We start from the raw sequence: 115,343 nt of genomic DNA, 5'->3' as shown, positions 1-115,343 counted from the left end.
ACGTCATCGCCTACCTACCGCCCGAACTGCGGACTCGCGTCGTCGGCACGACCCGCGATATCAAGCCACGGCGCAGCTACGTGCTGGACGGCACCGAGCGCACAGACGTCATCCGCAGCTATGCATATGGCAAGCGCCTGAAGCACTGGCTCGCCATCGACGACGCGGTGTTCGGTGCTGAGCGGTTCGGCCGTGAACCCGGAGAACTCGTAGAGCACTTTCTTTTACTCGACTCGCGCAGTGGAATCAACAACGGCCATGCGCTCTCGCGCATCGCAAAGTGGCTGACCGAAGTACACGCCGCGCGAGACGGCTGACCGAACGGCACAATTGCCTGCTTCCTTGCAGATATACGCTCCCCCGAGCACTGCCGACGCTGACCTGTGAGCGACCACATGAAATACTACCGGCGTTTTGGCGAATGACTCTGCCGCTTTGCTTCATCTCAAGAGAACATCGACCGCGTAGCGAAGTGGCTCGGCTGGACCGTTGCCGTCGTCGTTACCTTTTTTCTCGCAACTGTGCTCTTCGTCACATTGGTGCACAGATGGTAGAGCGCAAATCTAGGCGGCAAAAAGTGGCCGCGTCGGCGTGGGAGGGTCGCCGAAATCCGAGAAACCAAGAATGGAGGTTGCCGCCGATGACAACAGCATACGAGCGCACCAAGGCAGTCATCGAAACGCGTGAGCTGTTGCAAGTGCTCGCCACCGGCACCGCCTCGCCCGGCGCCATTCGGCAAGCTGCACTGCAACTCCTCCGGCACTATCCGCTAGACGTTGACCTAGAGGTATCGGCTGCGGCTCTTCCTGGAATATGGGCGCCCCCAAAATGATAGCCATCAGCGATGCAGAATGCAGGCTACATAAATGATGCGCACCGTGAACGAAATCTTGACCTTCACTCTTGAAAATCCGGCGCTGTTGTACGTACCGGCATGCGGGTTCGTACTCGCCTTGGTTGTGTTGCGCATCAAGAAGCGACATTTGAACGAAGGGGGCTTGTTCAGACGCTCGCCTGCTTTGCCGCGCGACCATCGCATTTCAATTACAGTGGAAAAGGATGAGATGCCTTCAGAAAACCACATCGAGCTTGAGATTGCTCTTCGAAAAATTCACGAACTGGCTATGGCAGACGGTGACTTGGGCTATGCGTACTGGTACAAAGTCGGTCAGCTTCTACAGAGAGCAGCTGGCATGCAAGCGGAAATAGATTCGCTAAGTAGAGAGTTGGAACGGTGTCGCGCAATGCGCGCCAAGACCGAATGAGGCGAAGGCGACACCATGGCAACCAGCGCGCAGGCCTGCGAATCGGCCAGCGTCCCCGCCGGCTGGCGAATTGAGTTGGATTTTGCTCGAACCAAGACCACTCCTTCGAGCAGTCGATGCCATTCGAGTCTACTACTGTTGCTGCCGACGCCAGCTTGACCCGCTTGCCGAAGTTCGGCTGGACCGCCAGTGACAACCGCGAATCGTTGCTGCTGAAACCTTTTCCAATTGGCAGGCATGGTCAGTCCGCCGTCGGCATGTGGGTCGATACTGTGTCGGCGTCGCCTCTCGCTCATCGCTTCGTCAGTACGGCCGCGGTCAATCCGCGTGGCTATCTTGGCTAGGTCCGCTCGTGCTGCATGCGCGACGGCAGAACGCCAACCTCGTTACCGGCGTTACCCGGCTACCGTGACATTCGCACGGACGGTCGTCATCCTCTTGCGGCCGCAAAGCGACCTGCCTGCACGCCTTCTGAAGTGCAGGCGACACCGAACCCTGACGACGCTCTATTAGTAGATAATCAGAGATGATGCCTTGTCCTGTCGCGGCGGCCTCAGGGTTACCCATACAGCCTCCCAATTGATATGGAGACGAAGATGTTAAGGCATGTTGACCTTCTCCGGACGTTTACCCGACCGAGCGAGCAGTCGGAGGAGGATGACGATTGGACAACGTACCTTGACGCCAAGCATGGCAAGCTGACTTGGTCTGACCTGCACGAAAAGCGCGTTGTGGTCGTCGTAGGCGAAGCCGGCATCGGAAAGACGACCGAATTCAAAGACGAAACGGAGCGCCTGAGAACACAGGGCAAGGTTGCCTTCTTCGTCGAACTCAGTCAATTGGCAGTGAGCGACTCGTGGGAGCTAGCACTTGGCCAGTCTGATTCTGCGTTTGAAGCGTGGCAGCAGTCGACCGAGGTCGGCTACTTTTTTCTGGACGCCGTCGACGAAGCGCGCCTGACCAGCCACGTCGCACTAAAGAAAGCGCTTCGGCTAGTTCACGCAAACTTGCGGCTGTACTTCTCCCGTGTGCGCGTCGCCGTTTCCAGCAGGTGGACGGACTGGTCAATTGACGACGTGCAGACGGCAGTCAAAGAATTACTGGTCGAACCTATCGACCGGGCTTGCCGCAAGCCTGGGCTCGAAGCCTCTGAAGTGCCTCAAGGCCATGCAGTGCCTCTTTCCTTCGACGAGCCGCGCACGTACGAACCCTCACAAACATTTGTCGCATCGCTCGCGCCGCTGTCAATTCAGGAGGCGCAGAAACTGGCTCGCGCATGGGGTGTTCCGGACGAAAAAAAATTCTGGTCCGCTATCAGCAATGGCGACTATGAACATCTGGCAACCCGTCCGCTAGACCTGAACTGGATGGTAGAGGTATGGAAGGGAAAACGTAGCCTTGGCACTTATCGGGAACTTATCGAAGGCAGTGTTGCAAACCGGTTGCAAGAAACAAACCCCAGTTACCATGCGTCGGGGGCAGTCCTTTCGCCTGCACAACTTCGCGAGGGGGCCGAACTCTTGGCGGCTGCAACAGAGCTGTCCGGTCGCGCCTACATCTCGTGCGAAACATCAGCACTCGTCCGCGAGAGCGAGGTTGCGCCTCATGAGGTGCTGGCTGAATGGCGCGACGTGGAGGTCACGCGATTGCTCGCGTCCGCATTGTTCGATGAAGCGACGTTTGCTCGTGTGAAGTTCCATCACCGGACCACTCGGGCATATCTCGCTGCCTGCTGGGTAGATGGAGAGCTCCAGGCGGGAGTGCCACTGCATCGCATTCTGGAGTTATTCGTTGCCAAGCCTTTTGGCGAACCTGTATTGATTCCATCGCGGCGTTGGGCGCTTTGCTGGCTGGCAGCAATCAATGCGAAGGCCCGTGAGTGGGTCGTCGGACACTTTCCGGAGATGCTTCTTTTTGATGGCGACCCGGAATCGTGGGATACATTGTCAGCGGATGCCGCTTTTGCAAGCTATGTGCAGCGACGCAATGAGGGATATCGGCCCGACTGGTATAACGACGCCGCAGAGTTTATGCGGGTCGGCAAACGACTTTCGCGCGGCCTCGTCACAAGCTACCTGTCCGACGCGGAATTGCCAACCACCGTAAAAGTCTCGCTCTTGCCCATCGTCGTGCATGCGCGCCTGACGGAATGCGCGACTGCAGTTTTCAATCTTTTCTCAGACTCCAATGCTTCTTCGCGCGAGCAATTGCTGGCACTGGATGCGCTCGCGGCCATAGCAACGCCTGAGCAGCGCATGGCCATCAAGACTAAGCTGTTGTCAGCTTTGTTTCCTTCGAACGCGCTTATCGCGGCGGCGCTTACAGCCGCAGGCGCCGAGTCGCTCACCGCCACAGAGCTAACCCAGACTTTTACGATGACTGGCTCCGAGGATGAGTACGGCCACGGACCGATGGCGTCGGCCATTAGCCAAGACCTGCTTCCAACTCCTACTGTACAGTCTGCGAATGCACTTCTGGAAGCGGTCGTCGCAAGCTTGCCTGTGCAGAACGACGCTACCGAATTTAACAAGTATCACGGCCCCAAACCGCCCCGCGCATGGATACTGGATGTTCTCCCCGCATGCCTCGAACGACTGCTGTCAGTTCTCGACATCGCGACCGAAAAATACCCTGCAGCTTGTCTGGAAGCTGCTGTTTGCATTGAGGTGTTGCGCAACACCTGGTACTCCGACCATGACTTAAAAGGCATTCACGACCAGATTGCTGGCCATCCAAGCCTGCGCTGGCAGCTCGCTACGACCTTCATGCAATCGTCGCGAATCTCGCATCTGAACACTCGAATGTGCTGGTCTAGCTGCCTTGTCAATTTCAACGCCGCAGACCTCCCTAGATTGACTTTGCTTGCAAACGACGAGCACTTGCCGCCTGCGGAGCGAGAGTTCTGGTTCGAGATTGCGAAGGACGTGGCGATGGGCCATCTCGCACGCCATGCGAGAAAAGTTGGGCTCGCCGCTCTCGCAGTAGGCCCCGACCGTGCAGCGCGCGAGAAGCGGATTGCCGCAGACCTGGCAGCAAGGGCAGCCGCCCAGAGGCAGCAACGTCAATGGAAAGCAGAGCATCGAAAACGCGAACGCGAGAGGCTCGCCCAACAAGATACGTATAAAGAGCAAGTCAACACCGAAATTGTTCACGTTCGTGATGCAAGCCACATGGGAACGTTGTGCTGGCTCGTTCAGTATTCTTATGACCACGCTGGTCGCAACGACATCTTCCGTGTTGATTACGGAGTGATTGCTCGCGACCTGGGCGCAGACGTTGCCGAGGCGTTCGCCACTGGTTTAATGAGTGTGTGGCGCAGCTTCGAACCGCCCAGCCCCGCTGATTACGCGAATGGCACTGTCCCTTGGGAAGTGATTCTGGCACTGGCCGGTTTCTATACTGCCCTGAAGGAGGGACAGGATATCGAAGCGTTCAGTCAGGGCGATGCCGTCCGGGCCGCTCGTCTTGCTGTCTGGGAACTCAAGCGGCCACCTGACTGGTTTGACCATTTGGTAGCTGGCAATGGGCCTGCAGTGGAAGAAGCTTTGCATTCGTGGATTGCAAGCGAAGCCCATCAGGAACAAACGACGAGCCATACGCGGCGAACGCTCGACCTCGCCCTTCATTGCCGCGGTTCCGTTCGCGCCAGGCTGCTGCAGCCGCTGGTTCCGGCCGTGTTGAGCCGGCAAATCGCGTCGCCAGCGACCATCAAGGAACTGTTTGACGCGCTTCGCGAAGACGGCCTCGTCCTGCCGGACACGGTCGAAGAGTTCTGCAGAGTGCTACTGGTCGAATCCAGGAAGCTCGATGGACTGCTCGGCGACCCACATTGGCTACGGGTCTGGCTCGAGCAAAACCCTCATCGCGCCTGGACGTGGTTCGAGGACAATCTTGCTACTGACGACGCAACCGCCAAGACGCAGGTGAAGCGGTTCGTTGAAGCGCTGTCTGATTTCAAATGGATTCGGATGCCTGCGGACGATTCCACAGCCGACGTGCTGATGCGACTTCACGCACTGGTCTCAAAACACCGCTCCGCGGCGGATGCTGCTTCGGAGAGCGCGAAGGATGATTGGTTTGCCCCTTCCATGACCCGGACGCTAGAGACGATACCCGGAATTCTTGTCCGCACTCCGGGAGTTGCCGCACATCAGGCGCTATTGAAGCTCGTTTCAACCGAAACGGAACCAGTAGCAAAGACATGGCTTAAGGGGCGCGTGCAAGAACACGCGGCTCTCGAAGTGTCCCTTGCGTCTCGCTTTGATGCCGACGATTTGTATTCGCTTGGGACACCGTTGCACCGCGAACCTCGAAGCGAGCGCGAACTTTTTGAACAAGTGCTTTCCCGGTTGGAGGAGGTGCGGATTGGCGTAGAACAGGGGCCATTCAGCGACAGAGGCCTGTTCTACGTTCGCATGCGGGAGAAGTTGCTGCAGCTTTGGCTTGCCGCTCGTTTTCGCGAGACGCCGAATCGACGGTTTAGCGTTCATCGCGAAGAAGAGGTCGATGATGACAAGGCGACCGACATACAATTGAGTGCGCGTAGCTGGAACGTCTGCATTGAGATTAAGCCTGTTGACCATCGACGAGGCTATTCTGCTGCGTCGTTGACCAGCACAATCCGCGACCAGCTGGTTGGGCAGTACCTGAAAGGGTTCAACAGCAGTCACGGAATTCTGGTGCTCTTCCGACTCGACAATAAAGGTTGGAACATTCCAGGAGTTGGCAAGGGACAATCATTTCAAGCGTTGGTTGAGTACCTGCAGGGACAGGCGCGACTCATCAAGGAAGAGCAACCGCACGTTCAGGAATTGATTGTATTCGCCATCGATTGCATACCTCCTAGTCCTGCTGTCGAGGGTGGCATTCCGGCTTCAAGGCGTGCGACAAAGAAGGCCTCGACAAATCCGGCGACTGCCATCAAGCCGGCTATCGGCGATACGAAGGGGGCCGCCGTAAAAAGTGCGGCGAGACCGTCGTCGTCGAAGAAGTCTGCCGCAGCGAAGAAGGGGCTTGGCCGGAATGCGCTGGATACCGAGGACGTTGCTGCGGAAACCGAGGTCACATTGGCGCCGACTGTACCGGGTGCGACGTAACGCGGTCGTGACGGGAAATCTTAATCACTTGGTAGGTTGCTGCCGACGCCAGCTTGACCGGGATGCCGACGTTCGGCTGGACCTCCTGAGCGAGTCGCAAGCCGTAGGCGCTGGAGACCTGTTTCCAATTGCCGGCCATGGTCAACCCGACATCGACATGTGGGTCAGGCTGACGTCGGCGTCAACATTCCGAACCCATATATCGGCACTTATAGTTAGACCGTGGTTGCCTTAGGGGTAAGCTTTCGATTCAGGACAGGCATCTTTGACGGGGGACAGCAAGATGAATACCGCTTCAGATTTGACTTGTGACCCGCATGGGCAAACGCCAGAGTCATTGCGGGCGCTGGCCGAGCATCTCGAACTCTCGCTGGATAAGGGGAAGTGCGTCGTCATGATGCGCGACGGTTCAGACGTCTGTTCTGTCTACATCGGCGACCCAGCCGGCGAGGAGAACGATTTGACTCGTCATGGGACCATTTCGGCGGCGGTGGCCGACGAGATACTTGAGTTGACTCAGCCCGGTACAAACCAGATAACAGTCGGCGACCAGTCGTACCGATTTTTTCGAAGCTTCACGCACATCGCCGATGTTGGAGCAGTGATATTCGCCCCGGCATAGGCTGCCGCGGACTGACGTCAACCAGGTGCTAGCCGTGGTTATCGACCCAGGCACGCGCCCAGTCCAACCCCGCAAGCTGCGCTTCTTCCTCGGTATCAAAAACGCCGAGCACTCCAGAGGCTTCAACCATCTTTGTGTCGCGGGTGATGGTCCCGCTGCCTGCGTATCGCTCAGGCGAAAGGATGTCTTCCTGCTGGAGTATGGCGTGACCGAAGATGCGGTATCCCTTGTAGCTTCCCGATTCCATCAGCGCACGACCTCAACATGCGAGTCGTGGGCATCAACGCGCAGCTCGTTCCCCTCGGGTGTTATCAGACGGGGGATTCCCGATACGTCAGGAGTAACGCGTCGCGTACCCGCGCTTCATCAGACTGAGTGACGCCTGATGCGAAGCGCGGGTGCAGTTCACTGTCCGGTTTTCGCCGGACTCATGGCGTCATCGGGCGACATCGGGCGCATATCGGTTTCGTGCGCGTCCATTTTTTGCGTTGCGTGTCCCGGCATCGCATCCAGCGGACTCGTGACGGGGTCCCCGTGGTACGTCATTCCTGCCGTTGCTGCACCGTGAGCGCCGCCGCTGCCATTGCCACCGTTGCCGTTTCCGCCAGCCTGCGCAAGCGTAGCGGCACATACGCAGAGTGACGCGACAGCGACACGCGCGACCAGAGTCTTCATCGTCAACTTTTCCATGGTGTTTCTCCCGTGATATCGGCTCATGCGTTAGCCGCGCCGAAGTCTCAAATACCGCTAAACATTGAGTGCTTGCGTAGCGGCGAGCGCATGCAGCGACTCCCATCTGAACGGGGCAAACATGCCCTGCGTCCAGATGCGAGGTATGTGTGTAAGTCGTGGTTCGACACCAAAAATGACAGGGCCGCACTAAATTCAGACCCGTGACGTTGCGCGCCTGCCCTTTACTTCGGCATCAGAACCTTCGACCACCATGATGACGCCGTTGCTCTGCGTCACGTCGTAAGTTGATATGTCGGCGGTATGGCCGCCGGCATCCATGACTACGATGTTGTGCGGACCATTCTCGGTGAACGTCAGCGGCTCCCCATTGACCGTTTTCAGTTCCGCCTTGCCACCACCTGCCTTGATAGCCGCGTCGAGCTTACGGAAGTCGTAGCGACCGGGAATGACGTGGTAGGTCAGGATGCTTGTCAGCATCGCCTTGTTTTCAGGCTTGACGAGCGTGTCGACTGTGCCAGCTGGCAATGCAGCAAACGCATCGTTTGTTGGTGCGAACACCGTGAATGGCCCTGCGCTCTTCAAGGTATCGACGAGACCAGCTGCTTTGACCGCTGCGACGAGCGTGGTGTGGTCAGCCGAGTTGACCGCGTTGTCCACGATGTCCTTGCTCGGATACATGGCTTGACCGCCGACCATGACTGTGTCGCTGGCGGCGAAGGCACCTGAAACAGCTGCCGACAATGTGACAGCTACGAACATAGTCTTGTAATTCATCATGTACTCCCCCTGAGTTACCACGCGTGGTTGCGCGGTCTTGAGCTCATATACGGGGATTACTCGCGCCTGGATTCAAAAACGGACTGCATCGCGACGATGTAGGCTGATGCGGCCCTGTTGAACGACGAGCTGCGGGATTGTGCTCTCCGACAATCCGAAATGCACCACATGCCAGCATCGGCCACAGAAGTGTTACGGCGCATACCGCTGAGCTTCCCCTGCTGCAACCGTCGTGTTCGAGGCAGGAGGGGGCTGTCGCATGTCACAGTCGAAGTGCAACCTTCACAGGCGGTGACCTGAGTCATCGCAGTCAAGTCCCCGTGCATTGACGCGTGTGCTTTCAATGGCAAGACCCAACTGTGCGTCGGGTGTTTTCAAGTGCTGGATGAAATTCGCGGGTGGAAGAAGATGGCCGACCACCGGCGCCATCAGGTGATTAACGAGCGCACGAGGCGACAGGCCAAAGTGCAGCGGGAGCCCTTGGGGTTGCCGGCGGAGCCTTCGTTTGCGGCCATTTGAATCGAAGCCGCAGGGGCGGCCGCCACCATTTCGCGAATAACACGGGGCCGCGATATCAAGCGTTGCACCTGTCTTGGACAAATTTGCGCGCCACTGGGTCTGTCCGAAGTTGGTCGGCATACCAAGCGAATTCAGTGGCGAAGGGCGATTGTTCGACAAGTGTCGCCATCTCATCCGCGTCCCAGACATAGAGGAAGAACGTTTTAAGCTGAAGCTCTCTATACGGACGTGCCCTATCCAAAAAGTGCTCTAGCCCGCTTGCCACTTGGAGACAAAACGCTCGGAATGCATTGATTGCATCGATATCACGGGAGTCGCGTCCGACGTGAGACAGGCCATAGAGAAGGGGGAATAGGTTGTCACTTTCAATAACGCTACCAGACATAATCGATTCTTCTGCCCGCTTGCGCCAAGAAGCAACGCAAGTTGACAAGATTTGTGCGTCATCGATGTACATGGGGGCATTTTCAATCCTGTACCCGTCAACAAGTCGAATCTCCCCGTGGCGCGTGCCGGCAGTCACGAGAAAATCCAATCCGTACGTAAGAGGAACGCTGTTGACGAATTCGACGGCGATAGAGAATATCTGAGCCCCGCCCCGTTGAATGCAATTCGCGGCCAGGGTGGCGACGGCGCGACTAAATTCGCGCGTAGATGATGTGTGAAGTCCTTCCTCTGTGCACGACCGAATGAGCTCTCGGACGACTCCTGTGCAGTCGACGGATTTGGCAGTGTCGATATAGGCAGTCATGTGATTGACCATCTCAGTCGCTCTTGCATAATCCAGGTCGTTTAGCATGTCTCCAAGCTGGCTTGGCTCAGCTAGCATTTCGTGGATATCTGCGACTTCCTGGACGCCGGTCACTGAGGTCAAAGTGAAGAATCGAATGAGCCGAGACAGTTCAGATATACGGAGATGGCTACGGAGCGGCGAATTCGAACCGGTGCCGTTCGTAATTGGGAAGAGGAACTTGAGCGCAGCCGTCGCAACCGCCTTGTCAGCATTGTCTGGCGGCAAGTGCGCCTGCCACGCTGTTCGCCTCTCTTCTTTCGTGTTCGAAAAATACATTGACCAATCAGTGGAGCTGGCCTCTTCCTCCACTGACCAGAAGAACCCCGTGAACTGCTCGGGGTTCTGGACTACCGCGTCGCGGATTCCTGGAAATCGTTGGAAGAGCGCTTCGGCCACGATGACGTCTGACGCGTTGACTTCGTGGGTTGTGCTGGTCAGGCTAAGCGTGAGGCGATTCATGAGCCTCACGATATCCCGCGGATACCGACAGAGGCTGCACGTCAGCGTGGTGGCCCGCCCCAGCAGCTCGGATTCGAAGGGCTCGAGTTCGCGATGGATACGCTTCAGCAGGCTGGCAAGCTCGCCGGAAATGTGAGACTGCAACTGCCACGGAAATGCAGGTGAGATGGGATACGCAACCTGCACGATTTTTTCGATGTAGGCGTTGCCCCCTGCGACCGGGCCACCGCCAAGACTTTCGCTAACTACGTTTCGGTCGTACGCGAGTAAATAAGCGACGCGTGGGAAGTCCGCGACTGCCTTGATTGTGCGGAACACTGCCTTGATTTCATCAGGCGTCAAGCGGTCAAGGTCGTCTACAATGACGACAATGCTGCGGTCAAGCTTGGCGAGCGCTTTGATAACCTCTCTTTTTCGTTCACTTAGCCCAGCTTTGACGGATACGAGCTTCTCAGCTTCTTCGACTATCTTCTTCGCGTTATCCGCATTCTCACCGGCCTTGTTCGCCAATTTACCTGCTTCGTGAAGCGCGGTACCGACAGTATCCGCAGCAACTCCCACGAGACTTACCCCGGGAACGTATTTGAGATATTTCAGGTGGCGTAGTAGCCCAGCGTATCCCAGTATTTTTCCTGCTGCGTCCAGCGATTTCTTCGCGCGCTTCTTGCCTGCGTTCATCCCGATGCCGGAAGCGAGCTCGGTCAAAAGGGCTTCAACCAGCGCGTCCGCACCTGCGAGCATCCATGGGTTGAACTCGACGACGATTGGTGCTCCGTCAGCAGCCGTCTTGAGCGATTCGATGATATAACGCACCACGGTTGTTTTACCTGAACCCCACGGCCCTTCAACACCTATGACAACGCCGGGACTCTTCGGCGGTAGCACCAGTAGGCGACCAAGTTGCTCCGCAAAAGGCTTCCGACTGTAGAGGTCATTTGTAACTTGCGGCTGGTCATGCTGGAACATGGCGGGTTCGGCGGTAGGCATTTGCGCAACTTCCACGGAGAGGTTTTTGTGTGAAGAACCGTGATGCTAACGTCATTTCATCGCCCCATGTACAGACACGAAGTTGAACAGGGCTGGAAGGTTGGTAACCTGCGGAAGGAGAAAAAGACGAGAACGTGGATTCGGAATTCCGCACGACCAGCGCATGGCATCCTGGTCGCCTTACTTTGGTCGCAGTGGTCGACACCGGCCGAACCAGATTCACTGTTCTTTGCCGCCGTACGGACCAGTCACAGCCGGAGGAGCTGCCACTGGCCTTGACCGCTGTATCATCCCCGTTGAGTCTACTGACTGCGTTTAAGCGTGACGAATCGACTCAACCTCGACCTACGGGCGCGAGCCGAACTGCTTGCCAATCTTGTTTCGTCGCACCTGCTCGCGAAACAATTGACGGGTCACTGGCTTTCGCCCGACCACGTCGTGGAGTCCACGACCTTGTGGTTAAACACAAATGGCGGGGGCGCTGATGTCATGCAGCGGGTCATGCTGTCGAGTCGCGCCCTGGAACTGGCCCGACAGTTGGAGGTGGCACCGCTATCCGCTTTTTCGCGACAGACGTTTACCATGCTGTTTTGTGAGAACTTGAGGTTGGACTTCCGGTCGGAAACAGCGCGGACCATCTACCAGCACTGCTTGACCTACCTTGTTGGTACGCGGTGGTCTTAACGGGTCGGGATGCCTGCCGATGAGCGTCTACCTGATTTGTCTTTGCGCGATATTGCCGGGCTAGCAGCTGGCGAGTAAGGAAGCCGCATTGGGCGCCCTGGCTCGATTGCAAAGTCTGCCGCCTTCGCCAGGCGGTCGAGCACAATGGCGAACTCCGGATGGTGCGAGTAGAGCCAAGGTGTAACCACCTCGTTCCGCGTCCAGCCCCGAACATAACTGGCGGCAAGCGCCAGATGAAACAGGTCATCGTCGTAATGCGAGCGCAGCTCTGCCGCTTCGAGTTGCATCTGAATGAGCTTCCGTTCCATCCTGGCCAGTCGGGCTGCGCAATCGGGGTGAGACTGTCGCCCCCGCGCATCATCGACCCATCTCACTTGATGGCGTCGCTGCCAGTAGGGGCTGAGCGAAATCTCCGCAGAGATTGTCGACTGCAACCATAGTCCGCGCAGTGGCAACCTGACGCGCCGGAGCCATCCTTGCGAGCGCTGCGACGGTCCGCTTCGGAAGCGTTTGCCCGACGAACAGCTCGAACGCCTCCGCACAAATTTCTGGCGGTCGTTCGCACCCGGCTTGAGCCGCGTTTGAACGACGTATGAATCTCGCAGGTCGGCTTTGCGTCATTAGCGCCGCTCCACGAGCCGTTGATGAAGGAGCTTCGGTATCGAGGTGAACCCCTCGGCGCGTAACAGCGCCACGAAGGCAGGGTCCGACAGCAGCTCCAGCAGGGCCTTTGTCGCCAGAGCCATCTCACCGCGCGTCGCCTGCATATGTCTGATTGCATTTCGCTGGCGCGCACGCTCTAGCTTGAGAACGTCTTTGGCCTTTTCCTCTGGTGTCGCTTTTCTACCGGCACGACAACGTTCAGGTTGGGGCCCTGCAGGTTTTGATTCGTCATTCTGCCGGTGCAGGTTTCGCTCAATTCCAGAGGGACTGATGCCTGGTCGGCGCGGGCGCATCAAGGGACGCTCCTGCAGGAAGTCATGCTTACCAAGGTTTCCAAGGGACCGCTCTCAGCGATGTCAAGCAATGGCATCAGATTTGAATGCTGATAGGCCTTGAAATGTGCCAGGCCGTGCCGGTGGATTACCGTGTATGCCCCGGGAACGAGGCTTCCACGCGGGAAAATGTGAAAATCAAGCAGCTCCGAACTCGCTCGCTCTATGCGGCCATATATAAGGAAATCGATGGGGAAACAGTCTGGCCAACGTGCGACCCAGTAAGGCACTTGACCGCCGATAAGCCAAGGGCTGCGAACGACAAGCTTCAATCTCAACGAGCCATCGATACATATCGCATCCGTGTGCTTTTCGTACCGCACCTCGTGGCCCAGACTTTGCAAAAACATCGATGGTTACATCAGCGACCCGCTTTTCCATGCGGCGCTCGACAGAGCGGTTTTCCGAGCGAGCGGGGTCCAGATTCGGTGCGTAGCCTATTGCCCTGTATGCGTCATTCAGGCTTCCAAACTCATGCATTACCTGCTCGACGGACGGCGCGCTACGGTAATGCCTTAGCGTCGCCTGACTGAGCTTGCCGGCTCGTTTGATGACTTTGTGCAGACCGTCGGTAACCTCGTCCCTCGTGGGTCTACGCCGGGCTCTCTCCATTTTCTGCTGAACGGCGGTGAAGATGCGCTTGTCGACGACCGGCTCAAACGCTCCCGGGACACGAATCCAATCCTTCTCTGGAACGCGCTCCCACGGACCGGCCAGTTTGGAGGTGGTGCGACTGTAGACATTCGTGCCGATGTACATTTCGTTGCGGAGGATGTTCAGAATGTTTCGGCCCTGCCAAGGACGCCCGAGGCCATTGCAAATTCCGAAATCATTCAGGCGCCGTGCTATTGCGGCTGCGGTGACTGGTTGCGTCGCGTACCACTCGTAGATTTTCCGAACCACCGCCGCTTCGCTACCGGCCGCCGGGGCGATGATGACGCGGTCAGTCTGAATATTTTTGTACTCGTACCTGTCAAGGGAGTGCCGGACGTTGCTGTCTGCGTCGAGAAGGATGCGGCGTAATCCGTAGCCGGGTGGGCCACCCGTATGAAAACCACGTTCGACGTTGAGGCAGTGCCCCAGGAAAACCTTGCCGGACATCTCACGACTGAACTCTGCGGCCATCGCCCGCTTCAACGCCTTTAGCACTGACGTCGCCGGACTTCCGTCGTTCTCAAAAGGTTCGGCAACATATACAACATCGACCCCGGCACGCCGGCAGGCATATTCATAGAATGCAGCTTCGTCAACGTCCTGAAATCTTCCCCAGCGGCTAACGTCATACACAAGCACAGTGGTGAACCTGCGTTTCGGACTATCAACGTCTAGTAGTAGTTGAATAAGTGCCGGACGCTCCCGCAAGGTCAAGCCACTTATGCCAGCGTCTTCGTACACACTGACGATACGGATGTGATGGGCAAGTGCATAGGCTGCGATAGCCTGTCTCTGGAAAACGGGAGAGTATTCCTGATGGTCCGTCGACATCCGTATGTACTGCGCGGCACGGACAGGCACAGGTGGACTTGCTCGTCGACTCCGTGCGGAAGGCATTTGACATGTCCGGTTGCAGCACAGGTGAGTGATAGTGTTTCTGCCGAGGAAGTCAAGGAGAGTCGTGTCACAGCGTTGCAAGCTGGAGTCCGCAAGGTAGCGGTCGAGGCCGCAGCATGTCGTTCGGCCGGGCTTAAGTCGCGGGCAAGTCAGGGAATGGCAAGTTGGCTTTTCACCGTTCTGCGAATTCCCTGCGACCACTGTTCGGTGCAAGTCGAGCCGTCATTGGTACGCTCCCCAATCTCAACTGACGCATCCTTCGCTGGGTAGCGCAGTTGCCTTCGTGTCATGATGACCACTTGGGAAATAGCCAAGCACTTACTCGCCGCTCATCCCATATTATCGAGGGTTGTAAGAAAAACTGACTAACAGGCGCATGCGAGGCAGGACGAGGTCGGTAATAATGTTGCACGGAGGTAAACAATGGATGAAGTAGACGACTGCGATATCGGGGCCTGGCTTGCATCGCGACCCACGCTGACGGAAGAGCGAAACCATCCCAATCATTGGTTCAACCGTGGAGCGGACTTGCACGCATCTGCCGGGGCATTGTGGTACGCGATGCAGCATGACGAACAGAAAAAAATCGCGCGGGAACTGGGCTTCGGGCGTGGGTATAGCCTGGGTGTAGCTTGTTGGCCGGTATATCACATGATGTGTGGCCTGGCACTTGAAGTCATCATGAAGGCCGTGTTGGTGCAGCGGAGTAGTCATGTTGAGAAGACCCACAGTCTGGTCAAACTTGTCGAACTACTGCGGCTTACCAAAAGCGCCGATGAGTTGTCGATGCTCAGATACTATGAGCAAGCCGTAGTATGGGCTGGAAGATATCCAGTGCCAACGCGCTGTACGGACGAGAAGCTGAAAGAGTACTGGTCGCTTGCCGGTGACGTTCTCACCTCACCTGTGAAAATGTCCTCGGACTCTACCATCGAGATTCGCACAGGCAATGGTGCCTCGGATTGGGAGAGATTCTCAGCGATGTGGTCGGAGATAGCCTCACTTTTTAAGCACACTTGACGGGTAATGTATTCGTATCCATGCCCTTTCTGACGGCAGCTTCAACTCGCGAGGTCGGCGTTGTCTTTGTTCCTACGCCATTCTCGCCGCGGTCGGCACTTCAGAAAACCACCGGTCGACGAATCATCCCTCGCTCCGAAGTGAATTTTGGTCGACTACCAATTGGATTAACTGGGGAATTACTCTATGCCATGGGACACAGAGCGACACGTGTACGAAGCATTGACACGCTGGAACTACTTCCCTAATCAGAAGGCCCCTGTGGGTGAGCTTCCGCCGTCTATTTCGACGCGAAGGTTTACGCCTGAGATAGCAGAGCTTGTTGCCTCGGTGGAGGAAGCACAACCGCGAAGGCGGAGCGGCTACGACCACGCTGAGTACTCCATGACACGGCACGACAACATCCCGCGCCGGCTCGCGCTGGTCCACCCACGCCCATATGCGCGGCTGGCGAAAGCAATGTTTTCTCACTGGAACGAAATTGGTCCCTTGGTTGACAGCGAAAACAGTGCGATAAAGCCGGATACGCACTTCGATGGGCGCATTTTCATCATGAACTACGAGGACGCTCAGACGAAGGCATCTATGGCGATGTCCGCTGGTTTTTCGAAGCGGTTCCGGGTAGAGACAGACGTAGCAAGTTGCTTCAATAGTATCTACTCGCATTCCATTCCGTGGGCTGTCGTGGGCGTTGAGCAGGCGAAAGCTCAAGCTCGAGGCATGGCGGACAGGCACTGGTCGGATGAAATTGACGCGCTACAACGAGCGGCCCGGCGTAACGAGACGAACGGTGTTGCAATCGGGCCAGCAACCTCTAGCATTATTGTGGAACTGGTGCTCGGGCGCGTCGACGCGAATTTGCGAGCCAAGGGCTTCAGGTTTCGGCGATACATTGATGATTACATCGCCTTTTGCGCGACGCACGAGAACGCGCAACTTTTTCTTCGCGAACTCAGTGAGGAACTCGCTGCATTCAAGCTGCATTTAAACCTGCAGAAGACGAATGTCGCTGAACTGCCCGAACCCGTCAGCGACACTTGGGTGATTGCGCTCGGAACCGCGCTTGGGGCGCGCATCACCCGCAATTCGGATGGCGTCGACATTGTCCATATTAGCGATGCCATTCAGTATCTAGACTTTGCTACTAGGCTCAACAAAGACACTCGAGACGGCAGCGTGCTGAAGTACGCAGTAGGGTCTCTACTTCCTTACCTCCGAGATGGTGCGGTCTTTGGAATCATGGAGTATCTCCTCAGTCTGTGTTGGCACTATCCAGTCCTGTTACCGTATCTTGAGGTCGTGGCCGGACGCGAGCGCCATCTTCTTGAACCATACGGCGCTGAGCTCAATGCAATTGTTATCGAAAATGCGCGAAATCGGCGCTCAGATGGTATGGCGTGGCCGCTGCACCTGATGCGAGTGTTGGAACTCGAGGTCTCTCAGGATGCGGTGACCTCTGTACTTGAATCCGGCGATTGCGTTGCGCTGACGTTGTTGTACAAGACTCGTCAGGTTGACGGAAGAATTATTGACTTTGGCCGACGAATCGCGCAACAGGAGCCGTACGAGCGTGACCAGCAATGGCTGCTTTTGTATCAGATGTACATCGGCGGTTCGATTGACGAGCTCGCCGACCGGGCTACATTCGACATCCTCAGGGCGCATAACGTCGATTTTGTCCCTGATGGAACTGAACGAACAGAAGCAGAACTTTACTGTGGTTACTTGGACAACCCCTTCCGGGAGCCAGAGGAAAGGGTGCTTGATTTCGCCGAGTGGATGACCGCTCGTAACAATGCAGGCACCCAGCTGTAGGCTCGATTGGGTTTCTTGCTGCAACTTGATTGAGAAGACCGCATGGACAGCTCCAATTTGAAGTAATTGTGGAGCCCAATTGAGAAAAGTCGCGAAGGTCGGAGGCAGTTGGTCATGCGCATCTGTTGCCCGAGGCCGCCTACCCTTAGCTAAAGCCGGCGATGCTTCTATGAATAGCTCAGACTAAACAGTTTCTCGAGTTGATTGGGTACAGTAGCGAGCTCCTCCAAGGAAATCTCTCCGATGGTGACCGCAGTCCCATTACTGGGGGCGCGCGCACCAGCTCTTGCGCTGATTCCCGCGAGCAACCCGCAGGCGCTTGGTTGTATAAAAACGCCGTCAGACACGCACGAAGACACCGGCCGCCACCAGCAGCTCAACCGTCTGCTCGAGCGGCAGGCTCAAAGCCACCGACACGCCGTGCGCGTATTCAGCCTCGCTGAGGCGAGCGCTCGCCGGTTTCTGAATTCTCTTCAGGCGTCGAATCGCCCTGTCCGGAAGTTGCACACCGGTCTGCTTAGCCGCATGTCGGATTTCCGTTTCGCGCACAATATTGCACGTCCAGAACAACCCGCGCGTCGCTGACACGGCCGGACTTCGCGCATGGGTGGGTTCGAGTTGTCCTTCCGCGAGGAGCACGTCATTCAGAATCTCAAATTCCTGTCGAACCTTCCGACGAAGATAACCGTGCGTTTCGAGCAAGGACAGGAAGTCCCATACCGCGACCCGGAGCGAGGTCGACGCAGACGGCAAGACCGCATAGCGCTGAGCTAGCCATTCGGCCACCCGGTCGACGGTCAACTCGGGCATTGTGCGTAAGACCCGCTGGCCCTGGATGAACTTCCGGAAGACGTCGGCTTGCCAAATTCGAGCATGCGCCTTTACGGAGGAGGCGCCGCGCACCGGGCTGCCGAACGCCGGTGGCCAGTCCCGTTCGGCGAGACCGAGCTTCCAGGCCAGGTACATCCGCTTGTCCGCGTCCGGAGCTTCCCGAAACCGCTCGTTTGCCTGCTCAATCTTTTGCCGGGCGGCGGCCTGTCGCGCCAGGGCCGCTGCGCGCTCACGCCGCGCCTGCGCTCGTTCCTGCGCCAGTTCTGCCGCAAGCTCGACTTCCTCTTCCTTGAGCCGTGCTTCTTCTTCCAGGAACCGAGCGTCGAGCAGGGCCTGTGCCTCGGCCCACCCTGGATAGAAAAGCCATCGCTTGCCGTCGACCGTGTCGACGATACGGTGGGTGAGTGCGTCGATGGTGATGTCGCGTGCGACGTCGGACAGGTTAATTTCGAGGGCTGGCATCGCGAGACGGTCGAGCCGAGCGAGCTTGTTGGTATCGGGCTCGTGCGTCACGACGACTTCGATAATGAGCAACTGGTCGCCGTAGTCGGCCACGAAATCCGGCCTGATGCCATCCATCCATTTCTCAGGTTCGCCCGCCGCATCCCAGCGAATGGTGTGCTCGTCGCACACCGTGATGTTCTCCTCGAGCGAACTATCATCTACACAGACCACTGCCGGCACGCGCAGGTGCCAATGCTCAAGCAGAATCTGTTTTGCCAGCAGGTGGAGGGCCGTTTCGAAACCGCATGCGCAGTCCGAGCCGGGCCAGTGCGAAAAATACCAGGTCCGCACTTCCCCTTGCTTCAGAATCACCGGGCTTTGGCAGGCAGCGCAAAGAAACGGACCTGCAGCGTGCCTGGGCAGGTCGCTCGCGGCAACGAGGCGCCCGTGCATGTCCAGGGCAAACGGGATAGTCAAACCGGCTTTCATCGAGCAGGGGCGCATGACAGAAGCGGCTACTATAGCAACACGCCCCAACCTATATGACGTCACAGCGCTCGAAGGCGGTGGTCGTCCGTATCTTGAGGTGCATCACCTGATACGACTCGCGGATGGGGGAGACGACACTGTGTTGAACGCCATTGCCGTATGTCCGAACTGCCATAGGGAACGGCACTTCGGCTTCAAGTATAGCGAAAGGATGCAATATTGCCCGAGGACTCAAGAGCGGACTGACGTCGACGCACCTCCCGCCTCCTGCCCCTCAATTCGTAGAGCTTGCAAAACTATGCCCGACAACAAAAAACATCACTTTGTCCCGAAGTTCTACCTCAAGCGCTTCAGTTCTGATGGCAAAAGCATCAATGCATATGTGTTGAAGTCATCCAAAAAAGTCTTGTCGGCAAACCTGGCGAATCAATGCTACCGCGACTATTTCTATGGGAAGGAGCCTGACTTCGAGCATGCGCTGGGTCTGCTGGAAAGTGAGGCTGCTGGGCTATTGAAGACCATTGGCGAGACGAACTCTCTGTCAGAAAAATACAACGACCGCATCTCCCTGATGTTCTTCATCTTGCTGCAATCTGCTCGCACGGAGTTGATAGCCGAAGAACTCAATGACATGACCGATAAGTTCTTCAAGCACGTTTTTGCGGACAGGGCGAAGGCCGACGGGATAGACATCAACGACTATCAAATGGTCATGCAGGAGCCAGCCAGGCTCACCCTGCAAATGGCCGCAGAGAACTATCCGATGCTGTTGGACCTTGATTTCCGACTTCTGTTGAACTCAACGAAAGAAGGATTTATCACCAGCGACAACCCGGTTGTGTTCTACAACCAGTTCATGTCATTCAGAAAGAACGTGCCAAGTGCAGGCTACGCGTCGAGGGGGTTGCAAACTTTCTTCCCGCTAGACGACAAACGCATGCTCTGTCTCTTTGATGGCGGCGTCTATCGGGCTCCGGGTAATATGGGAGACACGCTGCCTATCACGGACGTAAGGGATGTTTACGAGCTGAACACGGTTCAAGCTTGTTCGGCGTCGGGCGTTCTGTACTTCCACGACAGAGACCAAGACATCGACGCGCTGTGCAAGAAGGCGCGTCCATTCTTTCGGACCGGTCTAAGCAATCTTGATGCTTACCCTCAAGAGGCGCCCCCCGGCGGCAAGCTTGAACTCCTCATGACGTCTCGCCCGGAGATATCGACGAATATGGTGCTTTCATTCCTATCGGTGAGACGTTCTGCTCGGCAGTAGCGTGAGGAATTTCGTCGTATCCGCTTGCAGCCTGCAGTGGTAGTGCGTAATGAGCAACTCCTGCGTGACCATAGAGAATTCTTGGAAGCAGTGAAAGAAGGCGCATACCATCACATGCAATTCCCGGAGTTCATGCGCACAAGATACGGCCGATATTCGACCCCAGCCGTGGCGATTGCATCATCCGCGTGGCATAGTGCGAGCAATACAACGGGAGAGATAAAAGTGGCAACTCTGGAATCTTTGCAAGCAAAAATCAAAAAGCTGGAACAGCAGGCGCAGGCGCTCGTTGCGAAAAAAGCATCGGGCGTCATCGAGAAAATTCGTGACCTCATGGAAAAGCACGGTCTGACGACTGCTGATATCGATGCGCACGCTGGCGGCAAGCAGCGCGCGAAACACGCGGCGGCAAAGACCGCCGCGAAGCCCGCTACGTCTGATGCCAAATACCGGGACCCGAAAAGCGGCGCAACGTGGTCCGGGCACGGGCGCGCGCCACAGTGGATTGCGGCTGCTAAGAACCGCGACAAATACATGGTCGATGTGGGTACGGCCGCAGTGAAGCCGCTGCCTGCCAAGGAGGTGAAGTCGGCGGGAGCTTATGTTCGCGGTCCGCAGCTGGCGAAGTATCAGGACCCCAAATCAGGCGCGACATGGAGCGGCCGCGGTCGCGCGCCGGCTTGGCTTGCTAACGTCAAAGACCGCAGCAAATTCTTGATTGCAGCGGAAGCTGAAGCAACTGTTGCGACGGCTGCAGGTGCTGTGAGCAAGGCGAAGGCTGCGGTGAAGAAGGCCTCGAAGGCAGTTGGTGCGACTGCAGGCAAAGGGCAGCGGAAAGGACTGCAACCGGCTAAGTATCGCGACCCAAAGGCGGGCGCGACATGGAGCGGACGCGGCCCGGCGCCGGCTTGGCTTGCTGGTGCCAAGGACCGCAGTAAGTTTTTGATTGATGGCAACAGCACTGCGGCCGATGCGAAACCGGCGGTCACGAAGGCAGTTGCGAAGAAGGCCCCGGCGGCGAAAAAAACTGCTGCCAAGAAGACCGTCGGCGCGAAGGTGCCGGCTAACAAGACCCTGGCGAGAAACGCGCCGCGCAAGAGCGTGGGCGTGCCCGCGCCGGTGGCTACGGTCGAGTCTGATGCCGAGTTGACGACCTGAACGTAGTTGTCGGGTGCCCGGTGGACCAGCGATTTTGTGGTTCCACCGGGTACACCAAGCTGACGACGTTTTATTGCGCCTGTACTGCTTGATGTTGGGCAGCTTCCCGATGTGACGCGCCGTCATTGGAAACTAATGTGCGGTCATCGTATTAGAGGTAACCAGTAGCACCGGGCGCATGTGAGCGTTGACTACCTTGTTCGAGGCAGCGCCATAAAACGTGAAGCGCGGGGAAACAAAATGAGCAGAAGCGGTGTCCAACTGGTCATGACTTCGCGGCAGTTGGACGACGCTGGAATCGAGATATGACACAAGAAATTGTAGCCTCGCCGGAGGCAATCGCACTTACGCGCATCGCAACGGCTGCGCGGGACGTACAAGCAGCGTCAGCCGCGCTGGAAAAGTATTTCGGCGCCGCGGAACAAGCAGAGCCCTCGACGCTTGAACTTGCGCGCTTTGCTGCTTCAATGCAGGAACTGCGAGACGCGCGAGAGGAATTTGACCGGCTTCTATCGCAAAGTCGCCGGAACTAATTCATGCCGTCCGAGACGTCCTTGTCCACGACTTTCGTTCGCCACCTGAAGGGGATGCAAAACAAAAGAAGGCCGCCAAATAGGCAGGCTACGAGTGCGACGCCCGAGTTAGTCACATCAATCAAACCACTACGGGAATCTTGACGGGCCGCGTTGGCAAGTTCGGAGCGCCTTTAAGAATCAACTCTGGTTTCTCCGTTATCTTGGCAATACCAGAAGCCTTCCCTTGCTTTAGAGCCTTCTTCAGATATGGCTCCATCGCTTTGGCCACTGCCTTGACTGCGGGAACGGCTACTGAATTGCCAAACTGGCGGTACAACTGCGTGTCTGATACCGGCAAAACAAAGTGGTCCTCGAAACCCATAAGTCGAGCACACTCACGGGGGGTAAGACGACGCGGATTTAAACCGTGGCCGCGATGGACCAGAATCTCGGACCCGTCCTTGTAATAACGAGCCGACAACGTCCGGGTCGTATCGTTAGGCGTCACCACAGAGTAACCGAATCCATTTCCCGCCTTTTCGTGCTTGTCACGATATCCTTTCAGATAGCTCCAAAGCTTGTCAGTAAGGACGTATTTCGAGTCAACAGTTGATTCCGGTTCCAAGATGGAGCCGAGCTTAACGGAACCCGGCTCCGGCCAGATGGACTCGTCGGGCCATTCAAAGCCGACGTCCTCGCGAAAGCCGACGATGTAAATCCTTTCGCGATGCTGAGGTGTCCAGCGCTTACCGTCAATAACCTTCCAGTCGATGTGGTATCCGAGTTCCTGTTCGAGCACGTGCTGGATGACTCGAAACGTGTGCCCTCGATTGTGAGAAACGAGGTTTTTCACGTTTTCCAGCATGAAGGCCTTGGGCCGCCTCTCCTTCAGAATTTCGGCTATGCGGAAAAACAGGGTGCCTTGGGCATCACAAGCGAACCCGTGGGTCCGGCCCATCGCGTTCTTTTTCGATACGCCGGCTAGCGAGAACGGCTGACACGGAAATCCGCCCACGAGAACGTCATGGTCGGGAATAGCATCCAAGGGAACAGACCAGATATCCCCAGCAATGTCCTCTTCGTTTTCGTCGTGGTTCACTGCATACGTGATACGGGCATATTTGTCCCACTCGCTGGTGAAGACGCATTTGCCTCCAATGTGCTCGAATCCTTTTCTGATGCCGCCAATGCCCGCGAAGAGGTCAATGAAGGTAAATTTCGGTGCAGCCATGGGTAGCTTTCAGTAGTTGTTCGTCATTTGTAGGTTGAATGGATTGCTTCCCTTCGATTCCTGGCGGTCATTGGACAAAAATAACGGCCTCCCTCAGCGCTCCTGTAAACCGAGTTTCCAAATACATGCCTCGAACATGGACGCGGACCTCGTGCCGGCTCATAAGCAAAAAGCAAAGGTTATCGGAACCGACATCAGAAACGCCGAGACAATCGTCAAACCGAATTCCGTCGAGCCGCCTGAAGGGGCAAACACTTAACTCGGCGTGGCGGCTGCCCCAACCGCGACCAACCGCGAAAAAGGACACTCGGGTTCGCGAAGTCTGCAACATTGCACCACTTTACCAGGTCCTGCCTTCGTTCGCCAGGAATGCAAATGTGGTCTTCACCGGTCCTTCAGTCTGGCAGTTCTGCGGGCATTGACCAATGAGCCCAACTCCTCCACGAGCATGGGAGGGTCCGTCCGGTGGACCATAGAGTGGCAGTTTCCGCACAGAGGGATTAGGTCCTTTATGGGGTCAACGATATATGCTGACCCCAATTTTGACACCGGCGTGCGATGGTGTACCTCGATATAGCCATCCCCTAAATCGCCATAAATATCAAGGAAGTCGAATCCGCAGGATTGACATCGAAGACCATAGTGTTCGATGCAGGCGGCCCGATTTACTGGGCTGCGCTCATAGCGGTTCACCTCGACTCGTAGCTTGGCTCCCTCAGGCAACCCTTTGGTTGAACTATCTGGGACATTCTGACACTCCTCGCCGGTGCCAGTCAGGGCAAGAACCAAGGCGAAGCATGTCGAAGCGACGTGAAAGGCCGTTGTTTGTGTGTCGTCTACTGTCTTTCCAGATGGGAAGCGGCGAGAGACGTCAATCTCAACTCGAGCCCAACGGTCTCGCAGCTCAATGCAATTTGAGCCGTCGTTGCCGTTGATGGCCACGTAAACCTGTGTGCCTGAGGCGACTGCAGACTCCTTGGCACGGACAAACGCTTGTTTCTGAGCATCGCTAGCCTCAGACATGACCCGCAGGAGGGCTCCCGCGAAGTTGTCGGCCTTAAACGAAGCCTCAAACTGTCGGTGTGTTCGGGAAAGCAAGATGGCAAAGCCGTTTCCCTGCTCCAACTCCGAGGGCCGCAACGCGTTGAAGTCCCCGCCATCGACAGTCTCGGAGTGCGAATAGATAGCGACCTGGAACCTACTCTCGAGCTTGCGGCGCAACGCTTCAATATCGAGCCCTTCGGACATCAGCTATCCCCATTGTCAACCGGGTCTGGCAGGTCAGCCACCAGCTTCTTCAGGTTGCGCGACACCTCAATTCGGAACTCCTCGAAAGCATCTTGATTTTCGGGATTGATGTTGTTGAGTTCCGCTTGCGCAAGCGCCCAAAGGAGGTAATCCAAGGCCTGGATGACCGTGCTATTGGATTTGTTGGGTAGATACGCTTTCGTGTAGAACGGATGCCCCGTATTGAGTGCCACCGCCGCCTTGCTGTTCTTGCCAATGGTCGGTTCCCATAGCACGCCGTGCTCAAGGGTCCCACTGGTAACGACGTGGGCGCTGCCGGCATCCTCCGAATTCAAAAGTCGGACTGTCGTCGTGGTCACGCCCGAATTGTTGTTGACCGTAACCTTGCCTGTCGTCTCGTCGACTTTGGAGACTGCGGCAGTCTTTAGGGCGGAACCCTTCTGCTCGATGACATTGCTAGCCGATGAGTGCAGCAGGACGGCTGCACCTTTGGCGAGCCCGGCCGCTCCCTTACGATAGCGTGTTTCAGCCTCTCGTCGGGGCCCCGAGAGAAATCTGTCGCGCAGCCATTCATAGAGCCCCGAATTCAGCTCGATACGGGATTTCTTGATGTCCACCTGAAATGCATTGTCCAGAGTATGGTCGAACGATAGCTCAACGCGGAGCAAAGAATAGTGCGGCTCCTGCTTAAACATGCTCATCCAGTCAGGCCCATGGATAAGCCGGTTTTCCCGGTAGATGTAGAGCCCTTGACGTTCGTTGGAAATGCGTGCCGCAAGACGATTCGCGTCAGAAGAAAACTCCTCTTTTCGAGGCAGCACGAAGGCGCGCACGACGAATGAAGTCTGCGTTCCGTCCTGCAGCCGGACATCCATCTTCTTCTCGGCGACAGGCTCCTTTGTCTCGACTATGCAAAACGGGTCCCATGCAACAACAGATTCACCGTTCAGCTTGATATCAACATTGCGCTCGCGACTGTCATTGCCGTCGAGGAACCGCTGAAAGACGACCCCGATATGGTCCCGGAGGCCTGACGCCAGCTTGTCGACGGTTTTCCGGATAGGCTGCCCGTCGGGAGCGTTTATTCGGTCGACGTTTTCCCATAGCACGAGCGTTCCGGGCCCACCAGCGGCAACCTCATCAAGCACTTGCGCGTGGGCAGCATCGGCGGCGGCAATCTCGAGGTCCCAACTATTCCGTTTTGCCATCTCATCGAGGTCCCACGTTGCGCGCAACAATGGGGATGCGCCAGCCTCACGAGAGGCAACCGAAAGACGTCGGCAGAACGCCGTGGAAGCCGTTTTCAGGCCCATTCCAAACTTGCCAAGGCTCTTGGCGCTGGCCCTCTTACTGGAGCCGTACTTCATCGCGTTGACGAGACCTTCCTCAGTCATCCCATGTCCGTTATCAACGACTGAGATGATGACGCTGTCCGCGAAATCGACCTCCAATCGAACATGAATCTTGTCAGCCCCAGCTGCGATGGAATTGTCGAGGATGTCAGCAACGGCAGCATTGAAGTCATACCCCGTGTCTCGTAGGCCCTCGCTGATGCGGGCCACGTCGGGGGGGACGCTGATATGTTTTTCGGTCATGGGACTGCTCAATTTTCAGTTAACTCGAGTGGATGACCGTCCATCCTCCACCCAAAACGAGCGTATCCCCGTCTATTTCCAGACTGGATGACGTGTTCGAGCGAATGATGTCGACCTCGAAAGAAGCGTTTTCGTCGCGTGAGAAGACCAGTGCGTCGTCAACCTTGGCGTCAATGGCACGCATGAATCCCGTCATACCGGTCAGGCGGTATTCGTTACGCGTCCCATCACCGAAGAGCTTGTTGTTGTAATAGATGAAGTTGAACTCCCAACGCTCCCGACTCTGTCGCTCGAAAACTACAAGTTTCATTCTCGGATTCTTAACGGTCTTGTCGAGGGATGGAAAGAACGAAAGGATGCGCTCTTCCTTTGGAACCAAAATACCTGCTTGGTGACCGCCCGTGGTCCCGACGTCGTTGGCGCTCAATCTCTTCCGAACTTCTGTTGTCACTTGTTTAGCTCCAGTCTCAGGCAAGCGGTGATATCTGCAGCGCCCGCGCGATGGTCATTGGGTCAACATTTCCGTCGTGACCGGTTACAGCTTCATCGGCAAGGTCTTGCTTGAAAGCTGCAGCTCCTCTAATCACTTCTTCGACAGTTTGCACATAGAACAGGTGGTGAACGGTCACAGGCTTCAATTGCTTTCTTCGATACGCGCGTGCCGACGCTTGGGCCGTGAGTGCGGGGTTCCACTCCGGGTTGTAATGAATCACGTGGTTTGCGGTCGTTATGTTAAGGCCGGAACCTGCCGCCTTTGGATTCAAAAAGAGTACGCCGTAACCGTTGTGCGCGAAAAACCGGTCGACGACCTCCTGTCGTCCGGCGCTGTCGACCCGGCCATCAATAAAGTCAAAAAAGCCCTTCGGGAATCGCCTCGGAAAATCGGACATGAAGAGGTCCGCGACAGCCTGGTAGGTTGAAAAAACGAGCGCTTTTTCCCCCGAGCTAAAGATTTCATCGACAAGTTCAATCGTCCGTTCGTATTTCGGCATCTCGACTGAAGGGTCGGTGTGCCAGTTCCCTACCAACGATGGGTGGGCGCACAGCATACGAAGGCGCGTGGTCGCGACGAGACCGCCGGCAGCGCCGAACTGCTCTAAAGTGGCCTTGCGCAGAGCTTCATATGTCTGAGCAAGGGGCAAGGACATCGTTAATGCCTGAGGCACCTCAATCCGCTCGGGCAGGTCTTGCGCTACGTCCTGCACCTTTCGGCGCAACAGCATCGGGGCAACGATAGGCGCCAATCGCGCGGCGTCCTCCAGTTCGTTCCCGAACTGGGAGGTAAATGCGGTCCGTGCTCCGAGTAGGCCCGGCATGACGAAATCTGACAAGGACCATAGGTCATCAATGCAGTTCTCCAACGGCGTACCAGTTATCGCTATCGAAACCCGGCGAGGTATCCGCTTAACCGTAGCTGACCGCTCGGCGTCGGGGTTCTTGATTGCCTGTGCCTCGTCGAGTGCGACGACGTTCCAATGAAGCTGATTGAGTATTTCCTCGTCGCGAATGGTCGTGTCATAGGAAACAAGAACGACGTCCGCATCTCGTAGCCGGCCGGCTGAGCCAGCCCGGTCTGCGCCGGCATGGAGTAAGACAGACAGCGTCGGTGCAAAGAGCGCCAGTTCCCTGCGCCAGTTCTCTAGCAATGTTGCCGGAGCAACCACAAGGGACGGGCCGCGCCCGGCGTTCTTTTCAATCTGGAGCATCGCAATGACCTGCGCCGTCTTGCCCAGTCCCATCTCGTCCCCGAGGATGCAGCCGACGCCCTGTTCCGCCACAACGGACAAAAAAGCGACCCCTGATGACTGGTATGCGTAAAGCGTCCCAGAAAATCCGGCGATTTGTCCTTGGGCGTTGCCAACGACCGGTGCAGAGGCGTTGAACGCCACTTCATCGAACACAGCAAACGGTAGGTCCTTCTGAGCGCGCAAGGTAACAAGGTCACCAATGGTGATGCTCCCCTGCGTCTCGATGCCTGCGGTCTTCAGCCAATTGTGAGCTATGCGTACGAGGTCTTCTCTTATGGGATACCACCGTCCGTCATGAATCAACTGGTCGCCAACTCTGTTTGCGCGAACAAAACCGGTACCCGTGGCCAGACCAAGCGAAAGCTGGAGGTTTCGTCCATCAAGTCCCGAGAGAAAAACGGCCGGCCGGGCCGGCTCGCGGGAGAATGTTAATCCCGCGATGTCTTCCACTGGACTACGAACAGTCTCGTCCCCGCAAATGCGTAACCGCCCGAACACCGCCCGGAAGATATCGATTGCCGGGAGGAGCAGGCGCTCCCCGGATGCTTTTTTGAGAAAAATTTGGGAGCCTTCGGCCACCCATGTAGCGCTGGTCATGACGGCGATTTTTCGGTCGTATTGTGGTCGTTCAAATACCAATATTGACGCCAATGTTTACCACTAGCCAACAGTGGCACTCATTTGGCCCGTCGATACCCCACAGTTGTCCCCACGAACCGGCATAAAAGCATCCAATGCGCATGCTTACCGCCACGCGCAACCCTGGGAGCGTGATTCGTAATAGTACGAGAATATTCGCCGAGTTTGCACGCAGAATCGCCTGCGAGGGCTTCCATGTGGGAGTATCTGCCTGGAGGGTGTCGCTGCTCGAAGGCTAGATGTTATTTCCCTTTGTGGAGGTCCAAATCACGGAGTTCCTCGAGCGTGCGAACAACCGCCTCTACCTGTTCGCCATCGAAGTCATCCCGGTCCGCTTCTTCATGCGTGCCTTTGTTCAGGTAAGTCCAGATAAGGCTGGTCCCTGGGATGCCGAGGATGCGCTCCAGTGCTCCAACAATTATTTCCTTGTTGGCGTGATTGAACGAGCCGGCATCGCGCAGCTTCTTCCGCAGCGCCTCGCACAGGTTTCTAAGCGCCGGCTCCGCGCCGACACCAGCGAGTGGAACACTAAGCGTACCTAGGTCATGTGTTCCCAGCCACCGCCAGACCTTCTCGGTTAGCATCTCGAGCGCCTGCCGTGATGCAGACAATGCTTCCCGGTCGTTCAATACGTCCCGAGCAGCTCGCGCTTTCGCAACGTAGTTCGCAGTTGGGACATTGCCGCTCACGCGCGGATGATGGTCTCCAGTATGGTGGCGGAAGAGATAAACCTGAGAGTCGCGCTCTCGGGGCAGATGTTGCTGGATGTCCTTGATGAATTCGTTGCTGTGGCAGGTGACGACGATTTGAGTGTCCGCAAACGTTTCGCTCTCAAATATGGCTTCCCGGATACCGCCGCGGTGGTCGTGGTCAATCGCATTGATTGCATCGTCGAAAACAATCGTCGGTGAGTCGATGCTCTTCGCCTTTGCCAAAAGAATCGCGAGGCCAAGACAGCGGATATGACCTTCACTCAGAACATGCAATGCATCTACACGTCTGTCTTGGTCGCCGCGGAAGGTGACTTCAATTTTTCCATCGTCCGTCAAGGGCAAATGCAGTGCCGCAAGCTTGTCGGCGTCCAGGTCGTTGCGATTGAACTCGTTGTATAGATTAAGCGCCGTCTCGTTGAGGCCCGCCATCAATTGGCCCGGGAGGCGGTCCCGATACGACCGCAGCTCCTCGAGAAATCGGTCATACGTACCCTTCAGAGGCGTGTCGCGAGCGATAGCGAGTCGCTCCAGTTCGGCGTCTGCTATCAGTTGGGCGTTTGCAACGTCAAAAGCGTCAATACGCTTGTTGGCCGCAGCGACGTTATCCTTAAGTGTTTGCCGTTTTTGGTCTTGTGCTTGAACTTTGAGGCGAAAATCCTCAAGACGTTTGCGCTCGTCGACCTCGGGTTGCCGATTCTGTTGCGCTTGCTGCGAAGCGGCATCTTGTGCCTCCATACGCTCGACAATTGCAAACAGTTCCTGCTGCACGTCAGGGTTGGCTGGTTGCGCAGGCTCTTTGGGATAGATGCCTGCCCACCATGCGCCGTCAGGGGCCGGCGGCAACGTAGCAAGAAACTGCGTGAGCACTGCTGGCTTCTCAGTCAGAGAAGCGAGAAACCCGGATACCAGACTGAGCATCTCTCGAAGTTCCCGGGATGATTGGTCCACTTCGCGCTGTGCGGCACGTTGCTTATCCTGAAGGGTGCCAAGCTCCTCGAGCTGCTTAAGTCCTGCCGATGCTTTCTCGTACGGGTTGGTCGCGACCTGCACCGGCCCGGCAAGTGGCGTATCGCATGCAGGGCACCGGTCTCCCACAGACTCTTTCAGTGCAACGACCGCGTCATACAGACTCTTGAACGATACTTGCTCGCTGCGGGCACGCAGGGCGGCAGTATGTTCGTCAACTGTGCTCTGACACTCGTTCGCCTTGTCAAATGCTGCAACGAGTCCCAGACGGGTCACACCGATGATGCTTGGCGGCATGCGTTCCAGAATGGCATTGAGGGCGTGGAGTCGGCCAGGTACTGCCTCGGAGCCAATGAGCTGCTTAAGCATTTCATAGGTCGTGCCTGCGGCGTGTTCGAGCCCCAACTTGGCTTCCTCGGCATCAAGCCCGCGAAGTGACTCCGCTTCGCCTTTGACGGTTTGTTGGTCAGTGGCCAGCGTGGCACGCTGCGCGGCCAACGCTTTTTGCTTGTTATCAGTCAGGACGAGCTGGCCGTCGATGTTTTCATTGAAGTTGCCGACAAAGTCGCTGAACTGGTCCATGCCAAACAGCGTGGCTATCAATTCTGCTCGTTGTGCTGGCGGACGTGCAGCAATCCGAGAGAAGGAGTCAATTCGGTTCTTCTCGACGAAGCAGAAGCGATACGTGTCAGGGTTCGCGGCGACATTGATTTCACCGCCCCGGTGGTCCGTTGCTGTCAGGACGGGCTCAACGAAGCGCCCGGCGTGCAAATTCGCGAGGTACGTGCGCGCGACGATTCGCTTGGCGCCTGCTTCCTCGACCTCGCCTAGCAGCGCGTATTCCAATCCTTCGCACAAGCTAGTCTTACCGCTTCCATTCGGGCCATAGAAGAGGACCACCTGCTTGGTCAGGTCGAAGGTCTCAGGGTTTCTGAATCCACGGAACGGACCAAGAGTGAAGTTGCGCAGCCGCTTCCATGCCCACACGCCAGCGACGGCTTGAGCCGCCGGCGCTGGCACGGCGTCCGCGGTTTCCGGCATTGAGTCGCGTATTAGCCGCGCAAGAGTAATTGAGCGCTGACTGCGTTGTCTTGTGGTCGCCGCAAGCTCGTCGAAATTCTGCAAGCAGAGCATCGCCAGACGGCGCACGTCGGCAGGCATTGCGCTATCCGGCTCGTAGAGCCGGCGGACGAAGTGTTCAAAATCTTGTTTGGCAGTAGCCATTACTGCTCCTCTCAGTGTTGTTGTAATGTTCGCCGCAACTTCACGAAACCAACGCTTTCAGAACCAGCGGCTTTCGGCTTATTTGGTCGTCGGTTCGTCCGTCGCAGACCGCGCAGTACTTCGAGCGAATGCCAAGGCGCCGTCAATATCGAGATGCGTCGATGCGAACGCGGCGTGCTTCACGGACATCGGTAGCGCCCAGTCCCATTTTTCCCGGTCAAGATTATCTATCTCGGCTACGGTCTTGATGGCTGTTGCCTGGTCTAACTGACCAATCTGATGTAGAGCCTCCGTCATGCGCTCTGCGCTGCCGTTCGACACGCCGATGACTGCGCCATTGTTAAACGCGTCGAGTTTGTTGGCACGTAGCAGCAGGACCAGAGCGTCGTTGAGATAATCACCTTGCCACGTGGCAATAAAGGTACCCGAGCCCTCTCGGAAAATGACGGTCCGTTCCAGTGACGCTTCGGCATAGTATCGACGCGCCTCTCGCAGCATTCCTTGGCCCGCGGCGTCCAGAAACAATACGGGTTCCGCGCCCGCCAGAAGACGCCGCATTTCGCGCCGCACCTCGTCATGAACCATCGCGCCGTTGCCATCAAATTGCGGTGGAGCGCCACCTTTGTCTGGTGTTACGTAAATGGTCTTTCCTTCTTGGTCGACTTCTTCGACACGCCAGCGCCGTCCGCCAAATATCAAGCCCTGACCCTTGGTCAGCGGGTGCGCCACTGGGACGCTTCCAAGCTGGCGTCCACCCGCAATCACCCGAAATTCTTCATCGCTGGCGAAAGCGGAATAGAACTCGTAGTGGTTGACCAGTTTTTCACCGAGCCCGCCGTGAAGGAGCAGCCCGTTTGACGATTGGACAAGAAGGTCCAGCTTGCCCAGATTCTGCAAGACCTCCGTGAATGAGGACTTATCTATTGCCTCGAACGTACCACTGGCTATCAGGCTGGCCCAAAGCTCTGCGGCCGTACACCCACCACGCTCTGCGATGCTGGACAGAATTTGCTGGATTAGAGTCGACGCATGCATTCCGCCAACCCTAGGCGGCTCGAACCATCCTCGCATCAACAGACTTACCATCGCGACTGACTGGACCAGACTTTCCCGTATCCGGTCGGAAAAATCGGAATCCGCCTTCAACTCCGATTCGACGCAGTACCCGCGCAAGATTGCCGGTTCGCCCTTGCGCCGGCCTGAGCGCCCGAGACGCTGACGGAGGCTCGCTACCGATGGCGGTGCGCCAATCTGCGCAATGCTCTTTACTGCACCGATGTCGATACCGAGTTCCAGCGTAGTAGTGCAGATGGCGCTCGCCGGCCTGGTACCGTCCTTGAGTGCTTGCTCCGTGTCCTCGCGGAGCTCCTTCGACAGGCTTCCATGGTGAGGCCAGAATTCGTTCGGATATCCGTCTCGTTCGCAAGCGCGGCGCAAAAGGTCGGCATAGGTTTCGACGAGCCGCCGGCTGTTGGGGAATATGAGATTGTTTGAGCCACGCAGCGACTTGTACAGCTGGTTCGCGACGTCGACGGTACTTCCGGGGACGGCATCCTCCAGCACCGGATTTTCTAAATCGGGTTCCAGTTCGATTCTGGGCGGTCGGAGGACAAAGCCTTTTATCAGGACCTTCAGTTCCTGACCGCCGCTCTTCGATTCGATGACCTCGACGGCGGTGTCGTGGCCAGGCCGAAGGAATTGCGCTGCAAGCTGCATGTCGCCGAGCGTGGCGGAAAGCCCAACGCGAGGAACCCGCCGTCCGCATGTGCGCTCGACCCGGTGCATCAGTGACTGGAGCTGCTTTCCGCGCTCAGACCCAATGAACGCATGCAATTCATCGACAACGATGTAGCGCAGCGCGCCGAATGTTGCCTGCAAGGACGAACCACGATTGACAAACATCGCTTCGAGAGACTCGGGCGTTATAAGCAGAACGCCCTTTGGATTCTTAAAGAATCGCTGCTTGCGGCTCGCTGACACGTCTCCGTGCCAACCAATCACGGGAATCTCAAGTTCTTCGCAAAGGTCATTCAATCGCGACCATTGGTCGTTGATAAGGGCCTTCAACGGGCTGATATAGAGCACCGACCCGGTACACGACTCGTCGCGCAGCAAATTCGACAGAATGGGAAGGAACGCAGCTTCCGTTTTCCCAGCCGCTGTCGCTGCGGCGATGATGACGTCACGGTCTGCATTGATGAGCGCGGGAACGGCGCGCTCCTGCGCGTCGCGTAGCTCGGTCCACCCCTCCCTCCAGACCCAATGTCGAATCTTTTCGTGGAGCAGGTCGAAGCTTCGGGAGTCAGCCGAGGCGGAAACTGGCGAGTTCATCGTCACCCTCGGTCGCAACGTCAGCCACGCCTCCCGTATCCTTCTCGACTTCGAGCGTCCCAATCAACTGCCGCCAGTCAGCCGACGGATTCTGTTCCAGAACCGCTAACAGGTTAATGAACGCCGTTATCGTCGTGCGCGGTGTTCTGAAATAGGTGTCTCCGAGCCGCATGGCGCAATGCGCCATGAAGGCCGGAATCGCTTCCTGCGGCAAAATCGCCTTGGTTGCGTCGCCGAACGCGTGGACGATGCGAATCTTATCCAGGAGGACATAAAAGTCCTCAGGCGTAAGGCTGGCCAGCCGTATCACCGGACCGGTGTAGTCGACAAAACCATTCGTGGCGAACGTGTTTTCGGCAAGCCGCGACTGAAGGGCGGTGTAGCTATAGAGCCCTCGCTTCGTATCGAGCAGAAACTCGGGGGTACCCCCAAGAACGAACCCCAATCCTTCTGCAGACCCCTGGAGCGAATCGTTGAGAATCCGCAGAATCTGTTCGTAGTTCGAGTTCCGCGCCTGGACGTTCGCGAGTTTGTACAAGTTCACCAGCTCGTCGAGGCACACCATCATCCCGCCGTACCCGGCGAGTTTGACAAACCGAGCCATGAGCTTGAGTTGGTCGTACACCGATGCGTCATCGATGATGGTGCGAACCCCGAGTGCCGCCCGGGCATCGGTCTTGGTGGAGAACTCGCCGCGCAACCAGCGAATCGCGTCGCCCTTGAGCTGCTCGTTTCCTTCGTCGAATCCGCGGCAGTATGCTGCGATAACGTCCGCGAAGTCGTATCCATTGACCATCTCGGTCAAGTGATTGAGCTGCAAGCGAATCACCTCCTCGCTCGTTCGCCCCGAGGCCTTAGCCTCGGTTTTGGCCTGCCCAATGAACTTCTCTACAATACCCGCGAGCGCACCGCCGTCAGGCTTCGTGCGAGTCGACATGTTCTTCGCCAGTTCGGCGTACAGTGAACGTGCCTGACCACCGGAGGCATGCAATCTTCTGTCAGGGTTCAGGTCCGCATGGACCGTGACCAGCTTCTTCTCGAGTGCGATGGCTCTGACGAGATTCAGAAAGAAGGTCTTCCCAGCGCCATATTCGCCCACCACCACCCGGAAGCTCGAGCCACCGTCCGCGACACGTCCAATGTCCTGAATCAAAGCGTCGAGCTCTTTTGCGCGACCGACCTGGATTAGATGTTATCCGATTCGTGGGACAACGCCAGCGCGAAGGGACTGAAGAACCGCATCGCGGTCCTTCGGGCGAATTGTTGTCATGAGGCTAACCTTTGTGCAAATTCCTGATTGATTTCGACTGGGTCGTCGCCGTCAGTCAGCGGCTCGTCCCAGTGGTCGAGCGAGGCTTCATTTACCTGTTCAATTGCGCCGTCGAGCATCAGTTCGAGGTCCGATGCCGCGTCAGAGAGCTCCGAGCGAGTCCATGAAGAACGTGACAGCAAAAGGCGCAAGAATGTCGAGTGCGCCGCGTCCAGGCCTAGCAGGCTCGCAGACCCCGTCTGCGGCTCGACGGTTTCCTGAACCGGTTCCGCAACCGGGACCTCTCCTGCAAACACATCAGCCAATAAGGCGGAGACTTCCGCTGTTTCCTTCTGGAGCGCTTCGATTCTCGCGGTATCTAGCGTAAAAGCCGGTTGCGCCGACCCGCTCGGCGCCTTCTCAGGACCGGTCGAAGGCCGCAGCGCGCTAGAAGAACCGACAACAGTGTTGCCATGCAGGTCTCCGTAGAGCCGTTGAGGGTCGAGACCAAGCATTTGATAGAGTTTTTCCAGCATTTTTACTTCGGCCGGTGACACGAAGCCATCTGCATTTGCTGTCTGCACGAGCAGAGTCGCGACTGAAACCTTCGCCTCTGCAGAAAGCGGTTCAAGCCGCTTCTTCAGGTTCATGGGGGTAGGCGGCTGAGCAATCTGCACCGCGGCGCGAGCTTTAAGCCTATCCTGTTGTCGGGGCGTCAATTGCGGCCACGACTCAATCTGGCGATGAATCAATGCAACTTCCTGCTCAGACGCGTTGCCGTCAGCCATCGCAATCGATGCCGCCATGTCCACCATTAGCGCGAACGTTAAGTAACTGTCGTCAACGAAATTGGTTGAGGTGTTTGGAGGCGTCGCATACAACCCGACATACTCGGCGCTCTTCGGCGTCCGCCCCGAAATTCGCGCATCCGGTTCAATAGCTACGCCGGCCTCTCCCAACACGCGGGCGAGAGCGGTCAGCTTGTCGCGCGTAATGCTCCCAGACGCCTTGAATTTTTCGAGCAAGCTTCCAAAAGTCATCACGACTGTCCCGACGACGACAGTTGAAGCAAGTGACTCAAGCTCCAGACGAGCACTCTCCGGCCACAATTCGACCGGCAACGTAAGCGCACTTTCCAGCGAGCCTTTCGCATCCGGATTCCGGCCCAGAAATCTGCTGTATGCATCGAGCGAGTCGGAGCACTCGTTGACCAGTTGCTGGAGCTTGTTCCTCGGTCCCGTCACGGCAGCAATATCAGGCAGCGACGTAATGTAATCGGGGTACTCGATGCCCTGCAGTGCAGGGAAGGCGGTTTGCGCGGACACCTTCAGCTTTGTCTTGTTCGCCGTCAGCTTCATGCCATCGCGGAATTGCTCCCGGTATTTCCGCCGGAACAGTTGGCGAAATTCGTCCTCGCAGCGTGTCACTGGGGTTCGCTTATATACGCCGCCGTCGCCAAGCGCCCACGCAAGTGCCCAATCCGAAGGCACCGGCTTCTTATCGACCGCAGCCTGACCAAACGCAACGCGTATGCTCAGCGGTACCTCGAACGCACTGCTGATTGTCCCCGGCAACTGGTCGTACTGACGCTGAGGGTGAGTTAGATGGACGAAAATGAACTCAAGCAGGCCATCGATGTGTACGGTCCGCAAAACGTTCGAATAAACCGATTTCAGACGCTTCAGTTCACTTGCGATGGTTTCAAGTTCGGCTTTTTGCACCTTTCCTTGAATCCCGTCGAAAAGGACGCGCCTCTCGAGACCATAAAAGTAAAAAAAGGCAAAGCTTCGATGCAATCGCGTGTCAGAGCGGTCGGAAGCCAGCCACTGAAGGTATGCGCCACGTTGCTCGGCCGAAAAGGACTGATAGCTGAGCCAGTAGTCTTCCGACCCGGCAGAGAGGTCGCTGGCTGTCTTAGCGACATTTGCCTTCGGATTCAGGACGCACGCGTCCAAGCTGGTAGCCTCGACGCGCTTGGGGACACCCAGATAGAACATGCCCCCTGTAATCGCTACGCCGCTAATCTCCACCTTTTCGCCGGGGCCGACCCATCGAACGCCCGCTGTGGTTTCAAGCGCGGGCCGCGCAATTCGATAGGACGAAGAGGGTGAATCTGCTGACAGGGTGACTGTCAGGAATTCGTCGTCGGACTGGGCGCGACGGCCGATATTGGTGGGCGGCATCGAGGAGCTTGAGCTAGGGCCGTGTGGTGCGGCAGAAGTCGGATAGTTGGTGGTAGTAGCAGGTCCTTGTTCCTTCTTCTTGCCGAAGATAGCCACAAGCACACAGCCGAGCACAAAGACGAGGAACACGGTCCACCCGCCCTTCGGGGCAAATATGATGGCCATGACAATAGCCACAACCAGCGTGCCCGCGCCGGAACCCGATTTTTTCGCCTTCCGGCCCATGGTCTCAATCTCTCGCGTCTTATGATTATGCGGGTTGACTCATTCGGTCATCGCCGTCATTTTCGGCAAGTATATTACGGGCGAACGAAAGTGACCTCGGAACGGAGGCGGTTCAGATTACCGCTTTCCTCGCCCTTCCGTGACTAAGCCGACGCCGCGCAGATACCCGAAATCGCTTCCGAACGCCCAAACTGACGTTACTCCCATGAACACAAGTCTGCGCGCAGCGGACGGCGCTTGAATTGGCGAAACGAGGGGCGTTCTGCAGGCAGTTCGTTGGATTGGGACCGGACGCTTACTCGCTCCTTGGTGCATCCCCACAAATGCCATCGCTACAGTGGCAACCGAAACACAAACCGCCGCCAACAGCGGATTCAGCCGAAAGTTTGCGCTCACTCACAATACTCAACTACGCACCAACGTTCCCGACTTCATCCTTGCCGACGCCGCAGCGTTATTCGACCGACTCGTCGCGCGGCCCATCCACATCATCCCAGCGGCGCCCTACCGTGGGGTCCAGCCAGTCTGCCGCGCGGCGAATCCACCCCGCGTCGACGACCCCGTCGTTTGAAGACAGTTTTTCGGTCTGGAACTTGTCAGCAAGGCTCCTCAATCGATTTGCCCGCTCAAGTTGGGTTACCCACTCCTCGACATGCTTGAGACGCTTTAGCGCCTGCGTTCGTAATTCGGCCTGGCGCCGCTCCTCCGCTGCCTTGGCTTCGGCGATGACTTGACGCCTCGCATCAATTTCGGCTTTCACGCGCCGGCGTATCGAGAGCTCACGAAGTCGGCCGATGAACGCCACGATTTTGGTTTCAACGAACGCGCTCCGACCGTCGCCAATCTTCGCCAGCTCATAGTTGCTATCGGGCTCGGTCACCGCGATATCGAACTCGCCCGTTGGATGATATTCGTACTGCTGGGTGTAGAAGTTGAATCCAACTTCGTCGTTCTTCTGTCGATGTTCGCGCGTCAGAGGTATAGGCTCCCGCCGGCTGCGCTCGCGGACATTGAACGACAGGTTGAGGCCGAGTATGGCAACGAATACGGGGCTGTCACCCTTAGCGCCGCCGGAAAGCGCGTAGCCGGCAGCTAACAGTGATTCGAGCACGAGATTGAGTAGCAGCACCGCACGGAAGCTGTTTGTCTGTGACGCGACAACACACACGAGCCCTTGCATCGCGGACCTTGCCCTCGAGCCTCTTCGCGACTCGCTTGGCTAGAGGCAGACAATCCTCCAAGGAGGTTCGCAGGGGGAGGCTTGGTATCGCAGGACGATGCGGTAAGTCCTCTTCAAGACTTTCACGATATCGGGCATCGAACTCGTCGTCTAACGGTGCAACATACCTAGAACGGCGATGAGTCGTTGGTCCTTTCGTCGCGCCAAGGGGCGGCCTCTTCACGGCTCGGCCCGCCGCCAATTTCGCCCAGTAGCCGACTGGTGGAAGCGGCACTTCAAGGTCCAGACATATTTTCCTAAGCCCGACGTCGGAAATCGCATAGCGTTTCGCAACCTTCATAACCGGCTCCGCCCACACTTCCTCGTAGAGGTCCTCGCGCCGAAAGTCAGTGTATTCCCAGCCCATCTTCGTACCCCCGCAGAGAGAAGTCGAACCAAAACAATGGCCTGCGCGAGCGATGAAATGCCGCGCGGACGGGCTATCCCTGTTACATCACTCTCCGGCCCACCAGTCGGACAGGGCGGCACTCTTGTCGAGCGGGCCTGCTCCGCCAAGTCAGTGGCATGACCGTATAGCGTTATTCGAACAAAACGCAATCGTTTATCAGGCAGCCCCTCTGCCCGAGCCGCCGCTTGATGCGCTTGGTATCACTGGTTTCGTTGACTTTGCAACTCCTAAACTCGAATGAAGCCGCACGGTGAGACTTGTCGTTCGTGGTACTTACAGCCAACGTGGTAGGCAAATAGGAGGCGAGCTTCATTCATCCGCTCGATTGCAGTTAACTTAAGTGAAACGTAAATTAATAAATCTGCCAACGACTTGCCCTTCAACTTGTTAACAGTTCATTTGGATAGCTAGGTACAGGAGAATAAGCGTCTGCAAGGTCGGCGCGTTCGTCGCCCAGAAATGCGGGTACTTGAAGAGAGGCAATCTATTTGCTAGATTGCAGTCTGGCGCAACGCCAACCTGAGTTACTTCGCACTTGACGCTGCCATGGATTTTCGGACCATGGCCACCTCGCTATTTATGAGAGGGTACGTCGAGGCGAGGGTGCGATGCGGCAAGCAAGAAAACGGACGGCTGTGAGTCAACCGAGCTGGGATACACCCAGTTCACGTCCCCTACGGTCGGGCATGAAAAATGGGGGTCGGTTCACCCATCATCCCCTTCAGCCAGGCGCGTGGAAATGCCCCTGCGAACCGCTTCCGGCTTATCTTATCTGCCGTCTCTTCAATTCCGGACTGTTTGAGCAACTGGGCGAGCTCCCAGGTGGCTCATGCACTGCCGCCACAACTAATCACCAATCAGTTCGTTCGCCGGGTCTTCCCACCGACCGCAGGACCAGTTCCTCTGGAGGAACTCGGAGTTCAACCCTGGTCTTTCAGACCGCCAGCGCTTCCGTCGTTCCAAAGAGGAAGGTCGGCTTCCTCTCGCGAAAGGAAGTTGTGTCTATCGCTGCGTTAACTCGGGGTGCTTGATGATGGTCGATTATGTCGCCAAGCGGATTCGTTTTCAGAACGGGGAGCGCCATTCGGTCCTCCAAGTTCGCCGTGGTCTTCCTGTTCACGAGGTCACCCTGTATCTGGGCAAATACAGAAGAAAGGGCCGAGCCGCAAACACCATCCACTTCGTTTGTTTGACCTTGGCTCTGCTGTATCGCGAGCTCGATAGAGCCAAGGTGGACCTGTCCGGCCGCTTAATCACGGGGCAATTTCTCACTATTCCCGAACTGAACCGACTCGCGTCTGCCGCGCAATTCCGAATGGACGACCTGGACGACGATGGGGCGCACAAGGGCAAGCCCCAAGTCATAAATCTGTCGGTAGTGCGTTTTCGCAGAGGTAAGCGTGTGACGGAACGCAAGGCGGTCGATGTCGCTACCCAAGCGTCTCGACTTCGATACATGGCCGACTATCTGGGGTTTCTCTCGGACTATGTTGGGAGCATGCTTCCCAAATCCGAGCGAAACACGCTTAGGGTGGAGAAGGAGCAAGCTCTTGCGATATTCCGCGCGAACATTCCGGCGGTGTCAAAAAGAGCAAAGTTGAATGCCCGCGTCGGCCTCAGTGAGGATGAGACGAGCCGACTTCTCGCCGTTGTACATCCTGATTCGCCGAATAACCCCTGGAAACGAGGATTCGTCCGCCTTCGTAACTGGCTAATCGTTGTACTCCTACTTGCAACCGGAATGCGGCGCGGAGAACTCTTGGGGTTGCAGATTGGAGACTTGCACTCGAGTCAGCCTAAGCTGCGCATCATTCGGCGTGCGGACGCTGCAGAAGACCTTCGCCGCAACCAACCTAACACGAAGACAAATGACCGGGAGATTGAGCTCAGCCCAATCATCATGAAGAGGTTATGGAGTTTCGTCAATACGGAACGTCGTGTAATTAAGGCTGCACGTAAGGTCCCGCAAATTTTCGTTTCTGATGAGGGCGATGCGCTCTCGCAGTCGAGCATCGACAAGCTATTCACACAATTGCGCCAGGCATGTCCTGATTTGTCAGTGCGGCCGATGAGCCATGTCATGCGTCACACTTGGAACGACCGATTCTCAGAGCAAGCCGAGGCGTTCGGGCTTAGCGACGCTGTCGAGGAAAAGGCGCGTAACTTGCAACAAGGCTGGAGCGATAACTCCGCGATGGCGGCCACCTACGCTCGTCGGTATACCGCCCTTAAAGGGCAGCAGGTTGCGTTGAAGCTGCAGGAGCGACTCGATGAGCAATTTAAACAAGACAAGTAAAGCGCCGTCAACCGGTCCCATGCAAATAAGCCTACCGGAAATCGCATACACGCGGCGAGGCATCGCATTTCGGCCGAGCGACGACGTATGGGAGTGGGTTGATGGGCCGTTCAGGCTTTACATCGACTTCCGCCGGGTTGCTGGCTCTGTTGTGTCCTTTCGAGAACCACTTAAGAAAACTCTTTTGATTTTCGCTAGAGGAAGCTCTGCTGGCCACCTTTCTAACTTATTTCAAGCGTTTATGCACTTCCTCACGAATAGAGACCAGTCAGTCTCGTTATCGTCCATCACTGTTGCCGAGGTATCGAATTACGCAACGCGCCTCACAGAGCACGAGAAATGGCGTCTGGGTCTTTTCAACGTACTGCTCCAGAAGTGGGGGACGCTTTGTCTGTATGGTGTAGAGTCAGATTGCATCAAGTATCTTCGTGAGCGGCGCAAGCCCGGAAACGTCAAAGGAAGGGCCGTCCTTACCCGAGACCCTTTCAATGGACCCTTCAGCGAAGCGGAGTACACGGCTCTGTATAAAGCCGTTGACGTCGCGTATGGCACGGGGGAAGTATCTCAATGGGTCGCCGTCCTGACGCGATTACTGTTTGCCTGCGGAGGCCGTATCTCTCAATATGCGTGCCTGAAAGTGATGGACTTGGCGATTCGCAATGGGTCTTTCGTTCTTTGCCTCCCTCAAGTCAAGACGCGAGCGGCCCACTCGCGCATGTCTCTCAAAGAGTTCGACTTAAGTGCTCAGACGGGGCGCCTTGCCAAAAGCTACATCGATAGCCTCATAGCGATGGGATACGGTGACGATGCGGCATTGTTTCCTGCGGACGTGGTTATGCTTCGTGGACCTAGGGTGGTCCGACGTGCCAACGATGACCTGTTTCATGGTCACTGTACTAGCGCAGCACTCTCGGATGCATTCAGTTCTGTCCTGAACGCGATTGCCCCACCCACAGAGCGCCTTCAGTACGCGCCCATTCCTGTGGCTCCTAAGCGGTTTCGATATACCTTCGGCGTGCGTCTCGCTGAAGAGGGTGCGAGCAAGGCAACCATTGCGGACCGGCTGGGGCATGTCGACCTTCAACAGGTAGGGGTCTACGTCCAGGCATCTCCCAATATTGTTGAGAATATAGATAAGGCGATAGGTAAACAACTGGCTCCTCTGGCCCGTGCCTTCAAAGGTCAGTTGGTGGAAGACGAAAAGCACTCAACGCATAAGGGAGCGCTGGGCAGCCGCATTATTGACTTTCGAGTATCAAAGACACCGCTTGGCAGCTGTGCAGGCAAGGGAGGCGGTTGCGCGTTCAACAAGCCGGTCGCTTGCTACACCTGCTTCAAGTTTGAGCCGTGGCTTGATGCCCCCCATGAAAAGGTACTCCTGCGTCTGCAGGTGGAACGCGAAAAATGGGTGAGCGACGAGCGGGTCGCAGCAATCAATGACGACTCCATTCTCGCAGTTCGGGAAGTCATCGCCGAATGTGCCTACGTGTGGAAGCAACGCGGGCAGGAGGTAACCTTGTGAACGCGGCCGTTCTTCACTTCACTCCTCGTGTGGAACTGGAGCCTTTAGCCAACCTTGAGACTTTCGTAGAGTTGTGCAAGCAGTCCGAGGTGCTAGGTGCTCGCAAGCAATTCGGATTGAACATCTGGGAAGTGGGACATCGGAAGGGCCATAACAGTGTCCTCAGAGTAGTGTTCAATACCTTGGAGGCCGCAAGCCTCCGCGTTCCTGAGCCGTTTATGCCACAGCCGTTGCTCGACTTCGCTAAGGCAGCACTCATTTATTTGCATGACAAGCGCCCATCAGTCTCACTTGGCATTCGCATTGCGGCGTTTCGATGCATCGAGGCGTCCTTGAGGGAGTGGAGCCGGGGATGTAGGCCAACAGCGATTGATGCGAATGTGTTGGATACCGCCGTTGAGTTGGCCAAGAAGCGGTTCTCCACTTCGGTTGCACGCAATGTCGCCGCGCAGATTGAGCTAATTTCAGAACTGGCGAGTGCGAAGGGCTTTATCTCGCTTGGGCAACCATGGATTCATGGGATGAAGGGCCCGCAGCGGCTTGGGTCTAGAATTTCGGCGGAAGCTCTTGCAGCGCGACAAGAGAAACTGCCTTCAGCAACTGCGCTGCGCGCGCTAGCCAGCATTTTCCACGAGGCTACCGAACCGCAGGATGTGTTTGTCTCCAGCTATTTGGCGTTATTGATGTGCGCGCCGGAGCGCATAAATGAGGTGCTCCGGCTGCGGCGCAACTGTCTCGTTGAGGGAGACGGCGAGTTTCGCGGAAAGTTGGGGCTGCGCTGGGCGGGGTCAAAGGGATTTCCGGACTCGACGAAATGGCTTCCTTCTGAAATGGTACCGGTCGCGAGGGAAGCCCTCACGAATCTTCTCCGGGTGTCCACGCCCGCTCAGCAGATTGCTGCGTGGTACACGGCTAATCCAACGACCATCTATCTGCATCAAGCCGCATCGCACCTCCGCGGTAAGGATGTACTAACACTGGCTGAATTGGCGCTGGTCTTGTGGGGCGATGAGACTGCGACCACGTCCGCTGGTTATTGGGCTCGGAATACCCACAAGCTCTCCAAGGTGAGGCTGGGTGGGAAGAGGATTGGCTACCGTTTTGATGACGTTGAACGTATGGTCGTCGCGATGTTGCCAGTAACGTTCCCCTACGTTCCAGGAGACCTCGAACTCAAATGCGAAGACTCGGTAGGTGTTGCCAGAACCAAAGAGTTGCATTCTAGTAAGGCAGCCTACCTGTGCATGTTCAGTTGCGTTGATTACGGCGTCATCACGAACCAGCTCGGAGTCAGGGATGACTTGACGTCCATCTTTGAGCGCTTCGGTTACGTCGAAGACGACGGCTCGCCTATACGGCTCAAGAGCCACAGTCTGAGGCACTACCTGAATATGCTCGCGCAAATGGGGGGGCTCACCAGCACAGAGATTGCAATCTTTTCTGGACGCAAGGACGTTAGGCAGAATAGAGCGTATGACCACATGAGTTCGGACGAAGTGCAGGCGCCCATTAGCGAGGCCCTGAAGGCAGGATTTACTTCAAATCTGGTCCCCGGTGGCGGCCGGAACCTCGTGTTACGCAGTGAGTTTAAGGGGATGGCCATCGTCGCTGCCCACACAACTGAGTATGGCTGGTGCGCCCATAACTTCGCCAGCGAACCGTGCCAGATGTATCGCGACTGCATCAACTGTGAGGAGCAGGAGTGCGTGAAGGGCGAAGAGCACAAGGAGGCCAACCTGCATCAGTTGAAAACCGAGACCGAATATCTTCTGGAGCAGGCTCGCGAGGCCCTGAGCGACGAAGAGTACGGCGCCGACAACTGGGTAAAGCATCAGACGAAAACGCTCGAACGAGTCAATGCCCTGCTGTCCATCTTGGAGGACCCGTCGGTGGTTCCTGGAGCCCGAGTCCGGCTCGACCTGGCCAACGCTCCACTCGTCACCGCGGACGGCGTCCAACCCATCGAGGCGGTTAAGGGCACTGGGCGAAAGTCGCTGCGATGAAGAAGACTCGCGCCCCCGACCTGACCGACCAGCGCATCAAGGTCGTAATCGACATCCTTGATAGCTGGAAGGGGAAACTCACGTGGGACATGTTGCTAGACGCGGTGGAGAAGGCCACGGGCTTCAGGTATTCGCGTTTCACGTTCGCGGAGTACCCTGAGATTGCCAACGCGTTCTCACTCAAGAAGGATACGCTACGCGGAACGCGGAAGACTGAACGCAGCACGCCTCGGGATGAGCGGGTCACGGCCGCGCTGGAGCAAGTAGAACGCTATAAGGCCAAGGTCGAGCGCCTAGAGAACGAGAACGAGCTTCTCCTTGAACAGTTTGTCACGTGGGCGACCAATGCCGAACGCAAGGGAGTCACGATGGCTGTGCTTAATGCCCCGTTGCCGAAGCCAGAACGGGACCGAACCAAAGCGGTGAAGTGATGGCGAGCGGACAGGAACTGGCTGAAGAGAATGTTCGCAAGTTTGCGACCTGGGTTGCTTCGAAGACGGATGAGGATTTCCGTAGCATGTTGGTGCGCGGTGTCCTATCCCGAACGCAGATTGCTGAGGAATGTGGCTTCGCCAAGTCAGCCCTTGCACAGAATCCTCGAATACGAGACGCGCTTAAGACTCTGGAGGCGTCGCTGCGTGAACGAGGCGTGCTTCCGTATGTTATGCCGGATGACGAGGCGGAGGCCGCCATTGCCACTCGCGTACGGCAAGCTGAACCCGCGCGCCAGGCTCAGGACGCGGAGCGCCTTTCGCGCGTGGAGCAAGAGAACGCGAGTCTGAAGGCGGAGAACGCAGAGCTGAAGCGGCTGTTGGCTCGCTTCACGGTACTGCAAGAGGCGTTGGCCCAAACCGGGAGACTGCCTCGATGACAGAAGTTGTGACCATCACGCTTCGAGTAACGGGGGTGCGCTCGCAGAATCCTCGCGGTTTCGGCGGCGCCATCTTCACTGGAGTTCCTATCGACGCGACCGGGTCGGTCTTGGACGCCTGTTCGTATGTGGTCGTCAAGGCCACCCGCGCAGCGCTGGGTGCGACGAGGGTTGAGCAGGGCCAGTGGTGGAGTGTTCGTGGGCCAGTTGCCGAGCGACGTTCCGTTGTTCAGGGCTTCGAGCTGCTCGAGCAGCAGGTCGAGGCAGAGGTGGCGCACCTTGCCATGCCTTCGGGCGAGCACATAGTCAGACTTATCGCCGACAACCCGGCGTTTGAGGGGCTAGGTTCAGTAAAGGCCCGCCGCCTTTGGGAACGGTTCGGTGAACGCTTGTACGCTGTCTTGGATACGGGAGACGTGGCGGCGCTTAGCGCCGTGTTGACGGAAGAAGCGGCGCAGAGACTGGCCGATGCTTGGGCCAAGCATGGTCAGTCTCGAACACTTCAATGGTTGCAGGTGTACGGATTCGACCAACGCGTCCGGCACAACGTTTTGCGGTACTTCGGCGACGACGCGCAAGCTCGCATCCAGGAGGACCCTTATCGCCTCCTTTCCTTCACCGGCAAGTGGACCGACGTCGACCGACTGGCAAAGACGCAATTTAGTGTCGAAGCCAATGACCCACGACGGTTGCGCGGCGCGGTCGAGGAGGCGTGTTACCGCATGTTCGCCAATGGACACACGGTCATGCCCATGACTGACCTCGAGGGTGAGTTGGCTCTGCTTTTAGGGGGGCCATCTGTTGGCGTTCGCTGGAAACACCTGCTCGCCGCCGCCATGTCCGAAGGGCTGAGCAATGGTAACGTTGTGCAGACCGCGCATGGCCTGCATCCCCTCGGCGCTCTGGTCATGGAGCTCCAAGTAGCTAGAGCGATTCAGGAGCGCCTTACGAGTGAGGGTCAACAGCTGCTTGAGCCTACCGCCGTCGAAGGAATTATCGGGGCCGTTCAATCAGAGAGTGGCATTAAGCTCAGTGCGGAGCAGCAAGACGCTATCCGGTTGGCGGCCGCCCACGCATTCGTTTGCGTGACCGGTAGTGCCGGCGCCGGGAAGACGACGGTCCTCAAGTCGCTGTACCGCATCTATGATGACGTGGGAGTACAAGTGCTGCAAGTTGCCCTCGCAGGACGAGCAGCCAAGCGAATGCAGGAGGCAACTGGCCGTCCGGCGACGACCATCGCCAGCTTCCTCAAGTCCATGAACGATGCATACTCTGCGGGACCGACGGTGCTCGTTATCGACGAAGCGAGCATGGTCGACATCGTTTCCATGAGTCGAATCTGTGAGGCGCTGCCTTCCCACGTACGGTTGATGCTTGTCGGCGACCCGCACCAACTGATTCCTGTCGGACCCGGTTTGGTTTTACATTGTATATTGCAGCTCCCGGAAGTCCCGCTGGCTGAGCTGAAGACCGTAAAGCGGTATGGCAGCGAGATTTCTGCGGTGGCGTCGGCCGTTCGAGCTGGACGGTGGCCTGCCGTGACAGCCGACAAGACAGCCCCCGTAGCCTCCATTCCGAGCGAGGAGCGGAAAGTCGCCGAGCTGGTTGTTGAATTGTACGCAATGGATACCGCATGCACGCAGGTATTGGCGCCCCTGCGAAATGGGCCGGCGGGAACCAAAGTCCTGAATCTGCTATGTCAAGAGCGTTTTACAAAGGGACTGCCGGCTGTCACTAGCTGGAACGACGAGTTTGAGCGACCTGAGCACTGTGGCTTCAACCTCGGTGATGTCGTGCTTTGCACGCGCAATTTATGGGAGAAGGGATTGCAGAACGGCTCGCTCGGAAGAGTCGTTCGGGTGGAAACCACGCCTGACGAATCTCCTGGTGAGCTAAAGCCGGCCCTCGCATGGGTCGAATGGGACGACGGCGTTCTCCGCGCTTTGACAAAGGACATGCTCGACGATATCGAGTTGGGTTACGCAGTCACCGTGCACAAGGCCCAAGGTTCTCAGTGGCCCCGGGTCATCGTTCCGATTACCGGCTCAAGGCTGTTAGACCGAACGTTGCTGTACACGGCCATCACCCGCGCGCAGGCGCAGGTTATCCTGGTGGGTGATTTGGAAGCTGCACGCCGGGCTGTGCACGCGCCTCCGAGAGCTCACAATCGCAAGGTGGCTCTGGGCCTAGCCTTGGCGCAATACCTGAAGCTGGGCGGAGAAAGCGTCCTCGAGCCGGCCTGGCCGTACGACGACCTCAAACGAGTTAAGGGCGGGCGTCAGCCCCGCGAAGCGGAACCTTGACCGCCGATGGTTCTCGTCGGTCGGGCCGACGGCCCCCAACGGCTTGAGCCTGCGAATGCTTCCAACCATGCAATACCAAAGCACTCTGCACGAAGATTGCCCCAAGGTGGTCCTCGACCGGCTACCCACAAATCGAGGTCGAAGAGCTGTTTCGACCGGCATTTCTGAGTGTTTTACTGAATTACCCACAATCACGTGAGACGCTCACTGTCTACAAGACCGCACTCACTCACATCCAGCGCACTAACAACACTTTTTAGTCGGCATAAGGCTTTTGATCGTTCCGGCTCGATGCCGAGCCGGCCACCATCCCGCTGATCGACACAAAAACAGAGGCCCGCTTTCCGCCAGGAAAGCGGGCCTTTCTGCCTTCCGTTTGCCGGCTTTTTTTACGTGACACGCGCCGACGGAGCATTCCGTCAGAAACTCACCGCCTCAAATGCTCCAACGTATCCCGCAACGGCAGGCTCGAAATCACGATCGGCCCGGTGAACGGCGTGTCGAGATCGACGATCACATAAACCGCCGAAGCAATCGACACCGCCCCCAGCGATATCGTCACCAGCGCCAGCGCATTGCGCGGCGCGATCAACCCGAAGCTCAGAAAGATCACGCCTAGCCAGAACGTCAACGTCTTGAAGAACGGCTGCGAAATCGAGCTGTGCGCTTCCTCGATGATTTTCCAGCGCGCGTCGATGACGCGCCGGTACTGCGTCAACGCGTCATCGAGCGCACGTTGCTGCAAGGCATCCGTGCGCAGTTGTCGCAATTGCCGCCCCACCGTGGTCAGCATATCGCCCAAACGCACGTTTTCGAGTTGCTGCGGATTGTCCGGCGGCCCAAGATCGTGCGGATAGTCGCCGCTGGGCGCGGGCTCGTGCGGCCACGTCGAAGCGATCGCCGCCGCCGTGTACTGGCGCAACAGGCGCCGCGATTCGTCGGCCGCGCTGCCGAGCTCGCGCAGTGTGGCGTCGAATTCGATCAGCTCTGCCGCATAGCTGCGCATATCGTTCGACGCGGTATCGAAGCTCGCTTTCGCCGATGCCGTCATCAAACCCAGCACCAGCGCGGCGAACGTCACCAGCATGCCGATCACGAGCTGCACGAGCTGTACGGTCTCGTGTGCCTTGTGCTCTTCCGGCAGCAGCGGCCGCACTCCGACGCCGAGGCCGGTGGCGATCAGTAGCAGCGCGAACACGAGTACGGCCGAACCGATTTCCGACATGGGCGCGCTCCGGGCAGGAAGGGGCTTCGACAGAAGAGCTTCAGCAAACGGGCTTCGAGACTTTATTGATGTAACGCAAGCCGGGCGAGCGATCAACCATAAAGTTTTCGGCCGATACGCCGTTGTCCCGAATGTGCTGTGTGCTTAATTTTCAGATAAGTTGCGGACCGGGCCGAACGGCGTGGGCGCAGCCTGCGTGGCCGTGCAGCTATCGTCAACGATACGGAACACTCGGCCGGGCAGCCCAAGGAGACCAGTCCGATGTTGAAAAAGCTGTCGATTCGCACCAGCCTCACCCTGATGATCGTGTTCTTCGGCATCGTGCTGCTGCTCGGCGCGGCTGCGGGATTGTTGTCGCTGCGCTCGTCGAACGCGTCGCTGCAACAGATGTACACGGTCGACACGCCCGCCGTCGCCGACCTCGAAGGCAGCGCCGGCCAACTGCTGCGCCTGCGGCTCGCGCTCGCCACGTACGCGTCGCTCGTCGCGCTGAACGATCAGGACGGCGCGAGCGCCGTGCTCAAGCGCTTCGATCAGTACCGCAAAGCCTCTGACGAGCGGCTTGCCCACTATTTGAGCCATGCGGGCACGGATGCCGATGAGCAGCGTCTGATCGCCGACATGCAGCAGAAGCGCGACGCGTTCCTGCACGACGGCGTCGACCCGACGCTCGCCGCGCTGAAGTCGAGCGATACCAACGCCTTCCAGCTATTGCAGGCGCATAAATTGCCGTCGCTGTACAGCGCGTACGAGAAGGCCATGCTCGCGCTCGAGCAGTTGCAGCTCGATCACGGCGCACAGCGCTACAAGGATGCGCAGGACCTGTTCTATGCGATCAGCACGGCGGTGGCGATCGGCATTGCGCTGTCGCTGGTCGGCAGCTTGCTCGCCCGCTTCGTGCTCGTGCGTGCAATCGTCGCGCCGGTCGATGCGACGATCGCGCAGTTCCAGCGCATCGCCAACGGCGACCTGAGCGGCCGCATCGAGGTGCTCAGCGACAACGAAATGGGCCGTCTCGCGGCCGCGCTGCGCAAGATGCAGGAGTCGCTGATCGCGACCGTCAACGCGGTTCGTCAAGGTACCGAATCGATCGATACCGGCGTCAGCGAGATCGCGGCCGGCAACGCCGATCTGTCGCAACGCACCGAGGAGCAGGCGGCGGCGCTCGAGGAAACGGCCGCGAGCATCGAAGAGCTGACCACGACAGTCAAGCAGACGGCCGACAACGCGAAAGAGGCGAGTTCGCTCGCGCAGGGCGCCTCGACGCTGGCCGCGCAGGGCGGCGAGCTGACCGAGCAGGTGGTCGGCACGATGCACGGCATCGTCGACGATTCGCGGCGGATTGCCGATATCGTTGGCGTAATCGAGGGGATCGCATTCCAGACCAACATCCTCGCGCTGAACGCCGCAGTCGAGGCGGCGCGAGCGGGCGAGCAGGGACGCGGCTTCGCGGTCGTCGCGAGCGAAGTGCGCTCGCTCGCGCAGCGCAGCGCGGCGGCGGCCAAGGAGATCAAGGGCTTGATCGACGCGTCGACCACCCGCGTGGAGCAGGGCTCGCAGCTCGTCGAGCGCTCGGGCACGACGATGAACGACATCGTCGGCGCGATCGCGCGCGTCAGTTCCATCATGAACGAGATCGCGGCGGCGGCGCTCGAACAGAGCACCGGCATCGATCAGGTCAATCGCGCGGTCGGTCAGATGGACGAGGTCACGCAGCAGAACGCGGCGCTCGTCGAGCAGGCGGCCGCGGCGGCGAGTTCGCTGGAAGATCAGGCGCGGCGCCTGTCGACGGCGGTGGCGGTGTTCCGGACCGGCAGCGAATCGCGCAGCCGTGCTCCGGCGCCCGGCGCGAAGCTGGCCGGTGTTGCCGGCGAGCGGAGACTGGACAGCGAGTTGGTCGCGGCGTGACGCGAGGCGTTGCGGGGCGTCAACCCGCGACCTCTCACCGTCCCACTACTGCATGGCCGCGTAATACCTCGCCACGGCATCGATTTCCTCGGGCGTCATCTGCCGCGCGACATTGCGCATCTGCTCGTTGATGTCGTTGCGCCGCGCGCCCGAAGCGAACGCCTGCAACTGCGCGGCCAGATAGGCCGCCGACTGTCCGCCGAGCCACGGCGCCGCACCCTTGCGATCGAGTTGGCCATGACACGCGGCGCACGGTGCGATATTGCGTTGCGGGTCGCCCTGCATCACGAGCCTGGTTGCGGTCGCATCGGGTCCTTCGCCGGCGCGGGTCTTCTCGGCCGCCGCGGGGAGCGGGAGCGACGCGTAGTACACCGCCAGATCGTGCAGATCCTGGTCGCTGCGTCCCGCGATGATTGCCTGCATGACCGCGCTTTGCCGCTGGCCGCTCTGGAAGTCGCGCAATTCCTTGTAGGTCACGTCGGCGTACTGCCCGGCGAGCGCCGGCGCGGTGACCTGCACGGTGCCGAGTACGCCGTGGCACATCGAGCAGTGCTGCGTCGCGATCGTCGCGCCGCGGCTTATCGATCGCAATGCATCATGTAAATGTGATTAGCTGATGTCGATCGATAAATTTTGCTGTGAATTTTATTTGTGCGTCATGCGAAGAGCCGCACGAGCGCATCACGTGCATTGCTGACCAACTCGCTTTCGCCCGGACGCCGCGGCAGCAGATGAAACTCGATGGCGGGCAGCGGTGGCAAGCCGAAGTTCGCGGCACACGCCACCACGCCGCCGCCGAGCGACGACTCGTTCAGACAGGAAATCCCGAGCCCTGCCTTCAATGCGAGTTGCAGGCCCGCGACGCCCGACGCCGAATGCGACACCACGTACGGTACCTTGTGTTCGTCGAGCAGCTTGACGACGAAGCGCTGCAACTGACACGTCGACGGCAGCAGCACCAGTTGATACGGCGCGGTGGGGCGGGTGGCGGCATCGGCGCAACTGGCCCATAGCAGCCTTTCGCGCCGCACGACGATGCTCGCGGCACCGGCACCCGCGCCGCGTGCACGCAGCTGGCCTGTGACGAGCCGCGCCGACAAACCGATGTCGAACGACGCGTGATCGTCCGCGCCGCTGTCGATCACTGCGCTCGGCAGCACCGTCACGTGCAGCTTCAGCCGCGGATGCTGTTCCGAAAACGTCTTGAGGATGCGCGCGATATCGTGCGGCCGGTAGTAATCGGTGATCGCGATGCGCAGCTCGCCGTCGAGCGAGCGGCCTTGCAGGTCGTCGAAGGCCGCTTCGCTCATCGCGATGATGCGGCGCGCATGCTCGAGCAGGCGCTCGCCCGCGGACGTCGGACTCACACCCTGCCGGCCGCGCACGAGGAGCGGCTGGCCGGCGCGCTCCTCGAGCTTCTTCAGCTGCTCGCTTACCGACGACTGCGACAGGAACACGCGCTCCGCGCCTGCCGACACCCCGCCCGATTCGGCGACGGCGACGAAGGTCCGCAACTGCGCAAGATCGAAACCACGCTGGCTCATGATTCGGTTTTTCCGATGGTGGAGATCTAAATTTCCGGCTTTGCCGATGGAATGTCCAGCCGTAGCATACCCCCGAATGACACGCGGAGGGTGTGATGGAAAACGGATCGATGACAGCGTCGGGCGGCACCGGCGAGCGCGGCGCGCGGCATCGCTGGAAGGTGCTGGGCGTTGGTTTTGCCGCGAATGCGAGCTTTTCGGCGGCATTTTCGGGGATTCCGACGACGGCGGTGTTCCTGCGCTCGGACTACCACCTGGGCAACCACGGGCTCGGCCTCGTGCTCGGCATGCTCGGCCTGGGCATTGCGGTCAGCGAGTTGCCGTGGGGGCTGTTGACCGACCGCTGGGGCGATCGCCGGGTGCTGCTGCTCGGCTTGCTGTCGACCGCTGTCGCGCTCGCCGGTCTCGCGCTGTTCGTGTCGCCGGGCGGCGCGCATGTGCCCGGCATCGTCCCGCTCGCGCTCGGGCTGCTGTTGGTCGGACTGCTGGGCGGCAGCGTCAACGGATCGAGCGGCCGAGCGGTGATGGCGTGGTTTCGCGAAGGCGAGCGCGGCCTCGCGATGAGCATCCGCCAAACCGCCGTGCCGGCGGGCGGTGGACTCGGCGCAGTGGTCCTGCCGGTGCTCGCCTCGCACTTTGGTTTTGCGAGCGCCTATGCGGTGCTGGCGTTGGCGTGCGCGATCACAGCATGGTTCGCGTGGCGCTGGCTGCACGAGCCCGCACACGCGGACGATACGCTGGCGCCCAAAGGAGCGCGCGCCGCTGCGACGGCCCGTGCCGCGGCGGCGGACGGTCGGGGGTTGGACTCCTCGAACGTCAGCGCACCGCCGCCGATGATCTCCCCATTGCGCGACATCGCGATCTGGCGGGTCGCGCTCGGCGCGGGCGCGCTGTGCATGCCGCAGATTGCCGTGATCACATTCGGCACGGTGTTCCTGCACGACTTCGGGCGTGCCGGCGTGTTCGCGATCAGCGCGACGATGGCCGCGGTGCAGACTGGCGCCGCGATCGCGCGGGTCTGGAGCGGCGCGTGGACCGACCGGCGCGGCAACCGCCGCGCGTATATGCGGGCATGCAGTCTGTTGACCGCCGTGCTGTTCGTGCTGCTCGCGCTCGCGACCGGGCTCATCGGCCTGCGTCGCGCCGGGGCGGTCGCGCCGTTCGCGCTGATGATCGTACTCGGCGGAGTTAGCGCGTCGGCGTGGCACGGCGTCGCGTTCACCGAACTCGCGACGCTCGCCGGTACTCGCCGCGCGGGCACCGCGCTCGCGATGGGCAACACCTGCGTGTTCCTCACGCTGTTCGTGACGCCGCTCGCGATTCCGGCGCTGCTGTCTATCGGAGCATGGCCGCTGGTGTGGACGGTGGCGAGCGCTTGCGCGTTGCTCGCATTGCCGGTGTTTCCGCGCGCCGCGTCGACGCGTGCGATGCGCGCGACGCGTGCTTGCGATGCAGCGTGAGACATGGGGGCGAACAGCGCCCGCTTTGCGTGACCGAATTGATTCTGATTCGATTCGAATCACGGTGCGCATATTGCTTGGTAGAACTATAAATTATCCCGATTGTTGAGCTGGATTAGGAACGCTCCGATTGTCGTGAATTTGCGAGGGTGATCAGATGGCTTTTCCGGCACGTCGCTTGAGTGCCACGACGCAGGTCGACGCCTGCCGCCTGCACAGCCACTGCCGCGCGCATTTCGACCATTCTTATAACGAGCGAGACTAATCGTGACAAATCTTCGAATCATTCTGGCGGACGATCACCCGTTCGTCCTGCTTGGCCTGAAATCGACACTGGAGGCGCACGAAGGTCTGTCTGTCGTCGGTCAGGCGCAGATGCCCACTGCGTTGATCGCATTGCTGCAACACACACCGTGCGACGTGCTCGTCGTCGATCTTTCCATGCCGGAACCCGCCGGGGAGATCGGCGACGGACGCGGCCTGATCCGGCGCATTCGTGGCGAGTGGCCGTCATTGCGCGTCGTCGTCGTGACTGGGCAGACGAATGCCGCGATGTTGCGTGTCATCGTCGCCGATGCCGCGGTCAGTGTGATCGGCAAAGCCGAGTCGCTCGAGGAACTGCCGCAAGCCGTCTGCGACAGTGCGCGCGGCGCGCGCTACCTGGGCCGCTCGGTAGTCGAAACGCTCGCGCGTTTGCAGCCGGACAACGGTCGGTTCGTGTCGGCCCTGCTGCTGTCGAAGCGGCAGACCGACATTCTGCGCAGGCTCGTGAACGGCGAGTCCATCGTGCAGATCGCGGCGGCGCTCGGCTGCCATCGCCGCACGGTGAGCCGGCACAAGCGCGAAGCGATGGCGCGGCTTGGCGTCAACGACGACCCCGCGCTTTTTTCCTGTGTGCGCGCCTGCGGCACGGTCCTCCTCGAATCGGAAGACTAAGCATCAGGCATACGGTCGTTCGTTCCATTTCAGAGCGCTCTGATGTTTGTCGCAAAAGAATTGCTCGACCATTGCGTGAGCGCCGGTCACTCATAACAAGGTGTCGTGAAATGAAAGTATCGAGGAGCGCCAGAAGATGAACCTCATGGCTGCATCAGGAACGCCTGTTCGAACGATCATTGCGGATGATCATCCGCTGGTTCTGCTGGCTATAGAAAATCTGATTGGCAACTATCCGAACCTGAAGGTGGTTGGCCGTGCGGCGGATGTCGCCGAACTGTTCATCGAAGTCGATCGCAGTCCTTGCGATATCGTGCTGATGGATCTTTACATGCCAGGAGGGCACAACGACAACCGGTTCGACGTCGTCAGGCAGTTGAAGGCGCGCTATCCCAACGTGGCGCTCGTCATTCTGACAATGGAGACGGAGGCGGCGACGCTGCGCAAAGTGATGTCGCTCGGCGTGGATGGGCTGCTGAGCAAACGTGATCGTATCGATCTGATCCACGTGGCGGTGGTCATGGCGCTGGCGCGCGAATGTTTTGTCGGTCCGGCGGTGCGCGCCATGCTGGCCGATGTCACGCTGACGCAACGTCTCGACTTCGTGCGCGCCACCCTGTCTCGCCGAGAGTTCGAGGTTTTTACGCAGTACGCGTCAGGACTCGGCGTCACGGAAATCGCCGCGCGGCTGGGACGTAGCGTGAAGACGATCAGCGCGCAGAAGTGCACGGCCATGCGCAAGCTGTCGCTCAATAGCGACGCCGAACTGTTTCGCTTCGCAGTCGAGTATGGCGTAGTGCCAGAAGGGCTTGGTCAAAGCCGTTAAGCGGGCGGCAACATTCTGCGCAGGCGCGCGGCGAATATATCGGCATAACCGGGGGACACATTTTGTGCGGTATGCCCGATCGACACCATAAAAAAAGTCACGGAAAAGAATGACAAACAAGATTCACGTCGTCGTGGCAGACGATCACGACTCCATTCGCGCGGGCGTCCGATCTCTGCTGCGCGACAAGCCGAATATCGAAATTGTCGGCGAAGCTGCCGACACCCGTGGTCTCGCGAAGCTGCTCGATGCCTGCGCATGCGACGTCGTCGTGTCGGACATCGGCATGCCGGGACTCGACGGAGACACCAGCGCGGTGCCGCTATTGCGCCGGCTGCTACGGCGCACGCCGCATCCCCACGTGGTCGTGCTGACCATGATTGGGCGCGCGCACGTGTTGGCCGGCTTGCGCAATATCGGCGTGACTGGAATCGTCGACAAGCGCGACGCCGTGCACGCATTGATCGACGCAATCGAAGCCGTTGCCGCCGGGGGCACCCATCTATCGGAACAGGTTCGGGCCGCACTCGCGACCGCGGAGCCTGCGCCGCCCCGGCGCGGCGGTGTGATGAGCGCACGCGAGTGGGAGGTGTTTCAACTCTATGTGCGAGGCCTCGCGGTGCACGAGATCGCCACACGTCTGCGACGTAGCGACAAAACCATCAGCACGCAAAAACGCAGCGCGATGCGCAAGCTCGGACTGGAAACAGAAGCCGACCTGATCAACTACGCCACTCAGGTTGGGCTGATATGAGGCGCAGCAACGGTCACGAATTCTTGTTCTCGATGGATTGAGGTAGCCCTTATCAGACTTATCTGATTGCCGAGGCGTGGGGGCACCCAATAATCTTGGCGCGCCTGTCATTGCGCGCCTTGCGCCGCAACTGCCAAGCGGCTGGTTCGTGATCCGATTTCCAATGGATCAGGGGAATCCGGTGCAGACCTCTTCGCGCGATCGTTTGGCGTCTGTGCCTCATACTTGATGGACGGGATAGAGATGGTTGCGCTAGGCAAGCGATTGTGCAGCGAGGGTGTGGGTACGGCATGGCTCGTGTTCGTCGGCTGCGGCAGTACGGTGCTGGACACCACAGGCGTGCTGCAGGCCACTGGCGTGTTGCAAATGTCGTTGGCGTTCGGTCTTGCGCTTGCTATCGGCAGCTATGTCTTCGGCAAGATTTCCGGCGCGCATTTCAATCCTGCCGTCACCATCGGCCTGACAATCGCGCAGCGCTTTCCCGTGCGTGATGTCTTGCCCTATATCGCTGCGCAAATCTGGGGCGCAATAGTCGCCGCGGCGCTTCTCGCCTACCTCGCCAGCGGCCGGCCAGGTTTCGAACTCTCCGCGAGTGAATTCGCGGCGAACGGCTTCGGCGCTCATTCGCCCGCCGACTATCCATTGCATGCGGCGCTCGTCGTGGAATTCGTGCTGTCGTTCGTGTTTGTCGGAGTATGCCTGCTGGTCGTCGTTCGAAAAGAGGTGGCAACGATTGCGCCGTTCATCACCGGCGCATGTCTGATGCTCGTCTACCTGGTGTCCATTCCGATCACCAATGGAGCGGTCAATCCCGCACGCTCGACCGCGCAGGCGCTGTTCGTCGGCAACTGGGCGCTGGATCAGTTGTGGCTGTTCTGGGCCGCGCCGTTGGCCGGAGCAATCGCGGCTGGCGTGCTGTTTTCGTTTTTGGCCGGCGGAGCCGATTCGTCCTCGGTGTCGCTGGTGGACGGGCAGGGTGACGTTTCGTGAGCGAGGGACGGTACTCACCACTTCCGGTCGATGCGGTGCTGACATTGGGGCTGCGGCGTTTGTCGCGGTGTCTGTGGCCGCGCTCGCCGCGCTACTCAATGACGCGTTGGCTCGCGTTTTTTCTGCTGGCGGTTACGGATGCGGTCTGCATGGCCGGGCCTACCGGCGCTGCGTCACAGTCACCCGTAATTTCCGCAGTGGGAGCGGGTTCTTCCGCGTCGTCGCCCATTGCATTTCCTGCCAGATTGACGGTCGGCATTCTCGAAGGAGGCTGGGCGCCGTTCGACATTCCGCTGGGCGGCCGGCTCGTCGGCGTCAGCGGCGAACTGTTGCGCGCGCTCGTGGGGCCGAACGTCGTCATCGAGACGAAGAGCTTTCCCGACATGGCCAAGCTGGTCGCCGCGGCTTGCGCCGGCGAGGTCGACCTGCTGACGAGCATAGCGCGCACACCGCAGCGCGAGCGCTGCCTCAGCTTTACGGCTCCTTACTTCCACTCGTTCGCCTCGGCCGTCGTGCGTCGCGACGACACCCGGCATGTGAACCCCACTGACCTCGCTGGCGCGCGTATCGCGATCGAGCGCGGTTTTGCGCGTGAGCGTTTGTTGCGCGCAGGTTTTCCTCGCGCGAGTATCGTCTCGTTCGCGAGCACGCACGAAGCGCTGAACGCGCTACTGCATGGCGATGCAGACGTCTACTTCGGCTTCACGCCGGTCGTGCAATACGAACTGGCGACCGACGCGTATCGCAATCTGCGCGTAGCGTTCGAGCAAGGCGGCAAAGCGCTCGATCTGCGCTTTGCCGTATCGCCTCGCCAGCCTGCTTTGCGCGATCAGCTGAACCGCGCGCTCGTGTCGATGAATCCCGCCGAGACTGCCGCGATACGCGCGCGCTGGCTGTCGGGCAACTTCAACGCGGCGCCCGCGCCGCATGCACCACGCTTCACGTTGACACCGGAAGAGAAGAACTGGCTGCGTTCGCTGCCGCCGTTGCAGGTCGGCTTCGACAACGACTGGGCGCCGTTCAGCTATGTTGATTCCGCAGGTCGCCCCGTCGGTCTGACCGCCGATTACCTCGCGTACCTGAGCAGCACGCTCGGTGTCGTGTTCAACCGCGCGCGCATGGCCGACTGGGCCGCCGCCGTCGAAGCGTTCCAGCGTGGCGACCTCGCGATGCTGTCCTCCACATCGAGTCGCGGCGCGCTTCTGGTAGGCGCCGACCATAGCCGTGTGTACGAGAGCGATCCGCTGGTGATCGTCGGGCGGAGCGGCGCGCCGCCCCCATGCTCGTTCGACGACATCACGTCGTGCCGCGTTGTGATGTCGCCGCACGTGGCCGGCTCGGTGCCGCTCGCGTTGGAAGCGGTGCCGGTCGATCACATCGTCGTCGCGGCGAGCCTGGGCGATGCGCTGCGCATGGTCGCGAGCGGCGAGGCCGACGTGCTGGTCGGCAACGCGGCCGCGATCAACGTGCAACTGCGGCAGCACTACGTCGGCGCGCTCAGGGTGCTCGACTCGCTCGGCGAATCCGACTCGTTGTATTTTGCTGTGCGCGAGGATCTGAGCCCGCTCGTCAAGCTGATCGATCGTGCGTTGCAGGCGATGCCGGCAGCCGAAAAGCAGCGCATCCGGCGCAAGTGGGTGAGTCCCGCCGCGCCGGACAACGCCGTATGGAGCGTGACCGCGGTGCGGCTGCTGCCGGTGCTGATCGGCATCGGCGTCGTGCTGCTGGTCACGTTGCGCGCGTACGTGCTGCTGCAACGCGAAGTCCGGCTACGCAAGCAGACCGAGCGCGAACTCGCACTGCAATTGAACTTCCAGGAAACGATGATGAAGACGGTGCCGTATCCGCTCATCGCGAAAGGCCTGGACGGACGGTACATCGCGATCAACGAGGCCTATGAGAAAGCGTGCGGGCTGGAGCGGAAGGACGTGCTCGGGCGCACGACGACCGAGGTCGGCACATGGGGCGACGCAAACAGCCGCGTGCTCGACGACATCACGGGCGAGATCCTGCGCGGCGGCGGCATCGCGAAAGTCGAACTCCAGTTCGAGGACGGCGCTGGCGAGACGCGGCATGGGATTTTCTGGACGAGCGTCTGCGAGGCCAGCGATGGGCAGCCGGCGTACGTGCTTGGCACGATGGTCGACATCACCGACATCCGGCGCGCTGAAATGCGTGCGCGCGAAACCGAACGGCGCCTGTTCGACGTCACGCGCTCGTTGCCCGCCGTCGTGTTCCAGTTGCGGCGCTCGCCGTGCGGCGCGTATTCCTTCCCGTACATCGGCGGCGACACGCGGCATCTGCTCGGCGAGGGTGATTGGCATGGGGGGGCACGAGTCGATTTCCAACGAGTGTCGGAGCTGGATCGGCCACGCGTTGTCGCCGGGCTCGAGCGTTCCGCGAGGCGTGCCTCCCCAGTGCATATGGAGTTCCGCCTGGAAAACGCCGGTCAACTAAAGTGGGTGCGAGCCGAGCTGGTGCCGCGGCGAGAAGCCGATGGCAGCGTCGTTTGGAGCGGCTATTGGGTCGATGCGAGCGTCGAGCGCGCGCGTTCGGAGGAACTCGCGCGGGCACGCGATGTGGCCGAGGCGGCCTCGCGCGCGAAGGACAACTTCTTCGCGATGATGAGCCACGAAATCCGCACCCCGATGAACGGTGTACTCGGTCTCGTCGAAGTGCTCGAGCGCACGCCGCTCAGTACCGATCAGAGCGAAATGCTCGGCATGATCCATGAGTCGGCGGGCGCGTTGCTGCAGATTCTCGATGATTTGCTCGATTATTCGAAGATCGAGGCGGGGCGGCTCACGCTCGAAGCCGAGCCGATCGATCTGCGCGAGCTCGTCGATAACGCGGTCGGCCTGCTCGCGGGGCGCGCCCACGAAAAAGGGCTGAAAGTGCGCGTCGACATCGCGACCGACGCCGCAGCGACGCTCCGTGGCGACAGCGTGCGTCTGCGCCAGATTCTGTTCAATCTGCTCGGCAATGCGATCAAGTTCACACCGAAGGGCGAGGTGGGTGTGAGCGTTGCGATCGTCGAAGATCGCGCGGATTCGCAGACGTTGGAGCTGACCGTTGAGGACACCGGCATCGGCATCGCGCCGGACGTGCAGGCGGGCCTGTTCGAGCCGTTCGTGCAGGCCGAGTCGTCCACCACGCGGCGCTTCGGCGGCACGGGCCTTGGGCTGACGATCTGCCGCAAGCTGATCGACCTGATGAAGGGCACGCTCGCGCTGCGCAGCGAACCCGGCCACGGCACGAGGATGATTGTGCGGCTGACGATGCCGATCGTCGAACAGCGTTATTCGATCAACGGTCTGCGCGGCAAAAGCGCCGTCGTGATTACGCGAGATCCGCGCATCGGCCGAGCCCTCGTACACTTCGGCGAGGCGCTCGGGCTCGAAATGCGCAGCCTCTCGGCCGCTGCGGCGACGCAGGGCAAAAGCGACGTCCTGAGCCGCGCGGATCTGCTGTTCGTCGGCGAGGACGTCACGTTGCCCGTACAGGTCGGCGCAAATGCGCGTGTCGTCACGCTGACCGAAAAACCGAAGCCGACGGGTTACCGCATCCTCGACGACAAGGTGCGCGTGAGCGTCAATCCGATTTCGTGGCGCGGCCTCGGCGCCGCATGCGCGGCCGCGATGACGGGCCTGTCGTCGATGTCCCCGATGGCACCGCGAGCGCCAGGCGTGTCGCTCTCGACCGATGGCGTCGCGCCGCCGCCTGATCGTGAACGCGCGATCGCGAGCGGGCGACTGATTCTTGTCGCGGAAGATCACCCAGTCAATCAGGAGTTGATCCGCCATCAGCTCGCCCTGCTGGGGTTCGCGTGCGACGTCGCGAACGACGGCGCCGAAGCGCTTCTCGCGCTGGAGCGCACGAGCTATGGCTGCCTGATCACGGACTGTCACATGCCGAACCTGTCCGGTTACGAACTGACTCGCCGTATCCGCGAAGCGGAGGCACTGCGCGGCGGCGCGCAGCGTCTGCCGATACTCGGCATCACGGCCAACACCGCGCCCGACGACCTGAGTTTGTGTCGCGAAGCCGGCATGGACGACAGTCTGATCAAGCCGACTCGGCTCGCCACGTTGCGCGACTACCTGAGCCGCTGGTTTGGCACCGACACCGTTCGGCACCCCGCGCCGGCAGAAACATGCGGTCGCGAATCGTCTGCGCTGGCCGGCGAGCGGCAGATCACTCGGCGCGTCGGTGTCGAACCGTACGTGCCCATCGAACTGGCACATATGGCGCAGTTATGGGGAAGCGGGTCGACGGTCAAGGCGTTGCTCGGTTCATTCGTCTCGTCGATGCGCGAAGACTTCAACGCGCTTGCGACGTTACTCGAACGCGAAGACATGGGGCGGGTGCCCGAGTGGCTGCATCGGGTGATGGGGGCGGCCAGCGTGCTGCAGTATCAGCCACTCGTACACGCGCTCGAAGCCTATCGTCGCGACATTGTCGCGAAGTCGGCCGAGCAGTTGCGTAACGAGGGGCATGCGCTAATCCGCCAATGCGAGGCGATGCTCGATGGGATCGAACAGCAGGCCGCATTGCTCGCCTAGCGGGCGGCGGGCGGTGACCTCGCGCGAATACGCGGCCGATTCAAACGGCCGCGACCAAAATCGGGACGAAAAAAAACGCGGCCGAAGCCGCGTTAAAGGTTTGGAGACATCCTTCGATGAAGGAGTCACTTCTCGCAAATCGAAGCATACCAGGAATAGCGTCATTTATTTATTACAAATCGAGCAATTAACTTTTCGATTAAATCGATTAAAACGATTTCGCGCTACGTTTTCGCCTGTATTTTAGGCATATCTGACGAATGCCTTTGCGCATTGCGCAGTTTGCTCATCGGGCCTTCTGTTTTAATCACAGTCCGGTTCGAATTAAGGCGGCCCGCGCAAGCCACCATCCCAACCTCACCGGCTCCAAATGATTTGCACTAGTATGTGGAAGCTCCGCACGGCCGACACGGGTGCCGCGGCGGCGCGTCAATGTCCGGAGAAGACCATGATTTCGCTGCGAAAATTGAACCTGGCCGTGGTGGTGTGGGCGCTTGCGTCGGGCGCTGCGTTCGCGGATACGGTTGCGCTGAAGGCGAATCTCCAGCCGTCGAGCGAAGTGCCGCCGCGCGTGAGTCACGGGCACGGCATGCTGAATGCGACCTTCGACACGTCCACCCAATCGCTGCAGTGGACTGTTACTTACGAAGGCTTGAGCGGTCCGGTCACCGCCGCGCATTTCCACGGTCCCGCGCCGGTTGGCCAGAATGCGAAGGTCCAGGTGCCGATCGAGAAGAATGGCCTCGCGAGTCCGATCAAAGGCACGGCGAAGCTGACCGAGCAGCAGGTCACGGATCTGATGGCGGGGCAGTGGTACTTCAATGTTCATACCGCGCAGAATCCGACGGGCGAAATTCGCGGGCAGGTGTTGCCGGCGAACTAGGCGTGGGCCTCGCGTGGGCCGAGCGCGCGTGCCGCGGCCAAAAGCAGCTTCACACCGTTAGAACCCGCCAACCGACGGCGCCCCGGCCACCGCCCGTACCATGACGGGACTTCAACGAAGGAGCATGTCCCGATGAGTTGGCAAAGCGCACTCGCTTGCTGGTATTTGCGCAGGCAGTTCCGGCCCGAAACCCTCAAACCGTCCATCAACGTCGAACGGGCGCGCGCGCTGACCGCGAAGCGGGTATGGTCGCCACGCGTGCCGCGCGGCTGGCATCTTCGCGAAACGTATGGCGCGGGCGACGCGCCGCTCGTCGGCGAATGGCTGGAACGCGTGGACGGCGGCACGGCCGGCGGCGCGGAGCCGACGGTCCTGTATTGCCACGGCGGAGGCTACTACTTCTGCTCGCCGCGCACGCATCGGTCGCTAACGTTCGCTCTCGCTACCCGCGCCGATGCGCGGCTCTTCTCCCTCGACTACCGCCTCGCGCCCGAGCATCGCTTTCCGGCCGCGCTCGACGACGCCACCGCCGCCTATCGACAACTGCTCGCGATGGGCATCGCACCGAGCTCGATCGTGGTCGCCGGCGACTCGGCCGGCGGCGGCCTCGCGCTCGCCACGCTAGTCGCGCTGCGCGACGCCGGCGCACCGATGCCCGCTGGCGGCCTGCTGTTCTCGCCGTGGACCGATCTGGCGACGACCGGCGCGAGCCTGCGCACCAACGACAGCGTCGATCCGATGTTCTGTGGCGCCTCGATCGGGCGCGCGGCCAAGGTCTATCTCGGCGACGCGCCGGCCACGCATCCGTACGCGTCGCCGGTCTACGCGGACCTGCGCGGTCTGCCGCCGCTGTTCTTGCAGGCGGGCAGCACCGAGGTGCTGCTCGACGACGCGCGCCGCGTCGCCGACAACGCACGCGCGGCAGGAGTCGATTGCGAATGCGAGGTGTGGAAAAACCTGCCGCACGTGTGGCCGATGTTCGCGCCGTTCATGCCGGAGGCGAACCGCGCGCTCGATCGCGCGGCCGCGTTCGTACGACGCGCGACGAGCCGCGCCGCGAACAGGGCTCAGGCGTCGAGCGTGACGTCGAGCGTCCGATAGACGGCTTCGATCGTTTGGTGGCCGTATTGCCGCTCGAGCCGCCGCACGGTGAAGTGCCCGTGCGCGACCTGCTGGAAGTGATCGATAAACACGGTGTTGACCATCGCGCCGAGCACCGCGCCGATCGCGGGAATCGATTTGGCAGCGATCTGTTCGCTGACCTGCACCGAAAAGCGCGCGGCGATCGCGTTGAGCAGCCGCAGCAGCGCCGCCGAGCCGTGGGTCGTAAAGCCCTTGCTGGCCACCTCGGACGACGCCTTCGACACCGCCTGCGCTAGCGCGCCGCGCATGAAGAAGTAGCCGAGGTCGGCGTCATCGTCCTCGCTCGATGTACCGCCCATGCCGAGCACGGTCAGGCATTGCAGCTGCGTGTCGACTGAGCTTAGGTCCTCGCCCTCGCTGCGCGCGATGTCGCAGATCGAGCGGAACATCAGCGTAGTCGTGACCGGCAGCTCGACCGGCAGCGCGACCAATCCAAACGCGCCGCCGGCCGCGCCGGTGGTCGCGACCGCGAACTTGTGCAGCAGGTTGTTCGGCTTGTCGGGCGCGAGAAGCTTGGCGTCGTCGCGCCGGCCGAGCGTGCGTAGCGCGATCGACAGACATTTGCGCAACGCGGCCTGCGTCGCATCGGACACTTTTTGGTTGGCGAACGCCGGAATGCGCGACAGCAGCTTCTCGATCGGCGCGCCGACGACACTCGCGAGCTTCATCGTGAGCGCGGGGCTTTCGAGCTGGTGTTTCGCGCGCCGCAGCGCGGCGAGATCCTGCTCCGATAAGGATGGTGCTGCGAGCGAACTCGGCTGCATGGGCCTCCCTGGCATGTCATGTCGTGGATACTTCAAGGTCAGTCTACCGCGTTGCAAGTCGCGTCCGTCCCGGTTGGAGCGGTCGCACCGTGGTATGATTCCCAATCTTTTGACACGTCAACTTTTGCTCCATCAAAAATGGCTGTCCATACCGCCGCCCACCATTCGAGTGGGCAAGTCTTACCGTTCCGCGAATCCCTGCTGGCCATGCTCGGCATCTCATTTGTCACGATGCTGGTCGCACTCGACCAGACCGTGGTCGGCACCGCGCTGCCCACCATCGTGTCCGAACTCCGAGGCTTCGAGTTGTACGCATGGGTCGCAACCTCGTATCTGCTGACCTCGGTGATCACCGTGCCGATTTTCGGGCGGCTCGGCGATTATTACGGGCGCAAGCCATTCGTGATTGCATCGATCGTCGTGTTTACCGGCGCCTCGGTGCTGTGCGGCGCGGCCAACAACATGCTGTTTCTCGTGCTCGCGCGCGGATTGCAGGGCATTGGCGGCGGCATGCTCGTCGGCACCGCGTTCGCATGCATTCCCGATCTGTTCCCCGATTCCGTCGTGCGGCTGCGCTGGCAGGTGCTGATGAGCTCGGCGTTCGGCATCGCCAATGCGGTCGGACCGTCGCTCGGCGGTTTTCTCACGCAGTACTACGGCTGGCGGTCGGTGTTCTATGTGAATTTGCCGGTCGGGCTGCTGTCGCTGTTTTTCGTCTGGCGTTTCCTGCCGCATCTGCGACACGTCGAACATACCGGCAAAATGCGGCTCGACTGGCCCGGCGCGCTGCTGATCGCGATCGCGCTTGGCTCACTGCAGCTGTCCGTCGAATTGCTGCCGAAGCACGGCATCACGCTGAGCGCGTTCGCGCTGCTCGGGCTCGCCGTCGCGTCGGCCATCTCGCTGTGGAAATGGGAAAAGCGCTGCCCGACCGCGATCCTGCCCGTCGACATGTTCCGCAACCGCAGTCTGGCCGCGCTGTTCACGCTGGCCGTGCTCGGCGGCTTCACGATGTTCTCGCTGCTGTTCTACGCACCGCTGCTGTTCCAGGGCGGCTTCGGCATGTCGCCGAAAGAGGCGGGCCTCGTGATCACGCCGCTCGTCGTGTTCATCACGATCGGCAGTATCGCGAACGGGCGTGTCGTGTCGCGGGTGAAGAATCCGAACCTGATGCTGTACATCGGTTTTGCGATGGTTGCGTTGTCATGCCTTGGCATCGTCGTCGCGACCCGTTCGATGCCGCAATGGGTGCTGATGTCGTTCATGGTCGTCGGCGGCCTCGGGCTCGGCTTCGTGATGCCGAACCTGACGATCTTCGCGCAGCAGACCGCGGGCCGCGAACACCTCGGCATCGCGACCGCGCTGCTGCAGTCGCTGCGGATGATCGGTGGCATGATCGGCACGGCGCTGACCGGCACGCTCGTGACCCACATGTACAAGAGCGGTGTGCGCGGTGCGCTCGAAGGCGCGGGTGCGTCGCACTGGTTCGCCGATCTGGGCGATCCGCAGATCCTGATCAATCGCGATGCACAGACCACGCTCGTCAATCAGTTGACGCACGCGGGCCACAACGGCGCGATGCTGCTCGAAAGCGCGCGCGAGTCGCTGGTCGGGGCGATTCATCTGGGTCTCGCGATGGCCGCGGTGATCGCCGTCGTGTCGGTGTGGCAAACCCGCCGCGTTCCGCGGATCAAGCTGCAGCGCAAGCTCGAGCCGGTGATTCACGCAGACTGATTTTTGGACTTGGTGTTGGACGGGCAGATTATGGAAGAACAGGACCGCGTTGCAGTCATGCAGCAATTTGGTCGCACGTATCGGGCGTTCATGTCGGCATTCGAGGCCCAGGTGGGGCACCCGTTGCCACGCTGGCGCATTCTGCTCGCGCTGCGCGAGCAGGCCGGCGAGTCGTCGCAGAAGCGGCTCGTCGAGCGGTTGCGCGTCGATCCTGGCGCGCTCACGCGACAGCTGAAGGCGCTCGAAGGGTTGGGCTGGATCGCGCGCAGCATGGATACGCGCGATAACCGCGTGACCAACGTGCGCCTGACCGAAGCGGGCAACGCCGCGACCGAAGCGAGCCTGCCGCGTCGCAATGCGTTCTTGCACGACACGATGGCCGGGTTGCCGGATGAGGCGCTCGCGGCGTTGTCGGGCGCGCTGAAAATGTTGGAGACGCGCATCGGCGAGGTGACGGCCAACGCCAGCGCCGCGACCGTGGCCGCCGCACCGCAGGAGATCGCTGGCGACGAGGCGGCGCAACGCGTGTGATCGCTGCTTCGCGTGTGGCGATAAAAAAGGCTGCGAGCCCAAGGGCGCACAGCCTTTTTCTTTAGCGGAACAGATCGCGCTTCAGTCACCGCGGCGTGGTCCGATCAGAAGAACGTCTCGATCACTTCCTTCACGCGATACTGCGGATCGACGACCAGCACCTGCTTCCACTTGTCGAACGTCAGGCACGGATGCGAGATGTCGAACGCGATCATGTCGCCCACTTTCAGATCGGCGCCGGCGGGAATCCGCAGATACGCGTGCTGGTCCATCAGACCGAAGATTTCCCAGCCTTCGCTCGCGGCGATGTCGCGCGGCGCTTGCTGGCCCGGGCGATAGTGGCGCGCCGGCTCCGGCATGCCTGTGTCGAACGCGGAGTCGCGTTTGCCGAGGCCGATGATCGCGCGATCCGGCTCGGGAATCGACTGCACGTACGCCCACAATTGCAGCGCCGGCAGCAAGCCTTCGCCCATTTTCTTCGCGACAGGATTGCGCTTGAAGATGTCGGTCTGCGCCTTGCGATAAATGCCGACGTCGTGCGTCAGATAGCAGCCCGGGCGCAGCACGACCTCGACCTTGCCGGATTGCGTCGCCTGCGCGAACTCTTCGGCGACCACGTCGTACCACGCCGATCCTGCGCCCGATAGCACCGCGGGCGAGCGCGCGAAACGCCCTTGCTCGACGAGCTCGCGCGTGACCGCGACCGCGCCTCGCAGGAACGCACGCACTTCGGGTTCTTCCTTCAGCACGCCTTCGTACAGTTCGACCCCCGCGAGCTTCAGCACGTCCGGATAGCGCGCGATCGCGTCCAGCACCGCGTTGCGCTGCGCTTCGTCGCGCACCCCGGTGCGTCCGCCCGGCACGCCGAGTTCGAGCAGCACCTGCAGCGGCTTCTTCACCGAGGTGAAGAATTCGCCGAGTTGCTCGACGCCTTCAGCCGAATCGACGAGGCAGAAGAATTCGAATTCCGGATCGCTGAGCAATTCGGCGATCATCATCATGTTGTGACGGCCGACCAGCTGATTCGCCATCAGGATGCGCGAGACGCCGCCGTGGTACGCCGCGCGCACCTGATGAGCGGTGGCGAGCGTGATGCCCCACGCACCGGTTTCGAGCTGTCGGCGAAACAGTTGCGGCGCCATCGTGGTCTTGCCGTGCGGCGCGAGCTTGACCCCGTATTCGGCAACGAACGCCTGCATCCACTTCAGGTTGTGCTCGACGCGATCCTCGTACAGTACGGCAGCCGGCAGGCTGACGTCCTCGGCGAGCAGGTTCCACTCGAGGCGCGCGGCGTCCTTCAGCTGGACGCTCGTGCCCGGAACCATGCCCAAGCCCTTGCTATAAGGATCAATCGTCGCGCCCTGATAGTTTGTAACTTTCATGTCTCCGTGCTCCATCGTCCGGGTAAATTGAGTCAGATTTGACTTTACCATGTTATCGAAAGTACGATGTCTGAACGAATGTTATTTAGTACCATGGGTTTCGAAGGCCGCCGGAGGGCCGCGAAAGCCGTGCCGCGAACCCCACCGCCTGCCATGAACCGTAGCGCCGAACCGCTCGCTTTCGACATCGTCGCGCGCATTGCCGAGTGCGCGCCGGAGTTGCGCTCGGCCGAACGCAAGGTCGCCGCGCTGATCCTCGACGATCTGACCGGCGCGTCGCGCGCGAGCATCGGCGCGCTGGCACAGCAGGCCGAGGTCAGCATCGCGACCGTCACGCGCTTCGCGAAGGCGGTCGGCTGCCGCGACGTGCGCGAACTCAAGCTGCGGCTCGCGCAGGCGGCCGCGGTCGGTCAGCGGTTTCTCGAGCGCGACACCGCAAGCGACGCACCCGAGCCGATCGCCACGCGCGTCTTCGACGAGCTGCAAACGGCGCTCGCGCACAATCATCAACTGCTGCGGCAGGCGCCGCTCGCCGAAGCGGCGGCCGCGCTGCGTAATGCGCGCATGATCTACGTGTTCGGCATGGGCGGCGGCTCGACCGCGCTCGCTGACGAAATGCGTTTCAGGCTCGTGCGCCTCGGCCGCCCGGTCGCAACCTATCAGGACGGGCTGTTGCAGCGCATGGTGGCGAGCACGGTGTCGCGCGAGTGCGTCGTGATCGCGCTGTCCACCACGGGGCGCGTGCCCGAGATGGTCGAGAACTGCAAGATCGCGCGCAGCTACGGTGCGACGGTGGTCGCGCTGACTGCGCCCGCGTCGCCGCTGGCGAAGCTCGCCAACTGGCTGATCCCGATCGTAGCGTTCGAAACCGATTTCATCTACAAGCCGTCGTCGTCCCGTTACGCGATGATGATGGCGCTCGATGTGCTTGTCACCGAACTTGCCGTCAGTCAGGGCGACGAGAGCCGCGAATTGCTGCGCCGCATGAAGCACGCGCTCGACGCGCACCGCGGCGGCGGCGATCGACAACCGTTAGGAGATTGATCCATGCATTCGCATCCCGAAGCCGCCGACACGCTGATCGTCGGCGCGCAACTGTACGACGGCACGGGCGCGCCGCCCGTCGAGCGCGACGTGGCGATCCGCGACGGGCGCATCGCCGCGATCGGCAATCTGTCGAACTGGCTCGCCGAAGAGGTGATCGAGGCCGAGGGGCGCGCGCTCGCGCCGGGCTTCATCGACGTACACACGCACGACGACACGCATGTGATCCGCTCGCCGCAGATGCTGCCCAAGATCACCCAGGGCGTGACGACGGTGATCGTCGGCAATTGCGGGATCAGCGCGTCGCCAGTATCGCTGAAGGGCGATCCGCCCGATCCGATGAACCTGCTCGGCGAGCGCGACGCGTTCCAGTACCCGACCTTCGCCGACTATGTGAACGCGGTGAACGCCGCGCGGCCGGCGGTGAACGTCGGCGCGCTGATCGGCCACACGGCGTTGCGCAATAACCAGATGGACCGGCTCGATCGCGCGGCGACTGCCGAGGAAATCGAGCGCATGTGCGCGCAGCTCGAGGAAGCGCTCGCGCACGGCGCGCTCGGTCTTAGCTCGGGACTCGCATACGGTTCGGCGTTCGCCGCGCCGACCGAGGAAGTGATGGCGCTCGCCGAGCCGCTCGCGGCCGCGGGCGCGCTGTACACGACCCATATGCGCACCGAGTTCGACGCGATTCTCGACGCGATGGACGAGGCCTACCGCGTCGGTCGTCATGCGCGTGTGCCGGTCGTGATCTCGCATCTGAAGTGCGCGGGGCCGTCGAACTGGGGGCGCAGCGTCGAAGTGCTGAAGTCGCTCGAAGGCGCGCGCGGCGGGCAGCCGGTCGGTTGCGACTGCTATCCGTACAACCGCAGCTCGTCGACGCTCGATCTGAAGCAGGTGACAGGCGACATCGACATCACGATCACGTGGTCCGAGCCGCATCCGGAAATGGCGGGCAAGCTGATCAAGGAAGTCGCGGCCGAATGGGGCGTCTCGCAGCAGGAGGCGGGCAAGCGCCTGCAGCCGGCCGGCGCGGTCTATCACAACATGTCCGAAGACGACGTGCGGCGCATCCTGTCGCATCCGGCGACGATGGTCGGTTCCGACGGCCTGCCCAACGATCCGCTGCCGCATCCGCGACTGTGGGGCGCGTTTCCGCGCGTGCTCGGTCACTATGCGCGCGATGCCGCTTTGCTGCCGCTCGAGGAAGCGGTGCGCAAGATGACGAGCCTGTCCGCGCGCCGCTTCGGACTCGCGCAACGCGGCGAAGTGCATATCGGTTATCACGCCGACCTCGTGCTGTTCGATCCGGCGAAAGTGCATGACGTGGCGACGTTCGACAAGCCCCAGCAGCCCGCTGCCGGCATCGACGCGGTGTGGGTCAACGGCGTGCTGTCGTATCGCGATGGCGCGGTGACGGGCGAGCGGGCTGGCCGGTTCGTCACGCGCGGCGCGCCGTCGAAGGGCGATGCGCAGGGCGCGTTCTGATTTTTTATCGATTGATGACGGCACGCGCGGCGAGGGCGCCGCGCGTGCCCGACTTTTTAAGGAGTGTGACGATGAAGCGATATGGCGTGGAAGGCGGAAAGGGAACGGGCGGTCAGGTGATGCCGTTCGCGCGCGCGGTCGAGGCGGACGGCTGGCTGTTCGTGTCGGGCCAGACGCCGATGGAAAACGGCGAAGTGATCAACGGCGGCATCGTCGAGCAATCGCACAAGGCGATCCAGAACGTGTTCGCGATCCTGAAGGAAGCGGGCTATGGCGCCGAGCACGTCGTGCGTTGCGGCGTGTGGCTCGACGATCCGCGCGACTTCGCGTCGTTCAACAAGGTGTTTCGCGAGTATTTTGGCGAGAATCCGCCGGCGCGCGCGTGCGTGGTGTCGTCGATGGTGATCGACTGCAAGGTCGAGGTGGATTGCGTCGCTTATAAGAAGCCGGCGGCCTGATCGCTTTGATGGCTTTCATGTGACGAGGGCGCCGCAGGTCGTGATGGCCTGCGGCGCCCTCGTCGCGTTTACCGCTGTTTTTTGTGTTGGCGTTACTGCCGCGCGAGCCGCATGTTGTCCGGCATCGGCAGGTTGTAGTTGGTGCGGAACGGGTTGATGTCGAGCCCGCCGCGACGCGTGTAGCGCGCGTAGACGGCGAGCTTCAGCGGTTTGCACATCTTCATGATGTCGACGAAGATTCGCTCGACGCATTGCTCATGAAACCCGGTGTGATTGCGGTACGAGATGATGTATCGCAAGAGGCCCGCGTGATCGATCTGCGGGCCCGTGTAGTGGATCTGCACGCTGCCCCAGTCCGGCTGACCGGTCACCGGGCAGTTCGACTTCAGCAGGTTCGAGAACAGCGTTTCCTCGACCGGCGCTTCGTCGTGCGCCGCGCTCAAAAGTGACGCGTCCGGCTGATAGACGCTCGTCTCGAGTTCCAGCCGGTCGAGCGACAGGCCGTCGAATTCTTCCATTTTCAGCTTGCCGAATTCGTGCGGTGTGCTCAGATGTACCGACACGGTCGCGCCGCACGACGCGGACACGTCGCGCCTGATCGTGTCGCGTACGCTCTCGGCCGAGGCGAACGCGGTCTGCGCGAACGAGCCCAGATACAGCTTGAACGATTTCGACTCGACGATGTTCGGCGAGTCGGCCGGCACGAAGAACGTCGCGACCGCGATCTGCGGCTTGCCGCGCGCGTTCAGCCACGACAGCTCGTAGGCGTTCCAGATGTCGGTGCCGAAAAACGGCAGTCGCGCGGTAATGCCGATCGCCTCGCGCGCATTGCTGCGCGCAATCGGAAACAGCAGCGTCGGATCGTATTGTTCGGTGTAAGTCGAGGACTTGCCGAGCGGGGATTGTTCGGGTGTCATGATGCGTTCACGATGCCACTGAGCACGTGCCCTGTCGCCGTTACGACGCGGGCCGATTCGCAGTGGCCGATCTGATCGTCGAAGAAAAAGTCGGGCTCGAACTCGCGCAGAAATGCGCTTTTGTCGAGGCCGCCGAGGAACATCGCTTCGTCGATTTCGATGTTCCATGCCATCAGGGTGCGGATCGCTCGCTCATGCGCGGGCGCCGAACGCGCCGTCACCAGCGCCGTGCGAATGCGCATCGGCGCGGCCGCGTCCGCGAGTTTTTGCAACCGGTGCAGTGCTTCGAGCAGCGGCTTGAGCGGACCGTCCGCGAGCGGCAGATGCTTATTGTCGATCTCGTGACCGACGAACGCGCGCAGGCCGTCTTGCTGGAAGATGCGTTCCGCTTCGTCGGAAAACAAGACCGCGTCGCCGTCGAACGCAATGCGGATTTCGTCCGGGTACTTGCTCGCCATTTTCGCCGATTCCGGCAACACGCGTGCGGCTGGGAAGCCAGCGGCGAGCGCATCGCGCACGTCCTGCTGATTCGCCGACAAAAACAGCGAAGCGTTCAGCGGCTTCAGATAACCGAACGGCGCTCGGCCGCGCGTGAACACGCCGCGCTCGATCGCGAGCCCGTGTTCGCGGCAGGAATGAAAAGCACGCAGACCGCTGATCGGATCGCTGCGCGACAGGATCACCACTTCGACGCGATGACCGCCGGCGTTCAGCGCAAGCAGCTTGCGGATCAGCGGAAACGCGACGCCCGGTTTCGCGGGCACGTTCAGACGCTCGCGCTGCAACGCTTCGTAAGCCTTCAGGTCGCCGGCCTCGTAGACACGGTTCTCTTCCTCGAAGTCGAACAGCGCGCGCGACGAGATTGCGACCACCAGTTTGTCGACGAGCGAAAGCGCCATCGTTGCGTTCCGGTCCGAGGAGATCAGGCGAGGAATAGACGATAGACCGGGTTTTTCGTCTCTTCCCAGCACGGATAACCGAGCGTTTCGATGAAGCGCTCGAACGCCGCATGGTCGCTCCCGGGCACCTGAATGCCGACCAGAATCGAGCTGTAGTCCGCGCCCTGGTTGCGGTAGTGGAACAGGCTGATGTTCCAGTTCGGCGCCATCGACGACAGGAATCTCATCAGCGCGCCCGGACGCTCGGGAAACTCGAAGCGAAACAGTCGTTCGTCGCGCGCGAGCGGCGAGCGGCCGCCGACCATGTAGCGGATGTGCTGCTTCGACAGTTCGTCGAAGGTCAGGTCGACGGTGGCAAAACCGTGCGCTTCGAAGGCGCCGGCGATCTGCGCCGATTCGCTGCGATTGCGGATCTGCACGCCGACGAAAATATGCGCCGAGTTCGCGTCGGCGATCCGGTAGTTGAACTCGGTGACGCTGCGCGTGCCGACCAGTTCGCAGAAGCGCCTGAAGCTGCCGCGCTCTTCGGGGATCGTCACCGCGAAAACCGCTTCGCGCGCTTCGCCCACTTCCGCGCGTTCGGCGACGAAGCGCATGCGGTCGAAGTTCATGTTCGCGCCCGACGTGATCGCGATCAGCGTCTGGTTCTCGATGCCTTCCCGTTCGGCATACTGCTTGGCGCCGGCCACCGCGAGCGAGCCCGCCGGTTCGAGCACGCTGCGCGTGTCCTGGAACACGTCCTTGATCGCGGCGCACAGCGCATCGGTGTTCACCAGCAGCACTTCGTCGAGATATTCGCGGCACAGACGGAAGGTTTCTTCGCCGACGAGCTTCACCGCGGTGCCGTCGGAGAACAGGCCCACTTCGTTCAGCGTCACGCGCTCGCCCGCCTTCAACGACGCGGCCATCGCGCACGAATCGTCGGTCTGCACGCCGATCACCTTGATCTCGGGGCGCACCGATTTCACGTATGCGGCGACACCGGCCGCGAGACCGCCGCCGCCGATCGGCACGAAGATCGCGTGAATCGGCCCTTGGTGCTGGCTGAGGATTTCCATCGCGACGGTGCCCTGGCCGGCGATCACGTAGGGGTCATCAAACGGATGCACGAAAGTCAGACCGCGCTCTTGCTGCAGCTTGACCGCGTGACCATAGGCGTCGCTATACGACTCACCGAACTGCACGATCTCGACGGTCGGCCCGCCGTGCGTGCGGATCGCGTCGACCTTGAGCTGCGGCGTCGTCACCGGCACGACGATGATCGCCTTCACACCCATGCGGGCCGCCGACAACGCCACGCCCTGCGCATGATTGCCCGCCGACGCGGTGATCACGCCGCGACTGAGCGCCTCGGCCGGAATATGCGCCATCTTGTTGTATGCGCCGCGCAGCTTGAACGAGAACACCGGCTGGTTGTCCTCGCGCTTCAGATAGACCGGGTTGCGCAGCCGCGCCGACAGGTTCGGCGCGCGTTCGAGTTCGGTCTCGCGCGCCACGTCGTAGACGCGCGCGGTCAGGGTCTTTTTCAGGTAGTCGTGGGAAGCCATGCGGGTGGCGCGGTGCGCTGTGTAAATCGGGAAGACGTCAATGATAGCGCCAACGGTGCCCGCTCTGGCCGTTCCGCGCGCTCGGCGCACGGGTGCCGTGCACTTGACCGGGCCGTATCAGAATCGCGCGATCGAAGCTCGCCCAACCGTCCGGCCGGTCAATGGACGGTATGCGAAAACGCCGCCGGATTCATCGCCAAAACCTCCGAACCCCCGCCGCCGCCCGATTCCCACCGTCAACGCGTGGCGGAATGATGCGGTAGAATTTCGTTTTGGAATAAGGATCGGAAGATGCACTGGCAGCCTCGGATCGCCCATTTAATGCCCGTCCCGCGCGAATCCTGCCCCGCGGCGGAACGGCATGTCCGCCACGCGCGATCGTGTAGCTGTCTCTGAGTGCCGCGAAGCGACCGCCGTGAGTTGGCCGCCGGTCGTGCTCGCTCCCTTTGAAGCCCTAGAAGATTTCAAGCATTGCGCCCCACGCGCATTGTCCGCCGACGCCTCGTGACGAGTGCGCCAGGCTGACCTACCGAGTCGTCCAACCATGAACGCACCTCAAGTTTTCGATCCGCACGGCGCCGCCGGCGCGGTGGCCGCCGATCCCGAAGCGCGTCTGCGCGAAATTCCTTACAACTACACGTCGTTCTCCGACCGCGAAATCGTCATCCGGCTGCTCGGCAACGAAGCCTGGGACGCGCTCGCCGAATTGCGCGCCGAACGCCGTACCGGCCGCTCGGCGCGCATGCTGTACGAAGTGCTCGGCGACATCTGGGTCGTGCGCCGCAATCCGTATCTTCAAGATGACCTGCTCGACAATCCGAAGCGCCGCGCGCTGCTGATCGAGGCGCTCAATCACCGTCTCGCCGAAATCGAAAAGCGCCGCCGCGCCGATCTGCGCGAACACGGCGACGAAGCCGGCGTCGATCGCGCCGCGCGCGTCGAAAAGCTGGTGCAGGCCGCGCGCCGCGCGATCGACCAATTCGCCAGCGAATTCCAGCAGACCTACGACCTGCGCCGCCGTTCCACGCGCGTGCTCGGCAAGGTCACGCAGAAAGACAACATCAAGTTCGACGGCCTGTCGCGCGTCTCGCACGTGACCGACGCGACCGACTGGCGCGTCGAATACCCGTTCGTCGTGCTGACGCCGGACTCCGAGGCCGAAATCGCCGGCATGATCAAGGCCTGCTTCGAACTCGGCCTGACCGTGATTCCGCGCGGCGGCGGCACCGGCTACACGGGCGGCGCGGTGCCGCTCACGCCGTTCTCGGCCGTCATCAACACCGAAAAGCTCGAACAGCTCGGCCCGGTTGAAATGACCGAATTGCCGGGCGTCGATCGCAAGGTGGCGACGATTTTCTCGGGCGCGGGCGTCGTCACGCGCCGCGTGACCGAAGCGGCCGAGCAGGCCGGCTTCGTGTTCGCGGTCGACCCGACCTCGCTCGACGCGTCCTGCGTCGGCGGCAACGTCGCGATGAACGCGGGCGGCAAGAAGGCGGTGCTGTGGGGCACGGCGCTCGATAACCTCGCGTGGTGGCGCATGGTCGACCCGGAAGGGAACTGGCTCGAAGTCACGCGTCTCGAGCACAACATGGGCAAGATCCACGACATCGAAGTCGCGCGTTTCGAGCTCAAATGGTTCGACGGCAACTACGCGCCGGGCGAGAAGCTGCTGCGCACCGAAGCGCTGGACATCAGGGGCCGTGTGTTCCGCAAGGAAGGCCTCGGCAAGGACGTCACCGACAAATTCCTCGCCGGTCTGCCGGGCGTGCAGAAGGAAGGCTGCGACGGCCTCATCACGTCCGCGCGCTGGGTGCTGCACAAGATGCCCGCGCATACGCGCACCGTCTGTCTCGAGTTCTTCGGCCAGGCGCGCGAGGCGATTCCGAGCATCGTCGAAATCAAGGACTATCTGTTCGAGACCTCGCGCCAGGGCGGCGCGATTCTTGCCGGCCTCGAGCACCTGGACGAGCGCTATCTGCGCGCGGTCGGCTATGCGACCAAGAGCAAACGCAACGCGTTCCCGAAGATGGTACTGATCGGCGATATCGTCGGTAACGACGCGGACGCGGTCGCGCAGGCCACCTCGGAAGTCGTGCGCATGGCCAACGGCAAGAGCGGCGAAGGCTTTGTCGCCGTCAGCGCCGAGGCCCGCAAGCGCTTCTGGCTCGACCGCAGCCGTACGGCCGCGATCGCAAAGCACACCAACGCGTTCAAGATCAACGAAGACGTCGTGATTCCGCTCGACCGCATGGGCGAATACACGGACGGCATCGAGCGCATCAACATCGAGCTGTCGCTGAAGAACAAGCTGCAACTGGTCGACGCGCTCGAAGCGTTCTTCAAGGGCGGCAAGCTGCCGCTCGGCAAGAGCGACGACGCGAACGAAATTCCGAGCGCCGAGCTGCTCGAGGATCGCGTGCAGCAGGCGCTCGACCTGCTCGCGCGTGTGCGCACGCGCTGGGAATTCGTGCGCGGCAAGCTCGATCTGTCGCTGCGCGAGGCGCAGCACTACCTGGTCGGGCTCGGCTACGAGTCGCTCGCCGAAAAATTCGCTGATCGCGTCGACGCGCAACCTGACGCAACCGTATTCCACCTCGCGCAGGACCGCACGATTCGCGTGTCGTGGAAGCAGGAAATCCGCGCCGAATTGCGGCAGATTTTCAACGGCGGCGAGTTCGAGCCGATTCTCGACGAAGCCCAGGCGATCCACAAGCAGGTGCTGCGCGGCCGTGTGTTCGTCGCGCTGCACATGCACGCTGGCGATGGCAACGTCCACACGAACCTGCCGGTCAACTCCGATAACTACGAGATGCTGCAGGACGCGCACACGGCGGTTGCGCGCATCATGAAGCTCGCGCGTTCGCTCGACGGTGTGATCTCCGGCGAGCACGGCATCGGCATCACGAAGCTCGAATTCCTGACCGACGACGAGATCGGCGAATTCCGCAAGTACAAGCAGCGCGTCGATCCGCATGGCCGCTTCAACGCAGGCAAGCTGCTCGAAGGCGCGGACCTGCGCAACGCGTACACGCCGAGCTTCGGCCTGATGGGCTACGAATCGCTGATCATGCAGCAGTCCGATATCGGCGCGATTTCCGAGTCGATCAAGGACTGTCTGCGCTGCGGCAAGTGCAAGCCCGTCTGCGCGACGCACGTGCCGCGCGCGAACCTGCTGTACAGCCCGCGCAACAAGATTCTCGCCACGTCCTTGCTGGTCGAGGCGTTCCTGTACGAAGAGCAGACGCGCCGCGGCGTGTCGATCAAGCACTGGGACGAGTTCAACGACGTCGCCGATCACTGCACTGTCTGCCACAAGTGCGTGACGCCGTGCCCGGTGAAGATCGACTTCGGCGACGTGACGATGAACATGCGCAACCTGTTGCGCAAGATGGGCAAGAAGAAGTTCAACCCGGGCAACGCCGCGGGCATGTTTTTCCTGAACGCGACTAACCCGCAGACCATCAGCCTCGCGCGCACCGCGATGATGGGCGTCGGCTACAAGGCGCAGCGCCTCGGCAATGAAGTGCTGAAGAAGTTCGCGAAGAAGCAGACCGCGCATCCGCCCGCCACGGTCGGCAAGCCGGTGATCACACAGCAGGTGATCCACTTCATGAACAAGAAGATGCCAGGCAACCTGCCGAAGAAGACCGCGCGCGCCTTGCTCGATATCGAGGACAACAAGATCGTCCCGATCATCCGCAATCCGAAGACGACCACCGCCGACACCGAAGCGGTGTTCTACTTCCCGGGCTGCGGCTCCGAGCGACTGTTCTCGCAGGTTGGTCTCGCGACCCAGGCAATGCTATGGGAGGCGGGCGTGCAGACCGTGCTGCCGCCGGGCTACCTGTGCTGTGGCTATCCGCAGCGAGGCTCGGGCCAGTACGACAAAGCCGAGCAGATCGTCACCGACAACCGCGTGCTGTTCCACCGCGTCGCCAATACGCTGAACTACCTCGACATCAAGACGGTGGTGGTGTCGTGCGGCACGTGCTACGACCAGCTCGCCGGTTACGAATTCGAAAAGATCTTCCCGGGCTGCCGGATCATCGACATTCACGAGTATCTGCTGGAAAAAGGCATCAAGCTCGATGGCGTGAACGGCGTGCGCTACATGTACCACGACCCATGCCATTCGCCGATCAAGACGATGGACCCGGTCAAGCTCGTCAATCAGCTGATGGGTTCGGAGCAGGACGGCTACAAGATCGAGAAGAACGACCGCTGCTGCGGCGAATCGGGCACGCTCGCGGTCACGCGTCCCGACATCTCGACCCAGGTGCGCTTCCGCAAGGAAGAAGAAATCCGCAAGGGCGCGGCGAAGCTGCGCGGCATCCCTCTCGTCGCCGAAGCGGGCGCGAACGCGATCAATCCGGCCAATGCATCGGCCGGCGCCGCGGGCGCGCCGAACGGTTCGGTGCTGAAGGCCGGCGACGGTCCGCAGCCCAATCACGGAAACGCGGGTTCGACCGACGTCAAGATCCTTACGAGCTGCCCGTCGTGCCTGCAAGGGCTGTCGCGCTACAACGAAGACGCGGGTACCGAGGCGGACTACATCGTGGTCGAGATGGCACGTCACGTGCTTGGCGAAAACTGGATGGCGGACTACGTTCAACGGGCGAACAATGGCGGAATCGAGCGCGTGCTGGTTTAATGGCACGACCAACGATTTTTGCCGAGGACGACGATGGACTGCGTTTTTTGCCGTGAAGACGGCGGCGATGTGCTGTGGCAGGGCGACGCGCTGCGAGTCGTCCTCGCCGACGAACACGACTACCCGGGGTTTTGCCGGGTCATCTGGAACGCTCACGTTGCCGAGTTTTCGGATCTTTCTGCCGACGAGCGCGATCACGTGATGAAGGCCGTGTACGCGGTCGAGCGTGCGCAGCGACGCGTGATGCAGCCCGCGAAGGTCAATCTCGCGAGTCTCGGCAACCAGGTGCCGCACGTGCACTGGCACGTGATTCCGCGTTTCTCGAACGACGCGCATTTCCCCCTGCCGATCTGGGCGCCGCGCCAGCGCACGGTGTCCGAAGCGATGTTGTCGTCGCGCCGCGCGCAAGCCACGCTGCTGCGCGAAGCCGTGCGGCAGGAAATCGAACAGGCGCTGGGCTGAGCGTCGCTGAATCCGTCGCCGCGCATCGCCGGACTGCCGTCGGCGTGCGAGGCGGCCGATCCGACGTTATCACCCGCCGTTTATCTGATGAGGCCAACATGAGCGGATTGACTCCCGAGACGCCGGTGCCGACAGGCGTGATCTTGCATTCGAAGTCGCGCGTGCTCGAACTGCAGTACGCGAACGGCGAAGCGTATCGGCTACCGTTCGAACTGCTGCGCGTATATTCGCCGTCGGCGGAAGTGATGGGCCACGGGCCCGGCCAGGAAACGCTGCAGACCGGCAAGCGCGACGTGACGATCACGATGATCGAAGGCGTCGGCAACTACGCGCTGCAGCCGACCTTCTCCGATGGACACGCCACCGGCATCTATTCGTGGGACCTGCTGTACGACATGGCCGTGCGTCAGGATGAACTCTGGCGCGCGTATCTCGCCAAGCTGGCAGCGGCCGGCATCGACCGCGACACGCCGATGGTGCCCGCCGCCGCTGCGCACGGGCACTGTCACTGATACGATTCGCCCCCGAACGCCGCTCGAGCGGCGCAACATTCAAGAACACGCGAAAGGACGAGCGCGATGAGCAAAACCCACTTCGGCTTTCAATCGGTCGACGAACAGGACAAGGCGCAGAAGGTGGCGGGGGTGTTCCACTCGGTGGCCGCCAACTACGACCTGATGAACGACCTGATGTCGGGCGGATTGCACCGGGCGTGGAAGGTGTTCACGATCGCCCAGGCGAACGTGCGGCCGGGCTACAAGGTGCTCGACATCGCGGGCGGCACGGGCGACCTGTCGAAAGCATTCGCGAAACAGGCGGGCGAAACGGGCCAGGTCTGGCATACCGACATCAATGAATCGATGCTGCGCGTGGGCCGCGACCGGCTGATCGACAAGGGCATCATCACGCCGGCGCTGCTGTGCGATGCCGAGAAAATCCCGTTTCCGGACAACTACTTCGACGTCGTGACGGTCGCGTTCGGCTTGCGCAACATGACCCATAAGGACATCGCGCTCGCCGAGATGCGTCGTGTGCTGAAACCGGCCGGGCGGCTGCTCGTGCTCGAGTTCTCGAAGATATGGGATCCGCTGAAGAAGGTCTACGATCTGTATTCGTTCAAGGTGTTGCCGTGGCTCGGCGAGCGCTTCGCCAAGGACGCGGAAAGCTACCAGTACCTGGCGGAATCGATCCGCATGCATCCGGACCAGGAAACTTTGAAAACTATGATGGAACAAGCTGGTCTCGACGGCGTCAAATATTACAATTTGTCAGCTGGCGTGGTAGCTTTGCATGTGGGGACCAAATACTAGAGTCCCTAACCCATCGATTTTTAAAGGAAAGTGCGAAATGTCCGATTTGAATTTGTTATCTACTCGTAAGGTTAAGGGGTCGCTGGCGAGAAGAATCGGACTGATCGCGATGGTCGGTCTGCTGATGGCCGGCACTCTTGCCTCTCTCGACGCCGAAGCACGCCGCATGGGCGGAGGCCGCAGCTTCGGCCGTCAATCGAATAGTCTGCAGCAGCAGCGCCAGACGCCGCCGCCGTCCCAGCCGGCGCAGAACAATCAGGCCACGCAGCAGAGCGCGCAGGCGGCGCCTGCGACTAAGCCCACGCCGCCCGCCGCGCCGAACCGCAATCGCTGGCTCGGGCCCATCGCCGGTCTCGCGGCCGGTCTCGGCATCGCCGCATTGCTGTCGCATTTCGGGCTCGGCGAGGCGTTCGCCGGCATGTTCGCGAACGTGATCGTGATCGCGTTGATCGCGATTGTGGTGATCTGGCTCATCCGCCGCTTCACCGGCCGTAAGCGCGATGCGGCGCAGCCTGCCTACGCGGGCACGGCGCCGTCGCTGAACACGAAAGGCACCGACTATATTCAGGAGCCGCGTTACACGGCGCCGCCCACCGGCTCGTATCTCGAACCGCAGGGCAATCCGTTGACCACGCCATCGCTCGGCGCGACGCCGTCGGTGCCGGCCGGCTTCGATTCGGAAGCGTTTCTGCGTAACGCGAGGGTGTACTTCGTGCGCCTGCAGGCCGCGTGGGACGTCGGCAACGTCGAGGACATCCGCGAATTCACGACGCCGGAAATGTTCGCCGAAGTGCGCGTCGATCTCGCGTCGCGCGGCACGCAGCCGAACCAGACCGACGTCGTGCAGTTGAACGCCGAGCTGCTCGGCGTCGAGGAGCGCGCGAACGAATACTTCGCGAGCGTGCGCTTCTCCGGTTTGATCCGCGAGGAACCGGGCGCGGCGGCCGAGCCGTTCGTCGAAGTCTGGAATCTGACGAAGGCGAACCGCACTGGCGAAGGCTGGCTGCTTGCCGGCATCCAGCAGGTCGAGCAACACTGACATGCCGAAGCATCGAGTCGCGTTTGCCTCGAAAAGAGCCGGCCACGGCATAGCGATTCCTGACTTCGCGCATGGCTTAGGCCGTTCGGCATAGCAGGCCGCGAAGCGAACGGACGTTACAATGGGAGCCCGCGCAAGCACCTCGCTCGCGCGGGTTTTTTCTTGCCACCTTCGATGACCCTCGCCGCCAAGCCCTTCGCTGCTGCTGTCAATCATCTGCTCGTCCGCGAATCGTGGGCCCGCGAGCGCCTCGCCCCGTACGCGGGCAAGACCGCTCGCCTGTCATGTCCGCCGGTTGTGCTCGCGCTGCTCGTGCAGCCCGACGGCTATCTCGGTTCGCTCGACGAAGCCGATGCGCATCAGTTCGACGTAACGATCTCGGTGCCGTCCGACGCACTGCCGGCCTTCCTGCAAGGTGGCCAGGCCGCGGTGATGAAGCACGTGAAGATCGAGGGCGACGCCGAGTTCGCGACCGTGATTGCGAAGCTCGCCGAGCATCTGCGCTGGGAGCCGGAGGAAGATCTCGCGAAGCTGATCGGTGATGGACCCGCGTGGCGCATCACGTCGCTAGTCCGCTCAGTCGGCGAGCATGTGCAGCGCACCGGTCGCAATCTGCTCGACACCGCCGCCGAGTACCTGCTCGACGAAAATCCGCAGCTGGTGCGCCGCACCGCGCTCGCTGACTTCAACGTCGAGCTGGCGCGCGCGCGCGATTCGCTCGCACGCGTCGAAAAGCGCATCGAGCGCATCGAACAGAAGGTCGAAGCCCGCGGCGCGCAAACGCCGGGCGGCGCCGCCACGTCGCGCGGCACGCGCTAGTCACCGGGCCCAGCCATGCGTTTTCTGCGTTTTCTCAAGATATTTTTCACGGTCATCCGCTTCGGCCTCGACGAAATGATGTTGAGCCGCATCAACGACCGGCGCGTGCGTCTGCTGCTGCGCATCACGACGCTTGGCCGCAAGTTCGATGCGCCGCCGGGCGTGCGTCTGCGGCTCGCGCTCGAAAGCCTCGGGCCGATCTTCGTGAAGTTCGGCCAGGTGCTGTCGACCCGTCGCGATCTGCTGCCGGTCGATATCGCCAACGAACTTGCCAAGCTGCAAGACCAGGTGCCGCCGTTCGATTCGGCGGTCGCGATCGCGCTCGTCGAAAAGTCGCTCGGCGCGCCGGTCGACGTACTGTTCGACGATTTCGAGCGGGTGCCGGTCGCGAGCGCGTCGATCGCGCAGGTCCACTTCGCGAAGGTGAAGGCTGGCCAGCATGCGGGCAAGGCGGTCGCGGTGAAGGTGCTGCGCCCGAACATGCTGCCGGTGATCGATTCCGACCTCGCGCTGTTGCGCGACATCGCCGTGTGGGCCGAGCGTCTGTGGGCCGACGGCAAACGCCTGAAGCCGCGCGAGGTGGTCGCCGAATTCGACAAATACCTGCACGACGAGCTCGACCTGATGCGCGAGGCCGCCAACGGCAGCCAGTTGCGGCGCAACTTCCAGGGGCTCGACCTGCTGCTCGTGCCCGAGATGTACTGGGAGTTCTGCACGCCCACGGTGCTGGTGATGGAGCGCATGGTCGGCGTGCCGATCAGCCAGGTCGATACGTTGCGCGCGGCGGGCGTCGACATTCCGAAGCTCGCGCGCGAGGGCGTCGAAATTTTCTTCACGCAGGTGTTCCGCGACGGCTTTTTCCACGCCGACATGCACCCCGGCAACATTCAGGTGAGCCTCGATCCCGCGCACTTCGGCCGCTATATCGCGCTCGACTTCGGCATCATCGGCGCGCTGTCGGACTTCGACAAAAACTACCTCGCGCAGAACTTCCTCGCGTTCTTCAAGCGCGACTACCATCGCGTCGCGACGTTGCATCTGGAGTCGGGCTGGGTGCCGCCGACCACCCGTGTCGAGGAGCTCGAAAGCGCGATCCGCGCGGTCTGCGAACCGTATTTCGATCGCGCGCTGAAGGACATTTCTCTCGGCCAGGTGCTGCTGCGTCTGTTCTCGACGTCGCGGCGCTTTAATGTCGAGATCCAGCCGCAGCTCGTGTTGCTGCAAAAGACGATGCTGAACGTGGAAGGCCTCGGCCGTTCGCTCGATCCCGAACTGGATCTGTGGAAGACCGCGAAGCCCTATCTCGAGCGCTGGATGAACGAGCAGATCGGCTTGCGTGGCTGGTACGAGCGTCTGAAGATCGAGGCGCCGCAGTGGAGCAAGACGCTGCCGCAGTTGCCGCGCCTCGTTCATAACATGCTGGCCGAGCGCCATCATCCGGTGGGCGGCGCGAACGACGACGTGATCCGCCAGATCCTGCTCGAGCAAAAGCGCACCAACCGTCTGCTGCAAGGCCTGCTGCTGTTCGGCGTGGCGGTCGGCGTCGGCGCGATGCTGGCGCGTGCGTTCCTGGTACTGGCTTATGGAGGATAGATTCCGATGAGCGATCCGATCCAACCCTCCGCGCCCGATTTCGCGACCCGCGATCCCAACTCGCCCGAATTCTGGGACGAACGCTTCGAGCGTCATTTCACGCCGTGGGATCAGGCGGGCGTGCCGTCCGCGTTTCGCGCGTTCGCCGAACGGCACCGCGACATTGCCGTGCTGATTCCAGGCTGCGGCAGCGCGCACGAAGCGGTATGGCTCGCGCGCCGGGGCAGCCCGGTACGCGCGATCGACTTCTCGGCAGCCGCCGTGGCGGCGGCACGCGAGCAGCTAGGCGCGCATGCATCGCTGGTCGAACAGGCGGATTTCTTCACCTATGCGCCACCGTTCGCACCGGCATGGATCTATGAGCGCGCATTCTTCTGCGCGCTGCCGCCGGAGCGCCGCGCCGACTATGCGCAGCGCATGGGCGAATTGCTGCCGGCCGGCGGGTTGCTGGCGGGCATCTTTTTCATCGGCGCGACGCCGAAAGGGCCGCCGTTCGGCATCGAACGCGGCGAGCTCGATGCGCTGCTCACGCCATACTTCGAGCTGGTCGAAGACGAAGCGGTCGACGACTCGATCGCCGTATTCGCCGGACGCGAGCGCTGGCTCGCCTGGCGGCGTCGCGGCTAACGCCACGCGCGCCGCTCTTGAGAGGTCCGGGGGGCGTCCCCATCTGGCGCGGTGGCGGGCGCGTAGTGCGTCCGCTTCCCGAAATCCGGGGAACGGACATCGTTTGCGGCTATAATTCAAGGCTTTGCAAGCGTTTACAAGATTTCAGCAGGCATTTGGAGTAAGAAAGGATCATGCCGATCTACGCTTATCGTTGCGGGTCATGCGGTTTCGGGAAGGACGTGCTCCAGAAGATGAGCGACCCCCAGTTGACGCAGTGTCCCGAGTGCGGAAAAGACACCTTTAGCAAACAACTCACGGCCGCCGGCTTCCAGTTGAAAGGCGCCGGCTGGTACGTGACCGATTTCCGCGGCAGCACGAGCGCACCGGCGGCGTCGGAAGCGAAGTCCGAGCCGGCCGCAGCCGCTGCCCCGGCTGCATCGGCTGCCGCGCCCGCGGCCCCCGCCGCAGCGCCCGCCGCCACGAGCCCGAGCGGTTCCGGCAGCGCCTAGTGGGACTGCCGCCCCGCGCGGGCGGCGTATCTACCGCGCATGGGCTTCGGCCCGCGCAGCTTTCTGGCGGTACACATGACGACGAAGAAATTCACACTCAAATCGGTGTTTCTGACCGGCCTGCTGGTGCTGGTGCCCCTGGCCATCACACTGTGGGTGCTCGGTCTGATCATCGGCACGATGGACCAGACGCTGTTGCTGCTGCCTACCTCGTGGCAACCGGAACGCACGATCGGCTATCGCTTGCCGGGCCTCGGCGCGGTGCTCACGCTCGCGTTCATCTTCGTCGTCGGGCTGTTGACGCAGAACTTCATTGGGCAGAAGCTCGTGAAGTGGTGGGAACTGCTGGTCGCGCACATTCCGGTGGTCGGCCCGCTCTACACCAGCGTGAAGCAGGTGTCCGACACGCTGCTGTCGAGCAGTGGCAATGCATTCCGCAAGGCGCTGCTGATCGAGTACCCGCGCCGCGGGTCCTATACGATCGCGTTTCTGACCGGCATCCCGGGCGGCGACGTGGCCAACCATCTGAAGGAAGATTACGTCAGCGTATACGTGCCGACCACGCCGAACCCGACGTCCGGCTTCTTCCTGATGGTGCCGAAAAGCGAAGTGATCGAGCTCGACATGACGGTCGACGCTGCGCTCAAGTACATTGTCTCGATGGGCGTCGTGGCGCCGTCCGCGCCGCCGCCGGCGCCGGTGCGCCGCGCCACCGTCGAGCCTCCGCTTTAATGCCGGCGCGCAACGCTACATGCAGGATCGTCCGCGGCGCGCCGTTCAACCAATGCAAAACGAAAGACAAACATCATGTCGATGAGATCTGAATACTGCGGTCTGGTGACCGAAGAACTGCTGGGCCAATCCGTCTCGCTGTGCGGCTGGGTAAGCCGCCGCCGCGACCATGGCGGCGTCATCTTCATCGACTTGCGCGATCGCGAAGGGCTCGTTCAGGTCGTCTGCGACCCGGATCGCGCGGACATGTTCAAGGTCGCCGAAGGCGTGCGCAACGAGTTCTGCGTGCAGGTCAAGGGTGTCGTGCGTGGCCGTCCGGAAGGCACGACCAATGCCTCGCTGAAGAGCGGCAAGATCGAAGTGCTGTGCCACGAGCTGATCGTGCTGAACGCGTCGGTCACGCCGCCGTTCCAGCTCGACGATGACAACCTGTCGGAAACCACGCGCCTCACGCATCGTGTGCTCGACCTGCGCCGTCCGCAGATGCAGCACAACCTGCGTCTGCGCTACCGTGTCGCGATCGAAGTGCGCAAGTACCTCGACGAGCAGGGCTTCATCGACATCGAAACGCCGATGCTGACGAAGAGCACGCCGGAAGGCGCGCGCGACTACCTCGTGCCGTCGCGCACGAACCCGGGCCAGTTCTTCGCGCTGCCGCAGTCGCCGCAGCTGTTCAAGCAGTTGCTGATGGTCGCGAACTTCGACCGTTACTATCAGATCACCAAGTGCTTCCGCGACGAAGACCTGCGCGCCGACCGTCAGCCGGAATTCACGCAGATCGACTGCGAGACCTCGTTCCTGTCGGAACAGGAAATCCGCGATCTGTTCGAGGCGATGATCCGTCACGTGTTCAAGACGACGATCGGTGTCGGGCTCGACGAGAAATTCCCGGTCATGGAATACGCGGAAGCGATGCGCCGTTTCGGTTCGGACAAGCCGGACCTGCGCGTGAAGCTCGAATTCACCGAGCTGACCGACGCGATGCGCGACGTCGACTTCAAGGTGTTCAGCACCCCGGCCAACACGAAGGACGGGCGCGTCGCGGCACTGCGCGTGCCGAAGGGTGGCGAGCTGTCGCGTGGCGACATCGACAGCTATACGGAATTCGTGCGCATCTACGGCGCGAAGGGCCTCGCATGGATCAAGGTCAATGAAGCGGCGAAGGGCCGCGACGGTCTGCAAAGCCCGATCGTGAAGAACCTGCACGACGAAGCGCTGAAGGCGATCATCGAGCGCACTGGCGCACAAGACGGCGACATCATTTTCTTCGCGGCGGATCGCGCGAAGGTCGTCAATGACAGCCTCGGCGCGCTGCGTCTGAAGATCGGTCATTCCGAATTCGGCAAGGCCAACGGTCTCGTCGAGTCCGGCTGGAAGCCGCTGTGGGTCGTCGACTTTCCGATGTTCGAATACGACGAGGAAGACAACCGCTACGTCGCCGCGCATCACCCGTTCACGAGCCCGAAGGACGAGCACCTCGAGTACCTCGAAACGGACCCCGCGCGCTGCCTCGCGAAGGCCTACGACATGGTGCTGAACGGCTGGGAAATCGGCGGCGGCTCGGTGCGTATCTACCGTGAGGAAGTGCAGAGCAAGGTGTTCCGTGCGCTGAAGATCAACGCGGAAGAAGCGCAGGCGAAGTTCGGCTTCCTGCTCGACGCGCTGCAATACGGCGCGCCGCCGCACGGCGGTATCGCGTTCGGGCTGGACCGCATCGTCACGATGATGGCCGGCGCCGACTCGATCCGCGACGTGATCGCGTTCCCGAAGACGCAACGCGCGCAGGATCTGCTCACGCAGGCGCCGAGCGAAGTCGACGAGCGTCAGCTGCGCGAGCTGCACATCCGTCTGCGTACGCCGGAACCGAAGGCGTAAAACCGCGGCCGCCGCGCGCGGCCAGCCAGCGGTTCTGCGTGTACCGGCCAGCGGGCCGGCGGCCGCAAAAAAACCACACGAGCGAAACGAAAAGGCGCTGAGGTGATCTCCACCTCAGCGCCTTTTTCATTTTTTGCGTTACAGTGAAGCCACTGCTTTCCAGACCCTTTCGACCGTCATCCGACATGTACCGCGCGTCTCGCCGCGCCCAGTTTGAGCCATGCCGAAACCGCCGAAAATTCCGCAGTCCGTCCTCGTCATCATTCATACGCCTGCGCTCGACGTGCTGCTGCTCGAGCGCGCCGATCATGCGGCGTTCTGGCAGTCTGTGACGGGTTCGAAAGACCGGCTCGACGAACCGCTCGCCGACACCGCGGTGCGCGAAGTTGGCGAGGAGACCGGCATCATGATCGGCGGCGCACTAGTGCCGCGCAGCGGGTTGTTCGACTGGCAGTACTCGATCGACTACGAGATCTACCCGGAATTTCGTTACCGCTACGAAGCGGGCGTGCTCTACAACACCGAGCACTGGTTCAGCCTGCAGGTCCCCGAGTGCATCGACGTGACGCTCGCGCCGCGCGAACACACCGCGTATATGTGGCTGCCATATGAAGAGGCCGCATCGCGCTGCTTTTCGTCGTCGAATGCCGATGCGATCCTGCAGTTGCCGCGGCGGCTCGCCGCGCGCCTGGTCGACCCGCAATCCGGCCCGCTGGCCGGGGAGCGTGGCCAGTGAGCGCAGGCGGCTCGGGCCGTTTCGCGCGTCTGCGCCACACGTTGCTCGGCCGTCGTTACTGGCAGCGCTACCGCTTCACCAGTAACAACGAAGTCGAGCTGCTGCGCTCCGGCGACGATTTCTTCGATGCGCTGATCGAGCGCATCGACGCGGCCGAGCACAACGTCGCGCTCGAAACCTACATCTTCTGCGACGACGAAGCCGGCCACGCGGTCAGCGAGGCGCTGCTTCGCGCTGCCGCGCGCGGCGTCAGAGTGCGCGTGATCACCGATGGCGTCGGCACCGCGCGCCTGAAGATGTTCGAGCAATGGCCGGCTGGCGGCATCGAGCATCGCATCTACAACCCGCATCTGTTCGGCCGCTTCGGCTTTTCGCGCACGCACCGCAAGCTCGCGGTGATCGACGATCAGATCGCGTATTGCGGCGGCATCAATATCGTCGACGATTACGAGAACAACGGCGAGAAGCTGCCGTACCGGCGCTGGGACTTCGCGGTCGAGCTGCGCGGGCCGGTGGTCGCCGACGTGCGCGATGCGATCGAGGTGCAGTGGCGGCGGATTCGCGTCGGTCATCGGCCGCTCGATTCGATGAAGCCCGACTTGTCGCCGCAGGGCGCCAACTCGCTTGGCAGTCTGCGCAGACGCCGGCGACGCCGCAACGAGCAACTGTGGGCCGGCGGTGAGCCGTGCGTCGCATTCGTCGCGCGCGATAACCTGATCAACCGCCGCGCGATCGAAAAAGCTTATCTGGCCGCGATCGGCCAGGCGCGCCATGAAATCCTGCTCGCGAATCCGTACTTCATGCCGGGGCGCAAACTGCGTCGCGCGCTGGTGTTCGCGGCGCGGCGCGGCGTGGTCGTGAAGCTGATCATCGGGCGCAAGGAGTTCAAGGCGCTCGATTACGCCGTGCCGTTCCTGTACCACGCGCTGCTGCGCGCAGGCGTGCAGATCGCCGAATACGAGAAGACGCTGCTGCACGGCAAGGTCGCGGTGGTCGATTCGAACTGGGGCACGGTCGGTTCGTCGAATCTCGATGCGCTCAGCCTGATGCTGAACAACGAAGCGAACGTCGTGCTCGTGAACGATCCGTCGATCCCCAAACTGCGCGACGCGATTCTCGACGCGTTCACGGACGCGCGCCCAATCGATGAAGCGCACTACGAATCGCGACCGGCGCGCGTGCGCGCGCTGAGCTGGATCGCGTACACGAGCTACCGCATCGCGATGAAGCTGCTGACGGTGGGCGGCTACGACTAATGCCGCTCGCACGAGAGCCCGCGTTTGCCGCATCATGTCGGCCATCAATCGGCGCCAGCGAACCGGGCAAAGAAATAGAACACGCGCGCGCCAATCGGCAACCATCGATTCAAGGCAAACGCCTCTAAAAATCTGATTGATCTGATGGTCGAAAGCCGCAAAATTAGAAGCCGGTTAGAAACCGGTTTCTAATAAAGTCCTTGTTTCGCGGACGGCAAGCACTCAATAATAGTACGGCCGTTCGATTTTCAATTCGGTCACATTAGAACGGTAAAACAGCTATGCGAAAAGGCGAACAAACCCGAGCCGCGATTCTTGACGCAGCACTCGATCTGGCAGGCCGAGACGGACTGGAAGGTCTGACGATTGGTCTGCTGGCCGAGCGCATGCAGATGAGCAAGAGCGGTGTGTTCGCGCATTTCGGGTCGCGCGAGGATCTGCAGATCGAGGTCGTGCGCGAATACCACCGCCGTTTCGAAGACGAGGTGTTTTTCCCGAGCCTGCGCGAGCCGCGTGGTCTGCCGCGCTTGCGCGCGATGATTTCCCGCTGGATCGAGAAACGCATTCAGGAAGTCACGACCGGATGCATCTACATCAGCGGCGCCGTCGAATACGACGACCGCGCGGACAGCCAGGTGCGCGAGCAGTTGGTGTCGAGCGTGACGACGTGGCGTGCGGCGCTCACGCGCGCGATCTCGCAAGCGATGGAAGAAGGGCATCTGCGCGCCGATACCGACCCGCAGCTGATGCTGTTCGAACTGTATAGCGTCACGCTCGGCCTGCATCACGACGCGCGCTTTCTGCATCTGCCGGATGCGGTGCGTCTCACGTGGGCCGCGCTGGAAAAACTGATTGATTCGTATCAAAGCGAAAGCCGTTAGCGGCGTCGCCGGAATCTACCGGAAACGCGCGGCGCAGAAGGTCCGACCACGGACCCGGCCAACGGCCTGGCTTTTTGTCAAACTAGGGAGAGAGAGAGTCATGGGACAGTACGCCGCGCCGCTGCGCGACATGCAATTCGTGTTGCACGAACTGCTCAACGTCGAGGCCGAACTTCGGCAAATGCCGAAGTACGCCGAACTCGACGCCGACACGATCAACGCGGTGCTCGAGGAAGCCGGCAAGTTCTGCTCCGAAGTGCTGTTCCCGCTCAACCACAGCGGCGACCAGGAAGGCTGCACGTATGCCGGCGACGGCGTCGTGACCACGCCGAAGGGCTTCAAGGAAGCCTACAAACAATACGTCGAAGCCGGTTGGCCGGCGCTTGGCTGCGATCCGGAATATGGCGGCCAGGGGCTGCCCGCGTTCGTCAACAACGCGCTCTATGAAATGCTGAACTCGGCGAATCAGGCGTGGACGATGTATCCGGGCCTGTCGCACGGCGCGTACGAATGCCTGCACGCGCACGGCACGCCGGAACTGCAGCAGCGCTATCTGCCGAAGCTCGTCGCAGGCGTCTGGACCGGCACGATGTGTCTAACCGAGCCGCATTGCGGCACCGACCTCGGCATTCTGCGCACGAAGGCCGAACCGAATGGCGACGGCTCGTACTCGATCAGCGGCACGAAGATTTTCATTTCGAGCGGCGAGCATGACATGGCAGAGAACATCGTTCACCTCGTGCTCGCGCGTCTGCCGGATGCGCCGAAGGGCACCAAGGGGATTTCGCTGTTCATCGTGCCGAAGTTCGTGCCGAACGAAGCGGGCGAGCCCGGCGAGCGCAACGGCGTGAAGTGCGGCTCGATCGAGCACAAGATGGGCATCCACGGCAACGCGACCTGCGTGATCAATCTCGACAACGCGAAGGGCTGGATGGTCGGCGAGCCGAACAAAGGTCTGAACGCGATGTTCGTGATGATGAACGCCGCGCGTCTCGGCGTCGGCATGCAGAGCCTCGGTCTCACGGAAGTCGCATATCAGAACTCGCTCACGTACGCGAAAGAGCGGCTGCAGATGCGTTCGCTGACCGGCCCGAAGGCGCCGGAAAAGGCCGCCGATCCGATCATCGTGCATCCGGACGTGCGCCGCATGCTGCTCACGCAGAAGGCCTACGCCGAAGCCGGCCGCGCGTTCTCGTACTGGTCGGCGCTGCAGATCGACAAGGAGCTGTCGCACGCCGACGAAGCGGAGCGCAAGGAAGCCGCCGACCTCGTCGCGCTGCTCACGCCGATTCTGAAGGCGTTCCTGTCGGACAACGCGTTCGAAGGCACCAATCACGCGATGCAGATCTATGGCGGCCACGGCTTCATCGCCGAATGGGGCATGGAGCAGTACGTGCGCGACGCGCGCATCAACATGATCTATGAAGGCACCAACGGCATCCAGTCGCTCGACCTGCTCGGCCGCAAGGTGCTCGGCGACATGGGCGCGAAGATGAAGAAGTTCGGCAAGCTCGTCGCCGAATTCGTCGAAGCCGAAGGCATCAAGCCGGAGATGCAGGAGTTCGTGAACCCGCTCGCGGACATCGGCGAAAAGGTGCAGAAACTGACGATGGAAATCGGCATGAAGGCGATGCAGAACCCGGACGAAGTCGGCGCCGCGGCGGTGCCGTATCTGCGCACGGTCGGCCATCTGGTGTTCTCGTACTTCTGGGCGCGCATGGCTCGTATCGCGCTCGACAAACAGGCGTCGGGCGATCCGTTCTACAAGGCGAAGCTCGCGACCGCGCGTTTCTACTTCGCGAAGCTGCTGCCCGAAACGGCGATGACTATCCGCCAGGCGCGCGCCGGTTCGAAGCCGATGATGGACGTCGAAGAAGCGTTGTTCTGACGCTCGCACATCGAGCGAGGCCACACACATCGCGCGAAGCATGGCTGACGCTTCGCGCCATCGCACAACTCTCCGGAGAAACGACGTGAGCAATCTGATCATTCGCAAGGTAGCCGTGCTCGGCGCCGGCGTGATGGGCGCGCAGATCGCCGCGCACCTGATCAACGCCAAGGTGCCCGTGCTGCTGTTCGACCTGCCCGCGAGGGAAGGCCCGAAGAACGGGATCGCGCTGAAGGCGATCGAGAATCTGAAAAAGCTGTCGCCGGCGCCGTTCGGCGTGAAGGACGACGCGCAATACATCCAGCCCGCGAACTACGACGACGACATTGACAAGCTCGCAGAGTGCGACGTCGTGATCGAAGCGATCGCCGAACGCATGGACTGGAAGCACGACCTGTACAGGAAGGTCGCGCCGCACATCGGCCCGAACGCGATTTTCGCGACCAACACGTCGGGGCTGTCGATCACCGCACTGTCCGAAGGTTTCGCGGACGACCTGAAGGCGCGCTTTTGCGGCGTGCACTTCTTCAATCCGCCGCGCTACATGCATCTGGTCGAACTGATCCCGACCGCGACGACGCGCCCGGAAATTCTCGATCAGCTCGAAACCTTCCTGACCAGCGTGGTCGGCAAGGGCGTCGTGCGCGCGAAGGATACGCCGAACTTCATCGCGAACCGCGTCGGCGTCTTCTCGATCCTTGCGGTGATTGCCGAAGCCGCGAAGTTCGGCCTGCGTTTCGACGAAGTGGACGACCTGACCGGCGCGCGCCTCGGCCGCGCGAAGTCGGCGACGTTCCGCACCGCCGACGTGGTCGGTCTCGACACGATGGCGCACGTGATCAAGACGATGCAGGACACGCTGCCGGACGATCCGTTTCTGCCGGTCTACGAAACACCGGCCGTTCTCGCCGAACTGGTGAAGAAGGGCGCGCTCGGTCAGAAGACCGGCGCCGGCTTCTACAGGAAGGAAGGCAAGGCGATCAAGGTGCTCGATCCGAACACGGGTGCGTATATCGACGGCGGCGGGAAGGCCGACGAACTCGTCGGCCGCATCCTGAAGCGTCCGGCTGCCGAGCGGCTGAAGCTGTTGCGCGAAACGCAGCACCCGCAGGCGCAGTTCCTGTGGTCGATCTTCCGTGACGTCTATCACTACATCGCCGTCCATCTGGAATCGATCGCCGACAACGCGCGCGACGTCGATCTCGCGATCCGCTGGGGCTTCGGCTGGAACGAAGGTCCGTTCGAAGGCTGGCAGACGGCCGGCTGGAAGCAGGTCGCCGAATGGGTGCAGGAAGACATCGCGGCGGGCAAGGCGCTCGCCAACGTGCCGCTGCCGTCGTGGGTGCTCGAAGGGGCGGTTGACGAGAAGGGCGGCGTGCACACGGCTGAAGGCTCATGGTCGCCGGCTACGCAGACCTTCGTGCCGCGCTCGTCGCTCGACGTGTACAGCAAGCAGGTGTTCCGCGCGCCGCTCGTCGGCGAAACCGGCGCCGATCCGAAGACCTACGGCAAGACGCTGTTCGAGACCGATGCGGTGCGCGCATGGGTCGACGATCGCGCGGGCGAGGACGACGTGCTGATCGTATCGTTCAAGAGCAAGATGAACACGATCGGACCGGCGGTGATCGAAGGGCTCACGCAGGCGATCGAACTGGCCGAGAAGGACTACAAGGGCCTCGTCGTATGGCAGCCCACATCGCTGAAGCTCGGCACGCCGGGCGGTCCGTTCTCGGCGGGCGCGAACCTCGAAGAAGCGATGCCCGCGTTCATGATGGGCGGCGCGAAGGGCATCGAGCCGTTCGTGAAGAAATTCCAGCAGGGCATGCTGCGCGTCAAGTACGCGAACGTGCCGGTGATTTCGGCAATCTCGGGCATCGCGCTCGGCGGCGGCTGCGAGCTCGCACTGCACAGCGCGAAGCGCGTCGCGCACATCGAGAGCTATCTGGGTCTCGTCGAAGTCGGCGTGGGTCTGGTGCCGGCGGGCGGCGGCCTGAAGGAAGCGGCGCTGCGCGCGGCCGAAGCGGCAAGCCAGGTCGGCGCCACGAACGATCTGCTGAAGTTTCTGCAGAAGTCGTTCGAGAACGCGGCGATGGCGAAGGTGTCGACCTCCGCGCTCGACGCCCGCGCGATGGGCTACCTGAAGCCTTCCGACACGATCGTCTTCAACGTGTTCGAACTGCTCGACGTCGCGAAGAAGGAAGCGCGCGCCCTCGCCGCGGCGGGCTACCGTGCGCCGCTGCGCGCGACGCAAGTGCCGGTCGCGGGCCGCTCGGCGATTTCGACGATCAAGGCGTCGCTCGTCAACATGCGCGACGGCCGCTTCATCAGCGAGCACGATTTCCTGATCGCGAGCCGCATCGCGGAAGCGGTGTGCGGCGGCGACGTCGAAGCGGGCAGCCTCGTCGACGAAGAATGGCTGCTGAAACTCGAGCGTCGCGCGTTCGTCGAGCTGCTCGGCACGCAGAAGACGCAGGAACGGATCATGGGCATGCTGCAGACCGGCAAGCCGGTGCGCAACTGAGCGGCTTGCCGACAAAGGAGATTCCCAAATGGCAAAGCAATTGCAAGACGCATACATCGTCGCCGCGAGCCGTACGCCGATCGGCAAGGCTCCGCGCGGCATGTTCAGGAACACGCGTCCGGATGAGCTGCTGGTTCACGCGATCAGGTCGGCCGTCGCTCAGGTGCCCGGCCTCGACACCGGCGTGATCGAAGACGCGATCGTCGGTTGCGCGATTCCGGAAGCGGAGCAGGGCCTGAACGTCGCACGGATCGGCGCGCTGCTGGCAGGTCTGCCGAACACGGTCGGCGGCGTCACGGTGAACCGCTTCTGCGCGTCGGGTCTGACCGCGCTCGCGATGGCCGCGGACCGCATCCGCGTCGGCGAGGCCGATGCGATGATCGCGGGCGGCTGCGAATCGATGAGCATGGTGCCGATGATGGGCAACAAGCCGTCGCTGTCGCCGCATATCTTCGATCGCAACGAAGACGTCGGCATCGCGTACGGCATGGGCCTGACCGCGGAGAAGGTCGCCGAGCGCTGGAAGATCAGCCGCGAAGCGCAGGACGCGTTCTCGGTCGAATCGCACCGCCGCGCGATGGCCGCGCAGCAAGCCGGCGAATTCAACGACGAAATCGCCGCGTACACGATCGTCGATCGCGTGCCCGATCTCGCGACCGGCGAGATCAACGTGAAAACACGCGAGGTGTCGCTCGACGAAGGTCCGCGCGCGGACACGTCGATGGAAGGCCTGACGAAGCTGCGCGCGGTGTTCGCGAACAAAGGCTCGGTCACGGCCGGCAACAGCTCGCAGACGTCGGACGGCGCGGGCGCGTTGATCGTCGTGTCGGAAAAAATCCTCAAGCAGTTCAACCTGACGCCGCTCGCGCGCTTCGTCAGCTTCGCGGTGCGCGGCGTGCCGCCGGAAATCATGGGCATCGGCCCGAAGGAAGCGATTCCGGCCGCGCTGAAAGCCGCCGGCCTGAAGCAGGACGACCTCGACTGGATCGAGCTGAACGAGGCGTTTGCCGCGCAGTCGCTCGCGGTGATCCAGGACCTCGGCCTCGATACGTCGAAGATCAACCCGCTCGGCGGCGCTATCGCACTGGGCCATCCGCTCGGCGCGACCGGGGCGATTCGTGCGGCGACCGTGGTGCACGGCCTGCGCCGCCGCAACTACAAGTACGGCATGGTGACGATGTGCGTCGGTACCGGCATGGGCGCGGCGGGCATTGTCGAGCGTCTGTGAGCCGCTGATCGAACGGGGATCCCTCTGTGATCCACCAAGGACCGCGCAACGGTTCGCAGGCCGCCCGGCTTGCGAACCGTTTTTACATTCAGCAGGAGCACAAGGAGATGAACGGGATGACGACGGATATTCTGGTCGAGCGCGCCGACGCGGTGCTGACCATCAGCTTCAACCGGCCCGCCAGGAAAAACGCGATCACGGCCGCGATGTATCAGACGATGGCCGACGCGCTCATAGAAGCGCAGGGCGACGCGTCGGTGCGCGCGATCCTGATTCGCGGCAGCGCGGGCATGTTCAGCGCGGGCAACGATCTCGAGGACTTCATGAAGTCGCCGCCGGTTGGCGAAACCTCGCCGGTGTTCCAGTTCCTGCGCGCGCTATGTTCTGCGGAAAAACCGGTGGTGGCGGCGGTCGCGGGGCCGGCGGTCGGCATCGGCACGACGCTGCTGCTGCATTGCGATCTGGTCTACGCGGCCGACACCGCGAGCTTTTCGCTGCCGTTCACGCAGCTCGGGCTGTGCCCGGAAGCAGCGTCGAGCCTGTTGCTGCAGCGCGTGGCCGGCTATCAGGCGGGGGCGGAAAAACTGCTGCTCGGTGAGGCGTTCGACGCGGCCGAAGCGCACCGCATGGGCTTCGTGAATCGCGTGCTGCCGGCGGGCGAAGTCGACGCGTTCGCGGCGTCGCAGGCCGCGAAGCTGGCGGCGCTGCCGGCGTCGTCGTTGCGCGTGACGAAGAGCCTGATGAAGCGCGCGAGCCAGCAGGAACTGCAGACGCAGATGACCGAGGAAGCCGTGCACTTCGGCAAGATGCTGCTCGCGCCCGAAGCGCGCGAGGCGTTCAAGGCGTTCTTCGAGAAGCGCAAGCCGGATTTCCGGCTGTTCGACTGAGGGGTGTGCGACGCAGGCGCGCTTCGTGTGGGTTAGCCGTGAACCGTCGCTGCGCCGCGTCACTCGCTCAAGCTTGCTGCTGCCACGTGTCGTAATCGACGTAGCTGCCTTCGCGGCAAAAGCTCACGAGCCGCACGCCCGCCTCACGCGCGATTGCAATCGCGAGCGACGACGGCGCCGAGATTGTCGCGACCATCGGCACGTCGACGCGCGCGGCCTTGCGCACCAGCTCGTAGCTCGCGCGGCTCGACAGAAACACGAAACCGTCACGCGTATCGGCGCGATCGAGCACGAGCTGGCCGATCAGCTTGTCGAGCGCGTTGTGGCGGCCGACGTCCTCGAACGCATGGTGGATCGAGCCTTGCGCATCGCACCACGCGGCCGCGTGCAGGCCGCCCGTCAAACGAGTGAGCGCCTGGTGCTCGGGCAGCGCGCGCGCGGCGCGTGCGATCGCATCGGGCGCGAGCCGCTGCAAGAAGCCAGTGTCGGGTACACGCTGCGGTTTCAGATCCAGCAGATCGATGCTTTCGATGCCGCACACGCCGCAGCCGGTGCGCCCGGCGAGCGCGCGGCGCTTTTCCTTCAAACCGGCGAACGCCTGCTGCACGACCTGCAATTGCACCTCGGCATGCGGCAGCTCGCCGTCCTCGTGCAGTTCGACCTCGATGTCCTGAATGTCGCTGCCGCGCTCGACGATCCCCTCCGAAATCGCGAAGCCGACCGCGAACGCTTCGAGATCGCGCGGCGTGCACATCATCACCGCGTGCGAGATGCCGTTGAACACGAGCGCGACCGGCCACTCCTGGCCGACGTGATCGGTGGCGGTTTCAACCGCCGTGCCGCGATGGCGGCGCACTTCGAGTTGCACTACGCCGGGTTGTTCGTCGCTGTCGAGGGCGTGGGGCTGGGCCTTCGCCCGCTCGTTTGCGCGATCGTTTTCCTTTCCGTTCAAGCTGCTTTACTCCTGTATCATGCCGCGCGTCAAAGGGTGCGCCGGCCTCGCCGTATGCTTCGCGGCGGCCGCCGCGCGGGGCGCCGTCGCGCGAATAAGTTCTAAAATACCTCAAGCGACGCCCGCACGCTGTCCGCCACCGACAAGGAGCACTGACATGGGACTCAACGAAGCACCGCTTCTGTTCGACTTCGAAGTCGCGTCTTCGGAGAATTTCACTTATATCCCAATGTCGGTGCGCTTCAATCTCGACCGTTTCGGGCTGCGCATCACGCTCGCGCAGTGGCAGCAACTGCCGCTCGAAGATCGCAAGCTGCTCGCGCGTTTCCCGGTCGAAGAAGACACGCAGATCGAACCGAATTTCGATCACGCGCTGTTCGAGATGCTGCGCACGCACGCGAACGTCGAACCGGAGTGGTTTACGCCGGAGGAGTCGCCGGCCTGGCGTCAAACCGACAGCGTGCCCGACGGTGTCGCGCATCAGGCGGGGCTGGCCGGTCTCGCCGCGCCGAGCGTCGCGCGCTGGGCCGAGCTCGATCCTTTCAAACGCTATGTGCTCGCGAAGCTGTCGCGCAAGCCCGAGGCGAGCCACGATTTCGCCGCGGCAATGAAGGAATTTGGAGCGGCCGGCTAGGTGCGGCCGGCTAGGCGCGGCCGGCCAGCCGCTCCCAGCCAGGCGCCCCCACCAACTCGCAGCCTTCCCCAAATCATCAGATTTTTTTCACGCCGACCCTCAACCCGCTTCCGATCGCTGCCGATAACCAAAGGTTGGCGCGCAAAAGACTTGCATCGATGCGGCCCGACGCACCGGCAGCGAGCGCGCTCTCCCGCCCTCGGAACGATTGACGTTCGGAACCCATGAATCCTTTTCTATCGAAGCGACTGCTGATCAATATTGCGGTCGTGGTCGTCGCGGTCGGTGCAAATGCGTTCGTCGCGTACACGCAGATTCGCGGGCAGCGCGACGCCGATGCGCGCCTCGCGCGCTCGACCAGCGTGCGCCAGAACCTCGATGCGTATCACGCCGCGCTCGATAACGCGCTCGCCGCTCTGCACCGCCTGAAAGAATCAGGCAAGCCGGTGCCGCCCGACGCGGCCACTTCGATGACGAACACACTCGCGAGCCGCGAGCAATCACTGCGCGACGAGCTCGCGAGCGAGCCGTACATGTCGGGGGCGCTCGCCAGCCTGAGCGCGGCGCGGCACGCGTTGCAGCACGATCTCGAGGACACGCTGCGCAACCGTGCGAGTGACCTGCCCGGAGCGGCAAACGCGGCGTCGGGCGTGGCGCACGCGGCATCGACCGAAGCACCAGGGGCGGCCCCACTCGACGCGCCATTCGAGGCATCCCTCGACCCTGCGCCGTCGAACTCGCGTCTTGCCCCCGCGCTAGAGCGTGTCGAAGCCGCGCTCGCCACGTTGCGCAGCGAGGAAAACCGCTCGTTGCAGAGCTGGCTCGCGGCATCGGCGAGCGACAGCGAGCGCGCGATGTTCGTGCTGCTCGTGACGATGCTCACCGGCAGCGTGCTGCTGTTCCTCACGTTCGGCGTGCGCGAGAACAGCGCGCGCGAAAAACTGCGCAGCGCCCGCGCGCTGGTGCGCAACGACGAGCGTTTTCGCAGCCTGTTCGACGATCACACCGTGCCGATGTACATCTTCGATCGCGACACGCTGTGCTTTCTCGCCGTCAACGCGGCCGCGATCCAGCAATACGGCTACACGGAAGACGAGTTTCTGGGCATGACGATCCGCGCGATCCGCCCGAACTCGGAAATCGGCCGACTGGAGACGCATCTGCAGCGTAGCGCCGACCTCCGCCAGAGCCACACGATGGCGGGCATCTGGCGGCATCGGCGCAAGGACGGCTCGATCCTCAGCGTCAACGTGTCCTATCACGCACTGAACTTCATGGGCCGCGACGCCTCGTTCGTGCTGGCGGACGACGTGACCGACCAGATCAACGCCGAAGCCGAAGCGCAGCGCTCGAATCAGATGCTCGAAGCGGTGATCGACAACATTCCGCAGCGCATCTTCTGGAAGGACCTGAACTCGCGCTATCTCGGCTGCAACATGGCATTCGCGCGCGACGCAGGGCTCGCGTATCCCGAACAGGTGGTCGGCAAGAGTGACGCCGACCTGGCGTGGCGCGCATTCGCCGACCTGTTGACCGAGCACGATCGCGAAGTCGTGAATACCGGCGTGCCCAAGATGAACTTCGAGGTCGACTTCGTGATCGACGGCGTGCATCGCACGACGGTCACGAGCAAGCTGCCGTTCACCGACGGCGACGGTCAGGTGATCGGCGTGCTCGGCTCGTACACCGACATCACCGAGCGCAAGCGCGCCGATCTCGCGCTGCGTCTGCAAAGCCGGGCGCTCGACGCGAGCGTCAACGCGATCCTGATCACCGCGCCGTCGCCGTCGGGCAATCTGATCGAATACGTGAATCCGGCGTTCATGCGCATCACCGGCTACGATCCCGCCGAGGTGATCGGCCACGACTGCCGCGTGCTGCAACGCGACGACCGTGACCAGGAAGGCGTCGCGTTGATCCGCGAGGCGCTCGCGGCGAATCGCGAGGTCAGCGCCGTGGTGCGCAACTATCGCAAGGACGGCGCGCTGTTCTGGAATCAGCTGTTCATTGCGCCGGTACCGAACGCGGAAGGCGTGATCACGCATCATATCGGCGTGATCAACGACGTGACCGAGCTAATCCGCTATCAGGAGCAGCTCGAATACCAGGCCAACTACGACGGCCTTACGCGGCTGCCGAACCGCAACCTGCTGCGCGACCGACTCGAACATGCGCTCGTCGTCGCGCAGCGGCATCATTCGGGCGTCGCGGTCGTGTTCCTCGATCTCGACGGCTTCAAGAACGTCAACGACAGCCTCGGCCATAGCGTCGGCGACCGGCTGCTCGGTGTAGTCGCCGAACGGCTCGCGCGCTGCTCGCGCACCAGCGACACGGTTGCGCGCCACGGCGGCGACGAGTTCGTGATCGTGATGACCGACACCGTCGACGAGCAATCGCTGATCACGTGGATGGAGCGCGTGCGCGCGTCGATCGCCGAGCCGGTGTGGCTCGACGGCACCGAGCTGTACGTCGGCTGCAGCATGGGCGCGAGCCTGTTCCCGCAGGACGGCGAGGATGCCGAAACGCTGATGAAGAAGGCCGACGTCGCGATGTATCGCGCGAAGGACATGGGGCGCAACACGTTCCAGTTCTATCAGCCGGAGATGAACGCGAGCGCGGGCGCGCGCCTGAATCTCGAACGACGCCTGCGCCGCGCGCTGCGCGACAACGAGTTCCTGCTGCACTATCAGCCGCAGGTCGATATCGGCAGCGGACAGATCGTCGGCATCGAGGCGCTGGTGCGCTGGCACGATCCCGAGGTCGGGCTCGTGCCGCCGTCGTCGTTCATTCCGCTCGCCGAGGAAAGCGGGCTGATCGGGCCGCTGTCGGAGTGGGTGCTGCGCGAAGCGTGTCGGCAGAACAAGGCGTGGCAGGATCAGGGCTTGCCGCCGGCGCGCGTGTCGGTGAATCTGTCGGCGCGGGTGTTCCAGCAGCGTAACATCGCGAAGCTCGTGATGCAGGTGCTCGACGAGACCGGACTCGAACCGAAGTACCTCGAACTCGAGCTGACCGAAAGCACGATCATGCGCAACGCGGAAGAAGCGGTGTCGATGCTCAACGAACTGCACGCGCTCGGCATCGGTCTCGCGATCGACGACTTTGGCACCGGCTATTCGAGCCTCAGCTATCTGAAGCGCTTCCCGGTGGACCGCTTGAAGATCGACCGCTCGTTCGTGTCGGATATCGGCGTATCGGGCGACGATGAGACGATCACGTCGGCGATCATCGCGCTCGCCCATTCGCTGAAGTTGCAGGTGATCGCCGAGGGCGTGGAAACGTCCGCGCAACTCGACTTCCTGAAGGAACGCGCGTGCGACGAAATGCAGGGCTTCTATTTCGCGAAGCCGCTATCGACGGAAGGGATTGCCGAACTGCTGCACGGCGGGCTGGTGGCGGAGCTGGAGCCGGTGTGAGGGGAGCGCGACGCGGCGACGGGTGTCGCCGCGCGTCGCGTGCAACGCCGGTCACTCCGCCGGCGTGTCCTTGAACACCGGCAGGCTTTCCGCGAACGCGGAAAACTTCTCGAGCCGCGGATGATCGGCCTCGCTGACCGCCTCCGGCAGCATCATGTGCGTGAACTGCCAGGCTACGGCGACGGCCACGTCCGCCGCGCTGAACTGCTGCTGCGCGTCGGGCAGCGGCCCTTCGCCCAACTCGCGTTCGAGTTCGGCATAGGCGGCGAGCAGTTGCGCGCGCACGCGCTCGACCCACGGTTCATGCTGCTTCTCCTGAGGCCGCAGATTGCGCTCGTAGACGATCTGCACGCTCTTTTCGCACGCGGCGAGCGCGAGACCCGTCAGACGCGCGGCGCGCAACGCCGCGTCGGGTTGCGTCGGGAACAGCGGGGTGGGGCCGGCGAGCGTTGCCAGATACTGCAGGATCACCGTCGAGTCCATCAGGATCGCGCCGTTGTCGGCGACGAGCGTCGGCGCCTTGACGACCGGATTGATCTTCGCGAACTGGTCGTAGGTGCGGAATACCGAAATCGACTGATGTTCGAAGTCGAGCGCCAGCAGCTTCATGCAGATGGCGACGCGCCGCACGTAGGGCGAGTCGAGCATTCCGATCAGTTTCATCTCGTTTCCATTAGAAGAGCGACTATGGGGCGCCCCGGGGCCTCGTGCGCTGATCGGCTGGAACGGCTAGCGGGTGGCGCGGCGCGTGACGCGTGGAATCGCTAGCTTAAGCATCATCGGCGGCTCAGTCCAGCGCGGGCAGCGCGCGCGGCCGGCGGTCGCTGTCGGTGGCGACGTAGGTGAGGATCGCTTCAGTGACCTTGACGACGTCCTGCGAGAGGCTCATCCGCTGCGCGTAGACCTCGACCGACACCGTCACCGACGTATTGCCGGTCTTCACGATATCCGCGTAAAAGCTCAGCAGATCGCCGACGAACACCGGTTGCTTGAACAGGAAAGAATTGACCGCGATCGTCGCGACCCGCCCATTCGCGCGACGGCTTGCCGGAATCGAGCCGGCGATGTCGACCTGCGCCATGATCCAGCCGCCGAACACGTCGCCATGAATGTTCGCGTCCGATGGCTGCGGCATTACGCGCAGCGCGCACGGCTTGGACGGAAGTTGAAGAAGATCGGTCATCGGGACATCCTTGGGAAACGTATTCGAGTGTATTGACGCGCATTGACGCAATGGCTGGGCCAGTTCGACAGTAGGCCATGCAAAGCGCCGCCAGTCGGCTTCTGCGACAATAGAAAGATCAGGAATTGTACGGGAAAGCACCCAGCGAAGCGCGCGAGCCGCGCGCCGCTGCGAACTCCGGCAGCTCCACACTCTCCCCACGATTTATGCGCCGCGCTCCTCCGTCCGAACCCTCGCCGATTTCTACCGCACCCCGCAACGACTGGCAAACGATCCTGTCGCTGCTGCCGTACCTTGCCACCTACAAATGGCGAGTCGGCTTCGCGCTCAGCTGCCTGATCGGCGCGAAGGTCGCGAACCTCGGTGTGCCGGTCGTGATGAAGCGCATCGTCGACAGTCTCGCGTCGGTCCGGCATCTGACGGCGCTCGGCCGCGCGCAGGACGCGCCCGGCATCGTGCTGCTCGGCGGCGTCGGCTTGCTGGTGGTCGCGTATGCGGTGGTGCGGCTATCGACGTCGCTCTTCACCGAGTTGCGCGAAATGCTGTTTTCGAAAGTGACCGAAAGCGCGGTGCGCCAACTCGCGCTGAAGGTGTTCCGCCATCTGCACGGGCTGTCGCTGCGCTTTCATCTGGAGCGGCAGACGGGCGGCATGTCGCGCGATATCGAACGCGGCACGCGCGGCATCACGCAGCTGATTTCCTATTCGCTGTACAGCATCCTGCCGACGCTCGTCGAAGTCGGTCTCGTGCTCGGCTTTTTCGTCGTCAAATACGAGGCCTATTACGCGATCGTCACGTTCGTCGCGCTCGCGGTGTACATCGCGTTCACGGTGAAGGTCACCGAGTGGCGCACGCACTTTCGCCGCACGATGAACGAGCTCGATTCGAAGGCGAATTCGCGCGCGATCGACTCGCTGCTCAACTACGAGACCGTCAAGTACTTCGGCAACGAGGAGTGGGAAGCGAGCCGCTACGACGAAAACCTGAAGCGCTATCGCGCGGCGGCGATCAAGTCGCAGCGTTCGCTGTCGGCGCTGAACTTCGGGCAGCAGGCGATCATCGGCACGGGGCTCGTGTTCATCCTGTGGCGCGCGACCCAGGGCGTGATGGCCGGGCGCCTGACGCTCGGCGACCTGGTGCTGATCAATACGTTCATGCTGCAGCTGTATATTCCGCTGAATTTTCTCGGTGTGGTCTATCGCGAGCTGAAGCAGAGCCTGACCGACATGGACCGCATGTTCTCGCTGCTCGGCTCGCCGCAGGAAGTGCCCGACGCGCCCAATGCGGTGGCTTTGCAAGTGAGCGGCGCGCAGGTGCGCTTCGACGACGTGAGCTTTGCGTACGAGCCCGCGCGGCAGATTCTGCACGGCGTGAGCTTCACGATCGCGGCCGGCACGACGACGGCGGTGGTCGGCCACAGCGGCTCGGGCAAGTCGACGCTCGCGCGGCTGCTGTTCCGCTTCTACGATCTCGACCGCGCGACGGGCGGCGCGATCCGCATCGACGGGCAGGATATTCGCGACGTCACGCAGGATTCGCTGCGCGCGTCGATCGGCATCGTGCCGCAAGACACGGTGCTGTTCAACGACTCGATCTACTACAACATCGCGTACGGCCGGCCGTCGGCGACGCGCGACGAAGTGATCGCGGCGGCGCGCGCCGCGCATATTCACGAGTTCATCGAGAGTCTGCCGAAGGGCTACGACACGCCGGTCGGCGAGCGCGGGCTCAAGCTGTCCGGCGGCGAAAAGCAGCGCGTCGCGATCGCGCGGACCATCCTGAAGAATCCGCCGATCCTGTTGTTCGACGAAGCGACGTCCGCGCTCGATTCACGCTCCGAGCGCGCGATCCAGCATGAGCTCGACCTGATCGCGCGCGAACGCACGACGCTGATCATCGCGCACCGGCTGTCGACGGTCGTGCATGCGCAGCAGATCATCGTGATGGACAAAGGGCGCATCGTCGAGCGCGGCACGCACGCGGAGCTGTTGCGCGCGAACGGCCTGTTCGCGCAGATGTGGGCGTTGCAGCAGCGCGCCGCGCAGACCACGGATGCGGTGGAAAGAGCGGAAGCAGTCGGAGCAGGTGAGAGTCCGGCGAAGTAAAGCTCAGCGCGCGCGCAGCAGCCGATCGAGCGCTTCCAGCTGCGCCTGGGTGCCGATGTTCTCCCACAAGCCTTCGTACAGCTCGCCGCTCGCGAGCCCACGCGCGATGGTCCCGCGGTAATACGGGCTCAGCGCGCGCCGCGTGCCACGCGGCAGATCGCGGAACATGCGCGTGTCGTACAGACCGAAACTGCCGAACGTGAGGCGCGGCTGCGCGTCGAGCGACAGCACGCCGTCGACGAGACCAAAGTCGCCGTTCGGGTGAAACGTTGGATTCGGCACCATCACCAGATGCATGCCGGGCTCGGGCAGCGCCTTCAGCGCGCCGGCGTGCGCGTGCAGCGCGGCGTAGTCGTAATCGGTGTACACGTCGCCGGCCACCGCGACGAACACCTGATCCGCGCCCTCGTCGGTCAGTAGCGGCAGCGCCTGCGCGATGCCGCCCGCGGTCTCCAGCGCCTCATGCTCGGGCGAATAGCGCAGCTCGACCTGCCAGCGCGAACCGTCGCCGAGCGCGGCTTCGAGCTGCGCGCCGAGCCACGCATGATTGATCACGATGCTACGGATGCCGGCCCGCGCGAGCCGTTCGATCTGCCATACGATCAGCGGCTTGCCGCCCACTTCGAGCAGGGGCTTCGGGCACGCGTCGGTCAACGGACGCATGCGCTCGCCGCGGCCCGCGGCGAAAATCATCGCTTTCTTTACGGACATCGTCATCGGTCAGAAGGTGTAGCCGATTTCCCGCGCGCGGCCGTCGAGGTCGTCGAGCAGTTTCGCGAACCCGCGCAGCGGCGCGTAACGCTCCGCCACCTTGCGTGCATAGCCGATGAAACGCGGCAGGTCGTTCATGTAATGCGCCTTGCCGTCGCGGTAGTTGATGCGGCAGAACAGGCCGAGCACCTTGATGTGCCGCTGCAGCCCCATCCATTCGAGCTGGCGGTAGAACTCGCCGAAATCGGCATCGACCGGCAGGCCGGCTTTTTTGGCGCGCTCCCAGTAGTACGCGAAGCAGTCGAGCTCGAACTCCTCGTCCCAGCTGAGGAACGCGTCGCGCAGCAGCGACACGACGTCGTATGTGATCGGTCCGTACACCGCGTCCTGGAAGTCGAGCACGCCGGGGTTCACCGGGTTGGGCGTCGAGGCGATCATCAGATTGCGCGGCATGAAATCGCGCAGCATGAAGCTTTGCGGCTGCGCGCGCGCGCTCGCGATCAGCAGCGCAAACGTGCGATCGAGCAGCGCGCGCGTGGCGGCATCGACCTCGCGGCCAAGGTGCCGGCCGATGAACCACTCGGGCATCAGCTCCATCTCGCGGTGCAGAAACGCTTCGTCGAACGGCGGCAGCACGTCTTCGCGCGAGCTGAGCTGCCAGCGGATCAGCGCGTCGAGCGCGTCGCGCATCAGCGCGCGAGCCGCGCGCGTGTCGCCCGCGGCCTGCGCGTCGGTCAGCGCGCCCAGATACGACGCGGTGCCGAGATCGGTGACGAGCATGAAGCCCGCGTCGAAGTCGACCTCGAGCACGCGCGGCACGTGCACGCCGGCGGCCTCGAGCAATTGCGCGATCTGCGCGAATTCGCGGCATTTTTCGGGCGGCGGCGCATCGACGGCGATCAGCGTGGCCGCGCCATTGCCTTGCGCCGCCTTACCCGCGAGCCGGAAATAACGACGGAAACTGGCGTCGGACGAGGCCGGAACGAGGGTGTCGGGCTCGAGCGCATGGCGCGCCGCGTGGCCTTGCAGCCAGGCCTTGAGCAGGGAGAGACGGGTGTCGGTGAAATCTTGGGTGGAAGGCAGCGTCATGAAAAGCGGCGGCAAATTCTTGGGGACAACGTCTTGCCATATAATACCCCACGACTTTTTTGACGCGACTCACACGCCAGCTTTCGCGTGCTCCGTTTTACCGCCCGCCTTATTACTCGGCAAATTGGGAATCCAGACGTGCAGCCGACTCTAACGGTCGCGGTGTGCAGGCGGTGGATCGTGACGACGAAAGCTTGCGCACGGGTCGACTCGCCAAACGATACATGCCGCCCAGACAGCTTTCCGATTCCACTCCTTCCTGTGCAGTAGTGCCGCGCAAAAGGCGGCTCGTCGCGGCGCTGATCGCCGTTCCGGGCCTGATGCCCGCGCTTGCGCACGCCCAGCTGGTGGGGGAAGCTGCGCAACCGCAGGCGGTCTACCCGCCGTGGGGCATGCAGCTTGCGCCGCAGCTCGAGGATCATCCGTTGCAGACGGGCCAGCGGCCGGCCACCTTCGTGCTCGGCGACCACGCGAGCGGCACGATCGACCAGGATCTGGCCGCCAAGGGCTCGGCGGAAGTGCGGCACAACACGTCCGTGATCAAGGCCGACGCGCTGCACTACGATCAGGACACGGACATGGCCGATGCGTACGGCAATGTCCACGTGATCAATACCGGCAATACCTTCATCGGACCCGAAGCACATCTGCGCGTCGATTCGACCGAAGGCTTCATGACCGCACCGAAGTACCACTTCACGCTGACTGGCGGCTCGGGCAGCGCGCAGCGCGTCGACCTGCTCGACGCGGAGCGCTCCGTGTTCACGAAGGGCACCTACACGGCGTGCGCGTGCACGGACAATCCGGCCTGGTACATCAAGGGCAGCGAGTTCGATTTCGACACCGGCGCGGACGAAGGCGTCGCCTATAACAGCGTGCTGTTCTTCCAGGGCGTGCCGGTGTTCGCGTCGCCGTGGCTGTCGTTCCCGCTGTCGGGCGATCGGCGCAGCGGCCTGTTGCCGCCCACGTTCTCGCTGAGCTCGACGAACGGTTTCGAGCTGTCGGTGCCGTATTACTTCAACATCGCGCCGAATCGCGATCTGACGGTCACGCCGCGTCTGATCTCGAAGCGCGGTGTGCAGTTGCAGAGCACGTTCCGCTATCTGTCGCCAACGTATTCCGGGTCGATCACCGGTGAATTTCTGCCCGACGATCGTCTGACGAAGACCAACCGCTACGCGCTGTACATTCAGCACAACCAGAATTTCGGTAACGGCTTCGGCGGCTACATCTATTACAACAGGGTTTCGGACAACACCTATCCGGAAGACCTCGCGTCGTCGGTCAACCAGTTCATGAACGGCACCCAGCTCCTGTATCAGCAGGAAGCCGGGTTGACCTACAACAACGGACCGTGGTCCGTGCTCGCGCGGGAGCAGCACTGGCAGACGCTGGAGCCGTCGGTCGCGCCGTACGGCCGCGAGCCGCAGTTGAACGTCAAGTACGCGAAGTACAACATCGGCGGCTTCGACTTCGGCGCCGAAGCCGACTACACGAACTTCCGCATCACCACCGGGGATCTGACCGAAGGCCAGCGGGTGCTGTTCAATCCGTACCTGTCGTATTCGGTGGTGGGGCCGGGCTACTTCGTCACGCCGAAGGTGCAGTGGCACTTTGCGTCGTACAACCTGAACAACATCGGCACCGATCTGGCGAACGTGCCGGGGGCGCAGAAGAATTTCACCGAGTCGATTCCGACCTTCACGTTCGACACGGGACTGACGTTCGAGCGCTCGGTGCGCATTTTCGGCGCGGACTATATCCAGACGCTGGAGCCGCGCCTGTACTACGTGTACACGCCGTACCGCAACCAGAACAACGCGCCGCTGTTCGATACCGCCGAATCCGACTTCGGTCTCGCGGAGATCTTCACGCCGAATACGTTCGTCGGTAACGACCGGATCGCCGACGCGAACCGCCTGACCGCCGGTCTCACCACGCGCTTCATCAACGCGTCCACCGGCGACGAACGCGCGCGCTTCGTGATCGCGCAGCAGTACTACTTCCGGGATCAGCGCGTCACGCTGACGCCGACCCAGACCAGTACCCAGGCCACGCACTCGGACCTGATCGCGGGCGCGTCGATCAAGCTGGGCGCCGGTTTCGCTTCGGAAACGGCGTTCCAATATAATGCGGACAATAACCAACTCACGAAGACGAGTGTCGGCTTCGGATTCAGTCCGGAGAGCGGCAAGGTCATCAACGTCGCGTACCGCTACACGCGCGCCAACACCACGCTCGACAACCAGCCGATCAATCAGGTGCTGATTTCGGGCCAATGGCCGCTGTCGCACCGGATGTACGGTGTCGGCCGGTTCAACTACGACATCGGTGGCCACCGTATCGTCGACGGCCTGGTCGGCCTGCAATACGACGCGGACTGCTGGACGCTCGGCGCCGGCATCCAGCGCTACGCGAACGGCCTGAACTCGTCGGGACAGAATCAGTCGAGCACACGGTTTCTGGCGCAGTTGACGTTCAAGGGCTTGTCGAGCGTCGACAACGGGCTGATGACCGCGTTCCGCAGCAGTGTGGCCGGCTACACGCCGTTGCCGCCACCGCCACCGCCGGAGTCGCGGTTCACCAACTACGAATGACGGTCGCCCGGTCATTCACGGCTTGCGAAAAGACGGGCGAAGCGCCCGACATCATTGGAGTATCTGTGGCAATCATGAAACAGCTTCGCTTGGCAATACTCGCGGCGGGTCTCGTCGCCGCGGCGTCCTTCGTTCCAGTCGCGTCGGTACAGGCGCAGGCATTGGGCGGCAATAGCGGCCAGACGGTGGACACCATCGCCGCAGTGGTCAACAACGGTGTCATCACGCAGCGCGAGCTCGACGAGCGGGTCGGTCTGATCGCGCACCGGCTGAACCAGCAGAACGCTCCGGTGCCGCCGACGGACCAGTTGCGCCAGCAGGTGCTCACGCAGATGGTGCTCGAGCGCATCCAGCTGCAGAAGGCCAAGGAAGACGGCATCACCATCGACGACGCGGCCGTGCAGCGCACGCTCGAGCGTCTCGCGCAGGCGAACAACATGTCGCTCGCCATGTACCGCGCGCGCATCGAGGCGCAAGGCGTGCCCTGGACCACCTTCTCGAGCGACGCGCGCACGGAGCTGACGCTGTCGCGTCTGCGCGAGAAGGAAGTGGACAGCAAGATCACGGTGACGGACGCCGAGGTCGCGAACTATATCGCCAGCCAGCGCGGCCCGGGCGCCGGCCAGACGAACGACCTGCACGTCCAGCACATTTTCGTGAAGGCGCCGCTGAACGCGTCCGAGACCGACATCGAGGCGGCGCAGAAGAAGGCCGAGGGTTTGCTCGCCGAAGCGAAGGGCGGCGCGAATTTCGAAAAGCTCGCGAAAGCCAATTCGCAGGCGCCGGACGCGTCGAAGAACGGCGGCGATCTCGGCTTCCTCGCGCCCTCGAAGCTGCCGCCCGAGTTCGTGAAGGCCGCGTCGGCACTGCGTCCGGGTGAGATCAATCCGGATCTGATCCGCACCAACGACGGCTTCGAGATCGTGCGTCTGGTCGAGCGCCGTGCCGGCCAGGGCACCAGCGCGGACGCGCCGAAGCTCGTGCAGACGCACGTGCGCCATATTCTGCTGCGCGTCGGCGACGGTCAGTCCGAACCGCAGGCACGCCAGAAGCTGCTCGACATCCGCAACCAGATCGCCGCCGGCGGCGACTTCGCGAAGTTCGCGCGCACCTACTCGCAGGACGGCTCGGCGTCGCAAGGCGGTGACCTCGGCTGGGTCAGCCCGGGCGAGACGGTGCCCGAATTCGAGCGCGCAATGAATTCGCTGCAGGACGGTCAGATCAGCGACCCGGTGCGCAGCGAATACGGCTACCACCTGATTCAGGTGCTCGGCCGCCGCGATGCGGAAGGCTCGATTGCGCAGCAGATGGATCTCGCGCGTCAGGCCATCGGCCAGCGCAAGGCGGAACAGGCGTATGCCGACTGGCTGCGCGAGCTGCGCGATACCGCGTACGTAGAAGTGAAGCCGACCACGGCGAACGTGCAATAACAGAGCCAATGCGATGACGAGCGCTGCCCAGCCCACCCACCGCCCGCTGCAGATCGCGATCACGACCGGCGAGCCCGCCGGCGTCGGTCCCGAGCTGACCACGCAGGCGCTGGCCGGCGCGGCGGCGCATTGGCCTCAGGCGCAGTTCACCGTGCTCGGTGATGCGCAACTGCTCGCTGAGCGGGCGCGCGCGGTCGGCGTCGATTGGGCCGCGCTGCTCGCGCAGGGCCCGCGCGTGCGGCCCGAACATCACTCGCTTGGCGCACCAGCGCAGGCAGGCAAGCTCGACGCCGCGAACGGCCACTATGTGCTCGATCTGCTCGATGCGGCGATCGACGGCGCGGTGGCCGGCAGGTTCGACGCGATCGTCACCGCGCCGCTGCAAAAAAGCACGATCAACGACGCGGGTGTGCCGTTCACCGGCCACACCGAATATCTGGCCGAGCGCACCCATACGCCGCGCGTCGTGATGATGCTCGCGGGCACCGGCAAGCGGCCGCTGCGCGTCGCGCTTGCGACCACGCATCTGCCGTTGAAGGACGTGTCGGCGGCTTTGACGATCGAAAGCCTCGTTGCAACGCTGCGCATCATCGATCACGACCTGCGTTACCACTTCGGTTTGCCCGCGCCGCGCATCCTCGTGACGGGGCTCAATCCGCACGCTGGCGAAAACGGCTATCTGGGCCGCGAGGAAATCGACGTGATCACGCCGGCGTTGCGGCAGGTGAACGGCGAGGGCGTCGACGCGCGCGGTCCGTATCCGGCCGACACGCTGTTCCAGCCACGTTATCTCGACGAAGCCGACTGCGTGCTCGCGATGTTCCACGACCAGGGCCTGCCGGTGCTGAAATTCGCGACGTTCGGCGAAGGGATCAACGTGACGCTCGGCCTGCCGATCATCCGCACCTCGGTCGATCACGGCACCGCGCTCGATCTGGCCGGCACCGGCCGCGCCGACGCGGGTAGCCTGATGGCCGCCATCGACACGGCGGTGTCGATGGCGCAGCATCGTCGCGCGGGCTGACGGGCGGTTGATGTGAGCGGATGCGGCGCGCGTGACGCGCCGCGCGGCGACGTGTTTCCACCGGTACGTCTTTCATTCTCAAGCAGTTTTCTTTCTAGCGTTTCTCCGATGTCCACCAGCAGACAGCAAGGCCGGCACCAGGGCCATCTCGCGCGCAAGCGTTTCGGTCAGAACTTTCTGGTCGACATGGGCGTGATCGATTCGATCGTCGACGTGATCCGGCCGCAGCGCGGCGAGCGCATGGTCGAAATCGGTCCGGGCCTCGGCGCGCTGACCGAGCCGCTGATCGAGCGGCTCGCGACGCCCGAGACGCCGCTGCACGCGGTCGAACTCGACCGCGATCTGATCGGCCGTCTGAAAACGAAGTTCGGCAACCTGCTCGAACTGCACGCAGGCGACGCGCTCGAGTTCGACTTCGGCTCGCTTGCGGCACCGGGCGACAAGGCGTCGCTGCGCATCGTCGGCAATCTGCCGTACAACATTTCGAGCCCGCTGCTGTTTCATCTGGCGGCGTTCGCGGAGCGCGTGATCGATCAGCACTTCATGCTGCAGAACGAGGTGGTCGAGCGGATGGTGGCGGAGCCGGGCACGAAGGCGTTCAGTCGCCTGTCGGTGATGCTGCAGTACCGCTATGTGATCGACAAGCAGCTCGACGTGCCGCCCGAGTCATTCCAGCCGCCGCCGAAGGTCGATTCGGCGATCGTGCGGATGATTCCGTACGAGCGGCACGAACTGCCGGTGGTCGACGAAAGCGTGCTCGGCGGGGTGGTCACTGCGGCGTTCTCGCAGCGTCGCAAGATGTTGCGCAACACGCTTGCCGCGCTGCGCGACACCGTCGATTTCGACGCGCTCGGCTTCGATCTGCAACGCCGCGCGGAGGACGTGCCGGTAGCCGAATACGTGAGAGTGGCGCAAGCGGTGGCGGCGCGCTCGGCCGCTGCGCCGGAATAGACTCGACGCTCGACGGCGGCAGGGCGCCGCCGTCGAGCCCGCTTACCGTTTCGCCGGTGCGTTGACGAGCGCGATGCCGCTCAGCACCAGCAGCGCGGCGATCAGAAAGCGCGCGCTGAACGACTCGCCGAGCAGCAGCACGCCGAAGGTGACACCGAACAGCGGCGTCAGAAACGAAAACACCGACAGCCTCGACGCGATGTAACGCGTCAACAGCCAGAACCACAACAGATAGCTGACGAACGCGACGATCACGGCTTGATACGCGAGGCTCGCGAGCGCGAGCGGCGTCACGCTTTCCACGCGCACCTCGCCGAGCCCCAGCGCCAGCGCGAGCAGCACCACCGCCGACACAGTCAGCTGATAGAACAGCGTCTTGCTCGCGCTCGTCCGCGCGAGCCGCGAGCCGCGCACGACCACCGTGGTCGCGGCCCACGCGATGCCGCCGAGCACGCCGAGCGCATCGCCGGCCGCGCCCGCGAGCGTCGAGCCGTGGGCCGCGCTTGCAGCCGTGCCCGCGTCCGTGTGCAGGAAGCCGTCCGCGAACGCGAGCGCCATCCCCGCGAACGCGACGACGATGCCGAGCCACTGGATGCGCCGCATGCGTTCGCCATCGACGAACCAGTGCAGGCCGAGTGCCGTGAAACACGGCGCCGTGTACAGAAAGACCGCCATGCGCGACGCGCTCGTCAGCGTCAGGCCGAGAAAGATGCAGACGAACTCGGCCGCGAACAGCACGCCCGCGAGCAGGCCCGCGCCGAGCGTGCCGTCATCGCGAAAGAGCGGCGTGCCGCGCGAGCGTGCCCATGCCCACACGAGCAGCGCCGCGATCGTCGAGCGCAGCCCCGCCTGAAAGACCGGCGGCACCGCCGCATTGGTGGTCTTGATCGCGACTTGCTGCAGCCCCCAGATTGCGCACAGGCCGATCATCAACAGGATCGCGAAGCTATCCGGGGCGCGGCGCGCGGGCAGGGCGGTGGTCGTGCTCATGGCGGTGCGGTGAAGAGGTGGAGAGTGCGCGCCGAGCCGTGGCGATTTCGGTGGGCGCGCTCGGATGCCGGTCGTTGATGCGTCTGAGTTGCCTGATTTTCTTGCGGGCAACGTCGCGCGTCAGTAGTCGGCGTTTTTTGATGGCGTCGGCACGAGGCAAGATTGCCGGGCGAATTCGCCCGGCGTCAATTCGCCGGGTGCAACGTGAAGCCGGGCTGTGTTTTCATCGTTCTGGCTGACAGCGCGACTCGTGCCCGCCACCGGACGTCAGTCGACTCGGCCCTTCTTCTGTATCAGCTCGATCTTGTACCCGTCCGG

The 115,343-nt window shown here is 61.5% G+C and carries 86 protein-coding genes and 4 pseudogenes (2 of these 90 running past the window's edge); 58 read left to right on the top strand and 32 right to left on the bottom strand.

Annotation, left to right across the window (positions count from 1 at the left end; all coding sequences use genetic code 11):
- From HDG39_RS00975 to HDG39_RS00955, 6 genes are all read left to right on the top strand, one after another.
- Nucleotides 1-317 carry the final stretch of an HAD domain-containing protein gene (locus HDG39_RS00975; RefSeq protein WP_260327472.1) on the top strand. 559 nt of this gene lie to the left of the window's left edge, so the window shows 317 of its 876 coding nt (coding positions 560-876); its start codon lies beyond the left edge, outside the window; its stop codon occupies nt 315-317.
- 104 nt (nt 318-421) lie between these two features.
- Complete coding sequence (locus HDG39_RS35560; protein WP_311664631.1) at nt 422-832, top strand: BPSL0761 family protein; 411 nt, start codon at nt 422-424, stop codon at nt 830-832.
- 34 nt (nt 833-866) lie between these two features.
- Nucleotides 867-1,265 carry a hypothetical protein gene (locus HDG39_RS34810; RefSeq protein ID WP_260327471.1) on the top strand — a complete coding sequence of 133 codons (399 nt, stop codon included), beginning with the start codon at nt 867-869 and terminating at the stop codon, nt 1,263-1,265.
- Nucleotides 1,266-1,381: 116 nt separating this feature from the next.
- Complete coding sequence (locus HDG39_RS00965) at nt 1,382-1,609, top strand: hypothetical protein (protein WP_184002519.1); 228 nt, start codon at nt 1,382-1,384, stop codon at nt 1,607-1,609.
- 252 nt (nt 1,610-1,861) lie between these two features.
- Nucleotides 1,862-6,361, top strand: a complete 4,500-nt coding sequence (locus HDG39_RS00960; RefSeq protein WP_184002517.1) for an NACHT domain-containing protein — start codon at nt 1,862-1,864, stop codon at nt 6,359-6,361.
- Between the two features lie 283 nt (nt 6,362-6,644).
- A complete protein-coding gene (locus HDG39_RS00955) occupies nt 6,645-6,983 on the top strand; it encodes a hypothetical protein (RefSeq protein WP_184002515.1) in 339 nt (112 codons plus the stop codon).
- Between the two features lie 28 nt (nt 6,984-7,011).
- On the opposite strand, the gene HDG39_RS00950 is transcribed toward HDG39_RS00955, so the two are convergent.
- From HDG39_RS00950 to HDG39_RS00940, 3 genes and pseudogenes are all read right to left on the bottom strand, one after another.
- Nucleotides 7,012-7,230 (bottom strand): hypothetical protein, encoded by a 219-nt coding sequence (locus HDG39_RS00950; RefSeq protein ID WP_184002513.1) that lies wholly within the window; start codon nt 7,228-7,230, stop codon nt 7,012-7,014.
- A 158-nt stretch (nt 7,231-7,388) separates the two neighbouring features.
- The gene (locus HDG39_RS00945; protein ID WP_260327470.1) at nt 7,389-7,673 is read right to left on the bottom strand and encodes a hypothetical protein; all 285 of its coding nucleotides are present in this window, start codon (nt 7,671-7,673) and stop codon (nt 7,389-7,391) included.
- A gap of 224 nt (nt 7,674-7,897) precedes the next feature.
- Nucleotides 7,898-8,435, bottom strand: a pseudogene (locus HDG39_RS00940) (fasciclin domain-containing protein).
- Between the two features lie 321 nt (nt 8,436-8,756).
- Between HDG39_RS00940 and HDG39_RS00935 the strand changes: the two are divergent.
- Nucleotides 8,757-8,972, top strand: a complete 216-nt coding sequence (locus tag HDG39_RS00935; protein ID WP_184003193.1) for a DUF1289 domain-containing protein — start codon at nt 8,757-8,759, stop codon at nt 8,970-8,972.
- 55 nt (nt 8,973-9,027) lie between these two features.
- Here HDG39_RS00935 and HDG39_RS00930 read toward each other — a convergent pair whose 3' ends face one another.
- From HDG39_RS00930 to HDG39_RS00920, 3 genes are all read right to left on the bottom strand, one after another.
- On the bottom strand, nt 9,028-11,211 hold the full coding sequence (locus HDG39_RS00930; RefSeq protein WP_184002511.1) for a KAP family P-loop NTPase fold protein: 2,184 nt from the start codon (nt 11,209-11,211) through the stop codon (nt 9,028-9,030).
- A gap of 680 nt (nt 11,212-11,891) precedes the next feature.
- Nucleotides 11,892-12,203, bottom strand: coding sequence for a hypothetical protein (locus HDG39_RS00925; RefSeq protein ID WP_184002509.1), 312 nt, complete (start codon nt 12,201-12,203; stop codon nt 11,892-11,894).
- A gap of 825 nt (nt 12,204-13,028) precedes the next feature.
- Nucleotides 13,029-14,375: a recombinase family protein gene (locus tag HDG39_RS00920; protein ID WP_260327469.1), complete on the bottom strand. Its 1,347-nt coding sequence runs from the start codon at nt 14,373-14,375 to the stop codon at nt 13,029-13,031.
- Nucleotides 14,376-14,864: 489 nt separating this feature from the next.
- On the opposite strand from HDG39_RS00920, the gene HDG39_RS00915 reads away from it, so the two are divergent.
- Both HDG39_RS00915 and drt4 read left to right on the top strand, forming a co-directional pair.
- A complete protein-coding gene (locus HDG39_RS00915) occupies nt 14,865-15,461 on the top strand; it encodes a HEPN domain-containing protein (protein ID WP_184002507.1) in 597 nt (198 codons plus the stop codon).
- Nucleotides 15,462-15,671: 210 nt separating this feature from the next.
- Nucleotides 15,672-17,276: an antiviral reverse transcriptase Drt4 gene (gene drt4, locus HDG39_RS00910; protein ID WP_184002505.1), complete on the top strand. Its 1,605-nt coding sequence runs from the start codon at nt 15,672-15,674 to the stop codon at nt 17,274-17,276.
- 339 nt (nt 17,277-17,615) lie between these two features.
- On the opposite strand, the gene HDG39_RS00905 is transcribed toward drt4, so the two are convergent.
- Complete coding sequence (locus HDG39_RS00905) at nt 17,616-19,040, bottom strand: competence protein CoiA family protein (protein WP_221305976.1); 1,425 nt, start codon at nt 19,038-19,040, stop codon at nt 17,616-17,618.
- Between HDG39_RS00905 and HDG39_RS35555 the strand changes: the two are divergent.
- The 4 genes and pseudogenes from HDG39_RS35555 to HDG39_RS00890 all read left to right on the top strand — a co-directional run.
- Nucleotides 19,003-19,215 (top strand): annotated as a pseudogene (locus HDG39_RS35555) (HNH endonuclease); the annotation flags it as partial. The gene HDG39_RS00905 and the pseudogene HDG39_RS35555 sit on opposite strands and share 38 nt — an antisense overlap.
- A gap of 123 nt (nt 19,216-19,338) precedes the next feature.
- Nucleotides 19,339-20,310: a DUF4238 domain-containing protein gene (locus HDG39_RS00900; RefSeq protein WP_260327509.1), complete on the top strand. Its 972-nt coding sequence runs from the start codon at nt 19,339-19,341 to the stop codon at nt 20,308-20,310.
- A 90-nt stretch (nt 20,311-20,400) separates the two neighbouring features.
- Nucleotides 20,401-21,468, top strand: a complete 1,068-nt coding sequence (locus tag HDG39_RS00895; protein WP_311665032.1) for an H-NS family nucleoid-associated regulatory protein — start codon at nt 20,401-20,403, stop codon at nt 21,466-21,468.
- A gap of 305 nt (nt 21,469-21,773) precedes the next feature.
- Nucleotides 21,774-22,001, top strand: coding sequence for a hypothetical protein (locus tag HDG39_RS00890; protein ID WP_184002499.1), 228 nt, complete (start codon nt 21,774-21,776; stop codon nt 21,999-22,001).
- A 121-nt stretch (nt 22,002-22,122) separates the two neighbouring features.
- On the opposite strand, the gene dcm is transcribed toward HDG39_RS00890, so the two are convergent.
- The 10 genes and pseudogenes from dcm to HDG39_RS00840 all read right to left on the bottom strand — a co-directional run bounded on the left by dcm (nt 22,123) and on the right by HDG39_RS00840 (nt 38,515).
- Complete coding sequence (gene dcm, locus HDG39_RS00885) at nt 22,123-23,214, bottom strand: DNA (cytosine-5-)-methyltransferase (protein WP_184002497.1); 1,092 nt, start codon at nt 23,212-23,214, stop codon at nt 22,123-22,125.
- Nucleotides 23,215-23,598: 384 nt separating this feature from the next.
- Nucleotides 23,599-24,462: an HNH endonuclease gene (locus HDG39_RS00880; RefSeq protein ID WP_184002495.1), complete on the bottom strand. Its 864-nt coding sequence runs from the start codon at nt 24,460-24,462 to the stop codon at nt 23,599-23,601.
- Nucleotides 24,462-26,057, bottom strand: coding sequence for an ATP-binding protein (locus tag HDG39_RS00875; protein WP_184002493.1), 1,596 nt, complete (start codon nt 26,055-26,057; stop codon nt 24,462-24,464). Before HDG39_RS00875 ends, HDG39_RS00880 begins: the two co-directional genes overlap by 1 nt.
- A gap of 19 nt (nt 26,058-26,076) precedes the next feature.
- Nucleotides 26,077-26,508, bottom strand: a complete 432-nt coding sequence (locus HDG39_RS00870) for an EcoRII N-terminal effector-binding domain-containing protein (protein WP_149673848.1) — start codon at nt 26,506-26,508, stop codon at nt 26,077-26,079.
- Nucleotides 26,509-26,524: 16 nt separating this feature from the next.
- On the bottom strand, nt 26,525-28,402 hold the full coding sequence (locus tag HDG39_RS00865; protein ID WP_184002491.1) for a DEAD/DEAH box helicase: 1,878 nt from the start codon (nt 28,400-28,402) through the stop codon (nt 26,525-26,527).
- A gap of 284 nt (nt 28,403-28,686) precedes the next feature.
- Complete coding sequence (locus HDG39_RS00860) at nt 28,687-31,347, bottom strand: AAA family ATPase (protein ID WP_184002489.1); 2,661 nt, start codon at nt 31,345-31,347, stop codon at nt 28,687-28,689.
- A gap of 78 nt (nt 31,348-31,425) precedes the next feature.
- On the bottom strand, nt 31,426-33,678 hold the full coding sequence (locus tag HDG39_RS00855) for a DEAD/DEAH box helicase (protein WP_184002487.1): 2,253 nt from the start codon (nt 33,676-33,678) through the stop codon (nt 31,426-31,428).
- Nucleotides 33,650-34,948: pseudogene (locus HDG39_RS00850) on the bottom strand (ATP-binding protein). Before HDG39_RS00850 ends, HDG39_RS00855 begins: the two are co-directional and overlap by 29 nt.
- On the bottom strand, nt 34,945-37,335 hold the full coding sequence (locus HDG39_RS00845; protein ID WP_260327467.1) for a tellurite resistance TerB family protein: 2,391 nt from the start codon (nt 37,333-37,335) through the stop codon (nt 34,945-34,947). The pseudogene HDG39_RS00850 and the gene HDG39_RS00845 overlap by 4 nt, the downstream one beginning before the upstream one ends.
- Nucleotides 37,336-37,789: 454 nt before the next feature.
- A complete protein-coding gene (locus tag HDG39_RS00840; protein WP_184002485.1) occupies nt 37,790-38,515 on the bottom strand; it encodes a hypothetical protein in 726 nt (241 codons plus the stop codon).
- Nucleotides 38,516-39,993: 1,478 nt separating this feature from the next.
- On the opposite strand from HDG39_RS00840, the gene HDG39_RS00835 reads away from it, so the two are divergent.
- Genes HDG39_RS00835 through HDG39_RS00810 form a run of 6 tightly spaced genes read left to right on the top strand, consistent with a single transcriptional unit; the run spans nt 39,994 to nt 47,958 of the window.
- Nucleotides 39,994-41,259 (top strand): tyrosine-type recombinase/integrase, encoded by a 1,266-nt coding sequence (locus tag HDG39_RS00835; protein ID WP_260327465.1) that lies wholly within the window; start codon nt 39,994-39,996, stop codon nt 41,257-41,259.
- Nucleotides 41,234-42,781 (top strand): site-specific integrase, encoded by a 1,548-nt coding sequence (locus HDG39_RS00830; protein ID WP_184002483.1) that lies wholly within the window; start codon nt 41,234-41,236, stop codon nt 42,779-42,781. The genes HDG39_RS00835 and HDG39_RS00830 overlap by 26 nt, the downstream gene beginning before the upstream one ends.
- On the top strand, nt 42,778-44,784 hold the full coding sequence (locus tag HDG39_RS00825) for an integrase (protein ID WP_184002481.1): 2,007 nt from the start codon (nt 42,778-42,780) through the stop codon (nt 44,782-44,784). Before HDG39_RS00830 ends, HDG39_RS00825 begins: the two co-directional genes overlap by 4 nt.
- Entirely contained in the window at nt 44,781-45,215 is a 435-nt protein-coding gene (locus HDG39_RS00820; RefSeq protein WP_184002479.1) for a hypothetical protein, read from the top strand. Before HDG39_RS00825 ends, HDG39_RS00820 begins: the two co-directional genes overlap by 4 nt.
- Nucleotides 45,215-45,655, top strand: coding sequence for a VPA1267 family protein (locus HDG39_RS00815; RefSeq protein WP_184002477.1), 441 nt, complete (start codon nt 45,215-45,217; stop codon nt 45,653-45,655). Before HDG39_RS00820 ends, HDG39_RS00815 begins: the two co-directional genes overlap by 1 nt.
- Nucleotides 45,652-47,958 carry an AAA family ATPase gene (locus tag HDG39_RS00810; RefSeq protein WP_184002475.1) on the top strand — a complete coding sequence of 769 codons (2,307 nt, stop codon included), beginning with the start codon at nt 45,652-45,654 and terminating at the stop codon, nt 47,956-47,958. Before HDG39_RS00815 ends, HDG39_RS00810 begins: the two co-directional genes overlap by 4 nt.
- A 427-nt stretch (nt 47,959-48,385) precedes the next feature.
- On the opposite strand, the gene HDG39_RS00805 is transcribed toward HDG39_RS00810, so the two are convergent.
- Nucleotides 48,386-49,183 (bottom strand): bestrophin-like domain, encoded by a 798-nt coding sequence (locus tag HDG39_RS00805; protein ID WP_184002473.1) that lies wholly within the window; start codon nt 49,181-49,183, stop codon nt 48,386-48,388.
- Between the two features lie 261 nt (nt 49,184-49,444).
- On the opposite strand from HDG39_RS00805, the gene HDG39_RS00800 reads away from it, so the two are divergent.
- Nucleotides 49,445-51,091, top strand: a complete 1,647-nt coding sequence (locus tag HDG39_RS00800) for a methyl-accepting chemotaxis protein (RefSeq protein ID WP_184002471.1) — start codon at nt 49,445-49,447, stop codon at nt 51,089-51,091.
- A 45-nt stretch (nt 51,092-51,136) separates the two neighbouring features.
- On the opposite strand, the pseudogene HDG39_RS00795 reads toward HDG39_RS00800, so the two are convergent.
- A pseudogene (locus HDG39_RS00795) lies at nt 51,137-51,676 on the bottom strand (c-type cytochrome); the annotation flags it as partial.
- 71 nt (nt 51,677-51,747) lie between these two features.
- Entirely contained in the window at nt 51,748-52,635 is an 888-nt protein-coding gene (locus tag HDG39_RS00790; RefSeq protein WP_184002469.1) for a LysR family transcriptional regulator, read from the bottom strand.
- A gap of 95 nt (nt 52,636-52,730) precedes the next feature.
- On the opposite strand from HDG39_RS00790, the gene HDG39_RS00785 reads away from it, so the two are divergent.
- From HDG39_RS00785 to HDG39_RS00750, 8 genes are all read left to right on the top strand, one after another.
- A complete protein-coding gene (locus HDG39_RS00785) occupies nt 52,731-54,095 on the top strand; it encodes an MFS transporter (RefSeq protein ID WP_184002467.1) in 1,365 nt (454 codons plus the stop codon).
- Nucleotides 54,096-54,362: 267 nt separating this feature from the next.
- Nucleotides 54,363-55,031, top strand: coding sequence for a response regulator (locus HDG39_RS00780; protein WP_184002465.1), 669 nt, complete (start codon nt 54,363-54,365; stop codon nt 55,029-55,031).
- 136 nt (nt 55,032-55,167) lie between these two features.
- Nucleotides 55,168-55,857: a response regulator gene (locus HDG39_RS00775; protein ID WP_184002463.1), complete on the top strand. Its 690-nt coding sequence runs from the start codon at nt 55,168-55,170 to the stop codon at nt 55,855-55,857.
- Between the two features lie 109 nt (nt 55,858-55,966).
- The gene (locus HDG39_RS00770; RefSeq protein WP_184002461.1) at nt 55,967-56,611 is read left to right on the top strand and encodes a response regulator; all 645 of its coding nucleotides are present in this window, start codon (nt 55,967-55,969) and stop codon (nt 56,609-56,611) included.
- A gap of 243 nt (nt 56,612-56,854) precedes the next feature.
- Nucleotides 56,855-57,601 (top strand): aquaporin Z, encoded by a 747-nt coding sequence (gene aqpZ / locus HDG39_RS00765; protein WP_184002459.1) that lies wholly within the window; start codon nt 56,855-56,857, stop codon nt 57,599-57,601.
- A gap of 149 nt (nt 57,602-57,750) precedes the next feature.
- Nucleotides 57,751-62,163 carry an ATP-binding protein gene (locus tag HDG39_RS00760; RefSeq protein WP_260327464.1) on the top strand — a complete coding sequence of 1,471 codons (4,413 nt, stop codon included), beginning with the start codon at nt 57,751-57,753 and terminating at the stop codon, nt 62,161-62,163.
- A 448-nt stretch (nt 62,164-62,611) separates the two neighbouring features.
- Nucleotides 62,612-63,046, top strand: coding sequence for a CHRD domain-containing protein (locus HDG39_RS00755; RefSeq protein WP_184002458.1), 435 nt, complete (start codon nt 62,612-62,614; stop codon nt 63,044-63,046).
- Nucleotides 63,047-63,178: 132 nt separating this feature from the next.
- The gene (locus tag HDG39_RS00750) at nt 63,179-64,147 is read left to right on the top strand and encodes an alpha/beta hydrolase (RefSeq protein WP_184002456.1); all 969 of its coding nucleotides are present in this window, start codon (nt 63,179-63,181) and stop codon (nt 64,145-64,147) included.
- Here HDG39_RS00750 and HDG39_RS00745 read toward each other — a convergent pair.
- A complete protein-coding gene (locus HDG39_RS00745; RefSeq protein ID WP_018419382.1) occupies nt 64,114-64,953 on the bottom strand; it encodes an EcsC family protein in 840 nt (279 codons plus the stop codon). The genes HDG39_RS00750 and HDG39_RS00745 overlap by 34 nt on opposite strands.
- A gap of 138 nt (nt 64,954-65,091) precedes the next feature.
- On the opposite strand from HDG39_RS00745, the gene HDG39_RS00740 reads away from it, so the two are divergent.
- Nucleotides 65,092-66,687 carry an MDR family MFS transporter gene (locus HDG39_RS00740; RefSeq protein ID WP_184002454.1) on the top strand — a complete coding sequence of 532 codons (1,596 nt, stop codon included), beginning with the start codon at nt 65,092-65,094 and terminating at the stop codon, nt 66,685-66,687.
- 30 nt (nt 66,688-66,717) lie between these two features.
- Entirely contained in the window at nt 66,718-67,218 is a 501-nt protein-coding gene (locus tag HDG39_RS00735; protein ID WP_184003183.1) for a MarR family winged helix-turn-helix transcriptional regulator, read from the top strand.
- Between the two features lie 104 nt (nt 67,219-67,322).
- Here HDG39_RS00735 and HDG39_RS00730 read toward each other — a convergent pair whose 3' ends face one another.
- Entirely contained in the window at nt 67,323-68,600 is a 1,278-nt protein-coding gene (locus HDG39_RS00730) for an amino acid deaminase (protein WP_184002452.1), read from the bottom strand.
- 153 nt (nt 68,601-68,753) lie between these two features.
- On the opposite strand from HDG39_RS00730, the gene HDG39_RS00725 reads away from it, so the two are divergent.
- The 3 genes from HDG39_RS00725 to HDG39_RS00715 all read left to right on the top strand — a co-directional run bounded on the left by HDG39_RS00725 (nt 68,754) and on the right by HDG39_RS00715 (nt 71,587).
- Complete coding sequence (locus HDG39_RS00725) at nt 68,754-69,644, top strand: MurR/RpiR family transcriptional regulator (RefSeq protein WP_018419386.1); 891 nt, start codon at nt 68,754-68,756, stop codon at nt 69,642-69,644.
- Nucleotides 69,645-69,647: 3 nt separating this feature from the next.
- The gene (locus tag HDG39_RS00720) at nt 69,648-71,129 is read left to right on the top strand and encodes an N-acyl-D-amino-acid deacylase family protein (RefSeq protein ID WP_184002450.1); all 1,482 of its coding nucleotides are present in this window, start codon (nt 69,648-69,650) and stop codon (nt 71,127-71,129) included.
- A 71-nt stretch (nt 71,130-71,200) separates the two neighbouring features.
- Entirely contained in the window at nt 71,201-71,587 is a 387-nt protein-coding gene (locus tag HDG39_RS00715) for a RidA family protein (RefSeq protein WP_008923846.1), read from the top strand.
- A gap of 92 nt (nt 71,588-71,679) precedes the next feature.
- Here the strand turns inward: HDG39_RS00715 and queF are convergent, their stop codons facing one another.
- From queF to ilvA, 3 genes are read right to left on the bottom strand one after another with little or no spacing between them, the layout of a single operon-like run.
- The gene (gene queF, locus HDG39_RS00710) at nt 71,680-72,504 is read right to left on the bottom strand and encodes an NADPH-dependent 7-cyano-7-deazaguanine reductase QueF (protein ID WP_184002448.1); all 825 of its coding nucleotides are present in this window, start codon (nt 72,502-72,504) and stop codon (nt 71,680-71,682) included.
- A complete protein-coding gene (locus tag HDG39_RS00705; protein WP_018419389.1) occupies nt 72,501-73,403 on the bottom strand; it encodes a 5'-nucleotidase in 903 nt (300 codons plus the stop codon). The genes queF and HDG39_RS00705 overlap by 4 nt, the downstream gene beginning before the upstream one ends.
- Nucleotides 73,404-73,426: 23 nt before the next feature.
- Nucleotides 73,427-74,977, bottom strand: coding sequence for a threonine ammonia-lyase, biosynthetic (gene ilvA, locus HDG39_RS00700; protein WP_409259146.1), 1,551 nt, complete (start codon nt 74,975-74,977; stop codon nt 73,427-73,429).
- 517 nt (nt 74,978-75,494) lie between these two features.
- Here ilvA and HDG39_RS00695 point away from each other — a divergent pair.
- The 18 genes from HDG39_RS00695 to HDG39_RS00610 all read left to right on the top strand — a co-directional run bounded on the left by HDG39_RS00695 (nt 75,495) and on the right by HDG39_RS00610 (nt 97,946).
- Entirely contained in the window at nt 75,495-79,601 is a 4,107-nt protein-coding gene (locus HDG39_RS00695; RefSeq protein WP_184002444.1) for a DUF3683 domain-containing protein, read from the top strand.
- Nucleotides 79,602-79,634: 33 nt separating this feature from the next.
- Nucleotides 79,635-80,063 (top strand): HIT family protein, encoded by a 429-nt coding sequence (locus HDG39_RS00690; RefSeq protein ID WP_018419392.1) that lies wholly within the window; start codon nt 79,635-79,637, stop codon nt 80,061-80,063.
- Between the two features lie 98 nt (nt 80,064-80,161).
- Nucleotides 80,162-80,575, top strand: coding sequence for a gamma-butyrobetaine hydroxylase family protein (locus HDG39_RS00685; RefSeq protein ID WP_018419393.1), 414 nt, complete (start codon nt 80,162-80,164; stop codon nt 80,573-80,575).
- Between the two features lie 66 nt (nt 80,576-80,641).
- Nucleotides 80,642-81,373 (top strand): bifunctional demethylmenaquinone methyltransferase/2-methoxy-6-polyprenyl-1,4-benzoquinol methylase UbiE, encoded by a 732-nt coding sequence (ubiE, locus tag HDG39_RS00680; RefSeq protein WP_184002442.1) that lies wholly within the window; start codon nt 80,642-80,644, stop codon nt 81,371-81,373.
- A 37-nt stretch (nt 81,374-81,410) separates the two neighbouring features.
- A complete protein-coding gene (locus HDG39_RS00675; RefSeq protein WP_184002440.1) occupies nt 81,411-82,412 on the top strand; it encodes a Tim44 domain-containing protein in 1,002 nt (333 codons plus the stop codon).
- A gap of 174 nt (nt 82,413-82,586) precedes the next feature.
- Nucleotides 82,587-83,231, top strand: a complete 645-nt coding sequence (locus HDG39_RS00670; protein WP_184002438.1) for a ubiquinone biosynthesis accessory factor UbiJ — start codon at nt 82,587-82,589, stop codon at nt 83,229-83,231.
- Nucleotides 83,232-83,246: 15 nt separating this feature from the next.
- The gene (gene ubiB / locus HDG39_RS00665) at nt 83,247-84,824 is read left to right on the top strand and encodes a ubiquinone biosynthesis regulatory protein kinase UbiB (protein ID WP_184002436.1); all 1,578 of its coding nucleotides are present in this window, start codon (nt 83,247-83,249) and stop codon (nt 84,822-84,824) included.
- A gap of 6 nt (nt 84,825-84,830) precedes the next feature.
- Nucleotides 84,831-85,451, top strand: coding sequence for a methyltransferase domain-containing protein (locus HDG39_RS00660; protein WP_184002434.1), 621 nt, complete (start codon nt 84,831-84,833; stop codon nt 85,449-85,451).
- A gap of 173 nt (nt 85,452-85,624) precedes the next feature.
- Nucleotides 85,625-85,942, top strand: a complete 318-nt coding sequence (locus HDG39_RS00655) for an FmdB family zinc ribbon protein (RefSeq protein WP_184002432.1) — start codon at nt 85,625-85,627, stop codon at nt 85,940-85,942.
- A 75-nt stretch (nt 85,943-86,017) separates the two neighbouring features.
- Nucleotides 86,018-86,674, top strand: a complete 657-nt coding sequence (locus HDG39_RS00650) for a DUF502 domain-containing protein (protein ID WP_026225597.1) — start codon at nt 86,018-86,020, stop codon at nt 86,672-86,674.
- A 75-nt stretch (nt 86,675-86,749) separates the two neighbouring features.
- A complete protein-coding gene (aspS, locus tag HDG39_RS00645) occupies nt 86,750-88,549 on the top strand; it encodes an aspartate--tRNA ligase (protein ID WP_184002430.1) in 1,800 nt (599 codons plus the stop codon).
- Nucleotides 88,550-88,769: 220 nt separating this feature from the next.
- Nucleotides 88,770-89,285 (top strand): dihydroneopterin triphosphate diphosphatase, encoded by a 516-nt coding sequence (gene nudB, locus HDG39_RS00640; protein ID WP_018419402.1) that lies wholly within the window; start codon nt 88,770-88,772, stop codon nt 89,283-89,285.
- The gene (gene clsB, locus HDG39_RS00635) at nt 89,282-90,541 is read left to right on the top strand and encodes a cardiolipin synthase ClsB (protein ID WP_184002428.1); all 1,260 of its coding nucleotides are present in this window, start codon (nt 89,282-89,284) and stop codon (nt 90,539-90,541) included. Before nudB ends, clsB begins: the two co-directional genes overlap by 4 nt.
- A 281-nt stretch (nt 90,542-90,822) precedes the next feature.
- Nucleotides 90,823-91,422: a TetR/AcrR family transcriptional regulator gene (locus tag HDG39_RS00630; protein ID WP_184002426.1), complete on the top strand. Its 600-nt coding sequence runs from the start codon at nt 90,823-90,825 to the stop codon at nt 91,420-91,422.
- Between the two features lie 100 nt (nt 91,423-91,522).
- Nucleotides 91,523-93,310, top strand: coding sequence for an acyl-CoA dehydrogenase C-terminal domain-containing protein (locus HDG39_RS00625; protein ID WP_184002424.1), 1,788 nt, complete (start codon nt 91,523-91,525; stop codon nt 93,308-93,310).
- An 85-nt stretch (nt 93,311-93,395) separates the two neighbouring features.
- The gene (locus HDG39_RS00620) at nt 93,396-95,831 is read left to right on the top strand and encodes a 3-hydroxyacyl-CoA dehydrogenase/enoyl-CoA hydratase family protein (protein ID WP_184002422.1); all 2,436 of its coding nucleotides are present in this window, start codon (nt 93,396-93,398) and stop codon (nt 95,829-95,831) included.
- A gap of 28 nt (nt 95,832-95,859) precedes the next feature.
- Nucleotides 95,860-97,059 (top strand): acetyl-CoA C-acyltransferase, encoded by a 1,200-nt coding sequence (locus HDG39_RS00615; protein ID WP_184002420.1) that lies wholly within the window; start codon nt 95,860-95,862, stop codon nt 97,057-97,059.
- Nucleotides 97,060-97,175: 116 nt separating this feature from the next.
- On the top strand, nt 97,176-97,946 hold the full coding sequence (locus tag HDG39_RS00610; protein WP_184002418.1) for an enoyl-CoA hydratase: 771 nt from the start codon (nt 97,176-97,178) through the stop codon (nt 97,944-97,946).
- Between the two features lie 67 nt (nt 97,947-98,013).
- On the opposite strand, the gene fdhD is transcribed toward HDG39_RS00610, so the two are convergent.
- Nucleotides 98,014-98,898, bottom strand: coding sequence for a formate dehydrogenase accessory sulfurtransferase FdhD (fdhD, locus tag HDG39_RS00605; RefSeq protein WP_184002417.1), 885 nt, complete (start codon nt 98,896-98,898; stop codon nt 98,014-98,016).
- Nucleotides 98,899-99,055: 157 nt separating this feature from the next.
- On the opposite strand from fdhD, the gene HDG39_RS00600 reads away from it, so the two are divergent.
- Both HDG39_RS00600 and HDG39_RS00595 read left to right on the top strand, forming a co-directional pair.
- Entirely contained in the window at nt 99,056-99,532 is a 477-nt protein-coding gene (locus tag HDG39_RS00600; RefSeq protein WP_184002415.1) for a nitrate reductase associated protein, read from the top strand.
- Between the two features lie 224 nt (nt 99,533-99,756).
- The gene (locus HDG39_RS00595; RefSeq protein WP_184002413.1) at nt 99,757-102,945 is read left to right on the top strand and encodes a sensor domain-containing protein; all 3,189 of its coding nucleotides are present in this window, start codon (nt 99,757-99,759) and stop codon (nt 102,943-102,945) included.
- Between the two features lie 51 nt (nt 102,946-102,996).
- On the opposite strand, the gene HDG39_RS00590 is transcribed toward HDG39_RS00595, so the two are convergent.
- Entirely contained in the window at nt 102,997-103,608 is a 612-nt protein-coding gene (locus HDG39_RS00590) for a glutathione S-transferase family protein (RefSeq protein WP_184002411.1), read from the bottom strand.
- 124 nt (nt 103,609-103,732) lie between these two features.
- Entirely contained in the window at nt 103,733-104,128 is a 396-nt protein-coding gene (locus HDG39_RS00585; RefSeq protein ID WP_018419413.1) for an acyl-CoA thioesterase, read from the bottom strand.
- A gap of 206 nt (nt 104,129-104,334) precedes the next feature.
- Here HDG39_RS00585 and HDG39_RS00580 point away from each other — a divergent pair, with 206 nt between their 5' ends.
- Complete coding sequence (locus HDG39_RS00580) at nt 104,335-106,233, top strand: ABCB family ABC transporter ATP-binding protein/permease (protein ID WP_184002409.1); 1,899 nt, start codon at nt 104,335-104,337, stop codon at nt 106,231-106,233.
- Nucleotides 106,234-106,236: 3 nt separating this feature from the next.
- On the opposite strand, the gene murU is transcribed toward HDG39_RS00580, so the two are convergent.
- Together murU and HDG39_RS00570 are read right to left on the bottom strand one after the other, a co-directional pair.
- Nucleotides 106,237-106,950, bottom strand: coding sequence for an N-acetylmuramate alpha-1-phosphate uridylyltransferase MurU (murU, locus tag HDG39_RS00575; protein WP_184002407.1), 714 nt, complete (start codon nt 106,948-106,950; stop codon nt 106,237-106,239).
- Between the two features lie 3 nt (nt 106,951-106,953).
- On the bottom strand, nt 106,954-108,033 hold the full coding sequence (locus HDG39_RS00570) for an aminoglycoside phosphotransferase family protein (RefSeq protein ID WP_184002405.1): 1,080 nt from the start codon (nt 108,031-108,033) through the stop codon (nt 106,954-106,956).
- Between the two features lie 224 nt (nt 108,034-108,257).
- Here HDG39_RS00570 and HDG39_RS00565 point away from each other — a divergent pair, with 224 nt between their 5' ends.
- The 4 genes from HDG39_RS00565 to rsmA all read left to right on the top strand — a co-directional run bounded on the left by HDG39_RS00565 (nt 108,258) and on the right by rsmA (nt 114,035).
- The gene (locus HDG39_RS00565; protein ID WP_184002403.1) at nt 108,258-110,630 is read left to right on the top strand and encodes an LPS-assembly protein LptD; all 2,373 of its coding nucleotides are present in this window, start codon (nt 108,258-108,260) and stop codon (nt 110,628-110,630) included.
- A 65-nt stretch (nt 110,631-110,695) separates the two neighbouring features.
- Complete coding sequence (locus HDG39_RS00560; protein ID WP_184002401.1) at nt 110,696-112,060, top strand: peptidylprolyl isomerase; 1,365 nt, start codon at nt 110,696-110,698, stop codon at nt 112,058-112,060.
- Between the two features lie 13 nt (nt 112,061-112,073).
- Nucleotides 112,074-113,084 (top strand): 4-hydroxythreonine-4-phosphate dehydrogenase PdxA, encoded by a 1,011-nt coding sequence (gene pdxA, locus HDG39_RS00555; protein ID WP_184002399.1) that lies wholly within the window; start codon nt 112,074-112,076, stop codon nt 113,082-113,084.
- Nucleotides 113,085-113,192: 108 nt separating this feature from the next.
- A complete protein-coding gene (rsmA, locus tag HDG39_RS00550; RefSeq protein ID WP_018419420.1) occupies nt 113,193-114,035 on the top strand; it encodes a 16S rRNA (adenine(1518)-N(6)/adenine(1519)-N(6))-dimethyltransferase RsmA in 843 nt (280 codons plus the stop codon).
- Between the two features lie 42 nt (nt 114,036-114,077).
- On the opposite strand, the gene HDG39_RS00545 is transcribed toward rsmA, so the two are convergent.
- Nucleotides 114,078-115,025: a DMT family transporter gene (locus HDG39_RS00545; protein WP_184002397.1), complete on the bottom strand. Its 948-nt coding sequence runs from the start codon at nt 115,023-115,025 to the stop codon at nt 114,078-114,080.
- Nucleotides 115,026-115,292: 267 nt separating this feature from the next.
- Nucleotides 115,293-115,343, bottom strand: the 3' end of a protein-coding gene (gene gloA, locus HDG39_RS00540; RefSeq protein ID WP_018419422.1) for a lactoylglutathione lyase. Its footprint extends 345 nt past the window's final position; 51 of the gene's 396 nt are visible here — the last part of the coding sequence; the start codon falls outside the window, past its right edge; the stop codon is at nt 115,293-115,295.

The organism is Paraburkholderia lebeckiae (assembly GCF_014201005.1).
Lineage (GTDB): Bacteria > Pseudomonadota > Gammaproteobacteria > Burkholderiales > Burkholderiaceae > Paraburkholderia > Paraburkholderia tuberum.
This window is presented reverse-complemented; position numbering and strand designations above follow the sequence as displayed.

What these genes read in the sequence shown, in the direction of transcription:
- HDG39_RS35560 (WP_311664631.1), top strand. Translation starts at nt 422, where the DNA reads ATGACTCTGCCGCTTTGCTTCATCTCAAGAGAACATCGACCGCGTAGC.
- HDG39_RS34810 (WP_260327471.1), top strand. Translation starts at nt 867, where the DNA reads ATGATGCGCACCGTGAACGAAATCTTGACCTTCACTCTTGAAAATCCG.
- HDG39_RS00965 (WP_184002519.1), top strand. Translation starts at nt 1,382, where the DNA reads ATGCCATTCGAGTCTACTACTGTTGCTGCCGACGCCAGCTTGACCCGC.
- HDG39_RS00960 (WP_184002517.1), top strand. Translation starts at nt 1,862, where the DNA reads ATGTTAAGGCATGTTGACCTTCTCCGGACGTTTACCCGACCGAGCGAG.
- HDG39_RS00955 (WP_184002515.1), top strand. Translation starts at nt 6,645, where the DNA reads ATGAATACCGCTTCAGATTTGACTTGTGACCCGCATGGGCAAACGCCA.
- HDG39_RS00950 (WP_184002513.1), bottom strand. Translation starts at nt 7,230, where the DNA reads ATGGAATCGGGAAGCTACAAGGGATACCGCATCTTCGGTCACGCCATA.
- HDG39_RS00945 (WP_260327470.1), bottom strand. Translation starts at nt 7,673, where the DNA reads ATGGAAAAGTTGACGATGAAGACTCTGGTCGCGCGTGTCGCTGTCGCG.
- HDG39_RS00930 (WP_184002511.1), bottom strand. Translation starts at nt 11,211, where the DNA reads ATGCCTACCGCCGAACCCGCCATGTTCCAGCATGACCAGCCGCAAGTT.
- HDG39_RS00925 (WP_184002509.1), bottom strand. Translation starts at nt 12,203, where the DNA reads ATGGAACGGAAGCTCATTCAGATGCAACTCGAAGCGGCAGAGCTGCGC.
- HDG39_RS00920 (WP_260327469.1), bottom strand. Translation starts at nt 14,375, where the DNA reads ATGTCGACGGACCATCAGGAATACTCTCCCGTTTTCCAGAGACAGGCT.
- HDG39_RS00915 (WP_184002507.1), top strand. Translation starts at nt 14,865, where the DNA reads ATGGATGAAGTAGACGACTGCGATATCGGGGCCTGGCTTGCATCGCGA.
- HDG39_RS00905 (WP_221305976.1), bottom strand. Translation starts at nt 19,040, where the DNA reads ATGAAAGCCGGTTTGACTATCCCGTTTGCCCTGGACATGCACGGGCGC.
- HDG39_RS00900 (WP_260327509.1), top strand. Translation starts at nt 19,339, where the DNA reads ATGCCCGACAACAAAAAACATCACTTTGTCCCGAAGTTCTACCTCAAG.
- HDG39_RS00890 (WP_184002499.1), top strand. Translation starts at nt 21,774, where the DNA reads ATGACACAAGAAATTGTAGCCTCGCCGGAGGCAATCGCACTTACGCGC.
- dcm (WP_184002497.1), bottom strand. Translation starts at nt 23,214, where the DNA reads ATGGCTGCACCGAAATTTACCTTCATTGACCTCTTCGCGGGCATTGGC.
- HDG39_RS00880 (WP_184002495.1), bottom strand. Translation starts at nt 24,462, where the DNA reads ATGTCCGAAGGGCTCGATATTGAAGCGTTGCGCCGCAAGCTCGAGAGT.
- HDG39_RS00875 (WP_184002493.1), bottom strand. Translation starts at nt 26,057, where the DNA reads ATGACCGAAAAACATATCAGCGTCCCCCCCGACGTGGCCCGCATCAGC.
- HDG39_RS00865 (WP_184002491.1), bottom strand. Translation starts at nt 28,402, where the DNA reads ATGACCAGCGCTACATGGGTGGCCGAAGGCTCCCAAATTTTTCTCAAA.
- HDG39_RS00860 (WP_184002489.1), bottom strand. Translation starts at nt 31,347, where the DNA reads ATGGCTACTGCCAAACAAGATTTTGAACACTTCGTCCGCCGGCTCTAC.
- HDG39_RS00855 (WP_184002487.1), bottom strand. Translation starts at nt 33,678, where the DNA reads ATGAACTCGCCAGTTTCCGCCTCGGCTGACTCCCGAAGCTTCGACCTG.
- HDG39_RS00845 (WP_260327467.1), bottom strand. Translation starts at nt 37,335, where the DNA reads ATGGGCCGGAAGGCGAAAAAATCGGGTTCCGGCGCGGGCACGCTGGTT.
- HDG39_RS00840 (WP_184002485.1), bottom strand. Translation starts at nt 38,515, where the DNA reads ATGCAAGGGCTCGTGTGTGTTGTCGCGTCACAGACAAACAGCTTCCGT.
- HDG39_RS00835 (WP_260327465.1), top strand. Translation starts at nt 39,994, where the DNA reads ATGATGGTCGATTATGTCGCCAAGCGGATTCGTTTTCAGAACGGGGAG.
- HDG39_RS00830 (WP_184002483.1), top strand. Translation starts at nt 41,234, where the DNA reads ATGAGCAATTTAAACAAGACAAGTAAAGCGCCGTCAACCGGTCCCATG.
- HDG39_RS00820 (WP_184002479.1), top strand. Translation starts at nt 44,781, where the DNA reads ATGAAGAAGACTCGCGCCCCCGACCTGACCGACCAGCGCATCAAGGTC.
- HDG39_RS00815 (WP_184002477.1), top strand. Translation starts at nt 45,215, where the DNA reads ATGGCGAGCGGACAGGAACTGGCTGAAGAGAATGTTCGCAAGTTTGCG.
- HDG39_RS00810 (WP_184002475.1), top strand. Translation starts at nt 45,652, where the DNA reads ATGACAGAAGTTGTGACCATCACGCTTCGAGTAACGGGGGTGCGCTCG.
- HDG39_RS00805 (WP_184002473.1), bottom strand. Translation starts at nt 49,183, where the DNA reads ATGTCGGAAATCGGTTCGGCCGTACTCGTGTTCGCGCTGCTACTGATC.
- HDG39_RS00800 (WP_184002471.1), top strand. Translation starts at nt 49,445, where the DNA reads ATGTTGAAAAAGCTGTCGATTCGCACCAGCCTCACCCTGATGATCGTG.
- HDG39_RS00790 (WP_184002469.1), bottom strand. Translation starts at nt 52,635, where the DNA reads ATGAGCCAGCGTGGTTTCGATCTTGCGCAGTTGCGGACCTTCGTCGCC.
- HDG39_RS00785 (WP_184002467.1), top strand. Translation starts at nt 52,731, where the DNA reads ATGGAAAACGGATCGATGACAGCGTCGGGCGGCACCGGCGAGCGCGGC.
- HDG39_RS00775 (WP_184002463.1), top strand. Translation starts at nt 55,168, where the DNA reads ATGAACCTCATGGCTGCATCAGGAACGCCTGTTCGAACGATCATTGCG.
- HDG39_RS00770 (WP_184002461.1), top strand. Translation starts at nt 55,967, where the DNA reads ATGACAAACAAGATTCACGTCGTCGTGGCAGACGATCACGACTCCATT.
- aqpZ (WP_184002459.1), top strand. Translation starts at nt 56,855, where the DNA reads ATGGTTGCGCTAGGCAAGCGATTGTGCAGCGAGGGTGTGGGTACGGCA.
- HDG39_RS00760 (WP_260327464.1), top strand. Translation starts at nt 57,751, where the DNA reads ATGGCCGGGCCTACCGGCGCTGCGTCACAGTCACCCGTAATTTCCGCA.
- HDG39_RS00755 (WP_184002458.1), top strand. Translation starts at nt 62,612, where the DNA reads ATGATTTCGCTGCGAAAATTGAACCTGGCCGTGGTGGTGTGGGCGCTT.
- HDG39_RS00750 (WP_184002456.1), top strand. Translation starts at nt 63,179, where the DNA reads ATGAGTTGGCAAAGCGCACTCGCTTGCTGGTATTTGCGCAGGCAGTTC.
- HDG39_RS00745 (WP_018419382.1), bottom strand. Translation starts at nt 64,953, where the DNA reads ATGCAGCCGAGTTCGCTCGCAGCACCATCCTTATCGGAGCAGGATCTC.
- HDG39_RS00740 (WP_184002454.1), top strand. Translation starts at nt 65,092, where the DNA reads ATGGCTGTCCATACCGCCGCCCACCATTCGAGTGGGCAAGTCTTACCG.
- HDG39_RS00735 (WP_184003183.1), top strand. Translation starts at nt 66,718, where the DNA reads ATGGAAGAACAGGACCGCGTTGCAGTCATGCAGCAATTTGGTCGCACG.
- HDG39_RS00730 (WP_184002452.1), bottom strand. Translation starts at nt 68,600, where the DNA reads ATGAAAGTTACAAACTATCAGGGCGCGACGATTGATCCTTATAGCAAG.
- HDG39_RS00725 (WP_018419386.1), top strand. Translation starts at nt 68,754, where the DNA reads ATGAACCGTAGCGCCGAACCGCTCGCTTTCGACATCGTCGCGCGCATT.
- HDG39_RS00720 (WP_184002450.1), top strand. Translation starts at nt 69,648, where the DNA reads ATGCATTCGCATCCCGAAGCCGCCGACACGCTGATCGTCGGCGCGCAA.
- HDG39_RS00715 (WP_008923846.1), top strand. Translation starts at nt 71,201, where the DNA reads ATGAAGCGATATGGCGTGGAAGGCGGAAAGGGAACGGGCGGTCAGGTG.
- queF (WP_184002448.1), bottom strand. Translation starts at nt 72,504, where the DNA reads ATGACACCCGAACAATCCCCGCTCGGCAAGTCCTCGACTTACACCGAA.
- HDG39_RS00705 (WP_018419389.1), bottom strand. Translation starts at nt 73,403, where the DNA reads ATGGCGCTTTCGCTCGTCGACAAACTGGTGGTCGCAATCTCGTCGCGC.
- HDG39_RS00695 (WP_184002444.1), top strand. Translation starts at nt 75,495, where the DNA reads ATGAACGCACCTCAAGTTTTCGATCCGCACGGCGCCGCCGGCGCGGTG.
- HDG39_RS00690 (WP_018419392.1), top strand. Translation starts at nt 79,635, where the DNA reads ATGGACTGCGTTTTTTGCCGTGAAGACGGCGGCGATGTGCTGTGGCAG.
- HDG39_RS00685 (WP_018419393.1), top strand. Translation starts at nt 80,162, where the DNA reads ATGAGCGGATTGACTCCCGAGACGCCGGTGCCGACAGGCGTGATCTTG.
- ubiE (WP_184002442.1), top strand. Translation starts at nt 80,642, where the DNA reads ATGAGCAAAACCCACTTCGGCTTTCAATCGGTCGACGAACAGGACAAG.
- HDG39_RS00675 (WP_184002440.1), top strand. Translation starts at nt 81,411, where the DNA reads ATGTCCGATTTGAATTTGTTATCTACTCGTAAGGTTAAGGGGTCGCTG.
- HDG39_RS00670 (WP_184002438.1), top strand. Translation starts at nt 82,587, where the DNA reads ATGACCCTCGCCGCCAAGCCCTTCGCTGCTGCTGTCAATCATCTGCTC.
- ubiB (WP_184002436.1), top strand. Translation starts at nt 83,247, where the DNA reads ATGCGTTTTCTGCGTTTTCTCAAGATATTTTTCACGGTCATCCGCTTC.
- HDG39_RS00660 (WP_184002434.1), top strand. Translation starts at nt 84,831, where the DNA reads ATGAGCGATCCGATCCAACCCTCCGCGCCCGATTTCGCGACCCGCGAT.
- HDG39_RS00655 (WP_184002432.1), top strand. Translation starts at nt 85,625, where the DNA reads ATGCCGATCTACGCTTATCGTTGCGGGTCATGCGGTTTCGGGAAGGAC.
- HDG39_RS00650 (WP_026225597.1), top strand. Translation starts at nt 86,018, where the DNA reads ATGACGACGAAGAAATTCACACTCAAATCGGTGTTTCTGACCGGCCTG.
- aspS (WP_184002430.1), top strand. Translation starts at nt 86,750, where the DNA reads ATGTCGATGAGATCTGAATACTGCGGTCTGGTGACCGAAGAACTGCTG.
- nudB (WP_018419402.1), top strand. Translation starts at nt 88,770, where the DNA reads ATGCCGAAACCGCCGAAAATTCCGCAGTCCGTCCTCGTCATCATTCAT.
- HDG39_RS00630 (WP_184002426.1), top strand. Translation starts at nt 90,823, where the DNA reads ATGCGAAAAGGCGAACAAACCCGAGCCGCGATTCTTGACGCAGCACTC.
- HDG39_RS00625 (WP_184002424.1), top strand. Translation starts at nt 91,523, where the DNA reads ATGGGACAGTACGCCGCGCCGCTGCGCGACATGCAATTCGTGTTGCAC.
- HDG39_RS00615 (WP_184002420.1), top strand. Translation starts at nt 95,860, where the DNA reads ATGGCAAAGCAATTGCAAGACGCATACATCGTCGCCGCGAGCCGTACG.
- HDG39_RS00610 (WP_184002418.1), top strand. Translation starts at nt 97,176, where the DNA reads ATGACGACGGATATTCTGGTCGAGCGCGCCGACGCGGTGCTGACCATC.
- HDG39_RS00600 (WP_184002415.1), top strand. Translation starts at nt 99,056, where the DNA reads ATGGGACTCAACGAAGCACCGCTTCTGTTCGACTTCGAAGTCGCGTCT.
- HDG39_RS00595 (WP_184002413.1), top strand. Translation starts at nt 99,757, where the DNA reads ATGAATCCTTTTCTATCGAAGCGACTGCTGATCAATATTGCGGTCGTG.
- HDG39_RS00590 (WP_184002411.1), bottom strand. Translation starts at nt 103,608, where the DNA reads ATGAAACTGATCGGAATGCTCGACTCGCCCTACGTGCGGCGCGTCGCC.
- HDG39_RS00585 (WP_018419413.1), bottom strand. Translation starts at nt 104,128, where the DNA reads ATGACCGATCTTCTTCAACTTCCGTCCAAGCCGTGCGCGCTGCGCGTA.
- HDG39_RS00580 (WP_184002409.1), top strand. Translation starts at nt 104,335, where the DNA reads ATGCGCCGCGCTCCTCCGTCCGAACCCTCGCCGATTTCTACCGCACCC.
- murU (WP_184002407.1), bottom strand. Translation starts at nt 106,950, where the DNA reads ATGACGATGTCCGTAAAGAAAGCGATGATTTTCGCCGCGGGCCGCGGC.
- HDG39_RS00570 (WP_184002405.1), bottom strand. Translation starts at nt 108,033, where the DNA reads ATGACGCTGCCTTCCACCCAAGATTTCACCGACACCCGTCTCTCCCTG.
- HDG39_RS00565 (WP_184002403.1), top strand. Translation starts at nt 108,258, where the DNA reads ATGCCGCCCAGACAGCTTTCCGATTCCACTCCTTCCTGTGCAGTAGTG.
- pdxA (WP_184002399.1), top strand. Translation starts at nt 112,074, where the DNA reads ATGACGAGCGCTGCCCAGCCCACCCACCGCCCGCTGCAGATCGCGATC.
- rsmA (WP_018419420.1), top strand. Translation starts at nt 113,193, where the DNA reads ATGTCCACCAGCAGACAGCAAGGCCGGCACCAGGGCCATCTCGCGCGC.
- HDG39_RS00545 (WP_184002397.1), bottom strand. Translation starts at nt 115,025, where the DNA reads ATGAGCACGACCACCGCCCTGCCCGCGCGCCGCGCCCCGGATAGCTTC.